The following is a 111,217-nucleotide window of genomic DNA, read 5'->3' on the forward strand; positions in this document are numbered from 1 at the left end:
ACCGGATCGGCGCGGTCCAGATCGCAGGTCTCGCTGGTTCGATAAAGCGGGTCGCCGTTCGAATCGGCGATGGTGGAGGGGCGGCGGCGCGCATCGATGCGTTCCATGATCGCGGCGCATTCGTCGGGATCGGAGAAGCCCTTGCGGATGAACAGGCTGAGTTTGGGGCTGGGCACGCGCTGCACGCGCGGCTGGCCGATCAGATGATGGCCTGCATCCGGCCCGGTTCCATTGGCGATCATCGCTGTCATGCCACGGTTAAGCCCATGCGATGCGGCAATATCAAGCTGGAAATCGGGCGGTTGCCCGTTGAAATAATAGCGTCATATTACGGTCATCGACCGGCAACACTATCGCTCTAGCGGAGCGTGTCGCCGCGGGGGAAACCACATGCGTCTAAGTCTTGATGGCAGAGCCCGGCGCTGGTTGCGGAGCCTGCCGCGCGTCAATGTCTACAATACGGCCGAGGTCGCGCTGCTGGTGCTGCTCGCCGTCCAATGCGCGCGACTGGTCTGGACCGTCGTGACCCCGGTCGGGCCCCTTGGCGACTGGCGGCTGGCCGATCGCACGGCCGGTGCCGTCGCCAATCGCGCCGAGCTATTCCGCGGCTTCGATCCCTTTTTCCGGCTCGCGGGGGGCGGCCAGGGTGCCGCCGTCGTCACTTCGCTGCAACTGAAACTGTTCGGCACGCGAATCGACGAGGTCAATGGCCGTGGTTCGGCGATCATCGCCGGCCCGGATGGAATCCAGAACAGCATCGCTGTCGGCGATGAGATCATGCCGGGCGTGATTCTGAAAGGCGTCGCGTTCGATAGTGTGACCATCGATCGCGGCGGTACGATCGAACAGCTCTTCATCGACCAGTCGGTGCCGGCGCCCGAAGCCGCGACGGTCGCGCCGGCGCTGTCGCTCGATGGCAGCCAGCCGCCGGCGGCCGCTCCGCCGGGCGGTCGCACCATTTCCGCCGCGCAGCTTCGTGGCGGCATCGGTTTCGTGCCGCGCACCGATGGCGGCCGCGTCACCGGCCTGATCCTGCGCCCCAATGGCGACGGCGCGGCGTTTCGCGGCGTCGGCTTTGCCGAGGGCGACATATTGGTGGCGGTCAATGGCCAGCAGATCACCTCGGCTTCCGATGCCGAACGGATGATCGCTCAGGCCACGCCCGGCGCCAATGTCACCGCCAGCGTCGAACGCGGCGCGAACGTCATTCCCATCGTCCTTTCGATTGCGAGATAATGCGTAGAGTATTGACCGGCGCCGCAACGGCCATCGCGCTTCTTCTCTGTCAGCCCCTGGCTGCGCAGCAGACCACATTGAACGTGCGGGACGCCGACGTCCGCGCCTTCATCCAGGACGCCGCGCGCGTCACCGGGCGGACCTTCATCGTCGATCAGCGGGTGCAAGGGAAGGTCTCGGTCGTGACCGACCGGCCGCTTTCCAAGTCCGAATATTTCGAGGTGTTCCTGGCGACGATGCGCGCCAACGGGCTTGTGGCGATCCCGACGGGTGGCGGTGCGTTCCGCATCCAGCCAGCCGACACCGCCGCCGCCCAGCCGGGGCGCGTCGGTAGCCGAGGCAGCCAGCAGAATGCCTTCGTCACCGAAGTCTTCCGCCTGCGCTCGATCGATGCGGCGTCGGCCGTCGAGACATTGCGGCCGCTGGTCAGCAAGGAAGGCTCGGTCACCGCCAATCGCGCGGGCAATTCGGTGGTGGTCGCGGACTATGCCGACAATGTTCGACGCATCCGCCAGCTTATCCAGCAGATCGATCGGGACAGTGCCTCTACCACGCTGATCGCGCTGAAGAATGCGGGGGCGCGTGAGATCGCCACCTCTCTCCAGCAACTGGTGGGCAATGGCACCGCCGGAGCGGATGGTGCAGCGCGGGGACCGGCGGCGACGATCGTCGCGATCGACAGCTCCAATTCGGTGGTGCTGCGTGGAGATCCTTCGACGGTCTCGCGTCTCGCCGAAGTCGCGCGTGATCTCGACAAGCGCGCCGAGAGCGGCACCGAGATCCGCGTCTTCTGGCTCGAATATGCCGATGCCGGGCAGCTTCTGCCCGTGCTGCAACAGTTGACCGGCAATCCGGCGAGCCAGGCGACAAGCTCGGTGGGGAGCGATGCGAGCGCGGCCAAGAGCGCTTCGGGCGGCACGGCGGCGCCCGTTCAGACTCCAGCCGCCATCTCCTCGGTGCCGGCGGGGCAGGGGATACAGGGGCGCGCTCAGGCGATCGTCACCCGCTTCGAAGGCGCCAACGCCATCGTCATCGCGGCTCCGGCCGACGTGCAGCGCCAACTCGGTGAAGTGGTCCGCCAGCTCGATACCAGGCGCGAGCAGGTGCTGGTCGAGGCGATCATCGTCGAGATTTCGGACAATGCCGCGCGCAATCTGGGGGTGCAGTTCCTGTTCGGCGGCAAGCCGGGCAGCGGTGTGCCCTATGGTGTCACCAACTATTCGAACGCGACGCCCAATATCGCAACCATCGCTGGCGCGATCGCGGCCCGCGAGCTCGATCGTACGACCACCGTCATCAACGGCACTACGGTCACCACCAGCAGCGGCTCCGCGATCAGCGACCAGCTCCAGGCGGCGGCGGCGCAGCAATTGCTCGCGGCCAAGGGCGGTATCGCCGGCATCGCCTTCGATATCGGCAAGGATGCGATCTTCGGTGCAATCATCAACGCGGTGAAATCGGATTCCAAGTCCAACCTGCTTTCGGCGCCCTCGCTGATGACGCTCGACAATCAGGAGGCCAAGTTCCTCGCGGGGCAGGAAATCCCGGTGACGACAGGCGAAGCGTTGTCGGGCAATTTCGACAATGCCTTCCGCACCGTGCAGCGCCAGAATGTCGGTATCCAGCTTGAGGTGAAGCCGCAGATCGGAGCGGGGGGCTCGGTGAAGCTGTTCCTGCGCCAGGAAGTTTCCTCAATCGCTGGCCCCGTTTCCAATGATTCGTCGGATCTGATCCTCAACAAGCGCGAGATCACCACCACCGTCGTCGTCGATGACGGCCAGATCGTCGCGCTGGGCAGCCTGCTCGACGACAATGAGCGGCGGACGATCGAGAAGATCCCGTTCCTGGGAGACCTGCCCGCGATCGGTGCGCTGTTCCGTTCCAAGGCGCGATCGCGCGCCAAGACCAATCTCGCGGTCTTCATCCGCCCGACGATCATCAAGGGACGTGACGACGCCCAGACCATCGCCCAGCGGCGCTACGGCTATCTGCGCGATCAGCAATTGCTCGATCGGCCCGATCGCGAACCGACGCTCGACGAACTGGTCCGCGATTATATGGGCGCGCAGCCGCCGATCGCGGCAGCGCAGACCTCGGCGGATCAGGTCGTCGCGCCGCCGCCCGCCGCGGCGGCTGTGGAGCCCCGGCCATGAAGATCGCGCGGGGCGAAGCGCCTGAAGAGGCCTTGGTGGCATCGGCTGAGGATGAGGCCGTCGCACCGGTGCTCGTCGTCAACATCCCCTATGGCTTCGCGCGCAAATTCGGCGTGGTCCTGCTTGGCAAGGACGAAGGGCGTTTCGCGGTGGCGCTGCGCGACGGCAGCGATCCGCGCGCACTGCTGGAGATTCGCCGCTGGCTCGGCCAGCCGCTGGCCGTCGAGTCGGCGGATGCCGACGCGTTCGACCGGTTGTTGTCAGAGCGCTATGCGATGGATGGCCAGGCGGCCGCCATGGCGGCGGGGTCGCTCGGGCTTGGCGACGAACTCGATATGCTCGCGACCGATCTGCCGACCGCCGACGACCTGCTCGACAGCGCCGACGACGCGCCCGCGATCCGGCTGATCAACGGCATCATCGCCGAAGCGGCGCGCCAGGGTGTGTCCGATATCCATATCGAACCCTATGAGACCGGCCTGGTGGTGCGCATGCGCGTCGACGGCGTGCTGAGAGAGACGCTGCGCATGCCGGCGCATGTCGCGCCCGTGGTCGTCAGCCGCATCAAGGTGATGGCGCGTCTCGACATCGCAGAACGCCGCCTGCCTCAGGATGGCCGGATCGGCCTGACGCTTGGCGGCAAGCTGCTCGATGTTCGTGTTTCCACGCTACCCAGCCGCGCGGGCGAGCGCGTGGTGCTGCGTATCCTAGACAAGGAGAATGCCGGCATCACGCTCGACGTGCTGGGCATGACGGCCGACACCAACGCACTGCTGCGCGAAGCCTTGTCTGAGCCAAACGGCATCATCCTCGTCACCGGGCCGACCGGATCGGGCAAGACTACCACGCTCTATGCGGGGCTCCGCCTGCTCAACGACGGCACCCGCAACATCCTGACTGTCGAGGATCCGGTCGAATATGCGATGGACGGCGTCGGCCAGACACAGGTCAACGCCAAGGTCGGCCTGACCTTCGCCGCCGGATTGCGCGCGATCCTGCGCCAGGATCCAGATGTGGTGATGGTCGGCGAAATCCGCGACCGCGAGACCGCCGAAATCGCCGTCCAGGCTTCGCTGACCGGCCATCTCGTGCTCTCGACCGTCCATACCAATGACGCCGTCGGCGCGATCACCCGGATGCGCGACATGCGGATCGAGCCGTTCCTGCTCGCCTCCACCTTGCGCGCGGTGGTCGCGCAGCGGCTTGTGCGCCGGCTCTGTCCGTCCTGCCGCCGTCCGGTGCAGGCCTCGGGCTCGGTCAGTTCGCTGCTCGGCTTCGATCCGGGCACCGTGATCTACGAGCCGGTCGGCTGCGAGGACTGCAACGGCACCGGCTTCAAGGGGCGGATCGGCGTGTTCGAGGCGATCCGGATCGACGACACGATCCGCCGGCTGATCAATGACGGCGGCGACGAGGCGATCATCGCGCGCCACGCCTTCCTGAACGCGCCCAATCTTGGATCGGCGGCCCGCAAACTGGTACGAGAGGGACTGACGACTCCAGAGGAAGCCGTCCGCATCTCGCGGCGTGAGGCGTCCGATGCGTGAAGGCCGTCATGCCTGACTATGATTATCTTGCGCTCGACACCGCCGGGCGCGAACAGCGTGGCAGCGTCGCGGCGCCGAGCATCGACGATGCGCGAGCCCGGCTCGATCGCAAACGCCTCTATGTCGTCAGGATCGAGCCGGGCAGCGGCGCCGCGCCCAGGCCGCCATTGCTCTCGAAATCGATCTTCGCGCGCCGCAGGCTCGGCCCCAAGCAACTGACGCTGTTCACGCGGCAGCTCGCCACGCTCGTCCAGGTCACGCCGCTGGAGGAATCGCTGCGCACGATTTCGCGCCAGGGTGAGGAAGCGCATGTTCGCGCGGTTATCGAGGCCGTTCATGCGGGTGTGGTCGAGGGGCGGCGCCTGTCCGAGGCGATGGGGCGGCAGCCCAAGAGTTTCCCGGCGCTTTATCGCGCGATGGTCTCGGCGGGTGAGAGTTCGGGCACCTTGCCCGTGATCCTCGAACGGCTGGCCGATCTTCAGGAACGGCAGGCGCAGGTGCGCAGCAAGGTCATGAGCGCGCTCGCTTATCCGGTCGTGCTCGCGCTCGTCGCGATCGGCGTGGTCGTCGCGCTGATGATGTTCGTCGTGCCCAAGGTGGTGGAGCAGTTCGACACGGTCGGCCAGCAATTGCCATTGTTGACGCGGATGGTGATCGGCCTGTCCGAGTTCCTGGTCGGCTGGTGGTGGGCGCTGTTGGCGGCCGCCGCGATCATCGGCGTCGTCGGCTGGCGTGCGCTCAGGGATCCGGGGCTTCGCCTGCGCTTCGATCGGTCGTTGCTGCGCATCCCACTGATCGGCCGCCTGATCCGGGACCTTCACGCCGCGCGCATGGCGCGGACGCTGGCGACGATGGTGTCGAGCCGATTGCCCCTGCTCGAAGGGCTCAGCCTGACTGCACAGACCGTCCATAATCGCGCGCTGCGTCATGCCTCGGAAGAGATTGTCGAGGCGATCCGTGGCGGTGGCAGCCTGTCAGCCGCGCTGAAGCGCGCGAATGTGTTTCCGCCGCTACTGGTCTATCTCACCGCCAGCGGCGAGACGGCTGGGCGGCTCGATCTGACGCTGGAACGCGCCGCTGACTATCTCGAGCGAGAATTCGACGGCTTCACCGCCGCGGCACTGTCGCTGCTCGAACCCGCGATCATCGTCGTGATGGGCGGCATCGTCGCGCTCATCATCCTGTCCATCCTGCTTCCCATCCTCCAGCTCCAGTCGCTGGCGGGCATCTGAGGTATTGTCATGACGCGTCCAACACTCCCATGTCATTCCCGCGTTCGCGGGAATGACATCGAAGACAAGCCACATGGCGAACGCGGTTTCACGCTTGTGGAACTGATGGTCGTCATCGTGATCATCGGCCTGCTCAGCACGATCGTGCTGATCAATGTGATGCCGAGCCAGGACAAGGCGATGAGCAAGAAGGCGGAGGCCGATGTGCTGACGCTGGAACAGGCGATCGAGCAATATCGGCTGGACAATCTGACCTATCCGGCAGGGTCGGACGGATTGCGCGCGCTGATCCAGGCGCCGCCGTCACTGACCCGGCCCGAACGGTACCGGCGTGGGGGCTATATCAAGCGGCTGCCAGAGGATCCTTGGGGCCGGCCCTATCTCTATGCCGTTCCCGGCCGCAATGGCAGCTTCGACGTCTATTCGCTTGGCGCCGACGGCCAGGAAGGCGGCGAGGGTGAAAATGCCGATATCGGCAACTGGCGCTGAGGCGGAACAAGGTTTTACGCTCGTAGAGCTGATGATCGTGATCGCGATTATCGGCGCGATGTCGGCTATCGTCATGTTGACGCTTCCCGATCCTCATGGCCGGCTGGTCGATGCCGCCGAAACCTTCGCCGCGCGCGTCCGCATCGCGCGTGACGGCGCGGTCGTCGATGGACGCGAGACCAGCCTGACCATGGATCCGCTCGGCTATGGCTTCGAACAGCGCAGTCGGGGTGCTTGGCGTCCAGTGCCGCTGCGCGAACTGCGCCGGGCCGAATGGGGGCAGGGTATTGGCGTCGCGATCGGTCGTGACGCACGCAAGACCGTGAGCTTCGACAGTACCGGTCTGCCCAGCGAGGCCGTGATGGTGACGTTGCGCCGTGAGGGCGAACAGGTGGCGGTCGCGATCGGACAGGATGGGACGATCAATGTCGCGCCCTGAAACCATTCGCCAGCGTTCCGCCGAGCACGGCTTCGGCTCCTGCAGGCGTTCCGCCGAACACGGCTTCACGTTGATCGAAATGCTCGTCGCGCTGGCTGTGTTCAGCCTGGCCGCGCTCGCCCTGCTGCGGTTGGAGGGGGCGACCCTGTCGAGCACGCATGAGCTCGATCGCCGGACGATGGCGCAGATCGTCGCGCGCAATCTCGCGGCCGAGGTCCTGACCGATCCCGTGGCGCCCACGCTGGGTGAAACCAAGGGTGAGGAGGTCAATGGCGGTAGCACCTGGCACTGGACACGCGCCGCGCGCCGCATTGGTGACGGCGTCGCGATCCGTATCGATATCGCCGTCGCTGACGAAGCCGGACAGGCGATGGCCGATCTGACGCTGGTAAGGCGCGCCCAATGACGCCATCGTTCCGCGCCTCAATCGAACCCGACTTCGATTCTTTTGAGCGCTCCACCGAACACGGCTTCGGGCCTGCTTTGCGTTCCGCCGAACACGGCTTCACGCTTGTCGAACTGATGGTCTCGCTACTTATCTTCGGCATTCTCGCGGCAGGCGGGGTGATGCTGTTGAGCTTCAGCGTCGGTGCCCAGGCCTCGGCCAAGACCCGGCTTGACGATATCGCGACGATCCGGCGGCTCGGTTCGGCGCTGACCGGCGATCTGGCGCAGGCGGTGCCGCGCACGACGCGCTCGCTGTCGGGTGATCGGGCGCCGGCCTTTCGGGGCACGTCCGGCAGCGGGGCGGAGCCGCTGATGGCCTTTGTGCGCGCTGGTTGGAGCAATGGGGCGGGGGCATCGCGTCCGTCGCTCCAGAAGGTCGAGTATCGGCTGGATGCCGATCGACTCGAAAGAGTCGCATACCCCATGCTAGACGGTGGAGAGGCACAGGCGGGGGCGGTGGTGCTTGAGGGGGTTCGCTCGATACGCATGCGCTACCGCAAGGATGGCGAATGGCTCGACGCCTGGGCCGAATCGCAGCCCGAACTGCTGCCGAGCGCGGTGGAAATGGTGATCGATCGCGGCGATGGCGCGCCGATCCGTCAGGTGTTCGTCGCCGGATCGGGCTATCGCCAATGAAGCGCGGTGTCATGAGGAAGGGAGAGCGCGGCGCCGCGCTGCTCAGCGTTCTCCTGCTCGTCGCGGTGATGGCGGTGCTGTCGGTTTCCGCGCTGGAGCGGCTCAAGCTTTCGACGCATCTCGCCGCCAATGCGGCTGCGATCGATCAGGCGCGGGCTTTCGGCCAGGCGGCGGAAACGCTGGCGCTGATGCGGATCGACGATCTTGTCGCGCGCGATCCGGCCAAGACCACGCTGGCGGGTGGCTGGAACGGCCGCAGCTTCAATCTGCCCATTCCGGGCGGTATCGCCACCGCGCGGGTGCGCGATGGCGGGAATTGCTTCAATCTCAACAGCGTCGGCATCGGTCAGATTCCGACCAAGCTGCAGCCCAATCCCACCGGTATCGCGCAATTCGTCGCGCTGATGGAGGCGATCGGCATAGAGGCAGAGGTCGCGCGCCGCGTCGCCGCCGCGTTGGCGGACTGGGTCGATGCCGATGACATGCAGGCGCCCGAAGGCGCGGAGGACGACTATTATCGATCGCTGGCGGTGCCCTATCTCGCCGCCAATGCCCGTATCACCGATGTCAGCGAACTGCGCGCGGTCGCGGGCGTCACCCCCGAACTTTATGCGCGCCTGCGCCCCTGGATCTGTGCCTTGCCCAGCAATTCGCTTTCGCCGATCAACGTCAACACGCTGCTTCCCGATCAGGCGCCGCTCTTCGCCATGCTGATGCCCGGCCGGCTCGATGTACCGCGCGCGCGGCAGATGCTCGCGCAGCGGCCGCCGGGCGGCTATGCCAGCACCGTGGAATTCTGGCGTCTTCCCGCGCTTGAGGCGCTTAACCCCGGTCAGGAAGTGATCGGGCAGACCAAGCTGCGCACCGAATGGTTCGCGCTCGACATCATGGTCGAGCTGGGTGGCGCCGAACTGGAGGAAACCGCCCTGATCGATTCGACCCGTGAGCCGGCTCGGCTGGTTTCCCGTCAATGGGGCGACCCGACATGAGTGCGCTGCGACTGTTGTTCCTGCCCGTCGATCCCGCGGGTCCGGTCGCATGGCGGCTTTATGAGGATGGTCGCGAGAGTGCGGCCGGTGACGATCTGGTCGCATGCCCGCCCCATGCGGAAGAGCCGCGCGCCGTCGCGATCGCTCCGGCCGCCGCCACCATGGTCAATTGGGCTGAATTGCCGGCGCTTGCTCCGGCCCAGGCGCGGGCGGCGGCGCGCCTGCTCGCCGCCGAGAACAGTGTCGTGCCGCTCGATACGCTGCATGTCGCGGTGGGTGAACCCGACGATACCGGAGACCGCGCGCTCGTCACCGTCGATCGCTCCCTCCTGGCGGGCTGGATCGCGCAATTGCAGTCATTGGGACACGATCCCGATATGATCCTGCCCGCCGCGCTGCTGTTGCCGCGTCCGGATGAAGGCTATGTGCGCGGGACGATCGCCGGGCAGGCTCTGGTGCGTGGCCGCAGCAGCGGTTTTCTCGATGAACCCGGCCTGTCGGAACTGATCCTGGCCGATGCACCCGTCGTCACGCTCGATCCGGCGGAGGTGGAGGCCGCGCTCCTGGCTGGTGTCGAGCGATCCGAAGTGGACCTGCGTGCGGGCGGTTTCTCCAAGCGCAGGCCCTGGCAACTCGACTGGCGATTGATCCGGCGGCTGGCGTGGCTTGGGATCGGGATATTGATCGCGACGTTGCTCATCCATCTGGTGCTGATCCTGAAATATTCGACGGCGGCTGACGCGATCGAACTCCGCACGCGTGCAGTGGCGCAGAGCGCGCTGCCCGGCGGTAGTGGCGACGCCAATGCGCTGTTCGCGCTCGATGAACGGCTGGCGGCGGCGCGTGGCGGCGGGGCGGGTTTTTCGGCGACCGCGGCATCGATCTACGCTGCGGTGCGCGCCGTGCCCAATATCGAACTGACGGCGTTCGACTTCGCGGTCGACGGTTCGCTGCGGATCACCATCGCGGCCGCGACCGTCGAGGATATCGCGGCGTTTCAACGTCAGCTTGAGCGTTACGGCTTTGATGGAACGGCGACGCAACCGCGCGTCGAGGCGGGGCGGCAGATGGTTGAAATGACGGTGAGGCTGCCATGAGCGAGCGGTTCAGGACCTGGTTGCGCGATCGGTCGCCGCGCGAGCAACAGCTGCTGATGGTGATGATCGCGCTGATGGCGGTGGTGATCGCCTGGCTTTTTGTGCGCACGATGGATGATGCGTTGTCGGATGCGCGCGAACGTCACACCCGGGCGGTCATCGAACAGGCTGAGGTGAAGGGCAAGGTGGCGGCGCTCAAGGCACTGGAGCGAGGTGCCGGACGCCGGCTGGAAGCGCCCGTGGATGTGGTTGTCGGCCAATCCGCGAGTGAAGTCGGCTTCGTGCTGTCGCGTACGGAGCCGCAAGGGCGCGACCGCGTGGTGATTGCGATCGCCTCCGCGCGGCCCCAGGCCTTTTTCGGCTGGCTTAACGATCTGGAGGGACGGGGCGTGTTTCCCGAACGGCTGACCGCGCGTGCCAACAGCGATCAGACGCTGTCGATCGAAGCGACGATGCGGGGACGGGGGCTGTGATGCGAATTCGTTTGCCGCTTGGCCGCAGCGTGCTCTTCCTCTGCGCGTTTCTCGTCGCGCTCGTCGCGCTCATCCCATTGCGGTTGGCGCTTGGCTGGCTCGCGCTCGACCAGAAGGGATTTTCCGCGCGCAAGGCCGATGGCAGCATCTGGCTGGGCGGCCTGACCGAGAGCCGGATCGGCGATGCTCCGCTTGGCGATCTCACGGCGCAATTGTCCCCGATCCAGCTTTTCGTTGGCCGTGCACGCGTCGATATCGCCAATCGCGAGGATGGTCGTGGCCGAATCTCCGGCGGGCTTGGCGTGACGCGCAATAGCTTCGGTGTCGACGACCTGACGGCAATGATCCCGGTTGCTTCCGTCTTCGCGCCATTGCCGGTCGACACGCTCGACCTGTCCGATGTCAGCGTCCGATTCGAGGATGGTCAGTGCGCTCGTGCGGAGGGGCAAGTGAAGGCCGCGCTGTCCGGCGACATCGCGGGAATCAACCTGACGCAAGGGCTGACGGGCAATGCTCGCTGCGACGGTGGCGCGCTGTTGCTGCCATTGCAGGGGCAATCGGGCATGGAGCGGTTAGCACTGAAACTGTTCGAGGATGGCCGCTACGAACTCGATCTTTCCATCCGTCCGGCCGATCCCGCGATCGGGCAGCGCCTGGCCGCTTCGGGTTTTCGCCAGACCGCGCAGGGCTACGCCTTCCAGCTTCAGGGACGCTTCTAAGCTTTGACGCGCAAGGAGCGGTTCGGCACCGAGAGGTGCTTGACCGCCCCCCCGCGTCGGCGTAAGTGCGCGCCCGGCCTTCGGGCCAGTGGCGATCGTAGCTCAGTTGGTTAGAGCACTGGTTTGTGGTACCAGGGGTCGGGGGTTCAAGTCCCCTCGGTCGCCCCATTTTCCTCCGAACAGCTTGTTGATGCGCGCGGATGTGCGATGCCGGGGACGGCGCGCGCGTTCGATGCCGCGATGGAATATCCGATAGATCCGATATCGTTGCGGAAGTGATTTAATAACGCTTCCGATATAAAATCATGCCGTGGGGGATGTTTCGGTCTGGCGGGCGGTCGCGCCCAGCTTTGTCGTGCTTGCGGTCATGGCCGCGATCGCGTCTCTCACCGCGAGTCTCGCAAGGCTCGATAGCGGTACTGTGTTGCTCGATTATCTGCTCCCCGCGGTGAGCGTGACATTGGCGGCGATTCCGATCTGGGCGGGGGGCGAGCTCTTCCGGCTGGCGATGCGACGGAGCGAATGCCCCGGCACGGTCATATGGTCGCGATTGCGCGCCGTCGCGCCGATGCTGGCCTTGCCCACTCTTGTACAGCCGTTGTTCTTCACCGCTTTCACTATCGCGAAGACGGCGCTGGCCGTTCTCGAGTCCTTTCGCTGGGATGCGGTCTTTACCCGCTTGGATGCCCTGATCTTCGGCGTCGATCCCTGGCGTCTGACATCCGGCGTGATTGGTGTGGCGGAAAGCCGCATGCTCGAATTTCTATACACGGCAGGTTGGGGATTAGGGCTGGTCTTTGTCCAGGTTTTCGTGGTGCTTGCTGCGTCGCGTCGGTTTGCGGGGCGCTTTTTCCTGGCCATGAATCTCTGCTGGCTGATTGGCGGGATCGCGATCGCTTATATGTTTCCAGCGGCCGGACCAGTTTTCACGCATCTTTTCGATCCCGCGCTTGCCGGGCATTTCGATGTTCCGAACGCGGCGCTTCACGCGCAGCTTCTTTCAGACGGGCCGATCCTTCGGACCCAGGCATATCTGGTATCGGCGCTGGGCACCGCTGATGTCGAGGCCGGAGGCGGCATTTCAGCCATGCCGTCGATCCATGTCGCGGTGGCCATGCTCTACGTCATGGCCGCGCGACGGACGCGCTGGGCGGCGGCGGCAGCCGTCTTTGCTTTGCTGACGTTCCTGGGTTCGATACATTTCGGCTATCACTATGCGATCGACGGCCTCGTGGCCGCCGGAGTGGCGATTGTCTGCTGGAAGGCGGCGACACTGTATTTCCAGGAAAGACTTGACGCCGCGCCGTTGATGTCGAGGTTGCGCCCTGTGCCGACTTGGCGGGCATAGGCGCTTCCAGACCTCCGCCACCCTGATCCGATGGCTTGATGGAGCGGAGTGGTCCCGGTAGAGCGATGCGTCTCTCACCCAGGGTTTGCCGCTTCTTCGATGCATGGTTTCGCCAATCCGGCGCGGTTTCTCAAGATCGCAAGACCGCTGACGCCCTGGCTGGCGTGGGGCGGGGTGCTGCTGATCGTGATCGGCATGGGCGCGGGCCTGTTCTTCACGCCGCCTGACTATCTGCAGGGTGAGACTGTGCGCATCCTCTACATCCATGTGCCGGCAGCGTGGCTGGGCATGGGGGGATGGACCGGGATCGCCATCGCCGGCCTTGTTCAACTCGTCTGGCGCCATCCGCTTGCCGGCATCGCCGCCCGCGCGATCGCGGCGCCCGGCGCGTTGTTCACCGCGCTCTGTCTCTCCACCGGTTCGATCTGGGGACGGCCCGCCTGGGGCACCTGGTGGGAATGGGACGGGCGGATGACCTCGATGCTTGTCCTGTTGTTCCTCTATTTCGGCTATATCGCACTGGCCAGCGCCGATGACGAGCGCGGCGGCGTCAGCCGCGTGACCGCGATCTTCGGGTTGGTCGGCGCGATCAACATTCCGATCATCAACCGATCGGTGGTGTGGTGGAACACGCTGCATCAAAAGGCGAGCATCACCATATCGGGCTCCAGCATCGATGGATCGTTGCTCTGGCCGCTCGGCTTCACCACGCTTGGTTTTTCCTTGCTGTTCGGCGCGATCGTGCTGATGCGCATGCGGGCGAGCCTGGCGCAGATCCGGGTCGAGGCACGTTTGAGAAGGATGGCGGGCGAATGAATCACTGGGCCTATGTCGTGGCCGCCTATGCGCTCACCATCGCCACGACGGCGGCGGTGGCGCTCTGGGCGTTCGCCTCGATGCGCCGCGCCGAGCGCACCGCCGACGCGCTGAGGCGTGACGCATGAAGGCGAAGCATCAACGCCTGACGCTCGCGCTCGTGGCGCTGGCCGCGCTCATCGGCGCGACGCTGCTCGCCATGTCCGCGCTCAAGGATCAGGCGGCCTATTTTTATTCACCTGGCGACGCGAAGAAGGCGAATGTCGCCCCGGGCCAGGCGATCCGGCTGGGTGGAATGGTCGAAAAGGGGTCGATCGCGCGCGACCCCGATGGAGTCACCATCCGTTTCGCGCTGACTGACGGCCAGGCCAGCGTGCCCGTCCGATTCAAGGGCATCGTGCCTGATTTGTTCAAGGAGGATTCGGGGGCGGTGGCCGAAGGGCGTTTCGATGCGTCGGGTACTTTCGTGGCCGACAATATCCTTGCCAAGCATGATGAGCGCTACATGCCGCCGCAGATCGCGGGCGACATGCACAAGACGGGCAAGGTCGAATGATCGCTGAAGCAGGTCTCGCCGCGCTGTGGCTCGCCTTCGCGCTGGCCGCGCTCCAGTTTATTCTCGTCCTGCTCGGCATGACGGGCAATCGCGGCGAGCTGCTCGGCGCTGTCCGCCCGGTCGCGGTGGTGCAGGGCATCTTCGTCAGTATCGCTTTCGCCTTTCTGATCTGGCTGTTCCTGCGCTCCGACATGTCGGTGAAGCTGGTCGCGATGAACAGCCATTCGGCCAAGCCCTTCATCTATAAATTCGCGGGCGCCTGGGGCAATCATGAGGGCTCCATGCTGCTCTGGGTGTCGGTGCTCGCGCTGGCGGGGGCGGGCGTGGCGTTGTTCGAGCGCCGGCTGGAGCGGCCGACCCTCATGGCGACACTGGGCGCGCAAGCGTTCATCGGCCTGGGTTTTTACGCATTCCTGCTGTTCGCCTCCAATCCCTTCGCGCGCCTTAATCCGGCGGCGCCAGAAGGGCAGGGGCTCAATCCGCTGCTTCAGGATCCCGGCCTCGCCTTTCATCCGCCGACGCTCTATTTCGGCTATGTCGGGCTTTCGATCGCCTTTTCCTTTGCGGTCGGTGCGCTCATCACGCGTGACGTTGGCCCGGCCTTCGCCCGCGCGATGCGGCCCTGGGTGCTGATCGCCTGGGTGTTCCTCACCATCGGCATCACCGCCGGCAGCTACTGGGCCTATTACGAACTCGGCTGGGGCGGCTGGTGGTTCTGGGATCCCGTCGAGAACGCTTCGCTGATGCCGTGGCTCGCCGCAACCGCATTGCTGCATTCGGTGACGGTGCTCGCCACGCGCGACGGGCTGCGCGCCTGGACGGTGATGCTCGCGGTCGTCGCCTTTTCCATGTCGATGGTCGGCACCTTCCTGGTGCGGTCGGGCATCCTGACCTCGGTCCATGCCTTCGCGGTCGATCCCACGCGCGGCAGCTTCATCCTTGCGCTGCTCGCCATCTATATCGGCGGGGCGATGGCGCTTTACGCGCTGCGCGTCGGCACGGTGAAGGAAGGATCGCAATTCGATCCCGTCAGCCGTGAAGGCGCGCTGGTCGCGAATAACCTGTTGCTGTCGGTCATTCTCTGCCTGGTCTTTCTCGGCACGCTCTATCCGCTCATCACCGAAGCGCTGGGTTTCAAGGTTTCGGTGGGGCCGCCCTATTTCAATCTCGTCACAGGGCCGATCGCATTGATCCTGGTTGCGATCATGGGGGCGGGGCCGCTGCTCAAATGGCGTCGGGACGAATTGAAGCCACTGATCAACCGGCTCGCTTTGCCTGTCCTGATCTCGGCGATCGCGCTGTTCGCGCTCGTGGCGTTCGCGCCGCGCGCGCATATCCTGCCATTGCTTGGCCTCGTCGTGGCCGCCGGCGTCGCCGCCGCGAGCGTCGCGCCGCTCTGGAAGCGCAACCTGCGCCGCACGCCCGGCTTCGTCTGGGGCATGGTCATCGCGCATCTGGGCATCGCCGTCTCGATGGTCGGCATGGCGGCGGAAAGCAGCTTCACCAAGGAAACGCTCGTCGCCGCGCGGCTGGGCGAGAGCGAGACGGTCGGCCCCTTCACCGTCCGTTTCGACAAGATCGAACCGATCGCAGGCCCCAATTGGACCGCGCTGGAAGCGACGCTCACTGTCGTTCGTGGCGACGGCAAACCCTTCGTCCTCAAGCCGCAGGCGCGCATGTTCTCGTCGCCGCCGACTGAAACCAATGAAGCCGCGATCGCGACGCGGATCGACGGTCAGCTCTACACCGTGCTGGGCAAGGAGGATGAACAGGGCCGCTGGCAGCTTCGCCTGTGGTGGAAACCATGGGTGACGCTGATCTGGCTAGGTGGCGGCATGATCGCACTCGGTGGCCTGTTGTCGCTTGTCGGTCGCGTCCGGCGCGAGCGGCGCGCCCATGATCGAAAGGCTTATGCGTGATGAGGAAAAGCTGGCTCCTATGGCTGCCGCTGGCGGTTTTCGGCCTGTTTTTCGGGATCGTCGCCTATGGGCTGGTCAATCCGGCCCAGCGGACGATCGATTCGAAGCTCGTCGGCAAGCCGCTTCCTCAGTTCACGCTGCCAGCCGCTACGCCAGGCATTGCCGGCTTGAGCCAGGCGGACCTTGCGCAAGGCGGCGAACCGCGCCTGCTCAACATCTTCGCGAGCTGGTGTTTGCCGTGCATCGCTGAAGCACCGGTGCTTGAGGGGCTGGCCGCGCAGGGCGTGCAGATCGACGCCATCGCCATCAAGGACCGGCCAGAGGATGTCGCCGCCTTCCTGAAGCGGCATGGCAATCCGTACAAGCGGATCGGTTCTGATATGGGCAGCCGCGTCCAGCTCGCTCTCGGCTCCTCGGGCGTTCCCGAAACCTTCGTGGTCGATGGCAAGGGCATGATCCGCTATCAGCATATTGGGGATATCCGTCCCGAACATGTGCCGATGATCCTTGATGAACTTCGGAAGGCGCGATGAAGCGCGCGCTCGCCTTGCTGTTGATTGTGGCGACAGGGCCGGCATTGGCGGATTCGTCGCTGCCCGCCGCCGCGCTTGCCGATACGCAGCTAGCCGATCCGAAGCAGGAAGCGCAGGCGACCGCGTTGATGGAGACGCTGCGTTGCGTCGTTTGCCAGGGTCAGTCGATCGCGGACAGTGATGCGGAGATGGCGGGGGATATGCGCGCGATGGTGCGCGAAAGGATCCAGCAAGGCGAGACGCCCGACCAGATCCGTGCCTGGATGATCGAGCGGTACGGCGAATGGATCAGCTATGATCCGCCATTGTCGGGACGCACTGCCATATTGTGGATCGCGCCATTGCTGTTGCTGGGCGCGGGCGTCTGGCTGGCGCGCGGGCGTTTCCGCAGAAGGGGGCGGTGATGGGCTGGGTAATGGTCATTGCGATGGCTGCCGTGGCATTCCTGGCGCTGTGGCGCATCGGCCGCTTGCCTCGGCAAAGCTGGGAACTTGTCGGCGCCGGTTTGCTACTCGGCCTCGCCGGCTATGCCTGGCAGGGCAGCCCCGGCCTTGCCGGTACGCCGATCGCCGCCAAGTCCGCGGCAGCGGAGATCGATCCCAAGCTGGTTGAGCAGCGCAAGGCGATGATGGGCAGTTTCGGCACAGAGGCGCAATGGCTCGACACCGCCGATACCTTCGGCCGGCTCGGTTCCACGCGCGACGCGGTGACGGTGATGCTGGGCGGTGTCCGGGCCTATCCGAAAAGCGCGGATATGTGGGTCGGGCTAGGCAATGCCTTGGTGAATCATGCCGACGGCATGATGACCCCGGCTGCCCAGTACGCGTTCCAGACTGGCGCCACCCTGTCTCCCGAGCACCCCGGACCGCCTTTCTTCATGGGGCTGGCGCTCGCACAGTCCGGCCAGTTCGATAAGGCTGAGGCGATCTGGAGCGCTCTGCTCGCACGCACGCCAGCTCAGGCGCCGTGGCGCGCCGATCTGGAGGCGCGGCTGGGAGCGCTGCAGGTGCAACTTGGGCGGCCGCCGGCACCGGCTGAAGCACCGGCCACGCCGACGCCTGAGCAGCGCGCGTCTTAACCCGCTGTTTCCGTAGGCCATCCCCGCTTTCGCGGGGATGGGATGTTCGACGGGCTCAGTTGAACGGCAGATCGAGTGCTTCGGCGACAGCCTGGTGACGGATCTTGCCGGCTGAAACGTTCAGGCCGGCCGCAAGATGTGGATCAGCGGCCATCGCCGACTCGGCGCCCAGATTGGCAAGCCGCAAGGCGAAGGGCAGGGTGGCGTTGTTGAGCGCGAAGGCCGATGTGCGGGCGACCGCGCCGGGCATGTTCGCCACGCAATAATGGATGACGCCCTCGACCTCGAAGACCGGGTCGTCATGAGTGGTCGCATGGCTGGTCTCGAAACAGCCGCCCTGGTCGATCGCGATGTCCACGAGTACCGATCCGCGCTTCATCGTCTTGAGCATCTCGCGCGTCACCAGCTTGGGTGCGGCTGCGCCTGGAACCAGCACCGCGCCGATCACGAGATGGGCGTTCTTGACCGCCGCCGCGATCGCCGCCTTGCTGGCATAGGCGGTCTTGATCTGGCTGGAGAAGAACATGTCGAGTTCGGCGAGGCGATCGTTGCTGATGTCGTAGATGGTCACGTCGGCGCGCATGCCGACCGCCATCTGTGCCGCATTCACGCCGGCGACGCCGCCGCCCAGGATCGCGACGCGTGCGGGGGCGACTCCGGGCACGCCGCCCAGCAGCACGCCGCGTCCGCCCTGTTCCTTCTCCAGATAATGGGCGCCGACCTGTACGGACATACGCCCGGCGACTTCGGACATCGGCTTGAGCAGCGGCAGGCCGCGGCTCGGTGACGTCACTGTCTCATAGGCGATGCAGGTTGCGCCCGACTTCATCAGCCCTTCGGCCTGGGGCTTGTCGGCGGCGAGGTGGAGATAGGTGAAAAGCAGATGACGAGGCTCCAGCAGTGCGATTTCCTGCGGCTGCGGCTCTTTCACCTTCACGATCATGTCCGCCTTGGCGAACACTTCGGCGGCGGTGGCCGCGATCGTGGCGCCCACGGCGACATAGTCGTCATCCCCGAAATCGATGCCGGATCCGGCTCTGGTTTCGACAACAACGTCGTGGCCGGCCGCGATCAGTTCGGCGACCGACGCGGGCGTCATCCCGACGCGATATTCGTGATTCTTGATTTCCTTGGGAACGCCGATGCGCATCGCTCTCTCCTGTATCAGGATTTGGCGCAGAATAATCCTGATCGGGCGGGAAGTGCTTGCAAAATGGGGGGCGGTGAGGGTGCTGTTCGGGATTTTGTTGTTCAGTTGTGGGAATCTGTGCAAGAAAATCTGGAATGGATGCGATAGACCGCAAGATTCTCGCTCAGCTGGTCAACGACTCGGCGTTGACCAGCGAACAGCTCGGCGCACGTGTCGGGTTATCGCCTTCGGCCGCGCATCGGCGAGTGAAGGCACTGGAGGAGGATGGGCTCATCCTCGGCTATCGCGCCCGTTTGTCGGCCGCAGCGAAGGGCAATCCCTCGACCGTGTTCGTTTCGGTCACGCTTGTCGATCAGCGACAGGCGACGATGATGGCGTTCGAGGCCGCGCTCGCCCGAACCACCCAGGTTCGCGAGGCACATCTGATGAGCGGAGAATCCGATTATCTGATCAAGGTGCTGGTGCGCGCGGACGACAGCTATGAGCGTGTCCACCGCGAAATCCTGTCGGCATTGCCGGGAGTCCACCGGCTGGTCACCCAATTTACAATCCGAACGCTGGCGGCGGGGGATTGAGCGTCGCAAGACGCGGATGCATCTGCATCCCTGCGCCTTCGCATGGCGCGCATATTGCTGTGCGATGAACGAGGTGCTAATGGCCCGCGGGCTCCATTGCCGGGGCGGTTGAGAGTCGGTCTTTTATGGCCTTTTTCCTAGAAATTCTGGCGCGCTGACGCCCCCATGAGCACATCGGCAACGGATGTGGAGGCTCAAGGGTCTTCACACGCACCGGACAGCCAGCCTCTGGTGAAGCTGGCGGTCGCGGCGATCGGCATCGTCTTCGGCGACATCGGCACCAGCCCGATCTACGCCTTTCGTGAAACCTTCACGTCCGAACATCACAGGCTCCCGCCCGATCAGCTCCATATCTATGGCGTGCTGAGCCTGATCTTCTGGTCGATGATGATCGTGGTGACGATCAAATATGTCAGCATCATCATGCGCGCGGACAACAAGGGGGAGGGCGGCAGCCTTGCCCTGCTCGCGCTGATCAACCGTGAAACGGGCAGCGCCAAGCGCTGGACCGCACCGATTGTGATGCTGGGCGTGTTCGCGACCGCTTTGTTCTACGGCGATTCGATGATCACCCCGGCGATGTCGGTGTTGTCGGCGTCCGAAGGCCTTGTCACCGTCGATCCGCATTTCGGCCCATGGGTGCTGCCGATCGCGGTGGCCATCCTGATCTTCATATTCTCTATCCAGGCGCGCGGAACCGCGCGGGTCGGCCAGCTCTTCGGTCCGATCATGCTGGTCTATTTCATGACGATCGCCGTGCTTGGGCTGATGCATGTGATCCGCGATCCCTCGGTGCTGATCGCGCTCAATCCCTGGTACGCGGTACAGTTCTTCATGGCGGAGAAGATGTTGGCGTTCCTTGCGCTGGGTTCGGTGGTGCTCGCCGTGACGGGCGCGGAGGCGCTGTACGCTGATATGGGGCATTTCGGCCGCAATCCGATCCGCGTGTCCTGGCTGTTCTTCGTGCTGCCCGCGTTGATGCTCAATTATCTGGGGCAGGGGGCGATGATCCTGTCGCTCGATCCCGCAGGCGCCGCCGAAGCGATCAAGAATCCCTTCTTCGTCCTCGCGCCCGAAGCCTTCCGTCTGCCGCTCGTGATCATCGCGCTGATGGCGACGGTCATCGCCAGCCAAGCGGTGATTTCAGGCGCCTTCTCGCTGACGCAGCAGGCGATCCAGCTCGGCTTCATGCCGCGCATGCAGATTCTCCACACCAGCGCCAGCGCGGCGGGGCAGATCTATATTCCGGTGATCAACTGGGCTCTGTGTGTCGCGGTGATCGTGCTGGTGCTGTTCTTCGGATCGTCGAGCAATCTCGCCGCCGCCTATGGCATCGCGGTGACGGGCGCCATGTTCATCGACACCTGCCTGCTTGCGGTCGTGCTGTTCAGCCTGTGGAAGTGGAACAAGCTGGGTGCGACGCTGGCGCTCACCATCTTCCTGGTCGTCGACCTCGCCTATTTCGCGGCGAACCTGACCAAGGTGCCCGATGGCGGCTGGTTCCCGCTCGCCGTCGGCTTCTTTGCCTTCACCATGCTCACCACATGGTCGCGCGGCCGCAAGCTGATGATCGAGCGGATGCGCGAGGCGGCGATGCCGGTGAAGGTGTTCGTCACCTCCGCCGCCAATTCGGCGACGCGCGTGCCCGGAACCGCGGTGTTCATGACGTCGACCGCCGATGGCGTGCCGCACGCGCTGCTGCACAATCTGAAGCATAACAAGGTGCTGCACGAACGCGTGATCCTGCTGACCGTGAAGATCGCCGACGTGCCCTTCGTCGTGCAAGAGAATCGCTGCATGCTGGAGGATCTGGGACAGGGTTTCCATCGCCTTGTCATCAAGTTCGGCTTCATGCAGGAACCCGACGTGCCAGCGGCGCTCAAGCTCGTCACCGGCTGCGGTGCTGAGTTCAAGATGATGGACACCAGCTTCTTCCTGGCGCGCCAGACGCTGCTGCCGTCGGAGCGGCCGGGCATGGCGCTGTGGCGCGAGCGGCTGTTCGCCTGGATGATGCGCAATTCGGAAAGCGCGATGGACTTCTTCAAGCTGCCGACCAATCGCGTGGTCGAACTCGGCAGCCAGGTCGAGATATAGATCAACTTTCGATGAGCAGGTCTCATCGAAAGTTGATCGAGCCCGCGCGGCGTTTGAGCGAAACGATCCCGGATGCGCGAGCATCCTCGGAATCGCATAGGGCATCCGCGCCGATCATCGTGTCGGCTCTGTTCGGCGCGAACGATCATGCGCGGCTCACTGCGCTGCGAACCGCACATTATCCGGCCGAACGTAACCAACTCGACGCGCATCTGACGCTGTTCCACCATCTGCCGCCTTCGGTGGCGCCGGAGTTGCGCGCGCGGTTGGGCGAGGCGGCGCGGGCGCCTCCGCCTGAAGCGACGATCACGGGGATCATGGATCTAGGCCGGGGCACCGCGCTCGCCGTCTTCAGCCCGGTGCTGGAGGATATCCGCGAGGCGCTCGCCGATGCCTTCCATTCGTTGCTGCTACCGCAGGATCGCGCGCCCTGGCGACCGCATGTGACCATCCAGAACAAGGTGAAGCCCATGGCCGCACACGCGCTCCAGCGCAGCCTTTCCGCAGGGTTCAAGCCCAGGCCGCTCGCGATCTCCGGGCTTGCCGCATGGCATTATCGCAATGGTTCATGGGAAGTTGCATCGCGCCATCCGTTCCGTGGTTGACCGACTCCCCAAGCCTCACTATAGCCCGCCTCCGCGCTATGGCGCAGGCCTTGGGGCGGAGTAGCTCAGCTGGTTAGAGCAGCGGAATCATAATCCGCGTGTCGGGGGTTCAAGTCCCTCCTCCGCTACCAACTTCACAGTCGGCACCGCCGTCAGGCAGGCCCTTGATGGTCCTGATATCTGCCGTTGCGATCGAACTTCGTGAACTGCTGAACGTGTTTTTCCATTATTGAAAAATTCCGGCTTTCCGATCGTGCCTGTTTCTCGCAAAGGGCGGATCGAAGATCGGGCGTGCCTAGCCCGAAGATTGAACCGGAAAGGACAGATCATGGATTTTTCGCGGCTGGAATCGTCGAGCAAGATTGGCGAAGGCTGGAAATATCCGCAGCCGCTGCTGCTCGACAGCGGTTGGCTCCAAGTCGATGAAGCGCCGGCGCACCGACTTTACTGGGAGGAATATGGCAACCGGGACGGCGAGCCGGTGATGTTCCTTCATGGTGGCCCCGGCGGCGCATGCGCGCCCGCGATGGCGCGCTTCTTTGATCCTGATCGCTATCGCGTCATCCTTTTCGACCAGCGTGGCTGCGGCAAGAGCGAGCCCAATGTCGCCTCGGCGGGGGCAGCGGTCGCGCTTCAGCGCAACACCACCGAGCTGCTGATCGCCGATATCGAAAAGCTGCGCGGTCATCTCGGCATCGCCGGTCCGATGCATGTCTTTGGCGGAAGCTGGGGCAGCACGCTCTCCATGGCCTATGCGATCGCGCATCCCGGCAATTGCGCCAGCCTCGTCCTGCGCGGCATTTTCCTGGGGTCGAAGGCGGACCTTCACTATTTCTACCAGGGCAATGCCGCGACCTGGCACCAGGATCCCTACGGTCTCACCACGCCGGGCGCCTATATCCATTATCCCGACGAGTGGCGCGATTTCCTGGCGATCCTGACGCCCGAGGAGCGGCAGGACGTGATGGCGTCATACAAGGCGATCTTCGACATGGTTCCCGCGACTACGGAGGAACGCGAGCGGCAGCTTGCTGCAGCGCTCGCCTGGTCGGTCTGGGAAGGCGCCACCTCGAACATGATTCCGGAAGCCGCCGACACCGGCAAATTCGGCGAAGCCGATTTCGCGCTCTGCTTCGCGCAGATCGAGGCGCATTATTTCGCGAACGCGCTCTTCCTGCCGCCCGCGCATTTCGAGGACAATGCCGCCACGCTGGCGTCAATCCCGGTCCATATCGTCCATGGCCGCTTCGATCAGGTCTGCCCGCTCACCCAGGCTTCACGCCTGGTCGCGGCGCTGCGTGGCGCCGGCGCGGAGCCGGCCGGCCTGGTCTTCACCAATGCCGGGCATAGCGCCATGGAGCGCGAGAACGCGCTGGCGTTGACCGCGATCATGGACGGGTTGCCGCGCATCTGACGGCTGGTCCGGAGCAGAGGCGCGCATCTGCTCCGGATATCCGGCGTATACGCGATCTCGAAGATGCTGACGCATCCTCGATCGGTTCGCTCAAGCGCCGCGCGGGCTGATACCGGGGCTCGACGAGCCAGGCTCATCGAGGCCCGCTATTATGGCAGGTCGAAGAAATCGACCTCACCCTTTTCGAGATGATAATAGGCGCCGACCACTTTCAGCTTGCCTGTCTTTTGCGGTTCGATGAGCAGGGGGTCGCTGCCCTCGCGCAGCTTGCGCACGACGCGGCGGACATTCTGCCGCACCGCCGCTTCGGTTGCGTCGCCCGCTTCTCCGCGCGCTTCGAGCACGGCGGGAATGATCGGCTCGACCATGTTGCCGATCGCGCCGGGAAAGCGCGCATTGTCGCTGACGACGGACATGGCGGCCTTCACCGCGCCGCAGCTTTCATGACCCATCACCACCACCAGCGACACGCCAAGTTCGGCCACCGCGAATTCGATCGAGCCCATCGCCACGGTATCGACCGTGTTGCCGGCATTGCGGATGATGAACAGTTCGCCCAGGCCACGCCCGAAGAGCAGTTCAGGCGGAACCCGGCTGTCTGAACAGGAAACATAGGCGCAGAAGGGCGCCTGACCCTCCTTGGCGAGTTCGAGTCGCCGAGCCGAGCCGATATCGGGCTGGATTTCACCGTTCAGGAAGGCGCGATTGCCGTCGCGCAGGGTTTGCAATGCCTCGTCAGGGGTCATGTCTACTCGCTTGTCATGAGATGCTTCCGGTCGCATTCAAGGTGGGGCGCGCACCGCGTCCGAAAGCCAGATGGCTCGCCGCATTCGGTCTGTATTCAGTGGGGAGGATGGAGCGGCCCGGAGAATCCGGACCGCTCGTCGTGGCGTGCGATCAGTTGGCGACCGCCAGTTCGCGACGCCAATGGCCGGTCAGGCGATCCTTGACCGCGAGCTTCAGCTTCTTGAGCCGCAACAGGCGGAACCCGTCGGGCACACGTCGCTTCGCTTCGCGCTTGATCTCTTCGTCCAGCCGACGATGCATCAGGCTCAACCGGTAAAACACAGCACTCATACTGCCTCCAATTCGATACGTTGATCGATCGGACGCTCGGCCGCGAGCATGAGGAAAGGAACCCAGCCATGCCAGCATCGGAGCTGCCCGATGCGGTCCGACATCACGATCGATCGATCGCCAGAGGGGCCCGGTCCGCACCATTATGATATGCGTGAAATGGTCGGATTCAAGATATGGTCATCGAGCCCACAGCATAAGTTGGGACAGGATCAGTATATCGATCCAATATCCTTCGGAATATCCGCTCGAAAAACCCGAAAATTCGGGATGCAGAAGATCATGTTTCCGAATTGTTGCTGATGTTTTAAATTTTCAGGCGACGAAAAATATGTGATTCTAGCTAGATTGGTGATGGAATTTCTATGCAATGCAAGTCCGCATGATCCGATGGATAGCGCATGGATCGTGCTCGCGCGGCGTGGCGCGATCCCGTACAAGCGCTGGTCATGAAGATTCCCGATCTTGCCTTCACCGTCACAGACTGGTCGACCGTGCCAGCGAAGACCTATCCCTGAGAGACGGGCGAGGCGATCTGGCGCACCTTCGAGATCGGCGACCTGCGTGTGCGCCTCGTCGAGTATTCGCCCGGCTATCTGGCGGATCACTGGTGCGAACGTGGCCATGTCCTGTTCGTGCTCGAAGGCGAATTGACCTCGGAACTACAGGACGGGCGCTGCTTCGTGCTGACGCCGGGCATGAGCTATCAGGTGTCCGATTCCGGCGATGCGCCGCACCGCTCGGTCACCAAGAAGGGCGCGAAGATCTTCATCGTCGACTAGGGAGCTGAAACGAGCCAGCGCTATTTCGCCGGCGGCACCTTGGTCGAATGATAGAATTCGAAGCGCCAGCCGGCCTTGGTGCGGCTGAGCACAGCCGATTCCAGCCACAACGTCGGCGTGCCGGCGATCTTGCCGTCATTCTTCCATATCGCCCAGGCGGTGTTGCAGGCGACATGCGCCTCGACCGTGGCGATGCCGAATTCCAGCGTGACGCCCTTTTGCTGCGCGCCGCCGACCATCGCGAACAGTTCCGGGCCGGTGAACGCCTTGGCGACGTCGAAGGAATGGAAACCCGGTGTCGTCATCGCTGCCGCCGCCGCCAGATCGCGTCGTTCGATGGCGGCAAAGAAATCCTTGACCATGGCCGCCACGTCGACCTCATCCGTGGGTTTGCTCTCGCATGTCCGCGTTGCGGCCTGGGCGCCGGTGGTCATCATGAGCAGCGCGCAAGCAGTGGCGGTGAACGGTCCTGAACGCATCCTCTTTTCCTTTTCGAATTTCGGACGGAGGAAGCATTGTGCGGCGTCGGTCGTCAAGCGGGAGATCGCGACCTGGATGTCGGGTGTCGAAGACAGGGATTTATCGGTCGAAAACCGGCCGCATTATTCCCTATGCTGCGCATGGATGAAGGGTCGATCGCGCGGTGGCGCGCAAAGGGGGAGGATTGGACATGAAAATCATGACGGGCAAGGCGCGGTGTGCGGCCATGGTGCTGCTGCTTTCAGGGGGGCTGGGGATCACGCTGCCAGGCGTCGCGACGGCGCAGCCGGCGGCGGCGCCGGTCGATCCGTCCACCCAGGTACCGGCTCCGCGCCCGGAAGACGTGTCGTCCCCGCACGCGGTGGTGACGGCGCTCTATCAGGTCATTTCGGGCGACGCCGGTGTCAAGCGCGACTGGAACCGCTTCCGCTCGCTCTTCCACCCCAAGGCGCAGATGATCCCGACGGGCAAGAATGCGCAGACCGGCCAGATCGGCGCTCGCGTGATGACGCCGGAGGATTACGTCAACATCAGCGGCCCCAATCTGGAGAAGAACGGCTTTCACGAAGTCGAACTGGCCTATCGCGAGGAACGCTACGGGAATATCTCGCATATCTTCACCACCTATGCCGCACGGCGCAAGGCGAGCGATGCGGAGCCTTTCATGCGCGGCATCAACAGCGTTCAGCTCTTCAACGACGGCAAGCGCTGGTGGGTGCTGAACATCATCTGGAGCCCGGAGACGCCCGAGCATCCCATTCCGGCGGACTATATGAAGAGCGGGAAATAGCGCGGGAGGGGGCGGGGGATCATGGCAGGTCCCCCAGCCAATCGCCCTGGGCGACAAGCGTGCATATGGTCTCGCGCAGCACCGTTTCGACGGCTGCACGTGCACCGTCTTCGGCATCGCGATCGCGGGCTTCAAGCACGACCGAACGATGGATTCGCGGATCGACGATCGCGCGTGCGCGCACCTCGCCGCGTCGCCATTCGTGCAGGAAGGCCGGCGGGGTCAGGATGGAATGGGCGCGCGATGCCTTGACGAGATCGAGGATGCTGCTGAGCGAGTCGAGTTCATATTCGACCCTCAGATCATGGTGGCGTTCCCTGGCCTGGGCGGCGATGAAGGCGCGTGCATTGTTGCTGCCGGACGGTAGCGCGAGGGGCAGCCCGGCGAGCGCTTCGAAGCGGATCGTCGTTTCGTCGGCGAGCGCGTCGGCGGACGACACCAGATAGAAGCTTTCCTTCACGAGCTGCGCGTGCGCGTCCGAACTGTCCCAAGGCCGATAGAGCACGGCCAGGTCCAGCCGCCCATCGGCGAGCCAGTCTTCGAGATACCCCGTCATCGCATCGACGATGCGGATCGATATGCGCGGCAACGCCGTCTTGCCGGCGCTGAGCAGCGGCCCGGCCAGGACGCGCGCCGCGCCGGACGGAATGCCGATCGATATGATCCCGCTGGGGTTCGCGCGTTCCTCGCCGACCTCGCGCTCCGCGAGTGCGAGCTGGCCGAAGATGATCCGCGCATGATCGAGCAGTTTCGCGCCGGCGGCGGTCGGTCGGACGCCGTCGGGCTCACGTACGAACAGCCTGACGCCCAGCCGATCCTCCAGCCGGCGGACATGCAGGCTCAACGCGCTCTGCGCCACGTTCAGACGGGCGGATGCCTTGGTGAAACTGCCCGCCTCCGCGACGCCCTTGAAATAGCGGAGCTGACGAAAGTCGATCATCCCAATATGCCCCGGATGTCATCGGAAAACGAGATCGATGATTAGCGAATATTCTCTATGATTCCAGTGATTCTTGGCGTTATGGCAATCATATCCATCTTGTTTCGAGATATTGTTTTGACTGAAGCGCTATTTGCCCGCTTATGGATCGAACCCTAATCTCCGCGCCGAACGCTCGCAGGGCGTATCCGAATTGACGGAGAGGCGGACATGGCGCGGGCCGGGATCGATCTGGAAGAATTGCAACATCTTGCCGTTGCCGAACTGGGTGATGATGTGCGGAGCGAAGCGCTCGATCTCGCGGCGGGGATCATCGCCCATGTCGCAGATATGACCATTCCGGACGACGAGGCGGCCGCATGACGCTGGCCGGGCTCCGCGCCGCCCTTGATGGGGGGGAGGTATCTCGCGCCGAGCTTTTCACGCAGACGGTGCGCGCGATGGCCGATCTCAACACGGTGCTCAATCTTGCGATTCCCGCCGAGAATGGAGAAGGTTCGGACGTGGCGCCATCCCTTCGCGGAGTGCGCAAAGGCGCGCTCGATGGCATACCGCTTGCGCACAAGGACATGTTCGACCGGCGCGATCATCGCTGCTCGTTCGGGGCGCGCATGCGCCAGCAACGGCCGCCACGGCGGACGGCAACCGCGATCACGCGGCTGGAGGCTGCCGGCGCGGTCACGTTCGGCGCGCTGCAGATGGCGGAATATGCGTTGGGGCCGACCGGACACAATCTGGTCTTTGGCGATTGCCGCAACCCGTGGAATCCCGATCATGTCACGGGCGGATCCTCCAGCGGCTCGGCGGCGGCGGTGGCGGCGGGGATCGTCGCTGGATCGCTGGGCTCCGATACGGGCGGATCGATCCGCCTTCCGGCCGCCTGTTGCGGCGTGACCGGCCTGAAACCGAGCTGGGGCGCGGTCGACGCGGCAGGCGCGATGCCATTGTCAGCCTCGCTCGATTGTGTCGGCCCGATCGCGCGGAGCGTCGATGATTGCGCGCTGCTGTTCGATCTGATCGCCGCGCGCCCACCCGCTAAGCCGTTCGATGGACAGGTGCGCATCGGCTATGCCGTGCGGGCAGCAGGCCGTCCGGTATCCCCGATCGTGGAGCAGGCGGTGCGATCCGCCGTCGATATGCTCGCCGCGACGGGCATGCCGGCAAGCGGGGCAGTTTTACCCGACATCGCCAGGCTCCATGGCCTGGCCGATCTGATCCAGAAGGTGGAATCGAGCACCGTTCATCTGGCGGGGCTCCAGTCCCGGCGCCACCTTTATTCCGAACATGTCCGCAAGCGCCTGTCGGGCGGCCTGTTCGTGCCCGCGATCGCCTATCATCAGGCGCTTCGCGAGCGCCCGGCGCATCTTGCGCGCTTCGTAAGGCAAAGCATGGCCGACATCGATGTGCTGGTCATTCCGACGCTCGCTTTCCCGACGCCGACGCGCGCGGAAACCGATGAGCGCCGGTTGGCCGGCACGTTCGAGCGGGTGGCAGCGATGACGGGATGGACGCGATGGTTGAGCTATCTCGGCGTGCCCGTGCTTGCGCTGCCTTGCGGCATCGATGCGAACGGGATGCCGATCGGCATGCAACTGGTGGGACGGCCCAACAGCGAGCATCTGCTGTTCCATGTCGGACGGACCTTCCAGTCAGTGACCGACTGGCACATGCGGAAACCGCCGCATTTCGCTCATATTCTCTGACTTGATGGATGGTAACATGATGCAGATCGCGGACGTCATCTTCGCACGCGGAACCGGTGCCTATTTCTACGACGACCAGGCCGCTATTCGCGCCGGGGTGGAGAGCGATGGCTTCACCTATCGTGGACAGGTGCTGACGCCGGGATTCCGCCGGATAAGGCAACCGGCCGAGGTCCTTGGCATCGGCCTTCGCCTCTCCGACGGCGCGGTGCTTTGGGGCGATGCGATGAGCGTCCAATATTCCGGGGCGGGCGGGCGCGACCCGCTCTTCTATGCGGCGGAGGCGGAGGTCTTTGCGCGCGCGGCGATCGTGCCGCGCCTGATCGGGCGGGAGGTGCGCGATTTTCGCTCGACTTGCGAAGCTGTGCTGGCGCCGGGGGACGGGCAGCCCGCGCCGGGCATGGCCCTGCAATATGGGATCAGCCAGGCGCTGCTGCGGGCGAGCGCCCATGCGCGCCGTGAAACCATGGCGGAGACGGTGTGCCGTGACTTCGGCCTGCCGGTCGTTCCGGAGCGCGTGCCGATCTTCGCTCAGAGCGGTGACGATCGTGTCGTCAATGTCGACAAGATGATCCTGAAGGGTTGCGATATCCTGCCGCACGGGCTGATCAACGCCGCCGCCAAATTCGGTCGTCGTGGCGAGGTTTTCCGCGAATTCATCCGTCATGTCGCCGCGCGGAGCATCGTGCTGGGCGGCGAGAATTATCGGCCGATCCTGCATTTCGACCTTTATGGCTGGATCGGGCTGGAATTCGGCCTGAACGTGGAGGCGATCGCCGATTTCCTGGCGGTGGCAGCGGAGGATGCGGCGCCCTTCGCGTTGCAGATCGAATCTCCCGCCGATTTCGGCAGCCGCGATGCGCATGTCGCGGGGTACAAGGCGCTGGTCGAATGCCTTGAGGCCAAGGGCGTCTCGACGCGGATCGTTGCCGACGAATGGTGCAACACACTGGAGGATGTCGAACTCTTTGCCGCCGAGCACGCGGGGCATATCCTGCAGATCAAGACCCCCGATCTCGGCAGCATCGCCAACAGCGTGAAGGCGGTGCTCGCCTGCCGGCAACATGGGGCGGGGGCCTATCTGGGCGGCAGTTGCGTGGAGACCGAAGTGTCGGCGCAGACCTGCGTCCATGTCGCGGTCGCGACTCAGGCGGATATGATGCTGGCGAAACCCGGCATGGGCGTGGACGAGGCGATGACCATCGTCGGCAACGAACAGAACCGGCTGCTCGCCATGCTGGCGTCGACGATGGATCGGAACTGGTGATGCGCGATTTGTCGGGATTGACCGTGGTCTCGGTCGAACAGGCCGTCGCCGCGCCCTATGCGTCCTGGCGACTGGCCGAAGCGGGCGCGCGCGTGATCAAGGTCGAGCGGCCCGACGGCGATTTCGCGCGGCGTTACGACGATTATGTGAAGGGGCAGAGCGCCTACTATGTCTGGCTCAATCGCGGCAAGGAATCGGTTCGCATCGATCTCGATGATGACGAGGACCGGGCATTGCTCGATGCGCTGCTGGCGCGCGCGGACGTTTTCATCCAGAATCTGAAACCCGGGGCGCTCGCGAGGAAAGGGTTTTCCTCGACCGCGCTGCGTGAACGCTTTCCCCGTCTGATCACCTGCGACATCACCGGTTTCGGCGCCAATGGCCCCAATGCGAAGCTGAAGGCCTACGACCTGATCGTTCAGGCGGAAGTGGGCCTGTGCGCGATCACCGGCAGCGCCGGCGAGCCCGCCAGGGTCGGCGTGTCGGTCGCCGACATCAATGCCGGGACGACCGCCTATTGCGCGATATTGGAGGCGCTGCTCGGGCGCGAACGGAGCGGTGTCGGGCGCGCGATCGAGGTGTCGCTGTTCGACAGCATCGCCGACTGGATGAACGTGCCGCTGCTGCAATATCTGCATGGCGGGCATGAAGTGGCGCGCAGCGGCGTCGCGCATCCCACGATCGCCCCCTATGGCGCGTTTCGTTGCGCCGGTGGCGAACAGGTCATCATCTCGGTCCAGAACGATGCCGAATGGGTGCGGTTCGCGAGCCTGTTCATGGAAGAGCCCGCGCTCGCATCCGATGTACGTTTCGCCGCCAATATGGACCGTGTGGCCAATCGGCCTGCGCTGGATGCGCTTGTCGCCGGCGTTTTCCTGGCGATCACGCTGAACGAGGCGATCGCTAGGCTCGAACGCGCCGGCATCGCCTATGGGCGGTTGAACGGGATCGCCGAGGCCGCGAGGCACCCGCATCTGCGCTTTGCGGATGTCGATACGCCGGCCGGCCCGGTTCAGCTGGTCGCGCCCGCCGCCATCCATGACGGGCAGCCGGCGGCGGCCGGCCGGGTCGCGGCGCTTGGCGAACATGACGCGGCCATTCGCGCGGAGTTCATGGGGTAGGGGCGTCCCGAACGGGATTATCTTTTGGTCGCGTTCAACTGGCGCCTGAATTGTCCGGGGGCGGCACCATAGGCGGACCGGAACGCATGGTTGAGATGGCTCTGGTCGGCGAAGCCGGTATCGAAGGCGACGTCGCAGATCGAGATGTCGTCCCTGCGCAGCGCCTCGGCCGCGGCCGATAGCCGGACGTAGCGGATATATTCGAGCGGCGTGCATCCCATCAGCTTGCGGCAGACGCGGGTCAGATGGATGGGGTGGACGCCGGCGTCGCGGGCCAGCCCATTCACGCTGAGCGACTCCCCATAGCTTTCCCGCACCTGTTCGCGGAACCGGCGGAACCAGCCGGGTATGCCCGCCTCGCCGTCGAACTGGCATATTTCGGACAGGAGTTCGAAACACAGCGATTGGATCTCGCCATCGTCGCGATCATTGGTCGATCCGCACAGGCGCAGCAGATCGCGCAGAATCCAGCGCGCGCGCCAGCTATGCGGCTGCAACGCCCGGTCGGGCGGCCGGAAATCCTTGATTTCCCAAAGCGTATCGTTCGCGACCGATACGGAGAAGAAGCTGCCATTGCCGATGAAGCGATCACTGTGGACGATATCGGCGGGTGTGTAGATGATCGGCGGCAGCGAACGGTTGGGCGTGGCGGTTTCGGATTCGAAGCGGCCGCTGGTGATCCACAGGAAATGCGCCGCTTCATGCGAATGCGGATGGGTGGAGCCATCCGGATTGTTGGCGAACCAATGGCCGATCGTGAACCGTTCGCTGTCACGGGACTGCGTGGCGCGGCCTCTGAAACGGCCCTGCGACAGGGGTTCTGCATCTCGCGTCATGCGCGCTCGGGCTCTCTTGCTCCACCGGATCGGGTGAGATGAAAACTGTGCTTCCCCTCGATCCAAGTCAATCTGGATGTTTGATCGAGACAAGACGTGGATCGACTTCCGCCGCAGGGTGAGGCTGCAAGATAGACCATAACGCAAATCAGGGATGTCGGTATCGTGACCGGAAAGGCCGAACCGCTCCACTGACAAGATGGGAGTGAGCATGAGCATCTATTCGTCGAATCATACGGGGCATTGCCACATGAGGACGATGCTTGTCGGAACGGCACTCTGCGGCCTGCTGACATCGGGCGCCGTCCATGCACAGGCGACGGCGGCCGATGAGGAGCCGGCCACCGATATCGTGGTGACTGGCACCAGGCTGATTTCACCCGGCCTCCAGTCGGCGGCGCCGATCAGCGTCACCTCATATGAGGAGATCAAGACGCAGGCGGTGGTCAATGCCGAGGCGCTGATCCGCGACCTGCCGTCCGCGACGCCCGGCCGATCGGCCGCGACGAACAATAACGGCAACGGCAATACCACCATCAATCTCCGCAATCTGGGCGATCAGCGGACGCTGGTGCTGATCGACGGAAAGCGGCTGCCCGCTGTCGATTTCTCGGGCGTGCCCGATGCCAACACGGTTCCGGTCAACATGATCAAGCGGGTCGAAGTGCAGACCGGCGGATCGTCGGCGGTCTATGGTTCGGATGCGATCGCCGGCGTCGTCAACTTCATCCTGCGCCAGGATTTCGAAGGCATCGAGATCGACGCGCAGAACAGCCTTTACGGAGCGGGCGACGGCTATTCCTTCGACGCCAATCTGATGTTCGGCGTCAACAGCGGCGACGGGCGCGGCAACATCACCGCCTATGCCGGCTATACCGACCGCAACCCGATCCTGGCCTCGGCCCGCGATTTTTCGCGTACGATCTTCACGTCGAACGGCACCTCGCTGATCCCGACGGGCAGCGGTGTCATCACGGCGGGGCGCGATCTCGATCGCGGGCTGATGTTCAACGCCAATCGCCAACTCGTCCCCTATGACGGCAGCCGCTTCAACAACAACGCCAATCGCTATCTGATCGTGCCGCAGCAGCGCTATCTGCTGGGGGCGGTGGGGCATTACGATGTGGCGTCGGCGTTCGCGCCCTATTTCCGCGTCTCCTTTTCCCAGAACAAGGTGGATCGCCAGCTTGGCGAGCCGGGTTTTGCCGGCGTTGTCGACGTCAATTATGGCAATCCCTTCCTGTCCAGCCAGGCGCGCGGCATCCTGTTCGGCCCCGGCGTTTTCGGCCCGAACGACGTGGCGTCGATCAATCTCGGCCGTCGCTTCATCGAGAGCGGCTTCATCCAGGAACGCAACAATTACCAGCAGTTCCAGATCGTGGTTGGCGCCAAGGGCGAACTGGGATCGGGCTTCTCCTACGACGTGTCGGGTCAATATGGCCATGTCGACTGGACGCAGCGGCTGCTCGGCGATTTCTCTTTCAATCGCGTGCAGCAGGCCTTGCTCGTCAATCCCAATGGCAGTTGCATCGATCCCAGCGGCGGCTGCGTGCCGCTCGATATCTTCACCACCGCGCCCGGCGCGGTCAGCAGCGCGGCCGCGAATTTCGTCGCGCTGGAACAGCAGGCGAATTCGGAATCGTCGCAATATGTCGTGACCGGTTCGCTATCCGGCGATCTCGGCAAGGTCGGTATTCGCAGCCCATGGGCGGAGGACGGTGTCGCCATCGCGATCGGCGCAGAATATCGGCGCGAAAGCGCGTCCTATAGGCCCGACGACAATCTGGCGGTCGGCAACAATGTCGTGTTCGGCGCGATCCCGCCCACCGCCGGACGGATCAGCACGCACGATCTGTTCGTGGAGGCGAACGCGCCGATCGCGCAGGACGCGCCGTTCATGCATCTGCTGGCGATCAACGGTGGTTATCGCCGTTCGGATTATAATCTGGCGGGCAAGGTCAGCGCCTATAAATACGGCGCGGTTTGGGCACCGATCGAGGATATCCGCTTCCGCGGCTCGTTCCAGCGCGCGGTGCGGGCGCCCAATATCGGCGAGCTCTTCGCCCCGGCTCAGCCATCGGCGGACATCGCGCTCGACCCCTGCTTCGCCAGCGAGACAAGCGCAGCGACCGCGGCATCCGCATTGTGCCGGGCGACCGGGGTTCCGGCGGCCAATTACGGCAACATCAATTTCCAGTGCTTCAGCACCCAATGCACCACGCTCGTCGGCGGCAATCGCCGGTTGCGGCCGGAGAAATCGGACACGATCTCGTTCGGTGTCGTGCTGCAACCGCGCATGCTGCTTGGACTGTCCGCGACGATCGACTATTACGACATCAAGCTGGATGGAGCGATCGCGCCGTTCGGCGCGTCCGCGCAGAACATCTTCGACAATTGCTACGGTACGGGGGCGGGGCAGAATCCGACCCAGGATGCCGCCAATATCTATTGCCAGCAGATCGTGCGCGACGATTCGGGCCGTGCGAGCGGCGGCGGCCGGCTTTCCAAGGCGGACGGCTATATCTCGCTGCTCAACTCCAATATCGGCTTCCTGCGCACCAAGGGCATCGATGCCGAACTCGCCTATCGCGGCCGGTTCGACGATCTCGGCCTGGGCCTGCCGGGCCGCTTCAGCCTGTCGGTGATGGCCACCCATGTCCGCACTTACGATCAGAAACTCAATCTCGATTCCCCGGTGCAGCAATGCGCGGGCACCTATGGCTTCGTCTGCGGCCAGCCCAATCCGAAATGGCGGATCAATACGCGATTTAGCTGGTCGCCGAACGACGATGTGCAGATCACCGCGCGCTGGCGTTATGTCGGTGCGGTCACGCTCGACGTCGACAGCTTCAGCGGGACGGTCAGCGACGCGGTGGCGCATCGCATCGGCAGCGAATCCTATCTCGATCTGACCGCCCAGTTCGATATCGCCAAGGCGTTCGCGCTGCGGGCCGGCGTGATCAACCTCACGGGCAATGGCCCGCCGGTGGTGCCGAACACGGCCGCGGGCGCGAACAATCGGGGACTCTCCAACACCTTCCTGGGAACATATGATCTGGGTCGGCAACTGTTCGTCGGAATGACGACGCGGTTCTGACGGTTGGGGGATCGGGAGATGGCTTTGGGAGGTTTCCGTTCGGACGATGGCGTCACCCGGCGCGATTTCGTCAACGGGGCACTGGTCGCTGCGACGGCGCTGGCCGCCGGCGGATGCTCGGCGGCGGAGGCACCGCTGGACGAAGCCGCTGCCTGGGACGGTTTCGGGGGCGTGGGCGATTATGCCCGCGCCCATGGCAACAGCCACGCGATGCAGGCCGCCGGTCATCTGGTGCGTGATGGCGCCTATGACACACCGCCACGCACGAGGCCGACGGGCGAGACCTATGACCTCGTCATTATCGGCGGCGGGCTCAGCGGCATGGCGGCGGCGCTCGAATTTATCGGAAAACGGCCCGGTGGATCCTGCCTGATCATCGAGAATCACGCGATCTTCGGCGGGGAGGCGAAGCGCAACGAATTCGATGTCGGCGGCATCCGGCTTGCCGGGCCGCAGGGCGCCAACTCCTTTCCGGTTCCCGCCCGCCCCGGCAGCCGCGGCTATGACGTGTTCACCGCGATCGGCATGCCGCGCGACTTCGACTATCTTTCGCCAAGCGGCGGCGCGAAGGCGCTGGAATTCAGCAAGGACAATTTCGAGTTCCAATATTGGAAGGATCGCTCGCCGTCCTTCGGCTGGTTCTTCGGCGAACCGGGCGGCGCCGGGCGATGGGCGCGCGATATCTGGAGCGACGATCTCGCGCGCGCGCCTTATTTCGATGCGGTGAAGGCCGATTTCGTCAAATGGCGTTCGCAGGTCGCGCCCAATGGCGGCATGGACCGCAGCGAGGCGGGGTTCCAGCGCTGGCTCGACAGCATGAGCTACAAGGACCTGATCGAAAAGGTGATGGGGCTGAGCCCGCAGGTCACGGCCTATGCCGATCCGATCGTCGCGTCCGCGATTTCGGGCATGGGCTGCGACGTCACCTCGGCACGGGCGGCCTATGGATCGGCGATGCCGGGTTTCCGCACGCCTGCGGATCTCGCCAAACTGCTCGAACCCGAACAGCATAGCTTCCCGGGCGGCAACGATGTGCTGACCCGCCATTTCATCAAGACGCTGATCCCGGCAGCGCTGCGGGGCGACCGGTCGCTCGATGCGATCATGAACGAAAGCGTCGATTTCGCGGCGCTCGATCGCCCCGGCAATCCGGTTCGCATGCGGCTGGGCGCGACGGCGATCCGCGTCGCGCATGACGGCCCGGCCGATGCCGCGCGCGGGGTCGGGATCGCCTATGCGCAAGACGGCAAGCTGTTCGGCCTGACCGCCCGCGCCGTCGTCATGGCCGGCGGCAGCTGGGTCACGCGCAACATCGTGTCCGATCTGCCCGAGCCGCACCGCGCCGCCTATGGGCAGTTCCATCGCACGCCGCTGCTGGTGGCGAACGTTGCCGTCCGCAACTGGCGCTTCCTGGCCGCGCTCGGCATGACAGCATGCCGCTGGTTCGACGGGTTCGGCTATTGCTGCAATATCCGCGCGGCGATGGCGGTGGGCCGCGATCGTCCGCCGCTAGATCCCGACAAGCCGGCGGTGATCACCTTCTACGTGCCTGTCTTCTATCCCGGCGAAGGGACGATCCAGGAACAGGCCGCGCGCGGCCGGTACGAGATGCTCGGCACCAGCTATGCCGATTACGAACGCCGTATCCGCGACCAGATGGCGCGCCTGTTCGGCGCCAGCGGTTTCCGCCAGTCCGACATTGCCGGCATCATCCTCAATCGCTGGGGGCATGCCTATCTGTGCCCGCAGCCGGGTTTCTACACTGGCAGCGACGGCGCTCCGCCGGCGCGCGACATCATCCGCACCGCGCATGGCCGCATCGCCTTCGCCCATTCCGAACTGAACGGACAGCAGAACTGGATCGCCGCGACCGACGAGGGGCGCCGCGCCGCCGAACAGGCGATGGCGGTTCTCTAGAGCCATGCAGCCGGCATCGCATCGCACGCTTCCGCGCCTGTTTCCGGGGCATCCGCCCGGGCTGACGATCATCGTCCTGACCGGATTGTGGGAAGTCTTCGCGCTGTTCGGGATGCGGACCATCCTGGTCTTCTACCTGCTCGAACTCGGTTACAGCGCGGGGCGGGCGATCGAGATCTATTCGCTGTCGACCGCCGCCGCCTTTGCGATCACGCTGGTCGGCGCGGTGCTGGCGGATCGCGTGCTCGGCGTGCGCCGCGCCGTCCTGATCGGCGCGACCGGCATGGCGGCCGGGCATCTGCTGTTGATCTGGCCGGCCATGCTGTTTCCGGCGCTGACCCTGGTCGTGCTCGCCAACGGCCTGTTCAAGCCGTCGCTCGTTTCACAGATCGGCACGATCTATCACCGCGACGATCCGCGCCGGGATCGTGCCTTCCTGCTCTACAAGGCGGGCTGCAATGCCGGTGCGATCTTCGCCCCGATCATCTGCGGTCTGATTGGCCAGGCCTATGGCTGGCGCAGCGCGATCGCGCTGTGCGGCGGTGTGATGTGCCTGGCGGCGCTGATCTATCTGTTCGGCAATCACATGATCCGTGTGGTCGAGCAGGATCGAACCGACCAGACCGGCGACGATGCCGCCATGGCGGCGGGCACCGGGCAGAAGGGGCGCTGGACGTTGCTGGCGCTCATCTTCGTGAGCGGCGTGCTGTTCTGGGCGGCGCATGGCCAGCAGGGCGGCGCCATCGCGATCTGGGCGAGCCAATCGGTGGATCGCGGCATCGGCTGGGCCGGAGAGCGCTTCATCGTACCCGCCGCCTGGTTCCAGTCGGTCAATCCGATCATCATCGTGCTGTTCACGCCGCTGCTGGCCTGGATCTGGTCCCGCCGCGACCGCCGTGCCGATGGCCGCCACGAACTGCGCAAGATGGCGTTCGGCGCGCTTTTGCTGGCAGGTTCCTTCGCACTGCTCGTCGCGGCCGCCGGCATGGCGGGGAAGGGCATGGCGGCGATGCCCTGGCTGATCGCCGCGCTGGTCCTGCTGGCGGTGGGGGAACTCTATTTCGATGCCATCGGCCAGGCGCTGCTGGTCCGTCTGGCGCCGGCATCGCTGACCACCGTCTTCATCAGCCTGTGGTTCCTCGTCCAGGCATTGGGCCTCGGTATCGCCGGCTGGCTGGGCGGCACCTGGGAAACCGTGTCGCCCGCCGCCTATTTCCTTGTCGTTACCGGCATGGCCGCCGTCGCCGCGATCGTCGCGATGTCGGCCGCCGCCGCAATGCGTGAGCGTGCACCATCGTGATCGATCCTGTCCTTACTCTTCCTGCCGCTCAATATATCGACCGGCAGGCCGCCATCATCGACGAGCTCTCGCCCGACGGAATCGTCGCGCATATCGAGCGGCTTGTCGATGTACAGGATCGTTGGCGCGGGGCGGCAAGCCTGAACCTGAATCCTGCCGAAGGGCTCATCTCCCGACGCGCGCGCGCGTTGCTCGACAGCGATCTGGCGACGCGGCTGACCGAAGGGATCCCAGGCGACAAGATATATCCGCACGGCCCGCTCAACGAGCATGTCGATGCGATCGAGGCGACCGTGATCGCGCTGGCGCGCCGCCTGTTCGGCGCCGCCCATGTCGAATGGCGGCCGGTGAGCAATTCGATGGCCAATATGGCGACTTTCGCCGCATTGCTCGAACCTGGCGATCGCATCCTGGCGCAGGACGAGGATGGCGGTGGCAATTTCAGCTATCATCGCATCGGCGTCGCCGGAGTGTTGCGGCTCGATCCCATCCCGTTGCCGATCGCGTCAGCCTGTTTCGAGATCGACCTCGATGCCGCCGAGCGCCTGATCGACGAGCATCGGCCCAAGCTGATCGTGATCGGCGGTGGCAAGGTGCTGTTCCCCTATCCGGTGCGTGCGCTTCGCGCCCTGGCCGATCGCGTCGGCGCGATCCTGGTGTACGATGCGGCGCATCTGGGCCTCCATATATCGGCGGGCGATTTCCAGCGTCCGCTGGAGGAAGGCGCACATGTCGTCACGCTCAGCACGCACAAGGTGATGGGCGGTCCTGTCGGCGGACTGATCCTGACCAACGATGCTGAGATCGCGCGCCGGGTCGTGCGGATCTGCTTTCCGGGTCTGCTGCAGACGCGCGACCTCAACAAATATGCCGCGCTTGCCGTCTCGCTTTCCGAAACCCTGGCCTTCGGCGGGGCGTTGTCGCGCGCGATGGTTGCCAATGCGCAGGCGCTCGGCCGGGCGCTCACCGCGCGCGGGTTCGATGTGATCGGCGTCGATCGCGGTGTCAGCCGGACGCATCAGCTTTTCCTTCGTTTCGGCGATGCGGAGGAGGCGAGCCGTTTCGAACGGGCGTGCCATGGGGCCAATATCTTCCTGTCGGATTGCGCGCTGCCGGGGGACATGGCGCTGGGGCGCCGGTGCGGCGCCCGGGTGGCGACGCATGAGGTCACTCGACTCGGCATGGCGCCGGCTGAGATGGCGGAGATCGCCGATCTCATCGCGCAGGCGTCGCGCACCGACGACGGCGCTGCGCTGCGCGATGCCGTCGCCGCGCTGCGCGCCCGTTTCGCCGCCATCGGCTACAGTTTCGACGCGCAATCCGCGCCGGTTGCGGGGAGAGCGCAATGACGCCGCGTTTCGATTTCGCGTCGGACAATACGGCGGGCATGGCACCGGAGGCGTTGGCCGCGCTTGTCGACGCCAACGCTGGGGCGGTGGAGGCCTATGGCGAGGATGCGACAAGCGCGCATGCGTCAAGGCTTGTTCGCGAATTGCTCGATGTCGATGCATCCGTCCATTTCGTGCCCACCGGCACCGCCGCCAATGCGCTGGCGCTGGCGACCCTGTGTGGATCGCACCAGGCTGTGGCGGTGCACGGGCATGCCCATGTCCGTCGGGGAGAGGCGGGGGCACCGGGCTTTTTTGGCGGCGGGCTCGGGCTGGTCCCGGTCGGGGGTGATCATGGCCGGATCGCCATGGCCGATCTGGAGAAGCTGCTGACGCGCCCCGACTCCTCGTCGGACCAGCCGCTTGCCGCGCTCTCCATCTCCAACCCGACCGAATATGGTGTGCTTTATCCGCTGGACGCGTTGGCGGCGCTGGTCGGGGTGGCGCGCGATCATGGGCTTGCCGTCCATCTCGACGGTGCGCGCCTCGCCTGCGCGGCTGCGGCGGGCCTGGATCTGCGTGCGCTCGCGCGGCTGGACATCTCGATCCTGGTGCTGGGCGGCACCAAGGCGGGCATGCCTGGCAGCGAAGCGATCGTGCTGCTCGACAAGGGCAGGGATCGGCACTTCGTCGCACGCATCAAGCAATCGGGCCATTTGCTGTCCAAGGGGCGGTTCCTGGCCGCGCCCTGGATCGGAATGCTCGAAAGCGGCGCCTGGATCGAACGCAGCCGCCATGCCAACCGGATGGCGCGGCGGCTGATCGACCGGCTCGCCACCGCGCCGGCCCATCCCGTCGAGACCAATGCCGTGTTCCTGGCGATGGACGCGGAACAGCGTGCGCGGCTGCGGGCGCTGGGCTGGGTTTTCTACAGCCTGGCCGACGGGCACGCCCGCTTCCTGTGTTCCTGGTCCACCACCGAAGCCGCGATCGACGAATTGGCGGACGCCATCGTTGCGACGCGCCCTTGAGAGAGGAAATGAGATGCTGAAGATCCGCATGGTGGCATTGCTGCTGATCGCGATGACAGGCGATGCGGCAATAGCCGCGCCGTCATGCCTGGTCGGAGCCTATGGCGCGGGAACGGAGATCGCCGCGCTCACCGAAACCAATCCGCCGAACGCACCCGGCACATTGCGCTTCACTGGCGTCGATGGTTCGAACGGCGCGCTGACGCCCAGGGCGGACGGCAGTTATGCCGGCATCCTTTGGACTCCGACGGGAAAGGCGGATGCCGTTCTGAGCGCGAAGAGTTGCGACAGCGGGGAGATCGCGATCACGATCGGAGCCGCGCCGGCGCGGAGCTGGGCGCGGTTCAGGCTGCGCGAGACGCCCGTCACTTTCACGAGCGATGGCACGACATTGCGCGGCAGGCTGATCGAACCGGACGCCGAATCGGGAGCGGCGCTGGCTGTTCTGGTCCACGGATCCGAGAACAGCCGCGCGATCGGCGTCTATTCCTTTCCCTATCTGCTCGCGGCGCAGGGCGTGGCGGCCCTGGTTTATGACAAGCGCGGCACCGGATCGTCGGAAGGCAAGTATTCGCAGAATTTCGAGCGGCTGGCGAAGGATGCCGCGGTGGCGGCTGACACTGCGCGGCGCATGGCGGGAAATCGCTATCGCCGGATCGGTTTTTTCGGGGCCAGCCAGGGCGGCTGGATAGCGCCGCTCGCCGCGCGCAAGACCGCGATCGACTTCGTCATGGTCGCTTACGGCCTGATCGAGACAACGCTGGGAGAGGATGCCGAACAGGTCGCCGACGAGCTGCGCCGCAAGGGCTATGGCGAGGATGTGATCGCCAAGGCACGCATCGTCACCGATGCCACCGGCGCCGTTGTCGCGTCGCATTTCACGGCGGGTTTCGATCGGCTTGAGGCGATCAAGCGGCGCTATGGCGGTGAGCCGTGGTTCGGCGCGTTCGAGGGCGAATATAGTGGCCCGATGCTGCGGGAAACGCCCGAAATGCTTCGGGCTTCGGGCCGGGATCGCTACGATAATCTCGACATCATCTGGAAACACGATGCCTATGGCACGCTCAAGGCGCTCGCCATTCCCCAGCTCTGGATGATGGCTGTCAACGATATCGAGGCGCCGAGCGCGCATTCGATCGCCCAGCTTCGGCAATTGCAGCGCGCGGGCAAGCCGATTGATCTGGCCGTGTTTCCCGACGTCGATCACGGCATCCGCGAATATCAGGTGGAGCCGGATGGTACGCGAAGAGGAACGCGCTTCGCCGCCGGCTATTTCCCGCTGATCGCCGACTGGATGAAGGGGACACTCAAGCCGTCCTATGGCCGTTCGATCATCGAGCTTGCGCCGTCGTCGAACGCGCGGCCATAGCTGACGCGCCTTTGAAGTCAGGGAGAAAATCGACTCATGTATCCGACGATCAACATGCATATCGCGGGCACCGCCATTTCGGCGGCCGATCGCGCGTCGGAACCGGTGATCGATCCCGCGACCGAGGAAGTACTGGGCCATGTTCCGCACGCGACGATCGATGATCTCGATCGTGCGCTCGCATCGGTCGATCGGGGTTTCGGCGCGTGGAGCGGCACCGCGCCGCTGGCGCGCGCGCAGATCCTGCGCCGTGCGGGTGACGTGCTTCGCGCCCGCGCCGACGACTATGCCCGTGTCCTCACCGCCGAACAGGGCAAGCCGCTTGCCGAGGCGAAGGGCGAAGTCATGACCTGCGCCGATGTGCTCGACTGGTATGCGGAGGAAGGACGCCGCGTCTATGGCCGCACCGTGCCGGGTCGCAATCCGGCGGTGCGGCATATCGTGGTGCGCGAACCGGTCGGCCCCGCTTTGGGGCTGACGCCCTGGAATTTCCCGATGTTCATGGCGGCGCACAAGGTGGGCGGGGCATTGGCGGCGGGATGCTCGCTGATCCTGAAGCCGTCGGAGGAAACGCCCGCGAGCGCGATGTTGCTGGTCGAGGCGCTGTACGAAGCGGGCTTGCCCGCCGACGCGCTGGCGCTGGTGTTCGGCGTGCCGGCGCAGGTGTCGTCGCACCTGATCGCGTCCGACGTCATCCGTAAGATCTCGTTCACCGGCTCCGTCGCGGTGGGTCGCCACCTGATGACGCTCAGCGCCGAGGGACTCAAGCGCACCACCATGGAGCTTGGCGGCCATGCACCGGTGATCGTCTGCGACGATGTCGATGTCGCAGCCATCGCACGCCAGGCGAGCGCGGCCAAGTTTCGCAATGCCGGGCAGGTCTGCGTCTCGCCCACGCGTTTCTTTGTCCATCATGCGGTGCACGACCAGTTTCTGGAGGAATTTACGAAGGCGGCGTCGGCGATCCGCGTCGGTCCCGGCAGCGATCCGCAGTCGCAGATGGGGCCGCTCGCCAACCCCCGTCGCGTCCAGGCGATGGAGCGGCTGGTGGCCGATGCCCGGCAGCGCGGTGCGCAGCTCGCGACGGGCGGCGAACGGGTCGGCAATCAGGGCTTCTTCTTCGCGCCAACAATCCTGCACGATATCGGGGAGGACGCGCAGATCATGCAGGAGGAGCCTTTCGGCCCGATCGCGACGGTTTCCCCCTTCGCCGACCTGTCCGAAGCGATCGAGCGCGCGAACGAAACGCCTTACGGGCTTGCAGGCTATGCCTTCGCCCAGTCGAGCACGACGCTGGCCGAACTCGGCAATAGCGTGCGTGTCGGCATGCTCGGCCTCAACACCTTCTCGATATCGACGGTGGAAACGCCGTTCGGCGGGATCAAATATAGCGGCCATGGCCGCGAAGGCGGCAATGAAGGGCTGGACGGTTATCTCGATACCCGGCTGCTCACCCAGGCCTGAGCGAGAAGGTTTGATCTGTTCAAGACAGACGCTTCTTGCGTGTCGAATGAGGCGGTGATGTCTTCAATTCACCAGCCCGCATGCGACGGGCGATTGGGAGAAGCGTGATGTGCCTTGATATGCTTGTTGATGATGCGCCTGTGGCGACGCCGCTCCGGCTTGTCGCATCTACCGATCTGGCCGGCTTGCTGGCCGGCCAGGCCGCTCCGGTCCAGGCGCGGATCGAGCAGTCGGGTTTCTCCGGTGCGACGGGGCAGGTGGTGCAACTGCCCGATGCCGATGGTTCCGTGTGGGCCGGCGTCGGCGACGGCATATCGCGCCGTTCGGCTGCGGCCGTGGCGATGGCGGTTCCCTCGGGCGTCTATCAGATCGCGGGTCTGTCGGCTGAAACGGCAACCGAGGCGGCGCTGGGCTGGGCGCTCGGCAGCTACAGCTTCGATCGGCTAAAGCGCGCGGACGATACGCCAAAGGCCCGGCTGGTCTGGCCCGAACGGGCCGACCGTTCGCAGGTGCGCCTGTTCGCGGAAGCGACCACGCTGGTGCGGGATCTGATCAATCTGCCGCCCAATCTGATGGTTCCGAACGATCTCGCCGATGCGGCGCGCCGGATCGCCTCCGTGGGCGGCGCGACCCTGGATGTGATCACCGGCGACGATCTGATGAGCGAGAATTATCCGCTCGTACATGCCGTCGGGCGCGCCAGCACCCAGCCGCCATGCCTGATCGACCTGCGCTGGGGCGACGCATCGCACCCCCGGGTGACCCTGGTGGGCAAGGGCGTGTGTTTTGACACCGGCGGATCGAACCTCAAACAGGCGCCGGGCATGTTGCTGATGAAAAAGGACATGGGCGGCGCCGCGCATGTGCTTGCATTGGCGCAGATGATCATGGCGGCGCGATTGCCCGTCCGCCTGCGCGTGCTGGTGCCTGCGGTCGAGAATTCGCTGTCGGGCGATGCGATGCGCCCGCTCGACGTGATCAAGGCCCGCAATGGGCTGAGCGTGGAGATCGGCAACACTGATGCCGAGGGCCGGCTGATTCTGGCCGACGCGCTGGCGGAAGCGGTCACTGAAACACCCGATCTGCTGATCGATTTCGCGACCCTGACTGGCGCCGCCACCACCGCGCTTGGCACCGATATCGGCGCGATGCTGACCAATGACGACGGACTCGCGGCAGAGGCCGCCGCATCGTCCGCCGCGACGGACGATCCGCTCTGGAGGTTGCCGCTCTGGGCGCCCTATGCGCCACATCTGAAGGGGAAGTCGGCGGACCTGATCAATATCCCAGACATGAACATCGGGTCGATCTCGGCCGCGGGCGCGATCTATGGCGGGCTGTTCCTCCAGAATTTCGTGGCGTCGGGCACGCCCTGGATCCATCTCGACATCTTCGCCTGGAATCTCTCGCGCAAGGATGGCCGCCCCGAAGGCGGCGAGGCGCATGGCCTGCTGGCGATGTACGATCTGATCGCGCGTCGCTGGCCGGCGGCGGGTTAGGCGGTCATGATGCCGGGGTCGAATTTCCCCGCCGTCGACGGCGATCGCCTGTGGCGGTCTCTGATGGATCTGGCGACGATCGGCGCGACGCCGAAAGGCGGCGTCTGCCGCCTCGCGCTGACCGACGAGGATCGCCGCGCACGCGAAATGTTCGTCGAATGGGCGAGAGCGGCGGGCTGTTCGATCCGTGTCGATCCGATCGGCAACATCTTCGCGCGGCGTGGCGGCCGCGATCCCGATCGGCCCGTCGTCATGACGGGTTCGCACATCGATACCCAGCCGACGGGCGGCAAGTTCGACGGCAATTACGGTGTGCTGGCCGGGCTGGAAGTGCTGCGCCGGCTGAACGATCTGGGCATCGAGACCGAAGCGCCGGTCGAAGTCGTGGTCTGGACCAATGAGGAGGGATCACGCTTCGTTCCGGTTATGATGGGATCGGCGGTGTTCGCGGGTGCCGTCGCGCTCGACGATGCCCGTGCCGCCCGTGATGGTGACGGGATCAGCGTCGGCGAGGCGCTCGATCGGATTGATTTTGCCGGCCCGTCATGCGACCGGCCAGCGATCGACAGCTATTTCGAGGCGCATATCGAACAGGGGCCGGTGCTCGAGGATGCCGGCCGGACGATCGGTATCGTCACCGGCGCGCTAGGGCAGCGCTGGTTCGATTGCGAGGTGACGGGGTTCGAGGCGCATGCCGGGCCGACGCCGATGGAATTGCGCCGCGATGCGCTACAGGCGGCAGCCGTGCTGATACGGCGCGTCGTCGAGATCGCGCTTGTCCATGCGCCGCATGCGCGCGGCACAGTGGGGCAAGTGCAGGTTCATCCCAATAGCCGCAACGTCATTCCCGGCGGCGTCATCTTCAGCGTCGATTTCCGAGCGCCGGACGATGCGGTGCTGGATGCGATGGAGCAGGCGTTTCGTAAGGCGATGTCGGCCGTCGCCAGCGATCATAAGGTTGATGTGGCACTGCGCGAAACCTCCCGCTTCGCCGCGCTCCGGTTCGATGCTGGTTGCATTGCGGAGGTCGCGACGGCGGCGCGGGATCTAGGCGTGGACGCGATGGAGATCGTGTCCGGCGCGGGGCATGACGCGATCCACATCGCGACATGCGCGCCGAGCGCGATGATCTTCGTGCCGTGCGCCGGCGGCGTCAGTCACAACGAACTGGAGGATGCCGATCCGGCCGATCTGGCGGCCGGCGCGAACATACTGCTCCGTTGCATCCTCAATCGCGCGCGCGTGGTCGAGCGCGGCTGATCCTGGTCCGTCGAGGCCCGTTTACGGTCCTTCCAGATCGCGTCTGCAGGGGTGGGGGCGGACGCCGCTTTCGTCTTCCAGCCGATCCACGGTCGCAAGCGCCATCGCGCGATAGGCTGGCAATATGGCGGGGTGATGGTCTCCGAAGGCGGTGAGGTGGTTTCGGATGGTCGCTTCGTCTCCGCGCAACAACGGGCCGGACAAGGCCGAAAATCCGAGTTCGAGGCTGTTTTCCAGGGATGCTCGGGCAAGCGGGGCCAGCACCTTATAGGGTGCGTCGATACCCGCCGCCCGAAGTGTATCGGCCGCACCGGCGAGGAGCGTGACGAGATGGTTCGCGGCATGGCTGAGCGCGCCGTGGTAGAGAGGGCGCAATATTTCCTCGATCATGAAGGGTGTGCCGCCAAGCGCTTCGACAAGTCGGGCGGCGCGCGCTGACGCCGCCGGGCTCGATCCGGTGACGCCGAACGGAGATCCTTTCATACGCTCCACTTCGACTCGCGGATCGCCGGTGAACGCCATAACCGGATGGATCGCGGCGGTGAGCGCACCCAGGTGTTCCAGTGGGTGCAGCGCATCCGCGCCGCTGCGTCCGCTGACATGGAAGGTGAAGGGCCGTTGTCCCGGCCGACAATGCTCGGCCAGGCTGATCGCGATGTCGGCAACGGCATCGTCCGTAACCGCTATGGCGATCACGTCGCATTGGCGGACCAACATGTCCATGCCGGTGGCGATGCGGGCGGGGCTGCCCGCTATCGCATCCTGCGTGCGTTCGGGCGATCTCCCGAACACTATCGGCGTGGATCGGGACATCGGAGTCAGCGCGAGCAGGAGGGCGCGGGCAACCCGGCCCGTTCCGACGATACCCAAACGGTCGAACGACAATTCCGTATCCATTCTTCACCCTCATGCACTGAGGTCACGATAGGCCGATCAAAGGCGCTTGATCCAGAAGATGTGACGGGCGGGTTCCGCTTGACCCCGTGCATCCATGGGCGCATCAACCGCGCGACGCCCGAGTCCCGGGCGTCTGACGCAACCCAGGTAAGGAACCATGGACAGCGACTCTAGTAGCGTCGCGGCGCCGGTCTTCCCCGTCGCCGCGGCATCGGAAAACCAGAACGCGTCCGGCATGGCTCGCCGGGCGGGCGTCGGCCGCTAGTCGCGTCCCGCTCGTCCCGCGCCCATCCGGGCGCGAGGAGACGAGCAATGACCAAGAGCTTCATTCCCTTTGCCCGCCGCGATGGCGCGGCGCGTGCGCGCTTCTTCGGCCTTGCGCGTGCGATCATGCCGGCGGCGCCGCGCCTTGCGATGCGCTGGTCGCGCGACGAGAGCGGGCTGATCGTCGCGCGCTGGATCCGCATCGCGGATCGGCCGCGCATGGCCGACGAAAATCCGGTGCCGCGGCGCTGGGCGCTGTGCGTTGCCCATGTGCGTCGCGCGGCCTGATCGGGGAGGGCATGATCATGCGTAAACACCGCAACCCCTCGGCCAGCTTGGAACGGGAAGTGATCCTGTCGGTGATCATCCTCTATGTGATCATCTGCGCCGTGATGCTCGCCATCCACTATCTGCAGCCCGTCGGTAAGCCGACGAGCACCTCGTCGACCTCGCCCGCGCATGCGGCGCCGGCAAAGGAGGATCGGCCATGAACGCGATCGACACCATCGATCAGGCCGGCCTGGCGCCGGTGTGGCACCGGCTGCGCCGCGACGAACATGCGGCGCTTGCCCGTGTACAGGCCCAATTCGGCTGCGATTTTCCGCCCCCCGAAACCGGCTATGAGGAAGATGCGCATTTCATCTACCTGCCGGTCTCGGTGCTGGTGCGTGAAGCGGACGGGGTTCGCCAGGATCATGTCCTGTTCGCGCTCGGCGATGCGACGCTCGTCACGATCGAGCCGGCGGAGGGCTTCGCACCCTTCGACCGGGCACCCGCGATCCTCACCCGTCGAGCCGAGCTGCCGCGCGATGCGAAGGGCGTTATGTTCGCGCTGCTTCAGGCGAGCAATTCCTCCGCCAACCGGATCGTCGAGCTGGCGAGCGCCGCGCTGGAGTGTATGAGCGTGCGCATTCGCGAGATCGGGGATGGCGTGGATGCCGATGGTCGCGAGATCACCGCTGACGATATCGGCGAGGCGATGGCGGAACTCAACGATCGCGAGGAACTGATCTCGCGCATCCTGGAGGGGCAATTGCTGCTCGAACGCGCGGCGCGCTATCTGCGCGCGGAACTCGACACCGGGGACGTCGAGCTGCGCGGGGATGTCGAGACGCTGATCTCCGATATCCAGAGCATCAAGGAGCATGCCGGCTTCGAGCACGACAAGGTCCGCTATCTCCAGCAATCGGTGATGACGAGCCTCAACGCCAAGCAGAACCAGGTCGTGAAGGTGTTCACGATCATCACTGCCGTGTTCCTGCCGCCGACGCTGATCGCGACATTTTACGGCATGAACTTCGCGGTCATGCCCGAACTCAGTTGGGAATGGGGCTTCACCGTCACGATCCTGCTGACCCTGCTCGCCGCCTTGCTGCCGCTCGCCTATATCAAGAAGAAAGGGTGGCTCAGATAGACGCTGGATTGCCGGCGCGATCACGAAAGGCCGCATCCATGCGGCTCAGGCAGCATTTGTCATCGGCCAGCAAAGGAGCAGCAACACAGCGTCCCTAGATGCGCCTGCAACGGTCCGAGGGCAAAAGCCCCGGATCATGCAGGAGAACGGCATGATTGACATCTTCATCGCGCTCGCGGCGGCGGCGACGACGCATAATGTGCAGGTCGAGCATCGTGGCGGGCCAGTCCAGGCGATCTACAGCGCGCAGCCCGATATCCGGATGCGGACGATCGGTGCGGCGACGCCCAACCGGATGGATGGCCAGCGTTGCCGCTGGACGGCCACCGTAAAGGTCGAACGGCGGCTGGAACAGGGAGGTGCCTTGACGCGTCTCCTGTCGGGAGGCCAACAGCTCTCCGGCAGCGCACCCGGTGCCTGCGCGCAACAGGCGAAGGGGATCGAGCGTGAAGTGGCGGGCCGGAGCGATTTTGTCCGATCGCAATTGCTGGCGGTTGCCGAACAGGATCGCGCGCAACTGCTGGCGGAGCTCGATGCCGTTCGCAACATGGCGAACAACTGACCCTTCACCTGGAACAACCTTGCTGTCGCGTAACCGACCTATCTTGTTGGCTGCGGCATTGTTGCTTCCCGGCGTCACCGCGCCCGCATTCGCTCAGGATGATGGTGGCCTGTCAGCCTCGGTCGAGGTCGCAAGTGACGAACGACGGCGCGGCCTGAGCTGGAGCAACGGCGATCCGGTGCTGCGCGCAAGCGTCTCTGTTCCGGTCGTCGACGGCCTGGCGCTCGACGCGGTCGCGGTTTCACTATGGGGAAGCCGTCGGCATGGCGGTGCCGATGGCGTGATCGATCTCCGTGCGGGTTATACGCGTCAGATTGGCGGGTGGAGCCTGACGGCGGATGCGACCTATCACGCCTTTCCAGGAGCATCCGGGCAGGATTATGCGGAACTCGGCGTCAGCGCCGGTTTCCTGATCGGTCCCGCCAATATCGGGGCTTTCGCGCGCTACGCCCCGCGTCAGGGTGCTATCGGCGGCGATAATCTCTATCTCGGCGCCGAAGCGTTGCTGGGTATTCCGGGTGCACCGCTGACCGTGTCAGGCCATGTCGGGCGTTCGTCGGGAAGCATCCGCGATCCGCTCCGCGCCTGGCGTCTGCGCCCTGACGGACATTATTGGGATCACGGCGTGGCGCTCGATTATCGCCAGGGGCAATGGATGGCAGGTCTGCGCTACGCCAATAGCAGCATCGATTCCGGCGCTTCCAATCATGCCGGCGCCACGCTGGTCGCGCGCTTCGGGATCGATTTCTGAAAGCGTGCCGCCGTCAGGCGATGCGCTCCGGGACTGCGGCGGCATCCTCCGCATGCGTCGTTGCCGGCGCCATTGCTTCCCAGGGAAAGACGAACCAGTCCTTGGTGGTGGCGCGGTCGATGGTACGCGACCAGTAATCGACCCGCGCCGCCGAGCGGATATTATTGAGCAGCACGGCGAAGCGCACATTCTCCGAGACGCCACCGGCATCGTCGATCGCGTCGCGCAGATAGCAGATGGTCCGGCCGGAATCGTTGATGTCGTCGATCACCAGAAGTTTCCTGCCCTGGCCAGACTTGGCGGCGAGCTGTTGCAGAAGCTGGTCACCGAAGCCGTGGACTTTCGCGGAATGATCGACCGAGAGCAGGTTGATGCCGGTCGCATGGCTCAGATAGGCGCCGGGCACCAGTCCGCCACGCCCGATCCCGATCAGGAAATCGGGCTGCCAGTCACTCTCCGTCAGCGATGTAGCGATCGCGCGGACGTCGGCGACGAAATCTTCATAGGGGATAGGCGTGAAGATCGGCATCAGCCATGCTCCGAGACATAGTCGTCGATCGCGGCGAGGTGGCGGGTGACTTCGGCTGCGTCAAGAAAAGAGCCGGTGAAGCTGTTTCGCGCCAATGTCACGATATCGGCCGCGGATAACGTGCCCTGCGCGGCGAGCGCGCGGTAGTTGTCGTTCACATAGCCGCCGAAATAGGCGGGATCGTCCGAATTGATCGTCGCGGCTAGCCCGAGTTCAAGCATGCGGGGAATGGGGTGATCGGCCAGATCCCCGACCACGCAGAGCTTGAGGTTGGAGAGTGGGCAGACGGTGAGGGTGATGCCGCTTTCCGCGAGCCGGCGGGTGAGTGCGGGATCCTCCAGCGAACGATTGCCATGGTCGAGCCGGTCGATCGCGAGCAGGTCGAGCGCCTGGACGACATAATCGGGCGGCCCTTCCTCGCCGGCATGGGCGACGCGCTTCAATCCCATCTCACCGGCACGCGCGAAGACGCGCGCGAATTTCTCCGGCGGATGGCCGAGCTCGGAACTGTCGAGCCCGACACCGGCAATGCGGTCGAGCCAGGGTTCCGCCCGGCGCAGCGTCTCGAACGCGGCATCTTCGTCGAGATGTCGCAGGAAGCACAGGATCAGCTTCGACGTCAGTCCATGCCGCGCCTGCGCTTCCGCCATGCCGGCCAGCAATCCGTCCGCCACGACGCCGAACGGGATGCCGCGATCGGTGTGTGTCTGCGGATCGAAGAAGATCTCGGCATGGCGCACGGTGTCGGCGGCGGCGCGATCGAAATAGGCGAGGGCAAGGTCGTGGAAATCGGCCTCGGTGCGGAGCACGTCCGCGCCCTGATAATAGATATCGAGAAAATCCTGGAGATTGGAAAAGCGATAGGCATCGCGGATCTGCTCGACGCTGGCGAAGGGAATTTCCACCCGATTGCGACGGGCGAATGCGAACATCTGTTCGGGTTCCAGGCTGCCCTCGATATGCAGATGTAGTTCCGCCTTGGGCAATCCGGCGATGAATGTGTCGAGATCGGTCATGGCCCAGCCCCTTTGGCACGACTCGGTTGCTGAGAAGCCAGCATGGCATGGCCACCCGTCGCTGCACAGATCGGCCGCTCTTGAAACCTGGGGGTGGGAAGCACTAGCTGGGCGCCATGCGCGGGGGCAAGGAAATCGACTGGAAGGCTCTGGTGACGGGGATCGTCGCCTATGAACAGCCTTTCGCGGCACTGGATGGCGAACGGTTCGAGCGGATCGAGCGGGGTTTTGGCGAGCATTATCAGGTCGACCGGCTGTCGTCGGACGCGTTCAGTTTCTCGCGCGGCGAAGGTTATACGCGCCTGCCGAGATGGGACGCTTTCGGCTATGTCGATCGCGGGACCGTCGCGCGCGTCCGCAACGCCGAGACCGAATTGCCCGAGGTCGGATCCAATATCGCGGTGCTACCCGCCGGCTGGAAGGCGATCCGCTTCTCGCTCGATATCCGGGTTATCCTGATCTTCTGGGCGGCGCTGATCGCGGGCACCTATTTCTTTGCCGCACGAAACAGCCCGATCCAGTTCTGGGTGGCCGGGTTCGGGGTAATATGGGCGTTGCACGTTCGATTGGTGATGCGCAGCCTGGACGGCAAGCTGGCGCGCTGGATGGCGCAATCGAGCTGGAACTGACCTGTGCGAAAACGATATCGTCCGGCTTTCCCGTACTCCGATCCTCCCCGACGAGAATTGATGCTGGGTCGCGCGCGATAGCGTGCTAGGTTATCCTATCACCTGCGCCTTCATAGAGCATCTCGTGACTGGGGGACCATCCGCGCCTTCGCTTGGAGCACTGCGCGAACAGGTCCAGCCGGCTGTTCGCGAAATGCAGTGCGACCGTGAACGGTCCGGCACAGGCAAGGTGAGCATCATGAAGTCACAAGCAATCCCATCCGTCATCCGGCGCATCGCCCGATGAGCCGCGCGATCAATCTAGATGCCACTCAGGACGCTGTGGTCGCCGCCTGCACGGTTGCGAAGATCGAGATCAGTGTGATCGAGCCCCTGATGTCGGGCGGAACGCGTGTCGTTTGCATGACCCGCGACGGCGCCGATACGTTGCGGCGGACGATGAAAGCCAAACTGATCGACGGACGGGTGCAACGTTCGCCGATCTTCCTGGCGCGGCGGCCCTGGTGAGATCGGGGCTAGGGTGAAATCGAGGCGGGCTGAACCAAGGTTCAACCGGTCAGGCTGGCCGAACCACGGAATCAGCCATCCATCTTGAAACTCAGCCCGGCATTGGCCTCCAGTCGCGCGACCAGCGCATCGCCCATCGCGCTCGCCGGCGTCCAGATCCCGCCGGGGCCTTCCACGTCACGCAACAGGCAGAGCGCGCTTTCGGCGATCATCTTGCTTGTCGATCCATAACCCGGATCGCGATCTCCGGTGACGACCAGCTTCATCGGTTCGCCGCCCGGAAGTTCCTCGGCGGTGAAGACGATCTCGTAGAAGCCGTTCTCGCGCTCTTCCTTGCTCGGGCCGTCGCCGGGCTCCAGCGACTTGCCGTCGCCAAAGGGATTGAGCTTCGCCATCGCTTCCACCGCGGCGTGGGCGGCTTCGCCCAATGTCGTCAGCATCATCTCGTCATAGACCAGATCCTCTCCCCAGAGATGGCCGAGAAGCTGGTTCGAGCGGTGGACATTCTTGGTGTTGATCGGCGCCATGATGAAGGGGACGGCCCAGACGCCCTCCGCCCGGTCATATTCGGGGACAAGGCCGCTGGGCTGGTGCGGTCCGGCAAAACCCGGTGTCAGCGCGAAGGGATCCTTGAGCAGGCGGACGACGTCCAGGCTCTTGGTCGCGGCGGCCATCGTTGCCTTCATGCTCGCGACCGTGCCGCCCGATGCGCTGCCGCGCATCTTGCGCACGCGGCCCTTGATGCGCGGCGCGGGCTTGCCGTGCCGTGCGATCACCGCCTTCTGAAGCTGATGGACGCCCATGTCGAAGGGGATCGAATCGAAACCGCAGGAAAAGACGATGCGCGCGCCCGACGCCTTGGCCGCTGCTTCGTTGGCATCGATCATGTAGCGCATCCAGGCGGGTTCGCCGCACAGGTCGACATAGTCGGTTCCGGCCTGCGCGCAGGCCGCGACCAGTTCGTTGCCATAAAGCTGATAGGGGCCGACGGTAGTGAGGACGACGCGCGCCTGCGCCGCCATCGCCGCCAGGCTCGTCGGATCGGACGCATCGGCGGCGATCAGCGGCGTATCGTCGGGCGCACCGATCTCCTTGCGGACCTGGGCGAGCTTTTCGACGGAGCGGCCCGCCATCGCCCAGCGCGGCGCGTCGGGCGCCTTGTAGTTCGTGGCCAGATATTCGGCTACGAGTCGCCCCGTGAAGCCCGAGGCTCCGTAAACGACAATGTCGAAATCACGCGCGATGCCGGCCATGCCACTCTCCCTTTGGGAGAGAGTGCATGGCGGGCGGGGCGCATTCAACCCCCGGCGATCAGACCCTTGGTGTTTCCCGCACTACCACGGGTTCGCGTTCGACCACCGTCTCGCGATGGACGACGGCTTCGCGTCGGCGGGCGCGCAGGCTGTCCAGGCTGTGCGAGACGCCGTTATAGGCGAAAAGGATCAGGAAGCCGCCGGCAAGCGCCATATTTTTCAGGAAGTTGGCCTGTTGCATCGGATCGGCGAAGTCGTTGTGTGCGGTTAGTGCCGTCACGATGCAGAAACCCGCCAGCAACAGAGCGAACAACCGCGTGAAGATGCCGAACAGGATCGCGAAGCCGGCGACGATCTCGAAGATCGCGGCTGGCCAGGCGAGGCTCGCAGGCAGCCCCAGCGACGTCAAATAACCGGCGAAACTTGAGATATCCCCGACTTTTCCGAAGCCGGCGAGAATGAACAGCGCCGACAGCAAGATGCGGCCGATCAGCGCGACGAAACCGTTGATGACGATCATGGCGTCCTCCCTGTTTCTTGGCGGATACAGGCTAGCCTGCAATGGTCTCAGCGCCAACCTGATAGATCAACGCGTGGGAACCCGCGGATTTCCTTGGATTGAGAGAGAAAATTCATTGGCCGCGTTTTCATCAATATGACATTGAAGTGTCATAAATGTGAAACAGAGACGTCATCTAGGCGTCATGAACAAGGAGCTGGATGATGAACAAGCGGATCGCGAGCGCATTGATTGTGGCTTCGATGGCGATGATCGGCGGCGCGGCGCACGCGCAGGACGCCAATCCCTATGGTTATGACCAGATCGCGGCGAAGAACCTGAAGGCGGCGGAAACGCGCCTGATCGCGCAGCGCGCTGCGGAACCCGACGAGCCGTCGGTTCTGATCAACCTCGCCTATGTCTACAAGAAGACGAACCGTGTCGCCGAGGCGCGCGACCTCTATAACGCGGTGCTGGCGCAACCCGACGTGCTGATGGCGCTGGGCAGCGGCAAGCCGGCCTGGAGCCACGCGCTCGCCATGAAGGGCCTTGGCCGCTCGACCGATTTTGCGGGGCGGTAGGGTTAGGGTTCTTCCTGTCGCTACAGCGAAAGCTGGAGCCTATCGGATCTTGTCCGTTCCGGTGTGTTGTCATGCATCGCATGGGCTCCAGCCTCCGCTGGAGCGACAGGATATATGTTGCGTTCTTTACAGCTTCGGCAGGGTCACCCCGCGCTGGCCCATATATTTGCCGGCGCGGTCGGCGTAGCTCGTCTCGCAAGGCTCATTGCCTTGCAGGAACAGGAACTGGCACGCACCCTCGTTCGCGTAGATCTTCGCGGGCAAGGGGGTGGTGTTGGAGAATTCCAGTGTCACATGGCCTTCCCAGCCGGGCTCCAGCGGCGTGACGTTCACGATGATGCCGCATCGCGCATAGGTGGATTTGCCCAGGCAGATCACCAGCACGTCACGCGGCACGCGGAAATACTCGACGGTGCGGGCAAGCGCGAAGCTATTGGGCGGGATGATGCAGACGTCGGTCTTGCGGTCGACGAAGCTGTTCGACGCGAAATCCTTGGGATCCACCACAGCGCTGTCGACATTGGTGAAGATCTTGAACTCGTCGGCGACACGCGCGTCATAGCCATAGGATGACAGGCCGTAGCTGATGCAGCCGTCGCGCCGTTGCGATTCCACGAACGGCTCGATCATGCCGGTCGTCGTCGCCTGTTCGCGGATCCATTTATCACTCAGAATCGACATATTCGCTGTTCACCGATGAAAGAAGAAGCGGGATTCCTGCTTTCGAGGGAATGACGCAAGGGATAATGTTCATCCGATCCCCAGATCCGCCGGCCCGAATGCATGGGGCAGCAGGTCCGACAGCCGGTGGGTTTCGATCGTCTCACCGTCGGCCGACGCGCAATGGATCGTGATATCGCGCCCGGCCAGTTGCGCCGCCTCGTTCAATATCTGCCGGCAGCGGCCGCAGGGGCGCACCGGATCGGTGCCCGCGATCGTACCGTCGGCGTCCAGCATGCCGCCGATCACGCCGATCTCGACCACCTGGCGTAGCCGGCCCTCGCTGTTCGCCTTGGCGAGTGCGACGGTTTCAGCGCACAGTGACAGGCCATAGCTCGCATTCTCGAAATTGGTGCCCGTCACCACGCTGCCATCGTCGAGCAACACCGCCGCGCCGACGCCGAAGCGCGAATATGGGGCATGGGCGTTGGCGGCGGCGATGCGCGCCGCGTCGATCAACCGTGCGGCAGTCTCACTCTCACTCATGGTCGCACCACATTCCAGTCCACTGGGCCTTCGATTCCTTCGATACGCCGTACCGAGGATGCCTGCCACATCACCCAGGGACGTTCGCCGTAATTGGGGGGCAGGAACAGACGCCGCAACCACAGGGTACGGTGGATGCCGCTGCTGACGGCGTAGGCATCCTCGAATTCGCTGGTGACGTACAGGATGGCGGGCTTGCCGGCATGCGCCTCGATCATCTGCAGGAAGCTGGTCAGATCGGCGATCAGCGTTTCGCGCGAAGGGCGAGCCGCGCAATTGCCGCCGAATTCCAGGTCGACGGCAGGCGGCAGCGCCAGCTCCTCGCGCGGGACCGTGGCGATGAAGTTTGTCGCCTGGTCGATCGCCGGCCGGCAAAGCGTGTAGAAGTGATAGGCGCCGTGTTTCAGCCCGGCGGCTTCCGATTGCTGCCAATTGTCGGCGAAGCGGGTGTCGCGGTGATCGGCGCCCTCGGTTGCCTTGATATAGGCGAATTCGGCGCCAGAGGCCCGGACGCTCGGCCAGTGGATCTCGCCCTGGTGATGCGAGACGTCCACGCCCTGCAACGGATATTTTTCGATCGAGGGGCGCCATTGCAGCGCATAGGCGTAGAGCGCGCCTGCCAGCGCGGCGAGCGCCGCCAGGGCCAGGGCTGCGAAGCCCAGCCTCCGCTTCCACGTCCGTGCCGCCATGCCCCCGCCTTCTACCCCTTGATGTGCAGCACGCAGATCAGCGTGAACAGGCGCCGCGCGGTATCGAAGTCCACGTCGATCTTGCCCGCCAGCCGCTCGATCAGCAGTTCAGCCGCTTCATTGTGGATGGCCCGTCTGGCCATGTCCACCGTTTCGATCTGCTGCGGCGTCGCATTGCGGATCGCCTGGAAATAGCTGTCGCAGATCGCGAAATAATCCTTGATCGGCCGGCGGAAGCGGCCGAGCCCGAGGATGAGGGATTCAAGCGGGGTGCGATCCTCGCGTCCGATATCGATTGCCAGCCGGCCCTCCTCGACACGCAGGCGGACGGCATAGGGCCCCCTATAGCCATCCTCATGCTCGCGCTGCGGCGCGAAATGATTGCCTTCGAGCAGGTCGAAAATGGCGATGCGGCGCTCCTGCTCGACATCGGCCGAGCGCCAGACGATCGTCGCCTGGTCCAGTTCGATATCGATGATGCGCGGATCCGCCATTGGGGGGCTTTATCGGGGAAGGGCGGGCGCCTCAACACCCCGTGATTGCCGCTTTGGCGAAGAGACAGGGGATGATATGCTTCTCCACAAAGTTTTCCACAGCCTTGCTGTGGGTTGAGCCGGCACTCCGGGTGCGCGAGAAGCGACATATGGCCGAACCGTTCCGAATCGTTGCCGCCCAGGAGGGCGAACCCGTCGAATTGCCGCACAATATCGAGGCGGAAGCCGCGCTGCTGGGCGCGATGATGATCGACAACCGCGTCGCCGAAGACGTGATGCAGAAATTGCGCGGCGATCATTTCTTCGAGCCGGTGCATGGCCGCATCTATGACGGCGTGCTGAAGCTGGTCGGGCGCAGCATGGTCGCCAATCCGGTGACGCTGAAGCCGATGTTCGAAAGCGACGAGGCGATGCGCGAACTGGGCGGCCCCGCCTATCTCGCGCGGCTGACCGGCAGCAACGCCGCGCTGATCGGCGCGCGCGACTTCGCCGAACAGATTTACGAGCTGGCGCAGCTTCGCGCGCTGATTCAGGTGGGCCGCGATCTCGTCACCAAGGCGATGGACACCACCGACGAGGTGAATCCGAAGAAGCAGATCGAGGAAGCCGAGGTCGCGCTCTATTCGGTCGCGGAAGAGGGTGGAGAGACCGGATCGGTCAAGAGCTTCCTCCAGGCCAGCCGCACCGCAGTGGAGATGGCAGAAAAGGCGCTCAATGCCGGTGGCGGTCTGTCCGGCGTCACGACGGGCCTCAATTGCATCAACGAGCGGATCGGCGGCCTCCACCATTCCGACCTTATCATCCTGGCCGGACGACCCGGCATGGGCAAGACGTCGCTGGCGACCAACATCGCCTTCAATGCCGCGCATCGCTGGCAGCGCGACATGGAGGACGGAATCGAACCCAAAAAGTCGATCGGCGCGAAGACCGCGTTCTTCAGCCTCGAAATGGCCGCCGACCAGCTCGCCACGCGCGTGCTTTCCGAACAATCGGGCATCTCGTCCGAAAGCCTGCGCATGGGCAAGATCAGCCAGCAGGAGTTCCGCAATCTGGCGCGTGCCTCCGGCGAACTCGAAAATCTGCCGCTCTTCATCGACGATACGCCGGGCCTCACCATCGCGGCGTTGCGCACACGCGCGCGCCGGTTGAAGCGGCGCCACGATATCGGGCTGATCATCATCGACTATCTCCAGCTTCTCCAGGGCTCGGGCAAGAGCAGCGACGGCAATCGCGTGCAGGAAATCTCGGAGATCAGCCGTGGCCTCAAGACGCTGGCCAAGGAAATGAACGTGCCGGTGATCGCGTTGTCTCAGCTCAGCCGCGCCGTTGAGCAGCGCGAGGACAAGCGCCCGCAGCTCTCCGACCTTCGTGAATCGGGCTCGATCGAGCAGGATGCCGATATGGTCTGGTTCGTCTATCGCGAGGACTATTATCACTCGTTCAAGAAGCCGGCCGAGCCCGACGCCAACTCGACCGCCGACCAGCATGATGCGTGGAACGCCTGGCTTCAGGAGGATTTTCGGATCAGCGGCATGGCGCAGCTCATCATCGCCAAGCAGCGCCACGGCGCCACCGGATCGGTGCGCATGCGCTTCGACAGCAAGATCACGCGCTTCTCCGATCCGATCGATGACGATCGTCTGCCGCAGCAGTTCAACTAGGATGCATTCCGCCTACCGCCGGACAAAGCCGAGCAACCTGAGCAGCAGATAGGTTGCTAGCGACGACGCCACGGCCAGCGCGCCGGCGGCCAAGGTGCCATTGTCGCCGGTCATCGGCAGGCCACCCGTGTTCATGCCGAAAAAGCCGGTGACAAGCGTGGCGGGCAGCATCAGCGCGGTCATGATCGACAGGAAATAGATGTTCTGATTGGTGCGTTGCGCCGCCTGGAGATCGAGTTCGTCGCGCAACAATCGCAACTGGGCCTGCACGCCGACGACATCGGTGTCGAGCGTGTGCAGCCGCTGATGGAAACGTTGGGCGACCGGCGCGAGCGTGGCCGGTAGTGCCGGATCCTCGTGCAGCCGCTGCAACGCCGCGCGCATGCCCGCCAGCATGCGGTGGATCTGCGCGGCGCGCCGGCGGACCGCGACCAGATCGCGCGTGTCGGGCAATGCGCCACGGGTCAGGAACTCGTCCTCGTCCTCAAGCAGTTCGGCGGTCATGCCCGCGACGATCCGGGCCAGCCCGTCGGTCAGCGATCCCATCAGCAGGTCCAGCGCATCGGCGGGCCCGGTGAAGCGTTCGCCGGCCAGCAGGCGCTGGCGGACGATGTCAGCGGAATGGAGCGGGTGAAAGCGGCCGGTGATGATCGTCGCCGGGCCGATCGCGACATGGAGCGCGCCGATACGGTTGGTCCGGTCGACATCGAAGTCGCGCTCGAAATCGTGAAGGACCAGGCCGGCCACCCCCTTCTGGACAAGGGCGCGCTGGATTTCGTCCTTGGAGCGCATCAGGTCGCGGATGAGCGGCGGCAGTTTCGCCTTCTCCTCGATCCAGCGCAGGCTGCGATGATCGGACAGATTCAGGTGCAGCCAGCGCAATCCGCCATCGGCCGGTGCGTCGCAATCCTCGATGGCGGTGATCCCGTCCCCGCTCGCGGCGCAGCCCCAGATCAGGCCGGGGCGCATCACGGTTTCGCCGAGCGAGAGGAGGTTTTCGGGCATGGCCAATCCCCCAGGGGAAATTGCGGGTTAGGACCGTGATGTGACGCTTTCGTGACGGGTTTGGCGATGGAGGGTGAAGGCGATGATCATGAGGATCGCGATCGCCCAGGGGGCGTGACCCAGCAGCATGTCGAGCGTCCGACCCAATCGATTGTCCGCGCCGCTCAATCTCTCGCCCAGCCATGCCAGCGCGGCCACGGCGGCGATGGTCGATCCGAGGAGCCGGAACGCCCGATAATGCCGGGTCCGGGCCAGCATGATCAGCGCCGGCACGGTGCAGGCAACGACAAGCAGTTGAACGATCTCTATGCCGAGGTTGAAACCCAGGATCGAAAGCGCCTTTTCATCCGCGCCCAGGCCGTGGCCGCCGATCAGCGTGGCGAAGGCAAGGCCGTGGACCAGTCCGAAGCCGCCGGCGACGAACATTTCGCGTCTCGGGAAGATCGGCCGGAAGCCATGGAGCGCGGAGATCAGGATCGACAGTGCGATCAGCGCCTCGACGGGTTGCGCGGGCAATCGCCAATCGAAGAACGCTCCGCCGATCAGGGTCAGCGAATGGCCGACGGTGAATGCGGTGACGACGCCGATCAGATGGCGGATCGTCGGTTTCAGTCCGGCATAGCCGCTCCAGCGCCGTCCCCGCGCGATCAGTGGCGCGGGGATGAGCAAGGTCATCAGGAACAGCAGGTGATCATGCCCCGCCGCGATATGGTGCATGCCCAGGCCGATCGAGGCCAGGAAACCGCGAAGGCGGCTGGGATTGCCGCGATCCACAAGCAAGGTGGTGCGGCCGGGCTGGAGACCGCCGACCAGTCTGGCTTCCGCACCGACATGTCCGCCTTCGAAATCACGGCCGATCAGCACCAGCACGAAATGATTGGGAACGCGGTCCAGCACGGGTTCCCAGTGAAAGATCAGCCGGCGCGGAGATGTGCCGGGCGGCGGTGTCAGCCTGATGATAAAGCGCAGATCGGGCGGCCCGACATCGTAACCGATCCGGAGACCGGTGATCTTGGTCGACCAGGCGTGTCCGCCAGGCGAGGCTGCGCCGATCTTCGGTTTCAGCCATGCGGCAAGCCTCGATGGATCGGCGAGTTGACCATGCCGATCCAACACCAGCTTCGCGCGCATCGCATATTCCAGTTCACCCTGTGGAATGACGGCGTGTCCGATGATGTGATCGGGCGAAAAATCGAGAGTGACCTCGCTATTCGGTGTCAGATGCGCGGCGGCGGGGCGGCCGAGGAGCAGGAGCGATAAAAGCAGCAGCACCGCCAATGCGGTGGTCCGCCCGATCGCATCGGTTTTCGGTATCAATGGCCGAACCATATCATCGCGGATCGGCGATCGAGGATCCGGGGATTGATGGCGATGGCCTTGTCCCGTTCGTTGGCGGCCTCACCGCCGCGGCCGAGCATCGCCTGGGCGTCGGCGGCGAGCATATGCTGTTCCGCCGAAACCCAGCCGCTTTGCGAAACCGCCTGAGCGATCCGCAGCGCATCGTCCGCGCGGCGATTGGCGAGCAATGCCCAGCCGAGCGCGATCGCGGAGGCACCGTGCGGGCGGGCGTGGAAGCCGGCGAGCGCGAGGCGAAGCGTCCGCGCGGTTGGGCCGAAAGCGAGATAGTGATCGAGCGCATGGGCCTGCGCCGCCTCCGGGAACGCCTTCAGCCTCGCATCCCACAAATGCGCCGCCTGTCGCGACAGGGCATCCGCTTGTGCGTGATCGCCCTGTGCGCGGTAAAGCGCGGCCAATGCGTCGATCGTTTCCGGTGCGCCGCCATGCGCGATCGCGGTGCGATAGAGCCGGATCGCGCCATTGATGTCGCCGCGCAGCGCCGCCATCTGCGCGCGATTCTGCTCGATCTGCCAATATCCGGGGAACAGAGCATCGCCCCCGGCAAAGGCGCGTTCCGCATCATCCCATCGCCCGATCCTGAGCAGGATCGTGCCGCGTTGGAGCTTCAGCCCAGCCGCTGCCTGCGGCGTCGTGAAATTGCCCATGCGTTCGGCGCGATCCAGGACCGCGAAGGCACGGTCCGGCTGCCCCAGATACGTCTGCAGCATCGCCCGGCGCGCGAACAGGCCCGCGCTTGGCGCCAGTGCTTCGGCCGCGTCATAGTGTCGGGCCGCCACCGCATAGCGTCCGCGATACAGCGCGATGTCGCCGCGCATCGCTTCCGCCTCCGCGCGGATTTCCGGTTCGGCGGGCATGGCGTAACGGTCGATTTCCGCCAGCATCGCTTCCGCCGCGCCCAGCCTGTGCGTCTGCATCGCGAATGCGGCGGCCGTCAGATGTGGGCCGGCGCGGGGACCGGAAACCGCGAAAGCACGATCGAGCGCGGCGCCGGCGGCGGCGAAATCGTCATAGCTGCCGGTCAGCCGGGCATGCGCCATCGACAGCGTCGCTATCTTCTCGAGCGCCAACCAATCGTCCGCCCGCTTCGCCGCGTCGGCGCGTGCGGTCGCCAGATCGCGCTCCAGCAGGGCGACCGCATCGCGCTGGTTGGAGGGGGCGACTGTTGGCGGCAGGATGCGCGCGGTGCGCATGGCCGTATCGTTCCCATGCGGCCAGATCGAAAGTGTGGCGGCGACCGCCGCGATCAGCGCCGCCGCTGTCAGCAGCCGCGCGGCGCTCAGGCGGGCGTGGCGCAGGATACCAGGCTGAGGCGGGCGAGATCGTCGCCCAATATAGTGTGCAGGCCGGTGAGCGTCGCCTTGATCTCGGCGGTCCAGCGTCCGGCCGCGTCTTCGCCGGTATTGCTGTCGTTATAGGGGATCTTGGCCGATGTGCCGATCAGCGCCGTCGCGATCGCGGGCATGCCCATGCGATCGACCGAGATGAAGGCGCTGTCGGGATCCTTCCTGAAATCATAGCTGGGTGCGGCGCCGCTAGCGATCGGCGGTTTGCCCAGCGGTGGAGCGAGATAGGGAAAATCGGGCAGGAAGGTCGCGTCGTTGCGGCCGGGATTGAGCGGCAGATCGGCAAGCGTGCGCAGATTGTGACGCCGCATGTCGAGCAACAGGTAGGACAGGGTGATGTCGACGACCTGATCCTGCAATCGGCGGCCATTGGGGAAGCTGGGGGGCAGATTGAGGTCCAGCTTCACGGTGTCGGGTATGATCAGCGCGGTCACGCTGTTGCCGGGCGTGACGATCTGATCGAGGCAGGGCTGCACGTTGAAGCTGGTCGGCGTCGGTGTCGGCGCGGGAGATGTCGGCGTGGGCGTGGGTGTCGGCCCCGGCGTCAGCGTACCGCCATCGCCGCCGCAACCAGCAAGGGGGAGGAGCATGGCGATCACCAGCGCGCTCGCGCCGAGGCGGAGACGACGCATCAGATATTCCCCCCGAAGCGGGCGCTCGTCGCCCAAATGTCGAGCGGATGCGTGCCGTTCTCCAGCGCCGCGCGCGGCATCTGGATGACGATCGCCGTATCGTCCTTGCCGGCGAAGAAATCGCGATCATTGCGCATCTGCAGCGTGCCCGTCGAGCGGGTCGCGCGAAAGCCGAGCAGGTCGAAATTGAACGGATCCTCGAACAGGCCCGCGCGCAGCATCGCGCCGCCGCTCGCGATATTGGTTTCGACCGGTCCGGAGACGATCGCGGTTGCGGCGCCCGGCACATTTTCGAACTGGACGCCATTGGCCGTGCCGTTCTGCCCGAAACGGACGCGGATCACGAATTCGGGATCGCTGCGCGCGCCGGCGTTGGAGATGTTGACCTTGTAGAGCACGTCGCGATCATAGCTCGCGGCCCTGCCGGCTTGCGGCCCGGCGAAGGTGACCGCAATGATCACATGGCTGGTGGTATGCCAGGCATAGACATCGGCGATATCGGCCGCGAAATCGGGCAGTGTGTCGAGATCCGGATCGGTTCGCGTCGGCGGATCCAGATGGTCGGCGGCGACCGTCGCGCTGTCACCCGACAGGAACGCGATCGGAATGGCGAGCGCAAGCGACCCTGCCGCAAGCAACCTGGTGCTGAACGAGGATATCGGCACGCGCATTCCCCCTGCCCGGCAGGCTGTTGGATCGCGACCGTGCGCCGCCCTGCGCCTCGTACGGGCACTGGGGTTGGACGCGGCAAAAGAGTAACCCGTTGGCGCGACCGCTCAAAGGGAAAAAATTGAACGGCCTGTGGTTCAGAATACCGGCTGGTTTGCGGGGTCGTCGGGGTCGGCGACGGGCACATGGATGCCGCATTCCACCTTGTCCCAGCCGCGCCAGCGGCCGGCACGCGGATCTTCGCCAGGCTTGACCTTGGAGGTGCAGGGTGCGCAGCCGATCGATGGGTAACCTTCGGCCTCCAGCGGATGCCGGGGCAGATCATGCGCCTCGAAATAGGCGTCGAGATCGGCCTTGGTCCAGTTGGCCAGCGGATTGACCTTCAGCCGGTCTCCGTCAATCTCGAAGCGCGGCAGGCCTGAGCGCGTCGCGGACTGGAAACCCTTGCGCCCGGTGATCGAGGCGTCGAAACCTGCCAATGCGGTTTCGAGCGGCACGACCTTGCGGATCTCGCAGCAGCCATCGGGATCGTACGACCAGCGCAGGCCGGTCTCGTCCTTCTTCAGGATCGTCGCGGGGGCGGGGGTCAGGATGCGGAGGTCGGTCAGGCCCAGGCGCTCGACAAGATCGCCGCCATAAGCGAGCGTCTCGGGGAAATGTTTGCCGGTATCGAGGAACAATACCGGCGTCGCCGGTGCGGCCGTGGCGATCATGTGCAGCAGCACCGCCGATTCCGCCCCAAACGACGACACCACCGCGACATCGCCAAGCATGTTTTCGCCGAGCAGCACGCGCAGCATCTCGACAGGCTCGACGCCGCGAAACATGTTGTTGAGCCGGATCGCGTCGGCGGTGGTGAAGCGGGGAGCCACGTCGATCCGGTCGCGCACGCGCGCCTCAGCCATGACGCAGCTTCCAGACCGGCACCGCCGCGTCCGCCGCCTTCTGATAGACATGATCGTAACGCGCCAGCGACGCTTCGACGACGGCGGGGTCGAGCGGCTTTTCGGGCGCGAAACTGTCGAAGCCGCAGCGCCGCATGAAGGCGATCTGGTCGACCAGCACATCGCCCTGCGCGCGCAGCTCGCCCTGATAACCGGCTTCGCGCAGGATGCGCGCCGCCGAATATCCGCGCCCGTCGCGATAGCCGGGGAACGCGATCTCGACGAGCGCGAGCCGGTCGAGATAGGGCAGTAGGGCGCGGGCATCCTCGTCGGGTTCCAGCCGGACCGAGGTCGCGTTCGACTGATCGAGAAAGGCGTCAAGCGTCACCGCCGGCTCTTCATGCGCGGCGTCGGTGCGGAAGCTCAGCGGGTCACCCATAGATCGCCTCCTTGAAGGGCTCGATGCCGACACGGCGATAGGTGTCGACGAAACGCTCGCCGTCCTGGCGCAGCGACTTGTAGGTATCGGTCGCCTTTTCGATGGCATCGACGATGCCGTCCTCGTCGAAACCGGGGCCGGTGATCTTGCCGAGCGACACGTCCTCAGCGCCCGATCCGCCGAGCAGGAGCTGGTAATTCTCCGTGCCTTTGCGATCGACGCCGAGAATGCCGATATGGCCGGCATGATGGTGGCCGCAGGCGTTGATGCAGCCGCTGATCTTCAGCTTGAGTTCGCCCAGATCGCGCTGCCGGTCGAGATCGGCGAAACGTTGCGCGATCTTCTGCGCAACCGGGATCGAGCGCGCATTGGCGAGGCTGCAATAATCGAGGCCGGGGCAGGCGATGATGTCACTGATCAGATCGAGATTGGCCGTTGCCAGCCCCGCTTCGTCGAGCGTCTGCCACAGCGCATAAAGGTCGGTCTTGCGCACGTGCGGCAGCACGATGTTCTGCGCATGGGTCACACGCAGTTCGTCGAAGCTGTAGCGTTCGGCGAGATCGGCCATGACGTCGATCTGGTCGGCGGTCGCGTCGCCGGGAATGCCGCCGACCGGCTTCAGGCTGATATTCGCGATCGCATAGCCGGGCTGGGCATGCGCGGCGACATTCTGCTGCACCCACAGGCGGAAATCGGGATCGGACAGATCGAGATCGTCGCTCAGGCCCGTTTCGAAGGCGGGCGGCGCGAAGAAGGCGCTGATCCGCTCCAGCTCGGCCGCGGGCGGATCGATGCCCAGGGTCTTCACGTGCGCGAATTCCTCTTCGGCCTGGCGGCGATATTCGTCGGCGCCGATCTCGTGGACGAGGATCTTGATCCGCGCCTTGTAGATATTGTCGCGGCGGCCGTGACGATTATAGACGCGCAGGCACGCCTCCAGATAGCTCAGAAGATCCTCGGCGGGCACGAAATCCTTGATCTCGGGCGCGATCATCGGCGTGCGGCCCATGCCGCCGCCGACGAAGATCTTGCCGCCCAGCGTGCCCGCTTCGTTGCGGACCAGTTCGATGCCGATATCGTGCAGCCGCATCGCCGCGCGATCCTCGGCCGACGCGATCACCGCGATCTTGAATTTGCGCGGCAGGTAGCTGAATTCGGGGTGGAAGGTGCTCCACTGGCGCAGCAGTTCGGCCCAGGGGCGCGGATCGGTGACTTCGTCCGCCGCCGCGCCAGCATATTGATCCGAACTGATGTTGCGGATGCAATTGCCGCTGGTCTGGATGGCATGCATCTCGACGCTCGCCAGATCAGCGAGGATGTCGGCCGCTTCCTCCAGCTTGATCCAGTTATACTGGATGTTCTGGCGCGTGGTGAAATGGCCATAGCCACGATCATATTTGCGCGCGATGTGGCCGAGCATGCGCATCTGCCGGCCGTCGAGCGTGCCATAGGGCACCGCGACGCGCAGCATATAGGCGTGGAGCTGCAGATAGAGGCCGTTCATCAGCCGCAGCGGCTTGAACTGATCCTCCGACAGGGCGCCGGACAGGCGCCGGTTCACCTGGTCGCGAAACTCCTCGACGCGGGCGTCGACGATCGACTGGTCATATTGGTCGTATTTGTACATGTCAGATCACCCAGTTGCCGGCATCGGGGTCGGCGGGTTTCAGCGTCAGGTCCGGGCGGACGGTCGGGCCCAGCGCGCGCACGCGGTCCTTGATATGCGCGGGACGGGGGCCTCCCGGGGTCGCGGTCGCCTCGATCACATAGGGCGCGTTGACTCGGCGCGCGCCTTCCTCGGCGCGGGCGATGCCTTCGCCCTCTTCGGCGACATCCGCCGCCTCCTCGACATGGCGCGACCAGTCCGTTCCGGTCCACCAGATCACGTCGCCCGTCGGCAAATCATTGCCCGTCAATATCTTCACGCAAGATGCTCCGCCTGTTTCTCGAATGCCGCCAGCCGATCTTCCGCATCGGCGCGCAGCACGACTTCTCCCACCACGATCAGCGCCGGGCTCTCAACGCCATCGCGCGCGATCATGCCACCAAGATCGGCAAGCAAGGTACGCAGCGCGCGCCGATCGGGACGGCCGCCCTTTTCCAGCACCGCCACCGGCATGGCCGGCGAGACGCCGTCGGCGATCAGCTTGTCGGCGATCTGCTCGGCGGTGGCGACGCCCATATAGATGACAAGGGTGCGGCCCTTGCCGGCAAGCCCGGACCAGTCCTGTTCGGTCAGGCCCTTGCACTGGCCGGCGACGAAGCTGACCGCGCTCGCGGCGTCGCGGTGGGTCAGGGGAAGCAACGCTTCCGCGGCGCAACCGATCGCGGCGGAAATACCTGGAATCACTTCGACCGGTACGCCGGCCGCATGGCAGGCTTCGACTTCCTCGCCGCCGCGTCCGAAGATGAAGGGATCGCCGCCCTTCAGGCGGATCACCGTGGCGCCGCCCAGCGCTTCCGCGACGATCAGCGCGTTGATCGACTCCTGCGCCAGCGTGTGCCGGGCGCGGCTCTTGGCGACCGAGATCAGCCGCGCGGATGCCGGCGCGAGCGCCAGGATACGGCGATCGACCAGTCCGTCATGCACGATCACATCGGCACGCCCGATCGCGCCGACAGCTTTCACCGTCAGCAATTCCGGGTCGCCGGGGCCGGCGCCAACCAGGATGACTTTCCCGGAGGTTAGGTCACGCACTTTACCATCCATGGGCGGACAGATGGGCGTTCGCCGCCTTTGACGCAAAGCAGGGTTTTTTTGGGGGTGGTTAGTTGAGCTTTGCGCTCGCCAGCGCGGCGGCGGCGATCTCGCCATCCTCGGCGGAGGTTCCGCCGCTGATGCCGAGCGCGCCGATGACCAGTCCGTTGGAAAGGATCGGCACGCCGCCCTCGACGGCGACGACGCCATCCAGGCTGAGTACGGCCGCACCGTTCTTCGTGACGGAATCCGCGAACGCCTTGGTCGGCCGGCGGAATCGCGCGGAGGAGCGCGCCTTTTGCTGGGAAACCACGATCGAGGCCGACTGGGTGCCGTCCATCACTTCAAGCAGGATCGGTTCGCCCGATGGCAGCACAACCGTAAAGGCCATGCGGAAATTGCGCGCCTTGGCTTCGCGATGCGCGGCATCGACGATGGTGCGCGCCTGGGCGAGCGTGACGGCGGGGCCGTAGGGGCCGGGTATCTGCTGCGCGGATGCGGCCGGTGCCAGCAAGGCCGCCGCGAGCGCCGCGCCCGCTGCAAGATATTGACGCTTCATCATCATCGCCCCTCCTGATTTTCCGGCGGGATAGGCGGTGCGGCGGGGACAGGCAATGTCCGTGTCAGGACCCGCTGGAGGGATCGCGCAATCCGATGCCGATCGATGCGCGTGCCTGTTCGGTTTCCGATGAAACCACGGGATAGGCGCAATAATCGGCGGCGTAATAAGCGCTCGGCCGGTGGTTGCCCGACAGGCCGACACCGCCGAACGGCGCGTTGGAGGGCGCGCCGTTGGTCGGCCGGTTCCAGTTGACCACGCCCGCGCGGATATTCGCCCAGAACCGGTCGTAAAGCGCCGGTGCGCCGCCGATCAGCGAAGCGGACAGGCCGTAGCGGGTGTTGTTCGCCTCGATCAGCGCATCCTCGAAGCTGGCGACGCGGATGACCTGGAGGATCGGGCCGAACAGTTCGACATCGGGGCGGTCGGAAACATCGGTGACGTCGATGATCGCCGGGGTCAGGAACGGGCGGTCGTCGACGGGCCGGTCGAGCCGGCGGAAGGGGCGGCCGCCCTTCATCATCAGGCCAAGAAAGCTTTCCTGCAGCGAATCCGCCGCATGATTGTCGATCACCGGCCCCATGAAGGGTTGAGGCTCGTCGTGCGGGCTGCCGACGATCATGCGGTCGACCAGCTTGCCAAGTTCGGCGAGCACCGCATCCTGCTTGCCGTCCTCGACGATCAGCCGCCGGGCTGCCGTGCAGCGCTGCCCCGCGCTCAGGAACGCGGATTGCGCGATCACCACCGCGGCGGCGTGGATATCGGTGGGGTTCCACAGCACGATCGGATTGTTGCCGCCCAGCTCCAGCGCCAGGATCCGGTCGATCCGCTCGGCGTAAAGGCGGCTGAGTGCCAGGCCGGTCGGCGCCGATCCGGTGAAATAGAGCCCGTCGATCCCGTCATGCGCGGCCAGCGCCTTGCCCTCGGCGGGGCCACCGATCAGCAGGCGCACGGCGCCTTCGGGCACGCCCGCCGCGCGATAGCATTCGACGAGCAGTTCGGCGGTCGCCGGCGTTTTCTCCGATGGTTTGAACACCACGGCGTTGCCGGCGATCAGCGCGGGCACGATATGCCCGTTGGGCAGGTGCGCGGGAAAATTATAGGGGCCGAGCACCGCGACCACGCCATGCGGCTTGTGCCGCACCGCGTTGCGCACGCCCATTGCGCCGTCCAGCCGGCGCTGCGCCGTGCGTTCGTTATAGGCAGCGACGGAAATGTCGACCTTGGCGATCACCGCCTCGACCTCGGTCCGTGCCTCCCAGAGCGGCTTACCCGTTTCGCGGGCGATCCGATCGGCGAATTCGCTGGCGCGCGAGAGCATGACATTGCCGAAACGACGCATCGTCTCGATCCGCACGGTCAGCGGGCGCGACGCCCATTCGGCCCAGGCACCGCGTGCGGTCTCCACTTCGGCATCGACATCGCCGATCGCACCGCGCCACAGGATGGCGCCGGTGGCGGGTTCGAAAGAGACGATTTCCTGCGGATTCATGGGTTACTCTGGCCAGTCAATGCCCTCTCCAGCACCTTTGGACAGGGTAGGTCAAGGCATGGCGCCCATCGCATCGCCCATGCGCCGGACCGCCGCGACCTTGTCGTGCAACGCGGACCAGTCATCGGCGTCGGCGATGCGAGACCAGATCGCCTCGACTTCGTCGATATGCATCGAGCAGGGCGCTGCATCGGACCAATAGGGATGATCGAGCGCGCGGGCCGGCGCATAGGCGACAATGCGGGCCCGGAAATCGTCGAAAACCGGATCGGCGTATAGGGCATCGGCGGGAGAGGGAGCGCGGCGGTCTCCCCCAGCCCAGTCGAAGAAGAAGCGATCGATTTCGACGGTGCCCGCCATCAGCGCCTGTTCCATCCCGCCGATCAGGGCCTTGTCCTCCGTATCCCCACGCGGCGCCACGCCCAGGCGCCACAGCAGGTGGCGGATCAGCGCGGCCTCATAATGGCCGGCATAAGGCTCGATGGCGGATACCAGCGCCTCCTGATCGGCGACCAGGCGCAATGCCACGGCAAGCTGGATTACGTCCCAATGGATCGCCTCGGCCTGGCGGCCAAAGGCGTAAAGCCCATGATGATCGAAATAGGCGGATATGAAGGCGGGATCGTAGAAGGGCGTGAAACGCCATGGGCCATAATCGAAGCTTTCGCCGGTGACGTTGATATTGTCGGTGTTGAGCACGCCATGGACGAAACCGGCAGCGACGTAGCTGGGCGCCAGCGGCGCCACGCTGCGGGCGACATGGCCGAGCAGCCGTGCGGCGCCGTCCTCGCCGGGGACATCGTCGAAATAACGATCGAGCGTGTAATCGATCAGCCGGTGCATGGTTTCGGCGTCGCGCAGATGCGCGAGCCGCTGGAAACTGCCGATCCGGATATGGCCATGGCTCAGCCGCACCATCACCGCCGATCGGGTGGGGGAGGGTTCGTCCCCGCGCTGGAGCGCTTCGCCCGTCTCGATCAGCGAGAAGGTGCGGGATGTCCTGACGCCCAGGGCTTCGAGCATCTCGGTGGCCAGGATCTCACGCACGCCGCCTTTCAGTGTTAGCCGCCCGTCGCCGAAACGGCTCCATGGCGTTCGCCCCGATCCCTTGGTGCCGAGGTCCATCAGCCGGCCGTCCGATCCGCGCATCTGCGCGAACAGGAAGCCGCGCCCGTCGCCCAGATCGGGATTGTACGCGCGGAACTGATGACCGTGATAGCGCAGCGCGAGCGGTTCGGTCAGGTTGCCCGGCAGCGGTTCGAAGCGACCGAAATGCGTGATCCATGCGGTATCGTCCAGGCCGTCGAGCCCGATTTCCGCCGCCGCGCGATCGTTGCGGAAGCGCAGGATCGTCTTCGGGAAATCGGCTGCGGTGACGGGATCGTACATCGCGTCGCCCAGCGCGAGGATCGCGGATTCGGGCGTGTAGGGAGTTGCTTGCCGGATACTGTCCATATCGCGATATGGGGGCGAAGACGGGAAGGGCGCAACCATGGCCGCGTATAGTGACGGATATTGGTGGTCGAACGACAATCTGCGCCTGCATTATCGTGATTATGCGGGGGCTTCAGAACGCCCGCCGATCCTGTGCGTTCCAGGGCTCACGCGCAATGCGCGCGATTTCGAGGGCGTGGCGGAGCGACTGGCGGGGCGCTACCGGGTCATCTGCGTCGAGCTGCGCGGGCGCGGTGAAAGCGCCTATGCCAAGGATCCGATGAGCTATGTGCCGCTCACCTACGCCCAGGATCTCGACAGGCTGATCGGCGAACTTTCGCTCGATCGGCTGATCGTCTTCGGCACATCGCTTGGCGGAATCGTCGCGATGCTGCTCGCCGCCACGCACCGTGAGCGGCTGGCCGGCGTGCTGCTCAATGATGTGGGGCCGGTGATCGAGCAGGCCGGGCTCGACCGGATCCGCTCCTATGTGGGGCGCAATTCGGCCTGGCCGACCTGGGTTCATGCGGCGCGCGCCGTGGGTGAACTCAATCGCGACGTCTATCCCGATTACGGGCTGGAACAGTGGCTGCGCATGGCGAAGCAGCTTTATCGCCTTAATCAGCAGGGCCGCATCGTTCCCGATTATGACGCGAAGATCGCCGAGCCGTTCCGCGCGCCGGGCGGGGAAGCCGGGGTGGATTTGTGGCCCGCGCTCGACGCGATGGCCGAAATCCCGATGCTGATCGTTCGCGGCGAGCGATCGGACGTGCTGGGCGTGGAGACACTCGCCCGGATGAAGAAGCGGCTGGTCAACGCCAAGAGCGTCATCGTGCCGGGCGTCGGTCATACGCCGACTCTGGAGGAGCCGGTCGCGATCCGCGCGATCGACCGGTTTCTGTCCGGCATCACCGGCTGAAGGCGATGGCGCTCAGCATCCTCCACCTCCACTCGAGCTTCGACCTCGGCGGAAAGGAAGCACGGGCCGTCCGCCTGATGAACGCGTTCGGCAAGCGGGCGCGGCACACGATCGTGAGCGGGGTTCCTAGCGCGCTGGGCGCGCGGGCCGCGATCGATCCGGGTATACGCACCGATTTTCCTCAGGATGCGCCGTCGTTGACGGGGCGCCCCTCCGTGGCCCGGTATCAGGCGATCGCGCGCTATATGCGCCGCTTCGATCTGGTGCTGAGCTATAACTGGGGCGCGATGGACGGCGTTATGGCGCGCCGGCTGTTCGGGCGCGGCTTGCCGCCGCTGATCCATCATGAGGATGGCTTCAACGAGGACGAGGCCGTCCGGCTCAAGACCGATCGCACGATCTTCCGCCGGATCGCCTTGCCCGCCGCGCAGGCGCTGGTGGTGCCGTCGGTGAAGCTGGAGACCATAGCGTTCGGGACATGGAAGCAGCCCGACTGGCGCGTGCGGCGGATCTCCAACGGCATCGATGTGCGGCGTTATGCCGGCCAGCGCGATCCCCGCGCCATTCCGGGCTTCGTGCGCCGTCGCGGCGATGTGATCGTGGGATCGGTCGCCGGGTTGCGCGCGGTCAAGGATCTGCCGCGTCTGGTGAAGGCGGTCGCCGCCCTGCCGGAGTTCGTGCGCCTGGTGATCGTGGGAGAAGGCCCCGAGCGCGAGGCTATCCTGTCCACGGCAGCGGCGGCGGGGATTTCGGACCGCGTGCATCTGCCGGGCTTTCTCGATCGGCCATGGCGCTATGTCGGGTTGTTCGACATTTTCGCGCTGTCCTCCAGGAGCGAGCAGTTCCCGATCTCGGCAGTCGAAGCGATGGCCGCAGGCTTGCCGGTGGCCTCTCCCGATGTTGGCGATGTGTTCTCGATGGTTTCCGGCGAAAATCGGGAGCTGCTCAGCGAAACCTCCTTCGAAACGGCGCTGCGCCGTTTCGCACTGGACGAAAGCCTCAGGAAACGCGTAGGGGCCGCCAACCGCGCGCGCGCGGTGGGGGAGTATGACGAGGAAGAAATGATCGCGCGCTATGCGGCGCTTTACGGCGGCGCTGTCGGCCGGTCCGGCATACTGACCGGTTAAACCGATTTTTACCGCGCATTCGGCGCGTCTTTCGCTTATATCTGGGACAAATCAAGGGAGTGACGTGTTGTTCAAGGGTCTGAAGCCCATCAGCTACCGCGGGCGCGAGGTCTGGCCGATCATCGAGGGCGGAAAGGGCATTTCGGCGAGCAACCATATGAGCTCCGGCGCCTGGGCCGCGGCCGGTGGCATCGGCACCATCTCCGCGGTCAATGCGGACAGCTATGATCCGACGGGCAAGATCGTGCCGCAGGTCTATCGCAGCCGCACGCGGCGCGAACGCCATGAGGAACTGATCGAATATGCGATCGAGGGCGCCGTAGAGCAGGTGAAGCGCGCGTTCGAACTGTCTTCGGGCAAGGGCGCGATCAATATCAACGTGCTGTGGGAAATGGGCGGCGCCCAGCGCATCCTGCACGGCGTGCTGGAGCGGACGCGCGGCATGGTGGCGGGCGTCACCTGTGGCGCCGGCATGCCCTATAAGCTGTCGGAGATCGCGGCGTCCTACGAGACCAGCTATCTGCCGATCGTCAGCTCCGGCCGCGCTTTCCGCGCGCTGTGGAAGCGGGCCTATCACAAGGCGGCGGAATGGCTGTCGGCGGTGGTCTATGAGGATCCGTGGCTGGCGGGCGGGCATAACGGCCTGTCGAACGCCGAGGATCCGCTGAAGCCGGAGGATCCCTATCCGCGCGTCAAGGCGCTGCGTGATACGATGCGCGAAGGCGGCATTTCGGATGATGTGCCGATCGTGATGGCGGGCGGCGTCTGGCATCTGCGTGACTGGAACCACTGGATCGATAATCCCGAACTCGGCGCGATCGCCTTCCAGTTCGGCACGCGTCCGCTGCTAACCCAGGAAAGCCCGATTCCGGAAGCCTGGAAATCGAAGCTGATGACGCTCGATCCGGGCGATGTGCTGCTCCATCGCTTTTCGCCGACGGGCTTCTATTCCTCGGCGGTGATGACGCCCTTCCTCAGGAATCTGGTGGCGCGTTCGGAACGCCAGATCGCCTTTTCCACCGAAGCGGCGGGCGATCATCAGTTCCAGCTCGATGTCGGCGTCAAGGGCAAGCATATGTGGGTCACGCGCAACGATCTGCTGCGCGCCCGCGAATGGTTCGGCCAGGGCTATCTTGAAGCGCTGAAGACGCCGGACAACACGCTCGTCTTCGTGACGCCGGAGGAGCGTGCGATCATCCGCAAGGATCAGGCGGATTGCATGGGCTGCCTCAGCCAATGCTCCTTCTCGTCCTGGATGGACAGCGAGACCAATTCGACAGGCCGGCTGGCCGATCCGCGCAGCTTCTGCATTCAGAAGACCTTGCAGGATATCGCGCATGGCGGCGATCCCAACGACAATCTGATGTTCGCGGGCCATGCGGCCTACAAGTTCAAGCAGGACCCCTTCTATTCGAACGGGTTCGTGCCGACGGTGAAGCAGCTTGTCGATCGTATCCTGACGGGCGACTGAGCTTACCGAGCCAGTTTCTGATCATGTCGGGGCCGGGCCTGTTAAGTTCGGCCCCGATTTTTACGGCTGTGCGTCCACTGCGACGCTCGCCGGTTCGGCATCCTCATCGTCGCGCATCGGCACCAGCATCGCCGCCATATAGCCGGTGATTAGCGTGCCGAGCACTGACCACAGCAGGATTGTGACGATCGCGACGAGCTGCGCCACGAGCTGTTGCAGGAGCGGCGCGGCATCCTCGAACACCGGCGCGCCGAGCGCGGGCAGCATCGCGAGGGGCAGCAGCAGCGCGCCGACGAGGCCGCCGACACCGAAGGTCGCGGCGACTTGCGCGGTATCGTCGATACGCAATTTCGCGACCAGTCCGATGACGAGGCGTGCAAGCAAGGACGCGGTGAGCCCGACAAGGATCGCGCCGACCGGCCCGGTATAGCCTGCGACGGTGGCGGCACCGGCGAGACCCGAGAACGCGCCATTGGCGAAACCCAGCGCATCGAGCTTGCGGCGCCGGATCGCATCCGTGCCGATCCAGACGAGCGCGCCGGCGCCGGCCGCCAGATGCGCGTTGACGATGGCGCGCGCCGTATCGTCGGTCGCCGCGAGCGCCGATCCTCCGGCAAGCACAAGAAGTGCGATCCAGATCACCGCGCTGCCCGCCAGCACGAGCACGGGCGAATGTGCGGGCAGGGCGGTTTTTCGGAACCCCTGTCTTGCACCCACCATCCATGCGGCCGCCAATGCAGAGGCCCCAGCCGACAGATGAAGGGTCAGGCCGCCGGCATAATCGAGCGTGCCGAGCCCGGCCAGCCAGCCGGCGCCGATCCAGCGGGAAATGGGCACATAGACAAGCAGCGACCAGGCGAGCGAGAAGCCGAGTATCCAGCCGAAACGGGCTCGCCCGATCAGCGCGCCGGCGATGATGGTGGGCGCGGCGATCGCGAATACCGTCTGGAGCAGTGCGAATGCCGCGTCCGAAATGGTCGTGCCTTCGCGGATATCCGCCAGATTGCCGAGAAACAGGTTGCCGACGCCGCCGATCCAGGCGGAACCGGGGCCGAAGGCGAGGCTGTAGCCCAGCGCGACCCAGAGCAGCGGTATGGCAGCGGCGATGGCGAATGGCGACAAGGCGGCATCGGGCGCGGAGCGCTGCTGGGCGAGCCCGGCATGGCGCAACGCGAAGCCGACGACGATGCCGAGCAGTGCGATCGGCGCGACCGCAAGCACCCAGCCGGTATCGCCGCTGTCCGGCGCCACGGTAAGCTGCGCCGTCGCTGGGGATGCGGACAGGCCGGCCAGGCCGATCCAGAAAAACGCCTTCAACCCGTTACGCATGGTCTGTCCCCGAATCTCGTTGGGCAGGGTGCTAGCGGAAACAGCGTTAAAAAGTCGCGAACTCCAGTGGCATATCAGTGCACATGGCAGGTGACGTGGCGATTCACGCCCAACCTTCGAGCACCTGATCGGGTGGGCGATGCCCGTCCGCCCACATCCGGATATTGGTGATCACCTTCTCGCCCGTGGCTTCGCGTGCCTCGATCGTCGCCGAGGCCATATGGGGCAGCAGCACGACATTGGCGAGCGCGAGCAGTCGCGGATCGACGGCGGGTTCATGGGCATAGACGTCGAGCCCGGCGCCCGCGATCCGACCCCATTCCAGCGCCGAGATCAGCGCTTTCTCGTCGACGATCTCGCCGCGCGCGACATTGATCAGGCATGCGCTCGGCTTCATCAGGGCGATCCGTCGCGCATCGATCAGATTGTGGGTTTCTTCATTGTGCGGGCAGTTGACGGAAACGAAGTCCGACGCGGCCAGCAGATCGTCGAGCGACTCGTCGAACGACGCATCGACCGCGCGCTCGACCACATCGGGCAGGCGATGGCGATTATGATAGCGGATCGACAGGCCGAAGCCGCGCGCGCGAAGCGCGATCGCCTGGCCGATCCGGCCCATGCCGACGATGCCGAGCGTCTTGCCATGGATGCGATGGCCGAGCATCGCGGTGGGCGCCCAGCCGGCCCATTGGCCCGAGCGGACGGTCCGCTCGCCTTCGACCAGCCGGCGCGGAACCGAAAGCAGCAGGGCCATCGCCATGTCCGCCGCGTCCTGCGTCAGCACGCCCGGCGTGTTGGTGACGATGATGCCCCTGGCGCGTGCCGCCTTCAGGTCGATATGGTCGACGCCATTGCCGAAATTGGCGATCAGCTTCAGCCTGGGTCCGGCTGCGGCGATCAGGTCTGCATCGATCTCGTCGGTCAGCGTCGGCACCAGCACATCGGCCTCCGCCATCGCTGCCGCCAGCGCGCCGCGATCCATTGGTTCGTCGTCCTGATTGAGCGTCGCCAGGAACAATTCGGTCATCCGCGCCTCGATCGGCGCGGGAAGGCGGCGGGTAACGGCGACCTTGGGGTGCTCGATGCGCTCGGACGGGGTCATGTGAACCGGCTAGGCGCGCTGGCTGGCTTCCGTCAAGCGCTCCCTCCCATCATATGGTGGTAATGCTTGATGGCGCGCGACGCTTTTGCAAAAAGGACGACATGAAAATTTCCGGGGGAAAAGTGCGATTGCGCGCCGTGGCCACACTGGTCGTGCCGGCGTTGTTCGTGGTTGCCGCGAATGATGCGGCCGCACAGAAGAAGCCGCCTTACTGGGCATCGATCACTGCCGCGAAAGCACGGATGCGCACCGGTCCGGGGCGCAACTTTCCGGCGAGCTGGCTGTATCAGCGCGCAGGGCTCCCGGTGAAAGTGGTCGAGACCTATCCCAACTGGCGCAAGGTCGAGGATCCTGACGGGGTGCAGGGCTGGATGCAGGCCAATCTGCTGAGCGAGGATCGTACAGCGATGGTCACGGGCGAAATCCGCACCCTTCGTGCGTCGCCCGATAGCGCTGGCAAGGTCAACTGGCGCGCCGAACCCGGCGTGATCGGCAAGCTTTCCGAATGCACGCAGGGCTGGTGCCGGATCGACGTCAACGGCCGCGCGGGCTTTGTCGAGGCGCGCTATCTGTGGGGCGCGGACGGAAAGTAGAACGCGTCATTATCGCGCGATAATCACAAACCGTCATACCAGCGAAAGCTGGAATCCATAGGATATTCAAGAATTCGCTGATCTGTCCGGCATCGCACGGGCCCCAGCTTTCGCTGGGGCGACATGGATGCCTGAAACTCAAACGATCAACTCGACCGCAACCGCCGTGGCTTCGCCGCCGCCGATGCAGAGCGCCGCAACGCCCTTCTTGCCGCCGCGATTCTGGAGGGCGGCGACCAATGTCGCGATGATGCGCGCGCCCGATGCGCCGATCGGGTGGCCGAGCGCGGTCGCGCCGCCGTTCACATTCACCTTGTTGTGCGCAATGCCGAGGTCGCGCATCGCGATCATCGAGACGCAGGCAAAGGCTTCGTTGACTTCGAACAGGTCGACGTCGCCGACGCTCCAGCCCGCCTTGTCGAGCGCCTTGGTGATCGCGCCGACCGGGGCTGTGGTGAACTTGGCGGGCTCATGCGCATGCGCGGCATGGGCGACGATGCGGGCGACAGGCTTGGCGCCGAGCTTGTCGGCGACGCTCTGGCGCGTCATCACCAGCGCGGCGGCGCCGTCCGAGATCGACGAGGCGTTGGCGGCGGTGATCGTGCCGTCCTTGGCGAAGGCGGGCTTGAGCGTCGGGATCTTGGTGGCGTCGCCCTTCAGCGGCTGCTCGTCCTTGTCGACGGTCTCGACGCCCTTGCGGCCCTTGATCTCGACGGCGACGATCTCGCGATCGAACGCGCCGGAGGTCTGCGCCGCCTGGGCGCGGGTGAGCGAGGCGATCGCGTAATCGTCCTGCGCTTCGCGCGTGAACTGATATTCGCCCGCCGTCTCCTCGGCGAAGCTGCCCATCGCGCGGCCGGGCTCATAGGCGTCTTCCAGGCCGTCGAGGAACATATGGTCCATCACGCGGTCATGGCCGATCCGCGCGCCGCCGCGATGCTTGGTGAGCAGATAGGGGGCGTTGGTCATGCTCTCCATGCCGCCCGCGATCAGCAGGTCGACCGATCCGGCCGCGAGCGCGTCGGCCGCCATGATCGCGGCCTGCATGCCCGATCCGCACATCTTGTTGACGGTCGTCGCTTCCACCGAATTGGGCAGGCCGGCCTTGAGCGCCGCCTGGCGCGCAGGTGCCTGGCCAAGGCCGGCGGGCAGCACGCAGCCCATATAGATGCGCTCGACCTGATCGCCCGCCACGCCCGCGCGCTCGACAGCCGCTTTCACCGCGGTCGCGCCGAGATCGGTCGCGCTCGCGCCCGAGAGGCTGCCCTGGAAGCTGCCCATCGGCGTGCGCGCATAGGACAGGATGACGACGGGATCGGTGCTCATGTTCAGCTTCCTCGGTTGATATCTTGCAGGCGATCTAGGACGTCGCCTTCGCAACTGCAACATCGTCGGCCGTCCGAATGTTTTGCCCAAGCGTCCCAAGGGTTTCGGTCAACGGATGTTCCCTGAGCGCCCGCACCGATCCGAACAGCAGGCCGATCTGCCGCACCGCGTCGAAGCCCGCGAGTCGCGGCATCGCAATGCCTTCGCCGCCCAGCGATGCCGGCGCCACGGTGATGCCGATGCCCGCACGCACCATCGCCATCGCACGATCGTCATTGCCGGAGCGCAGGCTGAAAGGGGGACGGACGCCGCGTTCGGTGAAATAGCGGCTGGTCTCCGCCAGCATCTCGCATGATCGGCGCGCGATCATCGCTTCGCCAGCCACTTCCTCCGGCGCAACGCTGGCGCGTGTGGCGAGCGGGTGGCCGGCGGGAAGGGCGAGGCGGTAATCCTCGGTGAACAGCGGCAGCGTCTCGAACCGCGTATCGCCCGCGCGCACCAGCGTCAGCGCCAGATCGATGCGGCCATCGCCGAGTGCTGCGATCAGGCTGCGTTCGTCGCCTTCGGTGATCTCGATCGGATCGGCGCCACGATAGCGCGACAGCACGGCTTCGAGCGCGGTGGTCGCTATGCTAGGCAATATACCGAGCCGGACGGGCTGGAGCGGAGCGGCGACGCCGGTCACGCTCTGCTCCGCGGCGCGGAATTCGCGTTCGATCGCGCGGGCATGGGTAAGCAGCCGGTTGCCCGCCTCGGTCAACTGGACGCGACGATTGCTGCGCGCGAACAGTCGGGTGCCGAGCCGTTTCTCCAGTTCGGAAATGCCCGCCGACAATGTCGGCTGGGTCACGTTGATCTGGGTCGCTGCGCGGGTGAAGCTGCCGGCATCGACGACGGCGAGGAACTGGCGCAGATGGGTGCGGCTGATCATAGGATTTTCCTATGCTAATTGCGGATCGATTTCAATTTTTACGATAATGCACATCGAGCTATGACAGCGTCACTGCCATGGGATAGCCTGCCCGCCAGGAGAGACACGCGATGACCGCCACCCCCGATTTCGATTTCGCGCTCGGTGAGAATGCCGAGATGATCCGTGAGACCACGCGCCGCTTCGCCGACGACCGTATTGCCCCGCTGGCGGCGGAGATCGACGCCAAGGACTGGTTTCCCAAGGAGCTGTGGCCTGAAATGGGCGCGCTGGGCCTGCACGGCATCACCGTCGAGGAAGAAGAGGGCGGGCTTGGCCTCGGCTATCTCGAACATGTGATCGCGTGCGAGGAGGTCAGCCGCGCATCGGCATCGATCGGGCTCAGCTATGGCGCCCATTCCAATCTGTGCGTCAACCAGATCCGCCGCTGGGCCAATCCTGAGCAGAAGGCGAAATATCTGCCCAAGCTCATTTCGGGCGAGCATGTCGGCAGCCTGGCGATGTCCGAAGCCGGTGCCGGTTCCGACGTGGTCGGCATGAAGCTGCGCGCCACCCAGTGCGATGGCGGCCACATGCTCAACGGCACCAAATTCTGGATCACCAACGCGGCCTATGCCGATACGCTGGTCGTCTATGCCAAGACGGGTGAGGGATCGCGCGGCATCACCGCCTTCCTGATCGAAAAGGATATGCCGGGCTTCTCGATCGGACAGAAGCTCGACAAGATGGGCATGCGCGGTTCGCCGACGGCGGAACTCGTCTTCAACGACTGTTTCGTGCCCGACGAGAATATCATGGGGCCGTTGAACGGTGGCGTCGGCGTGCTCATGTCGGGCCTGGATTACGAGCGCGCGGTGCTTTCGGGCATCCAGCTCGGCATCATGCAGGCCTGCCTCGACACCGTCATCCCCTATGTCCGCGAGCGCAAACAGTTCGGCAAGCCGATCGGCGCGTTCCAGCTCATGCAGGCGAAGGTCGCCGACATGTATGTCGCGCTGCAATCGGCGCGCGCCTATGTCTATGCGGTTGCGCGCTCCTGCGACGAAGGACGCACGACACGTTTCGACGCGGCGGGCGCGATCCTGCTGGCGTCGGAAAACGCGGTGAAGGTCAGCCTGGAAGCGATCCAGGCGCTGGGCGGCGCGGGCTATACCAAGGACTGGCCGGTCGAGCGCTACATGCGCGATGCCAAGCTGCTCGATATCGGTGCCGGCACCAATGAGATCCGGCGCATGCTGATCGGTCGCGAGCTGATCGGCGCCGCATGAACGAAACCGTCCTGACCGCGCTGCAATGGTATGGCGCGGCGGCTGGCGTGGTGGCGGCGCTGATCGTGTCGCTCAACCTCGGGCGGCGGCCGACGGGATGGGCATTCGTGATTTTCGTGACCTCGTCGATCGCGCTGATCGGCTGGGGCTTCCTGCAGGACGAAAGCGAAGGGATCGGCGTGCAGAACATCATTCTGCTCGTCATCAACCTGATCGGCGTCTGGCGTTATCTGATCATGGGCAAGGACCCCAAGGAGGAAAAGGCGTGAGCGCGCCCGTACTGGACAGCAAGCTTTCCCCCGACAGCGAGGGGTTTCGTGCCAATGCCGCGCATAATCGCGGGCTGGCCGACCAGCTTTATGCCGATGTCGCGAAAGCGGCGCTCGGCGGCAGCGCGTCGTCGCGCGAGCGGCATGTGTCGCGCGGCAAGCTGTTGCCGCGCGATCGGGTGGAACGGCTGCTCGATCCCGGCTCGCCCTTTCTCGAGATCGGCCAGCTCGCCGCGTGCGACATGTATGAAGGCGAGGTGCCGGGCGCCGGCATGATCGCCGGCATCGGCCGCGTGTCCGGCCGCCAGTGCATGATCGTCGCCAACGACGCGACGGTGAAGGGCGGCACCTATTATCCGATGACGGTGAAGAAGCATCTCCGCGCGCAGGAGATCGCGGAGGCCAATCGGCTGCCGTGCATCTATCTGGTCGACAGCGGCGGCGCCAACCTGCCGCACCAGGCGGAGGTGTTCCCCGATCGCGAGCATTTCGGTCGTATCTTCTTCAATCAGGCGAACATGTCCGCGCTGGGCATTCCGCAGATCGCCTGCGTGATGGGAAGCTGCACCGCCGGCGGCGCCTATGTGCCTGCCATGTCCGACGAGACGGTGATCGTCCGCAATCAGGGCACGATCTTCCTCGCCGGTCCGCCGCTGGTGAAGGCCGCGACGGGCGAGGTGATCAGCGCCGAGGATCTGGGCGGCGGCGATCTGCATGGCCGCAAGTCCGGCGTTGTCGATCATGTCGCGGAGAATGACGAGCATGCGCTGACGATCGTGCGCGACATCGTCTCGACACTCAATGATGCGCACGATCCCGGCGTGAAACGCGTCGAGCCGCGCGCGCCCAAATATGCGCCGGAAGAACTGTACGGCGTCATCCCGCAGGATGTGCGTGCGCCTTATGATGTGCATGAAGTGATCGCGCGCATCGTCGACGGCAGCGAATTCCATGAGTTCAAGGCGCTGTACGGCACCTCATTGGTCTGCGGTTTCGCGCATATCTGGGGCATTCCGGTCGCGATCCTGGCGAACAATGGCGTGTTGTTCAGCGAATCCGCGGTGAAGGGCGCGCATTTCATCGAACTCGCCTGCCAGCGCCGCATCCCCTTGCTGTTCCTCCAGAACATCTCGGGCTTCATGGTCGGCGGCAAATACGAGGCCGAAGGCATCGCCAAACATGGCGCCAAGCTGGTGACGGCCGTGGCGACGGCGACCGTGCCCAAGATCACCGTGCTGATCGGCGGCAGCTTCGGCGCGGGCAATTACGGCATGTGCGGCCGCGCCTATAGCCCACGTTTCCTGTTCACCTGGCCCAACAGCCGCATCTCGGTGATGGGCGGCGAACAGGCGGCCTCGGTGCTGGCGACCGTGCACCGCGATGCCGACAAATGGACGCCCGAAGAGGCGGAAGCGTTCAAGGCGCCCGTGCGCCAGCGTTACGAGGACGAGGGCAATCCCTGGCACGCGACCGCGCGGCTGTGGGACGACGGCATCATCGATCCGGCCCAGACCCGAGACGTGCTGGGTCTGGCGTTCTCCGCGACGCTCGAAGCGCCGATCGCCGATCGCCCGGCCTTCGGCGTGTTCCGGATGTGAGGATCGAGACATGACCCCAATCCTTCCGCTTCTGCTACTCGCCGCCGCCCAGTCCGAAAAACTACCGCCCGCCAATCCGATCCCGTTCGATCGCAGCGACGAGGCGGCGGTGATGGTGCCCGTCAACGGCATCTTCGCCGGGCTGACGGCGCATGACGGACAGGCGATCCTGACGCACGTCCGTCCCGAGGGCATGGCGACCGTCGCGATCGAAAAGCCCGACGGCGGCCGTACGATCCGGCGGATGAGCTGGGCCGATTTCGCCGGCGGCATCAAGCCGGGGCCGCAGCATCTGGAAGAGCGCATGACCAATCCCGCGATCGACATCGACGGCGATATTGCGATGGTCTGGGGGCGCTACGTCTTGCTGGTCGACGGCAAGCCGCATCATTGCGGCGTCAATCATTTCGATATGCTTCGCGAAAACGGCCAGTGGAAGGTGCTGAACGTCACCTGGTCGCAGCGCACAACCGGTTGCGAGGACTGACGTGATCCAATCCCTGCTCATCGCCAATCGCGGCGAGATCGCATGCCGCATCATCCGCACCGCGCGCCGCCTCGGCATCCGCACCGTCGCGGTCTATTCGGACGCCGACGCCAAGGCGCTGCACGTTCGCGAGGCGGACGAGGCCGTGCATATCGGCCCCTCGGCCGCGCGCGAATCATATCTGATCGGCGAGAAGATCATCGCCGCCGCCAAGGCGACCGGCGCCGAGGCGATCCATCCCGGCTATGGTTTTCTGTCGGAAAATGCGGGCTTCGCGCAGTCGGTGATCGATGCCGGTCTGGTCTGGGTCGGCCCCAAGCCGTCGAGCATCGTCGCGATGGGGCTGAAGGATGCGGCCAAGGAACGGATGATCGCGGCCGGCGTGCCTGTCACGCCCGGTTATCTTGGCGAGGATCAGGACCCCGATCGCCTGAAGGCGGAGGCCGATGCGATCGGCTATCCCGTGCTGATCAAGGCGGTCGCCGGCGGTGGTGGCAAGGGCATGCGGCGCGTGGACGCGGCGGCCGACTTCGCCGATGCGCTGCAGTCGTGCCAGCGTGAGGCGGCCTCGTCCTTCGGCGACGATCGCGTGCTGATCGAGAAATATATCCTGAGCCCGCGCCATATCGAGGTGCAGGTGTTCGGCGACACCCATGGCGACGTCGTCCACCTGTTCGAGCGCGACTGTTCGCTTCAGCGCCGCCACCAGAAGGTGATCGAGGAAGCGCCGGCGCCGGGCATGGACGAAGCCACGCGCGAGGCGATCTGCGCCGCCGCGGTGCGCGCCGCCAAGGCGGTCGATTATGTCGGCGCCGGCACGATCGAGTTCATCGCCGACGCCAGCGAAGGGCTGCGCGCCGACCGCATCTGGTTCATGGAGATGAACACCCGGCTTCAGGTCGAGCATCCCGTGACCGAGGAGATCACCGGCCAGGACCTGGTCGAGTGGCAGCTTCGTGTCGCCAGCGGCGAGCCGCTGCCGAAACGCCAGGACGAACTGTCGATCGACGGCTGGGCGATGGAAGCGCGGCTCTATGCGGAAGATCCGGCGACCGGCTTCCTGCCGTCGACCGGCCCGCTGACGCGCTTCTCGCTCGATGCCTTTCATTCGGGCGCACGCATCGACACCGGCGTGATCGAGGGGGACGAGATCAGTCCGTTCTACGATCCGATGATCGCCAAGATCATCTTTCATGGGCAGACGCGCGAGGAAGCGGCCGAAGGCGTCGCCGACGAACTGCTCAATCTTTCGGTCTGGCCCGTCCGCACCAATGCGGCGTTTCTGGTCAAGCTGCTGCGCGAAGACGCGTTTCTCTCCGGAAATGTGCAGACGGGTTATATCGGCGACAATCTCGAGCGGTTGACGGCGATCGATCCGCCGAACGATGGCGTTTTGAACAGTGCAGCCGAAGCCCTGTTCCCGGCGGAAGGCACGTCGGTCTGGACGCGGCGCTCCGGCTTCAGGTTGAACCGCGCGGCCGATACGCGGCTGAGGCTAGCCGATGAATCGGGCGCGCTGGTCGAATTCGGGGCGGGCCCTGGTTATGATCCCGTCTTCACCGATGTGATCGGCGGCGTCGCGATCCATCCGATGCAGGGCAAGACCTATCTTTTTCGCCGCTATGAACCGCGCGGTTCCGCGGGCGGGGCAGGGGCATCGGACGGCGCGATCCTTTCGCCGATGCCCGGTCGGATCATCGCCATCGATGTCGCGGCGGGCGATGCGGTGGCCAAGGGCCAGAAGCTCGTCACGCTCGAAGCGATGAAGATGGAGCATTCGCTGACTGCGCCCTTCGACGGCACCGTCGCCGAGCTCAATGCCGAGACGGGCGGGCAGGTATCTGAAGGTGCGTTGCTCGTCCGGATCGACAAGGCGGAATAACCATGGCCGGGGCGCTTCTGATCCGGGAAGCGGTTCGGGATGATCTGCCCGCGATCGTGGCTCTGCTGGCTGACGATCGGAACGGCGCCTTGCGAGAGGATGCGCGGCTGCCGCTCGATCCCGGCTATCTCGCCGCCTTCGATGCGATCGCGTCGCTGCCCAATCAGGAGCTGATCGCCGCCGAGCGCGACGATCAGGTGATCGGGACGATGCAGCTCAGCTATCTGCCCGGCCTCTCCTATCGCGGGCGCTGGCGCGGCCAGATCGAGGCGGTGCGCATCGCCACCGCCTTGCGGGGGCAGGGATTGGGCAGCGTGATGATCGCATGGGCGGTCGAGCGCTGCCGGGCGCGCGGTTGCGGCATGGTCCAGCTCACATCGATGCGGAACCGGCCGGACGCGCACCGCTTCTATGAGCGACTGGGATGGGAGAGGAGCCATTACGGCTTCAAATTGACTCTCGACTGACGGTTGAACCCTACGCGCGCCGCTTCTACGGACGCGCCGTAACGCTAAGGACTGACAGCAATGGCCGGACGATATTTCGACGAATGGTTGGTGGGCGATCGGATCGAGCATGAGATCCGCCGCACCGTCACCGAGACCGACAACCTGCTGTTCTCGACGATGACGCACAATCCGCAGCCGCTGCACCTGGACGTGGAGGCCGCCAAGGCCAGCCCGTTCGGCCAGATCCTCGTCAACGGCACCTTCACCTTCGCGCTGATGGTCGGCCTGTCGGTGGGCGACACCACACTCGGCACGCTCGTCGCCAATCTCGGCTATGACAAGGTGACGATGCCCAAGCCGGTCTTTATCGGCGACACGATGCGCGCGACCTCTCTGGTCGAGGAAGTCCGTGGCAGCCGCTCTCACGGCGATGCCGGCATCGTCACCTTCCTGCACGAACTCATCAACCAGCGCGATGAGGTCGTCTGCCGCTGCCTGCGTGCCGCGCTGCTGCGGAAGAAGCCGGCATGAGGCTCCGTTCGCTGCTGTTCGTGCCCGGCGACCGACCGGAGCGCATGGAGAAGGCGCTTGGCCTAGGCGCCGACGCATTGATCCTCGATCTGGAAGATGCGGTGGCGGCGACGCGTAAGGACGAAGCGCGCGCGGCCATCCGCGCCTTTCTCGATCGCGAGCGGACCGTGCCTTTGTTCGTGCGGATCAATCCGCTCGATTCGGGGATGGCCGATGACGATCTCGCCGCCGTGCTGCCCGGCAAACCGGACGGCATCATGCTGCCCAAGGCGGAGGGCGCGGCGTCGCTCAAGGAGCTTGATTCGAAGCTCGACTGGGCGGGTGCGGAAGGATGTAGCATCCTGCCGATCGCCAGCGAGACGGCTGCCGCCATCTTCCAGATGGGCACTTATGGCGGTGTCACGACGCGGCTTGCCGGTCTCACCTGGGGGGCTGAGGATCTGCCCGCCGCGATCGGCGCATCGACCTCGCGTGAGGAGGATGGCAGCTATACGCCGCCCTATCAGCTTGCACGCTCGCTCACGCTGTTCGGCGCGGCCGCAGCCGGCGTCGCTCCAATCGAGACCGTCTATCCCGCTTTCCGCGATCTGGAAGGGCTGGCGGCCTATGCGGCGCGCGCGCGGCGTGACGGCTTCACTGGCATGATGGCGATCCACCCGACGCAGATTCCGGTGATCAACGATGCTTTCACGCCCAGTGAGGCGGACGTGGCGCATGCCCGCGCGGTGATCGCGGCCTTCGCCGAGAATCCCGATGCCGGCGCCCTGTCGCTCGACGGCAAGATGATCGATCGGCCGCATCTGAAGCAGGCGGAACGGATCGTCGCACAGGCGGGCGGGTAGGTGCAGGCCGATCCCCTTGGGGCGACGCGCTAAGGTTATGCCGACCGAATGGCTGCCGCTTGCCGGCTTCGCGCTCGGCGCGATCTTCGGCAGCTTCATCGCCGTGCTCGTCACGCGCTGGCCGCGTGGCGAGACCACGGGCGGCCGCTCCGCCTGCGAAGCGTGCGGACGCGTGCTCGGTGCCGCGGAACTGGTGCCGTTGCTCAGCTTCCTCATCCAGCGCGGCCGATGCCGGGGATGTGGTGCGCGGATCGACGGGCGGCTGGTCGCGATCGAGATCGCCGCCGCGCTGATCGGTGCCACGGCGTTCTTCGTCTCGCCGGACCTGATCGGCCTGTCGGGCGCGATCTTCGGCTGGATGCTGCTCGCGCTCGCGGTGCTCGATGTCGAGCATTTCTGGCTTCCCGACCGGCTGACCTTGCCGCTGATGGCGATCGGCCTGATCGTCGCGGCGCTGATCCAGCCCGATCACCTCCATGGCCGGATCATCGGTGCGGCCGCCGGCTATCTGGGCCTGTCATTGGTCGGCTGGAGCTACCGTAAGTTGCGCGGTCGTGAAGGATTGGGCGGGGGCGATCCGAAGCTGCTCGCGGGCATCGGCGCATGGCTGGGCTGGCAGGCGCTGCCCTTCATATTGCTGCTCGCCTCTCTCGCCGGCCTTGCGACAGCGCTCGGCCAGGGCGCCCGGCGGGGCGGATTGCGGGCGACGACGCGCATCGCCTTCGGCGCGATGCTCGCGGTCGCAGCCTGGCCGCTCTGGCTGTTATGGCAGGGGCGCGCGCCGGCACTCTGATCGGGAGTCGACAAGTCGGCCGATCCACGCCAGTCTCAGTTCCAAATTGAAACGGGAGTGGGCGATGCAGGCTGTTCTGGATGCGCAACGCGCGGCGTTCATGGCCGAACTTCCGGTGCCGATCGCGATCCGCAAGGATCGGCTGAAGCGCTGCGTCGCGTTGCTCGTCGACAACAGCGATGCGCTCTGCGACGCGCTCTCCGACGATTTCGGGCATCGCAGCCGCGAGCAATCACAGATCACCGATATCGTCGCGTCGATCCGCGCGCTCAAACATGCGATCGCCCATGTCGACCGCTGGGCACGGCCAGAACGGCGCAAGCTGGATTTCCCGCTGGGCCTGCTCGGCGCACGCGCGCATGTCGAATATCAGCCCAAGGGCGTCGTCGGCGTGATCTCGCCCTGGAATTTCCCGGTGCAACTGACGATGGGGCCGATCGGCGGCGCCTTTGCCGCGGGCAATCGGGTGATGGTGAAATCATCCGAATATACGCCGGGGGTCGCCGCGCTGCTGGAGGAGATCGCGCCGCGCTATTTCGACGCGACCGAACTCGCCTTTTTCTCGGGCGGGCCGGAGGTAGGCAAGGCCTTCTCCGCGCTTCCCTTCGATCACCTGATCTTCACCGGCGCGACCGCGATCGGCCGACACATCCTTCATGCCGCCGCCGACAATCTGACGCCCGTCACGCTCGAACTGGGTGGCAAATCGCCAACCATCATCGGGCGCGGCGCGAATATTGCGCAAGCATCCGAACGCATCGCGCTGGGTAAGATGCTCAATGCCGGACAGATCTGCCTGGCGCCGGATTATCTGCTCGTGCCGGAGGAGAATGAGGCGGCGATGGTGGAGGGCGTCAAGGCCGCCGCGTCGGCCCTCTATCCCACGCTGCTCGCCAATCCGGACTATACATCGGTGGTGAACGGCCGGCATGTGACCCGGCTGAAGGCGCATCTCGACGATGCTCGCGCCAAGGGGGCGGAGGTGATCGAGGTCAATCCGGCGGGCGAGGATTTCGCGTCGTCGAACGGGCAGAAGATGCCGCTCCATATCGTGCGCAACGTCAGCGACGAGATGACGGTAATGCAGGAGGAGATTTTCGGGCCGATCCTGCCGGTGAAGACCTATCGCGCGGTCGGAGAGGCGATCGACTATGTCAACGCGCACGATAGGCCGCTGGGGCTTTATTATTTCGGCAGGGACGCCGCCGAGGAACGCATGGTGCTCGATCGCACCATATCGGGCGGGGCGACCGTCAACGACGTGATCTTCCACGTCTCGATGGAGGACCTGCCCTTTGGCGGCGTTGGCCCCTCGGGCATGGGCAGCTACCATGGCCAGGACGGTTTCCGCACCTTCAGCCATGCCAAGAGCGTCTATCGCCAGCCGAAGATCGATGTCGCGAAGCTTGCCGGGATCAAGCCGCCCTATGGCAAGGCCACCAGGGCCGCGATCGCGCGCGATCTGAAGAAATAGATCCGCGTTTCAAATCCGTTCGGGCTGAGCTTGTCTAAGCCGCTGTCCTGGCTTGGGCGCCGAAACAGAAGGGCAAGGGCTTCGACAAGCTCAGCCCGAACGGGTTTCTGAATTCTCCCGTCGTACCCTTACCGAACTACCCCACGGAACATCAGTCGTCCGGCCGGGCCGGCAGCGGGATTGAGCGTCCACCGGACATGGGTGACGTCCTCGGGCCTGGCGTTGCGGACGGTGCCGTCGCGCTCGGTCACTTTCAGTCGGTCGAGTTGGCCCCAACTCCGGCCGCCGTCGATCGAAACGACCGCGCCGGGATCCGACGTTCCTTGATAGGCGACGGCCGCCGGCATCGGATTGGTGACGACGAAATCGCCCACCGAGCGTGAACCGGCGCTGCGATAATTGAGCATGAAGACCAGGCGGTCGCCCGAAGCCATGCGGCCGGGCTGTTCGAGCACGATGCGGTTGCGGCCCTGGCCGGTTGCCGACGTCTTTTCCACGAACACCATGCTCGTGAGCGCCAGCGGATCGGCCGCCAGCGCGGTGCCGGGAACAATCAGGCCAAGGGCAAACAGAAAAGGCGTCTTCATGCGGTCTCCGTCGGACGAAATTTTCCCGGTGGACGGCGCGCGTGCGGATGCGGCGGGCCGTGTGCCCGAGGCTGTCCGGTCAGACTTCGAAATCCCCCGTGGGGCGAACCCCGCAGACGGGATCGCAGAAAATGGAAAACAAAGGATTAACCCTGTTGTCGCGCCGAGTTCGCTGATGACAGCATCGCAAGGCGGGACTAGGTTTCAACGTATGGAGAATGGCGGGAAGAACCCCAAAAATGGGGATGTTGATGCGTCGCATGGCCATGTCCATCGCGTCGACTGGCATCGCGACAGGCTGCTTGCCGCGCTGACGCTGATCGCCGGTATCGGCCTGCTGCTGGGCCTGCCTTTCGCGTTGCGTGCGGGCGCGGAGTTCTTCCTGCCCGTCACCGCGTCCCTGGTGATCGCGATCGCGATGGTGCCGGGGCTCGAATGGCTGCAGCGGCGCGGCCTGCCGTCGTCGCTGGCGGCTTTGCTCTGCGTGCTGCTGTTCCTGGTCGCCGCGAATCTCGTGCTTGTCTCGATCGTTGTGCCGGCGGCGGAGTGGTTCCGCGTGCTGCCGGAGCGTATCGGCCTGATCCAGGCCAATCTGGCCCCGGTGATCGATTTCTACGCGAATCTGCAGCGCTTCATCGACGACAGCATCGCGATGCTTGCCAGCGGTCCGGTGGCGGCGGCGCAGACGGTGGCGGTGACGGCGCCGCGCTCCTTGCTCGATCTGGTCGCGACCTCGGCGCCTTATGCGCTGATCCAGATGTTCTTCGCGCTGCTGCTGATCTATTTCTTCCTCGCTGGCTGGACGCGCCTGCGCGAGCAGACGATCACCAGCCGCGGCAGTTTCGACGGCGCGCTGGCGACCGCGCGCGTCATCCAGAATCTCGTCGATGCGACCTCGGCCTATCTGGGCACGATCACCGCGATCAATCTGGTGCTGGGTCTGTGCGTCGCGGCGGCGCTCTATCTGATCGGCATGCCGTCTCCGCTGATGTGGGGCGGCATCGTCGCGATCCTCAATTACATTCCCTATCTCGGCCCGATTCTCGCCGCGCTGCTGCTGGCCATGGGTGGGCTGATGACCTTTTCGGATTTGTGGTGGGCGCTGCTGCCTGCATTCATCCAGGTCGTGTTCCATATGGTGGAGGCCAATGTCGTGACGCCTATGGTCGTCGGGCGGCGGCTGACGATCAATCCGCTGCTGATTCTGATCTCGCTCAGCTTCTGGGGATGGGTGTGGGGCACGCCCGGCGCGCTGCTCGCCGTACCTTTGTTGATCATCGTCAAGACGGTGATGGCGGCTGCCGGGCGCCCGGATATCGCCGGTTTCCTGTTCGAGGAAGGCACGCTGACGCACGCCGATGACGAGGTTCAGGAGCCTTATCAAAAAACCTCTGATTGAGGCGCTTGACAGTCCCCCAAGCCTCGCCTAGTTGCCACGCCTCACCGCGCAAGCGGGTGTAGCTCAGTTGGTTAGAGCGCCGGCCTGTCACGCCGGAGGTCGCGGGTTCGAGCCCCGTCACTCGCGCCATTTTCGGCGCGGAAGAGCAGGTCGATCGATCGGATCGGCCGCCCCTCCAGAAGCATTCGGAAATAGAGATCATCCCCTTTTGGGGACGCCCTTACGCGTCGCTGCGGCCGCTCCGTGAATGGTCGATGGACGGAGATGATTCGTCGAATCGGTCCGGCCCGTTCAGTCCCGCCAGCGCCCGAGTTCCATCCAGCGCAGCATCCGTCGCATCGGGAAGATCCAAAGCCAGGCAAGGCCCATGACCACGAATGCGATTCCCTGCACCCAGACGGGCAGGGCGGCCGCCTCAACCAATGTCACCGCGATCACGCACCATAGCCCGACGATCAACAGGATCAGCAGCATTCCCACGGGCTTGCGCCAGCTTGGCGTCATGACTTCGGTCCAATCCATTCATTTTCGGTGACGATCGCGTGGAGCGGCACATCCCATGGATCGGCGGGGATTGCATCCATTTCCTGGCATGCCCAGGCGATGCCGATTCGGCGGGCGCCTGGCGAATCGGCGAAATAGCGATCGTAAAAGCCCGCCCCTTGGCCGATTCGGCGCAGCTCGCGGTCGAATCCGACGAGCGGAGCGAGAATCAGGTCGGGCGTTACTGCCGTTTCGCTGTCCGGCTGCGCCAGTCCGGCCCAGCCGGCCTTGAGCGCATCGCCGGGCCGCCACGGCGCGAAATGCATCGCGGCATCACGCGCGGTGACGATGGGAAGCGCGGTGGCGACGCCGAGCGATGCGGCGCGCGCCAATGCGGCATGGATCGGAAATTCGCTGCCCAGCGCGAAATAGCCGGCCACGCAGCGCGCCCGGCGGATCTCAGCCTCCAGCCTGGTCGCGACCGCTTGCGCCGCGCGTTGGCAGGCCGCGTCGTTCAGCGCCGCCACATGGGCGTCGCGGCGTCGCCGCAGCTCGGCGCGAATCGCTTTCTTATCGATCATATGGGGTAGGGCGGTTGGCGGGACCACCATGGCCGTATGCCGGAATATCCTCTGACGCCCGATACGTCAGGTGGGGACCATATAAGACAGACCTGGATCTGCTCAGGGACAGCCCCCATGGATGATGAATAGCCTCAGGGATGTTCGAAGGCTCGTACCGGGCAGTGCCCGCCATGTCCCAATCTAGGGATTGGCGTGGCCACCCTCAAGCCTTTCCGCCAGACTTTCGAGCCGGGCGGCGAGCTTTTCGATGATCGGCGCGAAATCGGGCTGATAGGCGGCGGGTTTCGCGGGCTCGGCGGCAGGAGCCGGAGGGGGCGGCGGTGCCGCCACCGGGGCCGGCGCCGCAGTCTTGCGTTCGTTCAGCTCGTCGGCCAGCAGCAGCGCCGCGAACAGCAATTGCCGCGTTTCGTTCACGCCGCCGACCGCGCGTTCCGCGTCCTGCGCCTTCGCGTCGACAAGGCCCGCGATGCGGCGGAGATGATCCTCCCCGCCGTCGCGGCAATGCACGGAGTAGTCGCGCCCTCCGATCTGGATCGATACCTCGGCCATCCCTCAGCCTTTCGCGATGATTCCGTCGAGTGCGGTGATCGCGGCTTCCACGCGCGTCTTCAGCCGGTCGTGCCTCTCCTGCAACGAACGATGGACGCTCTCGTCCACGCCATTCGCTTCAACGGCGGGCGCCACGGGATTGACGGCAGCCGCCTCGACCCGCGCCAGCGCCCGTTCCATCCGTCCTATTGCGAGGATAAGCCGGTCTTCTGACATTCCGTGTGAAATACCACGGCTGCGCGGCGGGGCAAGTGTGGCAGAAACATGACAGGCGCCAGCCCCACGCAGGTTGACGCCCCGGCGCGCAGCGGACAAAGGAACCGCGCGGCGCGACTCGGCGCCCGCGCCACCGACCTCATCCGGTCCCATCGGGGAAAATCATGACTGTCTCGCCTCGCGATCTCGCCAACGCCATCCGGGCGCTGTCGATGGATGCCGTGCAGGCGGCGAATTCCGGGCACCCCGGCATGCCGATGGGCATGGCGGACGTCGCGACGGTGCTGTTCACCCGCTATCTGAAGTTCGATCCGCAGGCGCCCAAATGGGCGGACCGCGACCGGTTCGTGCTGTCGGCGGGGCATGGCTCGATGCTGGCCTATTCGCTGCTGCACCTGACCGGCTATGCGCGCCCGACGCTCGACGATATCCGCAATTTCCGCCAGCTCGGCAGCCCGTGCGCCGGCCATCCCGAGAATTTCGAGCTCGCCGGGATCGAGACGACCACCGGTCCGCTCGGCCAGGGGCTCGCGACCGCCGTCGGCATGGCGCTGGCTGAACGGCACCTCAATACCGGTTTCGGCGGCGACCTGGTCGATCACCACACTTGGGTGATTGCGGGCGACGGCTGCCTGATGGAAGGCATCAACCATGAAGCGGTCGGTCTGGCCGGCCATTTGGGCCTTGGTCGCCTGATCGTGCTGTGGGACGATAACCGCATCACCATCGACGGCGCGGTGAGCCTGTCGTCGAGCGAAGATGTTCAGGCGCGCTACGATGCGTCGGGCTGGCACACGGTTTCGTGCGATGGGCACGACATGGATGATATCGCGCGCGCCTTCGATGAAGCGCTTGCCGATTCACGCCCGTCGCTCGTGCGTTGCCGCACGATCATCGGCAAGGGCGCGCCCAACAAGCAGGGCACGTCGGCGACGCACGGCAGCCCGCTCGGCGCCGACGAGGTCGCGGCCACGCGTGAGGCGCTGGGCTGGCAATGGCCGCCCTTCGACGTGCCCCAGGACATTCGCGATGAATGGCTGAAGGCCGGTATTCGTGGCGCCGAGGTGCGCGCCGCCTGGGAAGGCCGGCTGGCCGGCCATGCCGACCGCGCCGAGTTCGAGCGCCGCATGGCGGGCATCTTGCCCGACGGCGCCGGGATCAAGAGCTATATCGACGGCCTGATCGCCGATCCCAAGACCGTCGCGACGCGCAAGGCGTCCGAAATGGCGCTGGAGGCGATCAACGCCGTGGTGCCGGAGACGGTGGGCGGTTCAGCAGATCTCACCGGATCCAACAACACCAAGACCAAGACGACCGGTCCGCTGACGCGCGACGATTATTCGGGCCGCTATGTCTATTACGGCATTCGCGAGTTCGGCATGGCCGCAGCGATGAACGGCATGGCGCTCCATGGCGGCGTCATTCCCTATGGCGGTACCTTCCTGGTCTTTTCCGATTATTGCCGTCCGGCGATTCGCCTCTCCGCGCTCCAGCAGATCCGCGTCGTCTATGTGATGACGCATGATTCGATTGGCCTGGGTGAGGACGGTCCGACCCACCAGCCGGTCGAGCATGTCATGTCGCTGCGGCTGATTCCCAATCTTGATGTCTATCGTCCGTGCGACGTCGTCGAGACCGCGGAATGCTGGGCGCTGTCGCTCGAGAAGGCTGATGGTCCGTCGCTGCTGGCGCTGACTCGTCAGAACCTGCCGCAGCTCCGCACCGACGCGCGCGAGAATTATAGCGCGAAGGGCGCCTATCGTCTCGTCGCGGCCGAGGCAGAGCGCCGCGTTGTGCTGATCGCCAGCGGCTCGGAGGTCGAGATCGCGGTCGCCGTCCGCACGGCGCTCGAAGCCGAAGGCATCGGCGCCGACGTCGTCTCGATGCCGTGCTGGTCTCGTTTCGACGCGCAGCCGGCCGATTATCGCCGCGATGTGCTGCCCGATGGCGTGTTGCGCGTCTCGATCGAGGCGGGTTCCACCATGGGGTGGGAACGCTACACGGGAATTGACGGGCTGCGCTTCGGCATGGAGGGTTATGGCGCCTCCGCGCCCGCCGAGGTGCTGTACGACCATTTCGGGCTGACCGCGCCCAAGATTACGCCGCAGATCCTGGCGGCGCTCAACGACCGGGCATGACGCTCGCCGGCCCTTTGCGGCTGGCCGGTCTTCAACGAGGAGTATGACATGGCAGTCAAGGTTGCGATCAACGGTTTCGGACGCATCGGACGCCTGGTGGCACGCGCGATCCTGGAGCGTGGCGGCAGCGAGCTGGAACTGGTTGCGATCAACGACCTGGCGGACGCCAAGTCGAATGCGCAGTTGTTCAAGCGCGATTCGGTCCATGGCCCTTATCCGGGCACCGTCGAGGTCGACGGCAACGATATCGTCGTCGACGGCAAGCGCATCCGCGTGACTGCCGAGCGTGATCCCGCGAACCTGCCGCACGCCGATCTGGGCGTCGATATCGCGCTGGAATGCACCGGCTTCTTCACCGATCGTGAGAGCGCGCAGAAGCATCTCGATGCCGGCGCCAAGCGCGTGCTGATCTCGGCGCCCGCCAAGGGCGTCGACCTGACCGTCGTCTATGGCGTCAACAACGACAAGCTGACAGCCGAGCATACCATCGTCTCGAACGCGTCGTGCACCACCAACTGCCTGGCGCCCGTCGCCAAGGTGCTCAACGATTCGATCGGCATCGAGCGTGGTCTGATGACGACGATCCACGCCTATACCAACGATCAGAAGATCCTCGACCAGATCCACAGCGATCCGCGCCGTGCGCGTGCGGCGGCGATGTCGATGATCCCGACGACCACCGGCGCCGCGCGCGCGGTGGGCGAGGTTCTGCCCGAACTGAAGGGCAAGCTGGACGGGTCTTCGGTCCGCGTGCCCACGCCCAACGTCTCGCTGGTCGATCTGACCTTCACGCCGGGCCGCGACACCACGCGTGACGAGGTCAACGCGATCCTGAAGGCGGCGTCGGAAAGTGGCCCGCTCAAGGGCATTCTCGCCTTCACCGACGAGCCGCTGGTTTCGATCGACCTCAACCACAATCCCGCAAGCTCGACGGTCGACAGCCTCGAAACCGCCGTGATCGAGGGCAAGCTGGTTCGTGTCGTCTCCTGGTACGACAATGAATGGGGCTTCTCCAACCGCATGGTCGATACCGCCACCGCGATGGCGGCGCTGATCTGAGGATGACCGGCGGCCGCCTGCTGGGCATTGCGCGCCACGGGCGGCCGCGCGGACCGATCGAGACGGTGGATCATCTCCGCGTCTCGATGGAAGGCGGCCTGGACGGCGATTTCCGTGGGATCGTCAAGCCCGGCGGCAAGGGACGGCGGCAGGTTTCGCTGATCCGCAAGGACGACTGGACGGCTGCCACTGCCGAGCTTGGCGTCGAGATCGACTGGTGGGCGCGGCGCGCCAATCTGCTGGTCGATGGCATCGATCTGTTCGAGACCGAAGGCGCGGTCGTGCGGATCGGTGCGGACCTGAAGCTGCTGATCACGCAGGAATGCGATCCGTGCAGCCGCATGGACGAGATTTCCCCTGGATTGAAAACGGCATTGACCCCGCATTGGCGTGGTGGTGCGCTGGCACGGGTGATCGCGCCTGGAGATATCCGGGTGGGCGACCCTATTGAAATTGAGATCGGAGACACATGATGGCGGCGTATCGCACGATGGACGAGATGGGCGACCTGACCGGCAAGCGCGTGCTGGTGCGCGAGGATCTGAACGTGCCCGTGGCTGATGGCCGTGTGACCGACGACACCCGGATGCGCGCGACCTTGCCCACGGTGACCGAACTGGCGGATCGCGGCGCGATCGTGCTGATCCTGGCGCATTTCGGCCGCCCCAAGGGGCAGATCCACCCGACCATGTCGCTGGCGCTGTTGACGCGCACTTATTCCGGAGTGCTCGGTCGCGAAGTGCGCTTCATCCCGGATTGCCAGGGCGAGATCGCGCAGTCCGCCGTGGCGGGCATGAATCCGGGCGAGATCGCGATCCTGGAAAATACGCGCTTCCATGCCGGCGAGGAAAAGAACGATCCGGCGCTGGTCGCGGGCATGGCCGCGCTCGGCGATTTCTACGTCAACGACGCGTTTTCCGCGGCGCACCGCGCCCATGCGTCGACGGAGGGCTTGGCGCGCGCCTTGCCCGCATTCGCCGGCCGCCAGATGGAAGCCGAACTCGCCGCGCTCGAACAGGCGCTGGGCAATCCCGAGCATCCTGTGGCGGCCGTCGTCGGCGGCGCAAAGGTTTCGACCAAGCTCGACGTGCTGCGCCATCTGGTCGCCAAGGTCGATCATCTGATCATCGGCGGCGGCATGGCCAACACCTTCCTGGCCGCGCGCGGCGTCGATGTCGGCAAGTCGCTGTGCGAGCACGACCTGACCGGCACGGCGGAGGAAATCCTCGACGCGGCGGACAAGGCGAACTGCACCGTCCATCTGCCCTATGACGTCGTTGTCGCGACGCAATTCGCGCCCAATCCGCCGACGCGCACCGTCAATGTCCACGAGGTCGCGGCTGACGAGATGATCCTTGACGTCGGCCCTGCTGCGGCCGAGGCGCTGGCGGACGTGCTCAAGACCTGCCGGACCCTGGTGTGGAACGGCCCGATGGGCGCCTTTGAAACGCCGCCCTTCGATGCCGCGACCGTCGCGCTCGCGCGCACCGCCGCAGCGCTCACCAAGGAAGGATCTTTGGTGTCGGTGGCGGGCGGCGGTGACACCGTGGCGGCGCTCAACCATGCCGGCGTTGCCGGCGATTTCACCTTTGTCTCGACCGCAGGCGGCGCTTTCCTCGAATGGATGGAAGGCAAGGTGCTGCCGGGCGTCGCGGCGCTTTCGCCGCGTTGAGACTCTCTTCAGGCGTTCGCCGCTACGACGAATGCCCGTGCCGGCGCGCCCGCTCGTCGCGCCATCGTTGCCCATGCCGATTCGCGCGGCTATCAGCCGCGTCAGACTCATTTGCTCGCTAAGGGAGAATTCATGCAGACCTCCGAAATGACCGCCCGGATCGCAGAGGGGCAGGGCTTCATCGCCGCGCTCGACCAGAGCGGCGGATCGACCCCCAAGGCCCTGAAGGGTTATGGTGTCGAAGAGGGTGCATGGTCGAACGACGAGGAGATGTTCGGCCTGATCCATGCGATGCGCAGCCGCATCATCACCTCGCCCTGCTTCAGTGGCGAGAAGGTGCTGGGCGCGATCCTGTTCGAACGGACGATGGACGGCCAGGTCGACGGCAAGCCGACGCCCCAGGCGCTGATCGAGCGCGGCGTGGTGCCGTTCATCAAGATCGACAAGGGCCTTGAGGACGAACAGAATGGTGTCCAGCTCATGAAGCCGATGCCCGAGCTAGATGCGCTGCTGGCGCGTGCAAAGGCGCTGGGCGTGTTCGGCACCAAGGAACGCTCGGTGATCAACCTCGCCAACCGCGAGGGGATTGCGGCGATCGTGGCGCAGCAGTTCGAAGTGGGCCAGCAGGTGCTCGCCGCCGGGCTGGTGCCGATGCTTGAGCCCGAAATCAACATCAAGAGCCCCGAGCGCGCCGACGCGGACCAGATCCTGCTCGAAGAGCTTCTGAAGGCGCTGGACGCGATGCCGGGCGACGACAAGGTGATGCTCAAGCTGTCGATCCCGGCCAAGGCGGGCTTGTTCGACGCACTGGTCGATCATCCGCGCGTGCTGCGCGTCGTGGCGCTGTCGGGCGGCTTCGCACGTCCCGAGGCGTGCGCCGAACTCGCCAGGAATCGCGGCATGATCGCGAGCTTCAGCCGCGCGCTGCTCGAGGATCTTCGCCACCAGATGAGCGACGACGAATTCAACGGTTCGCTGGGCGGCGCGATCGACGAGATTCACCGCGCCTCGACTGAAAAATCGCTCGTCGCAGCCTGAGATGACGATCACGCGGCGCCCCGTGCTCGCCGGCATTGCGCTGGCGATGCTCGGTGGCGCCGCAATCGCGAAGGAGGGCGGTGCGATGGAGGAAGCGCTTTACGGCCTGATCGGCAAGATGAAGGCGCAGCCGGGAAAGCGCGCCGATCTCATCGCGCTGCTGACCCAGGGCACTTCCGACATGCCCGGCTGTATCACCTATATCGTCGCCGAGGACGCGAAGGACGAGGATGGCATCTGGATCAGCGAGGTCTGGCGGACCAGACAGCATCATGCGGACTCGCTGAAACTGCCTGCGGTGCAGGACTCGATCGCCAAAGGGCGTCCGCTGATCGCAAGCTTCGAAAACTTCGTGGAAACCCGCCCGGTCGGTGGCGTCGGGATAGACGGCTAGTCCTTAGAGCATCGTGCGGAAAAGTGGGAACCGGTTTTCCGTAAAAACGATGCGATCACAAACATCTAGAGCGGGCATCTAGAGCGGGGTGCGCGATTCATATTTCGCGCAGGCCGCTCTAGAATCCACCGTCGAATCTGAAGCGGAAACGATAATCGCGCGGTTTGATCCGGCCGATCATCTTGTCGGGCGCGACCGAGACGAGTGTCAGCGCGCCATCCGCGAGCTGCACGGGCTTGCCGGGGATCAGGTCGAGCGTGCGCTTCCATCGGCCGCCGGTCACCGTTGCGCGCAGCACCACGCGCCCCGCCCATATGCAATCGGCATTTGCGGGGCAGCGGCTGTCCTCGATCACGCGATCGGGGCGAACCGTGATGCCGTCGACATACACCCGCTGGCCGATCCGTGCCGGGCCTTCATGGGGGCGTGGCGATGCGCTCGTCGCGCAGACGGCCAGCAAGGACAGGGCGGACAGACGGGCCAGTTTCTTCATAGGGCCTGTGTGGCGACATGGGCATGAGCGGTGGCTGAACATCATCCTGCTTCCGTGTGTCGTCCGCGCGGAATAGATGAGAGCCATGAAGCGAATACGCCTTGCCCTCGCCGCGATGGCGGCAGCGAACGCGGTTCCGGCTATCGCCTGCTCGATGGCGCCTGGATATCGTGTCCCCACCAATCTCGAACTTGCGGCCGTTGCGGAAGTTATTGTTGTTGCCGCCGTCGAGAGCGAGCGTCCGGGGAAGGGCAGTTGGGACGGGACCGTGATTGCCAGGCCAACGACACTGATCAAGGGCGATGCTCTTCCGGAAACGGTGGAGATCATGGGCGCCCTGCTCGACGATGGTAGCAGAATGCGCGCCCGATACAGCGATCCCCGTGAACTTCGCACACCCAATCCCGATGCGATGATGGGCGGATGTGTCCGCTACATCTTCGCACGTGGTATGAAGCTCGTCCTGTTTCTGAAGCGTGACGAACGGGGCGTATTGAGGCCGTATCGCAGCAGCTTCTCGCGAGATGCGGAAGATGTGCCGGCCGACGACGCGCTGTGGGTGAAGGCGGTTCGGGAATATGCGATGATCTCTGCAGCAGCCACGCGCGAGCGAAAGACGAAGTTGAAACAGCGTATCTCCGAATTGCGGGCTCTTGGGGACGCTGATTCAGCCGCGATCGCAGAAGACATGGTGGTCGAGCTCAAGGGCAAGAGGTTGCCGCCATATGATTGAGGCGTTGCCGGATGGCTGAACGCGATACGGCTTCCGCAAAGCGCTCTGGCGCGATAGGGCGGAATCATGGATGAAAATGACGATCTGCTCGGCCCGCTCGATCCTGGTTTCGCTGACCGTTTCGAGCGCGATACGCGCCGACCTGCCTGCCAGCTCTATCTGATCTCGCCGCTCGACGTCGGCGGCGACTTTGCGGAGCGGCTTGCACGCGCGCTGGATGCCGGGCCGGTCGCGGCTTTCCAGTTCCGCGTGAAGAATGTCGATCAGCATGCGGCTGCCCGCCTTGCCGAGCCGCTTCAGCGCATCTGCGGCGACCGTGAGGTCGCCTTCATCGTCAATGACAGCGTCAGCCTCGCCAAGAGGCTGGGGGCCGACGGCGTTCATCTGGGGCAGGGCGATGGTGACGCACGCGACGCGCGCGCCGAACTTGGCCCCTCGGTTCAGATCGGCGTGACCTGCCACGACAGTCGGCATCTGGCGATGGATGCAGGCGATGCGGGGGCTGATTATGTCGCTTTCGGTGCCTTCTATCCAACCGAAACCAAGGAAACGCGGCATCGCCCCGATCCATCGATCCTGAGCTGGTGGACAACGGTGTTCGAACTGCCCTGCGTTGCGATCGGCGGCATCACACCGGCCAACGCGCCGCCACTGATCGCAGCCGGCGCCGATTTCCTGGCAGTCAGCGGCGCGGTCTGGAATGCGGCCGAGGGCGAAGCCTCTGCGATCCGCGCGTTCCAGGCCATACTCGGCGCCTCATAGGGCACCGGGGGCGAAACCCCCGGCATCCACAGGTTATTTATTCGATTTCGCCGAAGCCGGCGCGCTGCCATTGCCGCGCTGGCTGAGCTTGGTCACGCCATAGGCGGTGGCGGCCGCCGTCGCGACCACGCCCGCGCCGACCGCAGCTGCGGTCCACGGGTTCTCGCGCGCCGCATTTACCGCGCTGTCGAGATATTCGCGGCCTTTTTCCAGGGCCGCATCGAATTGCGAATGGCTGGGGGCGGCGCTGCTGGTCGCCGAAGTGTCGATCGTGCCGCTTTCGATTGTCGCCATGACGTGTCTCCCATCTGGAATTGCACGTCGCGAACGCACGGGAGCTGTAAAAATGTCCCTGCCGCGCGCCGGATTGTTGTCCGCGCGCGGCAGAAACATTCGCCGGTCAGAGTTGGCCGAGCATATGCTCCGCCGAGCTCACCCGATATTCGCCGGGGGCTTCGACGTTCAGTTCCTCGACGACGCCGTCATTGACGATCATCGAGAAACGCTGGCCGCGATGGCCAAGGCCGAACTTGGTGCCGTCCATTTCCAGGCCCACCGCCTTGGCGAAATCGCCATTGCCGTCAGCCAGCATCGTCACTGTGCCGTCGGCGCCGACGGACTTGCTCCACGCGCCCATTACGAACGCATCGTTGACCGCGGTGCAGGCGATCGCATCCACGCCCTTGGTCTTCAGCTCCTCGGCTTTCTCGACATAGCTGGGTAGGTGGCGGGCCGAGCAGGTTGGGGTGAAGGCGCCGGGCACCGAGAACAGCGCGACCTTGCGGCCCTTGAAGAAGCCGTTGGTGTCGACCTGCTCAAGGCCCTGCTCGCCGGGTACGGTGAAGCTGACGTCGGGAAGCGTGTCGCCGGGCTTGATCGTCATGGCATGTTCTCCTTGGTATTTGGGTTCCGAAAACCGGGCGGAGCGTTGAGCGTCCGCATTGGCCGGCCGCCGGGAGCGCTCTATAGAGTGCGACATGGATATGCCAGCCTATCTCTCCGGCCAGCTTCTGCTGGCGCTTCCCGGTATCGGTGATCCGCGATTCGAACGGGCGGCGATCGCAATGTGCGCTCATGATGAGAATGGCGCGCTGGGCATCGGGCTCGGCTCGCTTGTCGACGGACTGGGCTTCCACGATCTCCTGCGACAGTTCGAGATCGAGCCTGGCGTGTCCGAGGACCGGCCGATCCATGTCGGCGGTCCGGTCGAGCCCCGGCGCGGCTTCGTCCTGCACAGTCCGGACTGGGGTGGGCAGGATAGCGTCGATGTCGCCGGTCGATGGGTGCTGTCCGGCACGATCGACGTGCTGCGCGCGATCGCGGCCGGTACGGGGCCGCGCCATTGGGTGGCGGCGCTCGGCTATGCCGGCTGGTCGTCCGGCCAGCTTGACGAGGAGATGACGCGGCATGGCTGGTTCGCCGTGCCCGCGAATGACGAACTGCTGTTCGAGCTTTCGGCCGGCCAGCGCTGGAATGCCGGCTATGCCTCGGCTGGCGTCGATGCCAGCCTGCTGTCCCCGATCAGCGGACAGGCATGATATAAAGACATCTTTATATTTGCCTTTGGCGGCGGCGGCGGCTATCTGGCCGGCGATCGGTCGCCCGCTTTTTCGCGTGCGCGATCCCATGCCATCAGGAGATTTTTCGTGGCCACCGCACCCGTTGCCGATTTCAACGATTATGTCGTGAAGGACATCTCGCTCGCCGATTATGGTCGCGCCGAAATCAACATCGCCGAAACCGAGATGCCCGGCCTGATGGCGCTGCGCAGCGAATATGGCGCCGCTCAGCCGCTCAAGGGCGCCCGCATCACCGGCTCGCTCCACATGACGATCCAGACCGCCGTGCTGATCGAGACGCTGACCGCGCTCGGCGCCGATGTCCGCTGGGCCACCTGCAACATCTTCTCGACCCAGGATCATGCCGCCGCCGCGATCGCCGCGTCGGGCGTGCCCGTCTTCGCGATCAAGGGCGAGAGCCTGGCCGAATATTGGGACTATGTCGGCTCGATCTTCGACTGGGGCGACGAGACCTGCAACATGATCCTCGACGATGGCGGCGACGCCACAATGTTCGCGCTGTGGGGCGCGCGCATCGAAGCCGGCGCGACCCTGCCCGAGCCCGAGAATGACGAGGAGGTCGAGTTCCAGCGTGCGCTCAAGGCGTTCGTCGCGAAGAAGCCCGGTTACCTGACCGAGACGGTCAAGGCGATCAAGGGCGTCTCGGAGGAGACCACGACCGGCGTCCATCGCCTCTATGCCATCGCGAAGAAGGGCGAACTGCCGTTCCCCGCGATCAACGTGAACGACAGCGTCACCAAGTCGAAGTTCGACAATCTCTATGGCTGCAAGGAATCGCTGGTCGACGCGATCCGTCGCGGCACCGACGTGATGCTGGCCGGCAAGGTCGCCTGCGTCGCCGGCTTCGGCGATGTCGGCAAGGGCTCGGCCGCGTCGCTGCGCAATGGCGGCGCGCGCGTGCTGGTGACCGAGATCGATCCGATCTGCGCGCTGCAGGCTGCGATGGAAGGCTATGAGGTCGTGACGATGGAGGAAGCGGTAGCCCGCGCCGACATCTTCTGCACCGCTACGGGCAATGCCGATGTGATCACCGCCGATCACATGAAGGGCATGAAGAACATGGCGATCGTCTGCAACATCGGCCATTTCGACAGCGAAATTCAGATTTCGGCGCTCTCCAACTACAAGTGGACCGAAGTGAAGCCGCAGGTCGACCTGGTCGAATTCCCGGACGGCAAGCAGATCATCATCCTGTCCAAGGGCCGCCTGGTGAACCTGGGCAACGCCACGGGTCATCCCAGCTTCGTGATGTCGTCGAGCTTCACCAACCAGGTGCTCGCGCAGATCGAACTTTGGAGCAATTCGACCGCGTACCAGAACGAGGTCTATGTCCTGCCGAAGCATCTCGACGAAAAGGTCGCGATGCTCCATCTTGAAAAGCTGGGCGTGAAGCTGACCACCCTGACCAAGAAGCAGGCCGACTATATCGGCGTGCCGGTCGAAGGGCCGTTCAAGCCGGATCATTACCGCTACTGATGCCGGTTTCCGCCGCAAGCGGCGGAAATCCATGCATGATGGACCCTGCATGTCCCGTACGGCGAGAGCTGTGCGGGACATGTTTTGTTGCAATTGAGCAACATGACTCTCCGATTTCGCCCGGAGAGTCATTTTATTGTTGGCGCAGGCCAATGGAGGATTAGTCTTTTCCTGTCCTTGTCTGGGAAGGATGGAAAATATGCTTCGTGCTTATCAGCTTTCGCTGACTGCGTCGGCTATCGCAATTGCGCTCGTTACTCAGCCGGTTCTTGCGCAGGACTCGACTCAATCACTTCCGCAAACAGATCAGCAGGAAACGAGCGACGAGAAAGTCATCGTCGTCACCGGTTCCCGTATCCGCCGTTCGAATTTCGATACGCCGGCGCCGGTGGCCGTCGTCACGCGCGATGAGCGCATCCTCGCCGGATCGACATCGACGGCGGACGCGATTCAGAGTTCGACGGTCACTTCGGGTACCTCGCAGATCAATGGATCCTTCCTGGGCTTCGTTTCCGAAGGCGGTCCGGCGGCAAATACGATTGGCCTTCGCGGGTTGAGTTCCTCGCGCACGCTGGTGCTGCTCAACGGTCGCCGGCTTGCGCCTGCAGGCGCGGGGCCTCAGCTTGTTTCGGCCGATCTGAACGTGTTGCCGAGCACCATCGTCGATCGCGTCGAGGTGCTGAAGGAAGGCGCGTCGGCGGTCTATGGTTCCGACGCCATCGCCGGTGTCGTGAACATCATCACCGATGCGAGGTTCGACGGCCTGACGCTCGACGCCTTCACCAATCAGCCCGTCCAGCATGGCGGCGGGGGCCGGAATTATCGCCTGTCCGCCACGGCTGGCAAGGTGTTCGATCGCGGGCATATCACCGCCGCATTCGAATATCGTGAAACGACCGGCCTGCGCGTGGGCGATCGCAAGGCATTCGCCTGCCCGCGCGATCTCTATTTCAGCCCGGCCACGGGGGCTGAAGTCGGGCAGAAGGATCCGAATACGGGGCAACTGCAATGCTTCCCCTATACGACGGGCGGCGGCGTGGGGATCGCCAGCGGTTACGGCATCGCGCAGAGCTTCACCGTGCCGGCCAGTCGCCTCACCTATCGCAACGGCAACATCAACACGATCGCGGCGGTCAACGGCATCGACCGTGTCGGCCCGAGCCAGACGCAGCTGCGCGATCACCTATTGTCGCCGATCCGCACCTATACCGGCTATCTCAACGCCGCGCACGAACTGGGTATATTGGGGGATGCCGAAATCTATGGCGAAGCGTTGTTCACCCGTCGCGAATCCTATCAGGACAATACTTATCAGCTGAATCTCAGCGGCGGGGGGCTCTCGCCGGACAACCAGATCTATGGCGGCAGCTACTATGGCACGCCGATCTCGGTCTATGGCTATCCGACCAGCCCATTCTTCCCCAACTCGCTGGCCGCCGCCGGCTATAATATCTTCACGCCGTTCATCGTCCCGACCAGGACGACGCGGAGTTCCCAGCGCGTCGATTTCGCGCGTGGCAATGTCGGCATCCGGGGAGATATCGGACTGGGGGATTGGCGCTACGACGCGAATTTCCAATATTCATATACGCGGGCGCGATACAGCGTGCAGCAGATCGACGTGACCCGGCTGAACAATGTGCTGCAGACCGTGATCGCGCCGGCCGGAACGCCGGCCAATCTGATCACGATCGCCGAGCCGGGGCAGGCCGGTGCCGGTAATTCCTATACCTGCGCATCCAACGTCAGGAACGGCGCGCTGGTCGCGGGCGCGAACTGCGTGCCGCTCAACCTGTACAGCCCGTCGATCCTCCTGAACGGGCAAATCCCGGACAATGTATTCGATTATCTCTGGACCCATCATGTCGGCCATACGACGTTCAAGCAGAAGACATTCTCGCTGAATTTCGACGGCACCCTATTCGAACTCCCTGCCGGCAAGGTCGGGGCGGCGATCGGTTACGAGCATCGCTATGATTACATCAACGATCGGCCATCCGCCGCGGCGCTCGCCGGCACGCTGTACAATTACAGCTCCGCAGGCAACACGCGCGGCAGCGACATCGTCAACGAAGTCTATGGCGAGCTCAACATCCCGCTGCTCAGGGACACGCCGTTCTTCTACCGCCTCGAACTGGCAGCGTCCGGCCGCTATACCCACTACCGGTCATATGGCGCCGAAACCACCTATCGCTTCAATGCGAACTGGTCGCCGATCGAGGAGGTGCGGTTCCGTGGCAGCTATGGCACCTCGTTCCGCGCGCCGAACCTGTACGAGCAATATGTCGCGGATCAGACGGGATTCTACGGCGGCAATGTCGATCCCTGCACCGGCTTCGGAGCGCTCGATGCTTCGTCGACGGTGTACAAGAATTGTCTGGCGGCGCTGACGCCGATCCTGGGCGCCAATGCGGTGAACTTTATCGCGACGTCCGGCCCGACGGTCACCACCAAGGGCGGGGCGGGGTTGTTGAAGGCGGAACGTTCGCGCTCCTGGGGCGGCGGCGTTGTGCTGACCGCGCCGCGCACCGTCGCGGATCTCCAGCTAGCGATCGATTATTTCGACGTGCTGGTGCGCGACGAGGTGACCGTGCTCAACAATCTCGTGCTGACACGCTGCTACGAAGCCGACGATTTCGGGCCGAACAACCAATATTGCTCGCTGATCAGTCCACGCTTGCCCGCAAGCGATCCGCAGCGCGGCAATCTCGACGCGTTCGATAATCCGTATCTCAATGTGGCGCAGCAACGCGTGCGCGGCATCGATTTCGATCTGCGCTATGCGACCGATCTGTTCGGCGGCAAGTTCGTCGCGCATGCGCAGGCAACGCGGATGATCGACCAGATCTTCCAGCTATTCGCCACCGACGATCCGGAGGATTATAACGGCACGCTCGGCGTCCAGGGTGCGGGTGCGGGGCCGAAATGGGTCGCCTCTCTCGACCTTCGTTACACACTGCCGTCCGAGAAGATCGTCCTGCGCTATGGCCTCGAATATGTCGGACCGCAGGATTCGAACGATGACGAACTGGCGGTCGCGCCTTTCCTGGGGCAGGTGGTGACGGACCTGCGTGCGGAGGCCTATTGGGAACACAGTCTGTCCGTCCAGTTCCGCTGGGAAGATGTGGGGCAGGTGACCCTGGGTGTGACCAATTTGTTCAACACGAAACCGCCGCGGATCAGCTCTTACCCGACATCGGCGGGGCAGTTCACGCGGATCGGGAATTACTTCAACTCCAGCAACTACGATATTCTGGGACGGCAGCTTTATCTGAACGTCACGCGTAGTTTCTGATCGGCTGTTTCGGCTGGGTGACTTGCGGGCGCTGCCGGTGCGGCGCCCGTCTTGCTCGAATGCCGTGATGTGCCTGCCCGCAGATGCATGAAATGCTTCCACCCCGGGCGATCAGGCTCTAGGCTTCTTCAAGCTGTTGAATTTCGCGGAGAGGGATGTGGCGGGCGCGCGCCGACAGACCGTCGTCAATGCCGATCTGGCGCTAAGGGAGATAGTCGCGTCGATCGATCGAGATGCCGGCGGGGCATCGGCGCGCGCGCGCGCGCTGATCCGCGATCAGCCCGATCTGGCGATCGCCCATCGCGTGCTCGCCGCCGCGCTTCGGCGGCTGGGCAATGTGCGTGAAGCCGAGAGCGCGGAACTCAGGGCGATCGCGATCGGCTTGCGTCATCCGGCCGTAGCCGCGGCCGAACGCGCGATCGCCGACGAGCGGTTCGAAGAGGCCGAACGGTTGATCCGGCCCTATCTGCGCGAGAATCCCGAGGATGCCGGCGGTGCGCTGATCCTGGGGACGATCGCGGAAAAATGCGGTGCGACGAAGGAGGCGGAGAATCTCTACCGGCGCGCCTTCATGCTGGCGCCCGCCTATCTCGAAGCCCGGATCGCGCTGTTCAAGCTGCTCAACCAGGCCGGTCGCCAGGACGAAGCTGCGATCATTCTCGATGACGTGCTCGCGCGCGATCCCAACCATCTGCCCGCCCTGTCGCTGAAGGGCAATCTGCTGCTCCAGTCGCGGCGGATGGAGGAGGCGCAGACCGTTTATCGCCGGCTGGTTCGCGCGCATCCGGACGATGGTCGCGGCTGGATGGGGCACGCCTTCATCCTGAAGACGATCGGCCGGATCGACGAGGCGATCGCCGCCTATCGCAAGGCGGTCGACCTGGAGCCGCAGCGCGGCAACGCCTGGTTCGGGCTCGCGAACCTGAAGACGGTAAGGTTCGATCGCGTGGATATCGATCGGATGAAATCGGCGCTCGATCACGATGATCAGGATGATGACGACCTGCTCCACCTGCATTTCGCCTTGGGCAAGGCGCTGCACGATCATGGCGATTTCGACGAGGCGTTCGCGCATTATCAGCACGGTAGTGCGCTTCGTCGCCAGAAGACGCCCTATGATCCGGAGGTGCTGCACGCCAATGTGCTGAAGGCGGAGGCTGTCTTCACGCCCGAGTTCTTCGCGGCGCGCGCGGATACCGGCTTTCCCGCGCGCGATCCGATCTTCATCGTCAGCCTGCCGCGATCGGGATCCACATTGGTCGAACAGATATTGGCCAGCCATCCGGCGATCGAGGGCACCGAGGAACTGTTCGACCTGGAACGGATCGCGCGCGAACTCGCGCCTGATGCGCCGGCGGGCGGCTATCTCGATCGGATCGCCGATCTCTCGCACGCGGCCTTACACGAGCGCGGCCGGCATTATATCGAGGCGACGCGGCGCCATCGGCAGAGCGATCGCGCGCTTTTCACCGACAAGATGCCGAGCAATTGGGTCTTCACAGGGCTGATCCATGCGATCCTGCCCAATGCGAAGATCGTCGATGTCCGTCGCGATCCGATGGGCTGCGGCTTCGCCAATTTCTCCCAGCATTATAATTGGGGGATCAATTTCTCGTACGACCTGACCGATATCGGCCGTTATTATGCCGATTATGTCCGCATGATGGATCATTTCGATCGGGTGCTTCCCGGCAGGATCCACCGCGTGATGTACGAGGGCCTGGTCGACGATCTCGAAACCGAGGTCCGGCGATTGCTCGACTATCTGGAGCTTCCGTTCGATGACGCCTGCCTGCGTTTCTTCGAGAACCGGCGTGCCGTCCATACGCCCAGTTCGGAACAGGTGCGCCGGCCGATCAACAGCGACGGCCTTCATACCTGGCGCAATTACGAAAAATGGCTTGGGCCGTTGAAGCAGGCACTGGGGCCGGCGCTGCACGGCTATCGTTCACGACCCTCGAAACCCGCCGACTGATCGTCCACCATTGATCGCCGACATGTTTTCATGGAGACGATCATAAGATGATCGCACGGTCCGACCAATCTTCTTTCCGAACCTCCTTGGGATGACTTCCATGCGCTATCTTCCTGTTCTG

At 64.8% G+C, this 111,217-nt stretch carries 116 protein-coding genes, 3 tRNA genes and 1 pseudogene (2 of these 120 running past the window's edge); 79 read left to right on the plus strand and 41 right to left on the minus strand.

Annotated features, from left to right (window positions below; translation table 11 throughout):
• Positions 1–251, minus strand: the 5' portion of a protein-coding gene (locus tag ACODTA_RS11595) for a prolyl hydroxylase family protein (protein WP_489066059.1). 400 nt of this gene lie to the left of the window's left edge; 251 of the gene's 651 nt are visible here — the first part of the coding sequence; it begins with the start codon at positions 249–251; the stop codon falls past the left edge of the window.
• Between the two features lie 139 nt (positions 252–390).
• Here ACODTA_RS11595 and ACODTA_RS11600 point away from each other — a divergent pair, with 139 nt between their 5' ends.
• The 21 genes from ACODTA_RS11600 (at position 391) to ACODTA_RS11700 (ending at position 17,707) form a co-directional block, all read left to right on the plus strand.
• On the plus strand, positions 391–1,236 hold the full coding sequence (locus tag ACODTA_RS11600; RefSeq protein WP_489066060.1) for a type II secretion system protein N: 846 nt from the start codon (positions 391–393) through the stop codon (positions 1,234–1,236).
• Entirely contained in the window at positions 1,236–3,389 is a 2,154-nt protein-coding gene (gene gspD, locus ACODTA_RS11605) for a type II secretion system secretin GspD (protein ID WP_489066061.1), read from the plus strand. Before ACODTA_RS11600 ends, gspD begins: the two co-directional genes overlap by 1 nt.
• On the plus strand, positions 3,386–4,936 hold the full coding sequence (gspE, locus tag ACODTA_RS11610) for a type II secretion system ATPase GspE (RefSeq protein WP_489066062.1): 1,551 nt from the start codon (positions 3,386–3,388) through the stop codon (positions 4,934–4,936). Before gspD ends, gspE begins: the two co-directional genes overlap by 4 nt.
• Positions 4,937–4,944: 8 nt before the next feature.
• Positions 4,945–6,168, plus strand: coding sequence for a type II secretion system inner membrane protein GspF (gene gspF, locus ACODTA_RS11615; protein WP_489066063.1), 1,224 nt, complete (start codon positions 4,945–4,947; stop codon positions 6,166–6,168).
• 57 nt (positions 6,169–6,225) lie between these two features.
• The gene (gene gspG / locus ACODTA_RS11620; RefSeq protein ID WP_489066205.1) at positions 6,226–6,657 is read left to right on the plus strand and encodes a type II secretion system major pseudopilin GspG; all 432 of its coding nucleotides are present in this window, start codon (positions 6,226–6,228) and stop codon (positions 6,655–6,657) included.
• Positions 6,632–7,096, plus strand: coding sequence for a GspH/FimT family pseudopilin (locus tag ACODTA_RS11625; protein WP_489066064.1), 465 nt, complete (start codon positions 6,632–6,634; stop codon positions 7,094–7,096). Before gspG ends, ACODTA_RS11625 begins: the two co-directional genes overlap by 26 nt.
• Positions 7,083–7,502 (plus strand): type II secretion system minor pseudopilin GspI, encoded by a 420-nt coding sequence (gspI, locus tag ACODTA_RS11630; RefSeq protein WP_489066065.1) that lies wholly within the window; start codon positions 7,083–7,085, stop codon positions 7,500–7,502. The genes ACODTA_RS11625 and gspI overlap by 14 nt, the downstream gene beginning before the upstream one ends.
• A 77-nt stretch (positions 7,503–7,579) precedes the next feature.
• The gene (gene gspJ / locus ACODTA_RS11635) at positions 7,580–8,179 is read left to right on the plus strand and encodes a type II secretion system minor pseudopilin GspJ (protein WP_489066066.1); all 600 of its coding nucleotides are present in this window, start codon (positions 7,580–7,582) and stop codon (positions 8,177–8,179) included.
• A gap of 11 nt (positions 8,180–8,190) precedes the next feature.
• Complete coding sequence (gspK, locus tag ACODTA_RS11640; RefSeq protein WP_489066067.1) at positions 8,191–9,168, plus strand: type II secretion system minor pseudopilin GspK; 978 nt, start codon at positions 8,191–8,193, stop codon at positions 9,166–9,168.
• Positions 9,165–10,265, plus strand: a complete 1,101-nt coding sequence (gene gspL / locus ACODTA_RS11645) for a type II secretion system protein GspL (RefSeq protein WP_489066068.1) — start codon at positions 9,165–9,167, stop codon at positions 10,263–10,265. Before gspK ends, gspL begins: the two co-directional genes overlap by 4 nt.
• Positions 10,262–10,738: a type II secretion system protein GspM gene (gspM, locus tag ACODTA_RS11650; protein WP_489066069.1), complete on the plus strand. Its 477-nt coding sequence runs from the start codon at positions 10,262–10,264 to the stop codon at positions 10,736–10,738. The genes gspL and gspM overlap by 4 nt, the downstream gene beginning before the upstream one ends.
• On the plus strand, positions 10,738–11,457 hold the full coding sequence (locus ACODTA_RS11655) for a type II secretion system protein N (RefSeq protein ID WP_489066070.1): 720 nt from the start codon (positions 10,738–10,740) through the stop codon (positions 11,455–11,457). The genes gspM and ACODTA_RS11655 overlap by 1 nt, the downstream gene beginning before the upstream one ends.
• Before the next feature lie 91 nt (positions 11,458–11,548).
• Positions 11,549–11,625, plus strand: a tRNA-His gene (locus ACODTA_RS11660).
• Positions 11,626–11,824: 199 nt separating this feature from the next.
• Positions 11,825–12,805, plus strand: coding sequence for a phosphatase PAP2 family protein (locus ACODTA_RS11665; protein ID WP_489066071.1), 981 nt, complete (start codon positions 11,825–11,827; stop codon positions 12,803–12,805).
• Between the two features lie 99 nt (positions 12,806–12,904).
• Positions 12,905–13,621: a heme ABC transporter permease CcmC gene (gene ccmC, locus ACODTA_RS11670; RefSeq protein WP_489066072.1), complete on the plus strand. Its 717-nt coding sequence runs from the start codon at positions 12,905–12,907 to the stop codon at positions 13,619–13,621.
• Positions 13,618–13,749, plus strand: a complete 132-nt coding sequence (gene ccmD / locus ACODTA_RS11675; RefSeq protein WP_489066073.1) for a heme exporter protein CcmD — start codon at positions 13,618–13,620, stop codon at positions 13,747–13,749. The genes ccmC and ccmD overlap by 4 nt, the downstream gene beginning before the upstream one ends.
• Positions 13,746–14,177 carry a cytochrome c maturation protein CcmE gene (gene ccmE, locus ACODTA_RS11680; protein ID WP_489066074.1) on the plus strand — a complete coding sequence of 144 codons (432 nt, stop codon included), beginning with the start codon at positions 13,746–13,748 and terminating at the stop codon, positions 14,175–14,177. The genes ccmD and ccmE overlap by 4 nt, the downstream gene beginning before the upstream one ends.
• Positions 14,174–16,096: a heme lyase CcmF/NrfE family subunit gene (locus tag ACODTA_RS11685; RefSeq protein WP_489066075.1), complete on the plus strand. Its 1,923-nt coding sequence runs from the start codon at positions 14,174–14,176 to the stop codon at positions 16,094–16,096. Before ccmE ends, ACODTA_RS11685 begins: the two co-directional genes overlap by 4 nt.
• Positions 16,096–16,629 (plus strand): DsbE family thiol:disulfide interchange protein, encoded by a 534-nt coding sequence (locus tag ACODTA_RS11690; RefSeq protein ID WP_489066076.1) that lies wholly within the window; start codon positions 16,096–16,098, stop codon positions 16,627–16,629. The genes ACODTA_RS11685 and ACODTA_RS11690 overlap by 1 nt, the downstream gene beginning before the upstream one ends.
• Positions 16,626–17,033, plus strand: a complete 408-nt coding sequence (locus tag ACODTA_RS11695; RefSeq protein WP_489066077.1) for a cytochrome c-type biogenesis protein — start codon at positions 16,626–16,628, stop codon at positions 17,031–17,033. The genes ACODTA_RS11690 and ACODTA_RS11695 overlap by 4 nt, the downstream gene beginning before the upstream one ends.
• Positions 17,033–17,707 (plus strand): tetratricopeptide repeat protein, encoded by a 675-nt coding sequence (locus tag ACODTA_RS11700; protein ID WP_489066078.1) that lies wholly within the window; start codon positions 17,033–17,035, stop codon positions 17,705–17,707. Before ACODTA_RS11695 ends, ACODTA_RS11700 begins: the two co-directional genes overlap by 1 nt.
• 55 nt (positions 17,708–17,762) lie before the next feature.
• Here the strand turns inward: ACODTA_RS11700 and ald are convergent, their stop codons facing one another.
• Complete coding sequence (gene ald / locus ACODTA_RS11705) at positions 17,763–18,857, minus strand: alanine dehydrogenase (protein WP_489066079.1); 1,095 nt, start codon at positions 18,855–18,857, stop codon at positions 17,763–17,765.
• Positions 18,858–18,991: 134 nt separating this feature from the next.
• Here ald and ACODTA_RS11710 point away from each other — a divergent pair, with 134 nt between their 5' ends.
• From ACODTA_RS11710 to pip, 5 genes are all read left to right on the plus strand, one after another.
• Complete coding sequence (locus ACODTA_RS11710; protein WP_489066080.1) at positions 18,992–19,432, plus strand: Lrp/AsnC family transcriptional regulator; 441 nt, start codon at positions 18,992–18,994, stop codon at positions 19,430–19,432.
• Positions 19,433–19,597: 165 nt separating this feature from the next.
• Positions 19,598–21,526 (plus strand): potassium transporter Kup, encoded by a 1,929-nt coding sequence (locus ACODTA_RS11715; protein WP_489066081.1) that lies wholly within the window; start codon positions 19,598–19,600, stop codon positions 21,524–21,526.
• 119 nt (positions 21,527–21,645) lie between these two features.
• Entirely contained in the window at positions 21,646–22,131 is a 486-nt protein-coding gene (locus ACODTA_RS11720; RefSeq protein WP_489066082.1) for a 2'-5' RNA ligase family protein, read from the plus strand.
• A 54-nt stretch (positions 22,132–22,185) separates the two neighbouring features.
• Positions 22,186–22,262, plus strand: a tRNA-Met gene (locus ACODTA_RS11725).
• A gap of 197 nt (positions 22,263–22,459) precedes the next feature.
• The gene (gene pip, locus ACODTA_RS11730) at positions 22,460–23,545 is read left to right on the plus strand and encodes a prolyl aminopeptidase (protein WP_489066083.1); all 1,086 of its coding nucleotides are present in this window, start codon (positions 22,460–22,462) and stop codon (positions 23,543–23,545) included.
• A gap of 149 nt (positions 23,546–23,694) precedes the next feature.
• Here pip and ACODTA_RS11735 read toward each other — a convergent pair whose 3' ends face one another.
• Both ACODTA_RS11735 and ACODTA_RS11740 read right to left on the minus strand, forming a co-directional pair.
• Positions 23,695–24,291, minus strand: a complete 597-nt coding sequence (locus ACODTA_RS11735; protein WP_489066084.1) for a carbonic anhydrase — start codon at positions 24,289–24,291, stop codon at positions 23,695–23,697.
• 151 nt (positions 24,292–24,442) lie between these two features.
• The gene (locus tag ACODTA_RS11740) at positions 24,443–24,622 is read right to left on the minus strand and encodes a DUF465 domain-containing protein (protein ID WP_222990092.1); all 180 of its coding nucleotides are present in this window, start codon (positions 24,620–24,622) and stop codon (positions 24,443–24,445) included.
• A gap of 530 nt (positions 24,623–25,152) precedes the next feature.
• Between ACODTA_RS11740 and ACODTA_RS11745 the strand changes: the two are divergent.
• Positions 25,153–25,404, plus strand: a pseudogene (locus ACODTA_RS11745) (DHCW motif cupin fold protein); the annotation flags it as partial.
• A gap of 20 nt (positions 25,405–25,424) precedes the next feature.
• Here the strand turns inward: ACODTA_RS11745 and ACODTA_RS11750 are convergent.
• Positions 25,425–25,883: a nuclear transport factor 2 family protein gene (locus ACODTA_RS11750; protein WP_489066085.1), complete on the minus strand. Its 459-nt coding sequence runs from the start codon at positions 25,881–25,883 to the stop codon at positions 25,425–25,427.
• Positions 25,884–26,074: 191 nt separating this feature from the next.
• Between ACODTA_RS11750 and ACODTA_RS11755 the strand changes: the two genes are divergently transcribed.
• A complete protein-coding gene (locus tag ACODTA_RS11755) occupies positions 26,075–26,674 on the plus strand; it encodes a hypothetical protein (protein WP_489066086.1) in 600 nt (199 codons plus the stop codon).
• 19 nt (positions 26,675–26,693) lie between these two features.
• On the opposite strand, the gene ACODTA_RS11760 is transcribed toward ACODTA_RS11755, so the two are convergent.
• A complete protein-coding gene (locus tag ACODTA_RS11760; protein WP_489066087.1) occupies positions 26,694–27,614 on the minus strand; it encodes a LysR family transcriptional regulator in 921 nt (306 codons plus the stop codon).
• Positions 27,615–27,824: 210 nt separating this feature from the next.
• Between ACODTA_RS11760 and ACODTA_RS11765 the strand changes: the two genes are divergently transcribed.
• The 4 genes from ACODTA_RS11765 to ACODTA_RS11780 are packed head-to-tail and all read left to right on the plus strand — an operon-like array spanning position 27,825 to position 31,705.
• On the plus strand, positions 27,825–27,977 hold the full coding sequence (locus ACODTA_RS11765) for a hypothetical protein (protein WP_489066088.1): 153 nt from the start codon (positions 27,825–27,827) through the stop codon (positions 27,975–27,977).
• Positions 27,974–29,317, plus strand: coding sequence for an amidase (locus ACODTA_RS11770; RefSeq protein WP_489066089.1), 1,344 nt, complete (start codon positions 27,974–27,976; stop codon positions 29,315–29,317). The genes ACODTA_RS11765 and ACODTA_RS11770 overlap by 4 nt, the downstream gene beginning before the upstream one ends.
• Before the next feature lie 16 nt (positions 29,318–29,333).
• Positions 29,334–30,584, plus strand: coding sequence for a methylaspartate ammonia-lyase (locus tag ACODTA_RS11775; protein ID WP_489066090.1), 1,251 nt, complete (start codon positions 29,334–29,336; stop codon positions 30,582–30,584).
• The gene (locus tag ACODTA_RS11780; protein WP_489066091.1) at positions 30,584–31,705 is read left to right on the plus strand and encodes a CaiB/BaiF CoA transferase family protein; all 1,122 of its coding nucleotides are present in this window, start codon (positions 30,584–30,586) and stop codon (positions 31,703–31,705) included. The genes ACODTA_RS11775 and ACODTA_RS11780 overlap by 1 nt, the downstream gene beginning before the upstream one ends.
• A gap of 17 nt (positions 31,706–31,722) precedes the next feature.
• On the opposite strand, the gene ACODTA_RS11785 is transcribed toward ACODTA_RS11780, so the two are convergent.
• Positions 31,723–32,541, minus strand: coding sequence for a helix-turn-helix transcriptional regulator (locus ACODTA_RS11785; RefSeq protein ID WP_489066092.1), 819 nt, complete (start codon positions 32,539–32,541; stop codon positions 31,723–31,725).
• A 250-nt stretch (positions 32,542–32,791) separates the two neighbouring features.
• Between ACODTA_RS11785 and ACODTA_RS11790 the strand changes: the two genes are divergently transcribed.
• The 9 genes from ACODTA_RS11790 (at position 32,792) to ACODTA_RS11830 (ending at position 46,806) form a co-directional block, all read left to right on the plus strand.
• Positions 32,792–35,638, plus strand: coding sequence for a TonB-dependent receptor domain-containing protein (locus ACODTA_RS11790; protein WP_489066093.1), 2,847 nt, complete (start codon positions 32,792–32,794; stop codon positions 35,636–35,638).
• A gap of 18 nt (positions 35,639–35,656) precedes the next feature.
• Positions 35,657–37,555 carry an NAD(P)-binding protein gene (locus ACODTA_RS11795; protein WP_489066094.1) on the plus strand — a complete coding sequence of 633 codons (1,899 nt, stop codon included), beginning with the start codon at positions 35,657–35,659 and terminating at the stop codon, positions 37,553–37,555.
• A 4-nt stretch (positions 37,556–37,559) separates the two neighbouring features.
• Entirely contained in the window at positions 37,560–38,855 is a 1,296-nt protein-coding gene (locus tag ACODTA_RS11800) for a peptide MFS transporter (RefSeq protein ID WP_489066095.1), read from the plus strand.
• The gene (locus ACODTA_RS11805) at positions 38,852–40,204 is read left to right on the plus strand and encodes an aminotransferase class I/II-fold pyridoxal phosphate-dependent enzyme (protein ID WP_489066096.1); all 1,353 of its coding nucleotides are present in this window, start codon (positions 38,852–38,854) and stop codon (positions 40,202–40,204) included. The genes ACODTA_RS11800 and ACODTA_RS11805 overlap by 4 nt, the downstream gene beginning before the upstream one ends.
• The gene (locus ACODTA_RS11810; RefSeq protein ID WP_489066097.1) at positions 40,201–41,214 is read left to right on the plus strand and encodes a threonine aldolase family protein; all 1,014 of its coding nucleotides are present in this window, start codon (positions 40,201–40,203) and stop codon (positions 41,212–41,214) included. Before ACODTA_RS11805 ends, ACODTA_RS11810 begins: the two co-directional genes overlap by 4 nt.
• Positions 41,215–41,227: 13 nt before the next feature.
• Positions 41,228–42,583: an alpha/beta hydrolase family protein gene (locus tag ACODTA_RS11815; RefSeq protein WP_489066098.1), complete on the plus strand. Its 1,356-nt coding sequence runs from the start codon at positions 41,228–41,230 to the stop codon at positions 42,581–42,583.
• Between the two features lie 36 nt (positions 42,584–42,619).
• A complete protein-coding gene (locus tag ACODTA_RS11820) occupies positions 42,620–44,047 on the plus strand; it encodes an NAD-dependent succinate-semialdehyde dehydrogenase (protein WP_489066099.1) in 1,428 nt (475 codons plus the stop codon).
• A gap of 140 nt (positions 44,048–44,187) precedes the next feature.
• Entirely contained in the window at positions 44,188–45,546 is a 1,359-nt protein-coding gene (locus ACODTA_RS11825; protein ID WP_489066100.1) for a leucyl aminopeptidase family protein, read from the plus strand.
• Between the two features lie 6 nt (positions 45,547–45,552).
• Positions 45,553–46,806 carry a Zn-dependent hydrolase gene (locus ACODTA_RS11830; protein ID WP_489066101.1) on the plus strand — a complete coding sequence of 418 codons (1,254 nt, stop codon included), beginning with the start codon at positions 45,553–45,555 and terminating at the stop codon, positions 46,804–46,806.
• A gap of 21 nt (positions 46,807–46,827) precedes the next feature.
• Here ACODTA_RS11830 and ACODTA_RS11835 read toward each other — a convergent pair whose 3' ends face one another.
• Complete coding sequence (locus ACODTA_RS11835; RefSeq protein ID WP_489066102.1) at positions 46,828–47,703, minus strand: Rossmann-like and DUF2520 domain-containing protein; 876 nt, start codon at positions 47,701–47,703, stop codon at positions 46,828–46,830.
• A gap of 312 nt (positions 47,704–48,015) precedes the next feature.
• Between ACODTA_RS11835 and ACODTA_RS11840 the strand changes: the two genes are divergently transcribed.
• The 5 genes from ACODTA_RS11840 to ACODTA_RS11860 all read left to right on the plus strand — a co-directional run bounded on the left by ACODTA_RS11840 (position 48,016) and on the right by ACODTA_RS11860 (position 50,694).
• Complete coding sequence (locus ACODTA_RS11840) at positions 48,016–48,255, plus strand: hypothetical protein (RefSeq protein ID WP_489066103.1); 240 nt, start codon at positions 48,016–48,018, stop codon at positions 48,253–48,255.
• A gap of 17 nt (positions 48,256–48,272) precedes the next feature.
• Positions 48,273–48,458 carry a hypothetical protein gene (locus ACODTA_RS11845; protein ID WP_489066104.1) on the plus strand — a complete coding sequence of 62 codons (186 nt, stop codon included), beginning with the start codon at positions 48,273–48,275 and terminating at the stop codon, positions 48,456–48,458.
• Positions 48,455–49,381, plus strand: coding sequence for a CorA family divalent cation transporter (locus ACODTA_RS11850; protein WP_489066105.1), 927 nt, complete (start codon positions 48,455–48,457; stop codon positions 49,379–49,381). The genes ACODTA_RS11845 and ACODTA_RS11850 overlap by 4 nt, the downstream gene beginning before the upstream one ends.
• Positions 49,382–49,532: 151 nt before the next feature.
• Positions 49,533–49,943 carry a hypothetical protein gene (locus ACODTA_RS11855; RefSeq protein ID WP_489066106.1) on the plus strand — a complete coding sequence of 137 codons (411 nt, stop codon included), beginning with the start codon at positions 49,533–49,535 and terminating at the stop codon, positions 49,941–49,943.
• 46 nt (positions 49,944–49,989) lie between these two features.
• Positions 49,990–50,694 (plus strand): TorF family putative porin, encoded by a 705-nt coding sequence (locus tag ACODTA_RS11860; RefSeq protein WP_489066107.1) that lies wholly within the window; start codon positions 49,990–49,992, stop codon positions 50,692–50,694.
• A 13-nt stretch (positions 50,695–50,707) separates the two neighbouring features.
• Here ACODTA_RS11860 and ACODTA_RS11865 read toward each other — a convergent pair whose 3' ends face one another.
• Both ACODTA_RS11865 and ACODTA_RS11870 read right to left on the minus strand, forming a co-directional pair.
• Positions 50,708–51,223, minus strand: a complete 516-nt coding sequence (locus tag ACODTA_RS11865) for a phosphoribosyltransferase (protein ID WP_489066108.1) — start codon at positions 51,221–51,223, stop codon at positions 50,708–50,710.
• The gene (locus tag ACODTA_RS11870) at positions 51,223–52,239 is read right to left on the minus strand and encodes an adenosine deaminase (RefSeq protein ID WP_489066109.1); all 1,017 of its coding nucleotides are present in this window, start codon (positions 52,237–52,239) and stop codon (positions 51,223–51,225) included. Before ACODTA_RS11870 ends, ACODTA_RS11865 begins: the two co-directional genes overlap by 1 nt.
• Positions 52,240–52,355: 116 nt before the next feature.
• Here ACODTA_RS11870 and ACODTA_RS11875 point away from each other — a divergent pair, with 116 nt between their 5' ends.
• Positions 52,356–52,868 (plus strand): hypothetical protein, encoded by a 513-nt coding sequence (locus ACODTA_RS11875; RefSeq protein WP_489066110.1) that lies wholly within the window; start codon positions 52,356–52,358, stop codon positions 52,866–52,868.
• A 282-nt stretch (positions 52,869–53,150) separates the two neighbouring features.
• Positions 53,151–53,375: a hypothetical protein gene (locus ACODTA_RS11880; RefSeq protein WP_489066111.1), complete on the plus strand. Its 225-nt coding sequence runs from the start codon at positions 53,151–53,153 to the stop codon at positions 53,373–53,375.
• A 71-nt stretch (positions 53,376–53,446) separates the two neighbouring features.
• On the opposite strand, the gene ACODTA_RS11885 is transcribed toward ACODTA_RS11880, so the two are convergent.
• Both ACODTA_RS11885 and ACODTA_RS11890 read right to left on the minus strand, forming a co-directional pair.
• Complete coding sequence (locus ACODTA_RS11885) at positions 53,447–54,628, minus strand: saccharopine dehydrogenase family protein (RefSeq protein WP_489066112.1); 1,182 nt, start codon at positions 54,626–54,628, stop codon at positions 53,447–53,449.
• Between the two features lie 58 nt (positions 54,629–54,686).
• Positions 54,687–55,148, minus strand: coding sequence for a DoxX family protein (locus ACODTA_RS11890; RefSeq protein WP_489066113.1), 462 nt, complete (start codon positions 55,146–55,148; stop codon positions 54,687–54,689).
• Between the two features lie 203 nt (positions 55,149–55,351).
• Between ACODTA_RS11890 and ACODTA_RS11895 the strand changes: the two genes are divergently transcribed.
• On the plus strand, positions 55,352–55,708 hold the full coding sequence (locus ACODTA_RS11895) for a tetratricopeptide repeat protein (protein WP_246623429.1): 357 nt from the start codon (positions 55,352–55,354) through the stop codon (positions 55,706–55,708).
• 126 nt (positions 55,709–55,834) lie between these two features.
• On the opposite strand, the gene dcd is transcribed toward ACODTA_RS11895, so the two are convergent.
• From dcd to ACODTA_RS11915, 4 genes are all read right to left on the minus strand, one after another.
• Complete coding sequence (gene dcd / locus ACODTA_RS11900; protein ID WP_489066114.1) at positions 55,835–56,389, minus strand: dCTP deaminase; 555 nt, start codon at positions 56,387–56,389, stop codon at positions 55,835–55,837.
• A 69-nt stretch (positions 56,390–56,458) separates the two neighbouring features.
• The gene (locus tag ACODTA_RS11905) at positions 56,459–56,914 is read right to left on the minus strand and encodes a cytidine deaminase (protein ID WP_489066115.1); all 456 of its coding nucleotides are present in this window, start codon (positions 56,912–56,914) and stop codon (positions 56,459–56,461) included.
• Complete coding sequence (locus tag ACODTA_RS11910; protein WP_489066116.1) at positions 56,911–57,603, minus strand: GH25 family lysozyme; 693 nt, start codon at positions 57,601–57,603, stop codon at positions 56,911–56,913. The genes ACODTA_RS11905 and ACODTA_RS11910 overlap by 4 nt, the downstream gene beginning before the upstream one ends.
• A gap of 11 nt (positions 57,604–57,614) precedes the next feature.
• The gene (locus ACODTA_RS11915; protein WP_489066117.1) at positions 57,615–58,097 is read right to left on the minus strand and encodes a UPF0262 family protein; all 483 of its coding nucleotides are present in this window, start codon (positions 58,095–58,097) and stop codon (positions 57,615–57,617) included.
• A 149-nt stretch (positions 58,098–58,246) separates the two neighbouring features.
• On the opposite strand from ACODTA_RS11915, the gene ACODTA_RS11920 reads away from it, so the two are divergent.
• Positions 58,247–59,758, plus strand: a complete 1,512-nt coding sequence (locus ACODTA_RS11920; RefSeq protein WP_489066118.1) for a replicative DNA helicase — start codon at positions 58,247–58,249, stop codon at positions 59,756–59,758.
• 12 nt (positions 59,759–59,770) lie between these two features.
• On the opposite strand, the gene ACODTA_RS11925 is transcribed toward ACODTA_RS11920, so the two are convergent.
• The 13 genes from ACODTA_RS11925 to ACODTA_RS11985 form a co-directional block, all read right to left on the minus strand.
• Entirely contained in the window at positions 59,771–60,763 is a 993-nt protein-coding gene (locus tag ACODTA_RS11925) for a CorA family divalent cation transporter (protein ID WP_489066119.1), read from the minus strand.
• A gap of 27 nt (positions 60,764–60,790) precedes the next feature.
• On the minus strand, positions 60,791–62,080 hold the full coding sequence (locus tag ACODTA_RS11930; RefSeq protein WP_489066120.1) for a HupE/UreJ family protein: 1,290 nt from the start codon (positions 62,078–62,080) through the stop codon (positions 60,791–60,793).
• Positions 62,077–63,312, minus strand: coding sequence for a tetratricopeptide repeat protein (locus ACODTA_RS11935; RefSeq protein WP_489066121.1), 1,236 nt, complete (start codon positions 63,310–63,312; stop codon positions 62,077–62,079). The genes ACODTA_RS11930 and ACODTA_RS11935 overlap by 4 nt, the downstream gene beginning before the upstream one ends.
• Positions 63,313–63,398: 86 nt before the next feature.
• A complete protein-coding gene (locus ACODTA_RS11940) occupies positions 63,399–64,097 on the minus strand; it encodes a DUF4331 family protein (RefSeq protein ID WP_489066122.1) in 699 nt (232 codons plus the stop codon).
• A complete protein-coding gene (locus tag ACODTA_RS11945; RefSeq protein WP_489066123.1) occupies positions 64,097–64,762 on the minus strand; it encodes a hypothetical protein in 666 nt (221 codons plus the stop codon). The genes ACODTA_RS11940 and ACODTA_RS11945 overlap by 1 nt, the downstream gene beginning before the upstream one ends.
• A gap of 141 nt (positions 64,763–64,903) precedes the next feature.
• Complete coding sequence (locus ACODTA_RS11950; protein ID WP_489066124.1) at positions 64,904–65,671, minus strand: phosphoadenylyl-sulfate reductase; 768 nt, start codon at positions 65,669–65,671, stop codon at positions 64,904–64,906.
• Positions 65,664–66,089 carry a DUF934 domain-containing protein gene (locus tag ACODTA_RS11955; RefSeq protein WP_489066125.1) on the minus strand — a complete coding sequence of 142 codons (426 nt, stop codon included), beginning with the start codon at positions 66,087–66,089 and terminating at the stop codon, positions 65,664–65,666. The genes ACODTA_RS11950 and ACODTA_RS11955 overlap by 8 nt, the downstream gene beginning before the upstream one ends.
• A complete protein-coding gene (locus ACODTA_RS11960; RefSeq protein WP_489066126.1) occupies positions 66,082–67,716 on the minus strand; it encodes a nitrite/sulfite reductase in 1,635 nt (544 codons plus the stop codon). The genes ACODTA_RS11955 and ACODTA_RS11960 overlap by 8 nt, the downstream gene beginning before the upstream one ends.
• A 1-nt stretch (position 67,717) precedes the next feature.
• Positions 67,718–68,014: a DUF2849 domain-containing protein gene (locus tag ACODTA_RS11965; protein ID WP_489066127.1), complete on the minus strand. Its 297-nt coding sequence runs from the start codon at positions 68,012–68,014 to the stop codon at positions 67,718–67,720.
• Positions 68,011–68,799 carry a uroporphyrinogen-III C-methyltransferase gene (gene cobA, locus ACODTA_RS11970; protein ID WP_489066128.1) on the minus strand — a complete coding sequence of 263 codons (789 nt, stop codon included), beginning with the start codon at positions 68,797–68,799 and terminating at the stop codon, positions 68,011–68,013. The genes ACODTA_RS11965 and cobA overlap by 4 nt, the downstream gene beginning before the upstream one ends.
• A gap of 58 nt (positions 68,800–68,857) precedes the next feature.
• Entirely contained in the window at positions 68,858–69,349 is a 492-nt protein-coding gene (locus ACODTA_RS11975) for a GlcG/HbpS family heme-binding protein (protein ID WP_489066129.1), read from the minus strand.
• Positions 69,350–69,410: 61 nt separating this feature from the next.
• Positions 69,411–70,838 carry a succinylglutamate-semialdehyde dehydrogenase gene (gene astD, locus ACODTA_RS11980; protein WP_489066130.1) on the minus strand — a complete coding sequence of 476 codons (1,428 nt, stop codon included), beginning with the start codon at positions 70,836–70,838 and terminating at the stop codon, positions 69,411–69,413.
• Positions 70,839–70,889: 51 nt separating this feature from the next.
• Entirely contained in the window at positions 70,890–72,293 is a 1,404-nt protein-coding gene (locus tag ACODTA_RS11985) for a protein adenylyltransferase SelO family protein (protein ID WP_489066131.1), read from the minus strand.
• 37 nt (positions 72,294–72,330) lie between these two features.
• Between ACODTA_RS11985 and ACODTA_RS11990 the strand changes: the two genes are divergently transcribed.
• The 3 genes from ACODTA_RS11990 to ACODTA_RS12000 all read left to right on the plus strand — a co-directional run bounded on the left by ACODTA_RS11990 (position 72,331) and on the right by ACODTA_RS12000 (position 75,789).
• Entirely contained in the window at positions 72,331–73,191 is an 861-nt protein-coding gene (locus ACODTA_RS11990) for an alpha/beta fold hydrolase (RefSeq protein WP_489066132.1), read from the plus strand.
• Positions 73,192–73,196: 5 nt separating this feature from the next.
• Positions 73,197–74,318, plus strand: a complete 1,122-nt coding sequence (locus tag ACODTA_RS11995; RefSeq protein ID WP_489066133.1) for a glycosyltransferase — start codon at positions 73,197–73,199, stop codon at positions 74,316–74,318.
• A 67-nt stretch (positions 74,319–74,385) separates the two neighbouring features.
• Positions 74,386–75,789 (plus strand): NAD(P)H-dependent flavin oxidoreductase, encoded by a 1,404-nt coding sequence (locus tag ACODTA_RS12000; RefSeq protein WP_489066134.1) that lies wholly within the window; start codon positions 74,386–74,388, stop codon positions 75,787–75,789.
• Positions 75,790–75,849: 60 nt separating this feature from the next.
• On the opposite strand, the gene ACODTA_RS12005 is transcribed toward ACODTA_RS12000, so the two are convergent.
• Complete coding sequence (locus ACODTA_RS12005) at positions 75,850–77,118, minus strand: ammonium transporter (protein WP_489066135.1); 1,269 nt, start codon at positions 77,116–77,118, stop codon at positions 75,850–75,852.
• Between the two features lie 103 nt (positions 77,119–77,221).
• Positions 77,222–78,220, minus strand: coding sequence for a 2-hydroxyacid dehydrogenase (locus ACODTA_RS12010; protein WP_489066136.1), 999 nt, complete (start codon positions 78,218–78,220; stop codon positions 77,222–77,224).
• A 101-nt stretch (positions 78,221–78,321) separates the two neighbouring features.
• Here ACODTA_RS12010 and ACODTA_RS12015 point away from each other — a divergent pair, with 101 nt between their 5' ends.
• Positions 78,322–78,813 carry an SH3 domain-containing protein gene (locus tag ACODTA_RS12015; protein WP_489066138.1) on the plus strand — a complete coding sequence of 164 codons (492 nt, stop codon included), beginning with the start codon at positions 78,322–78,324 and terminating at the stop codon, positions 78,811–78,813.
• Positions 78,814–78,951: 138 nt separating this feature from the next.
• Here ACODTA_RS12015 and ACODTA_RS12020 read toward each other — a convergent pair whose 3' ends face one another.
• Together ACODTA_RS12020 and ACODTA_RS12025 are read right to left on the minus strand one after the other, a co-directional pair.
• On the minus strand, positions 78,952–80,139 hold the full coding sequence (locus ACODTA_RS12020; protein WP_489066139.1) for an acetyl-CoA C-acyltransferase: 1,188 nt from the start codon (positions 80,137–80,139) through the stop codon (positions 78,952–78,954).
• 34 nt (positions 80,140–80,173) lie between these two features.
• Positions 80,174–81,070, minus strand: coding sequence for a LysR family transcriptional regulator (locus tag ACODTA_RS12025; protein ID WP_489066140.1), 897 nt, complete (start codon positions 81,068–81,070; stop codon positions 80,174–80,176).
• A 110-nt stretch (positions 81,071–81,180) separates the two neighbouring features.
• Here ACODTA_RS12025 and ACODTA_RS12030 point away from each other — a divergent pair, with 110 nt between their 5' ends.
• The 10 genes from ACODTA_RS12030 (at position 81,181) to ACODTA_RS12075 (ending at position 90,663) form a co-directional block, all read left to right on the plus strand.
• Positions 81,181–82,338, plus strand: coding sequence for an acyl-CoA dehydrogenase family protein (locus ACODTA_RS12030; RefSeq protein ID WP_222990142.1), 1,158 nt, complete (start codon positions 81,181–81,183; stop codon positions 82,336–82,338).
• Positions 82,335–82,607 (plus strand): hypothetical protein, encoded by a 273-nt coding sequence (locus ACODTA_RS12035; protein WP_489066141.1) that lies wholly within the window; start codon positions 82,335–82,337, stop codon positions 82,605–82,607. Before ACODTA_RS12030 ends, ACODTA_RS12035 begins: the two co-directional genes overlap by 4 nt.
• The gene (locus ACODTA_RS12040; RefSeq protein ID WP_489066142.1) at positions 82,604–84,205 is read left to right on the plus strand and encodes a carboxyl transferase domain-containing protein; all 1,602 of its coding nucleotides are present in this window, start codon (positions 82,604–82,606) and stop codon (positions 84,203–84,205) included. The genes ACODTA_RS12035 and ACODTA_RS12040 overlap by 4 nt, the downstream gene beginning before the upstream one ends.
• A gap of 10 nt (positions 84,206–84,215) precedes the next feature.
• On the plus strand, positions 84,216–84,692 hold the full coding sequence (locus ACODTA_RS12045) for a nuclear transport factor 2 family protein (RefSeq protein ID WP_489066143.1): 477 nt from the start codon (positions 84,216–84,218) through the stop codon (positions 84,690–84,692).
• A gap of 1 nt (position 84,693) precedes the next feature.
• On the plus strand, positions 84,694–86,574 hold the full coding sequence (locus tag ACODTA_RS12050) for an acetyl/propionyl/methylcrotonyl-CoA carboxylase subunit alpha (protein ID WP_489066144.1): 1,881 nt from the start codon (positions 84,694–84,696) through the stop codon (positions 86,572–86,574).
• Between the two features lie 2 nt (positions 86,575–86,576).
• A complete protein-coding gene (locus ACODTA_RS12055) occupies positions 86,577–87,041 on the plus strand; it encodes a GNAT family N-acetyltransferase (RefSeq protein WP_489066145.1) in 465 nt (154 codons plus the stop codon).
• 60 nt (positions 87,042–87,101) lie between these two features.
• On the plus strand, positions 87,102–87,554 hold the full coding sequence (locus tag ACODTA_RS12060; protein WP_489066146.1) for a MaoC family dehydratase: 453 nt from the start codon (positions 87,102–87,104) through the stop codon (positions 87,552–87,554).
• Positions 87,551–88,396, plus strand: a complete 846-nt coding sequence (locus ACODTA_RS12065; RefSeq protein ID WP_489066147.1) for an HpcH/HpaI aldolase/citrate lyase family protein — start codon at positions 87,551–87,553, stop codon at positions 88,394–88,396. Before ACODTA_RS12060 ends, ACODTA_RS12065 begins: the two co-directional genes overlap by 4 nt.
• A gap of 37 nt (positions 88,397–88,433) precedes the next feature.
• Positions 88,434–89,189 carry a prepilin peptidase gene (locus ACODTA_RS12070; RefSeq protein ID WP_489066148.1) on the plus strand — a complete coding sequence of 252 codons (756 nt, stop codon included), beginning with the start codon at positions 88,434–88,436 and terminating at the stop codon, positions 89,187–89,189.
• A 64-nt stretch (positions 89,190–89,253) separates the two neighbouring features.
• Complete coding sequence (locus ACODTA_RS12075; protein WP_489066149.1) at positions 89,254–90,663, plus strand: coniferyl aldehyde dehydrogenase; 1,410 nt, start codon at positions 89,254–89,256, stop codon at positions 90,661–90,663.
• A 128-nt stretch (positions 90,664–90,791) separates the two neighbouring features.
• Here the strand turns inward: ACODTA_RS12075 and ACODTA_RS12080 are convergent, their stop codons facing one another.
• The gene (locus tag ACODTA_RS12080; protein ID WP_489066150.1) at positions 90,792–91,250 is read right to left on the minus strand and encodes a hypothetical protein; all 459 of its coding nucleotides are present in this window, start codon (positions 91,248–91,250) and stop codon (positions 90,792–90,794) included.
• 211 nt (positions 91,251–91,461) lie between these two features.
• Between ACODTA_RS12080 and ACODTA_RS12085 the strand changes: the two genes are divergently transcribed.
• Positions 91,462–92,649, plus strand: a complete 1,188-nt coding sequence (locus ACODTA_RS12085) for an AI-2E family transporter (RefSeq protein WP_489066151.1) — start codon at positions 91,462–91,464, stop codon at positions 92,647–92,649.
• A gap of 52 nt (positions 92,650–92,701) precedes the next feature.
• Positions 92,702–92,778 (plus strand) — tRNA-Asp (locus ACODTA_RS12090).
• Between the two features lie 162 nt (positions 92,779–92,940).
• Here ACODTA_RS12090 and ACODTA_RS12095 read toward each other — a convergent pair.
• From ACODTA_RS12095 to ACODTA_RS12110, 4 genes are all read right to left on the minus strand, one after another.
• A complete protein-coding gene (locus tag ACODTA_RS12095; RefSeq protein ID WP_489066152.1) occupies positions 92,941–93,171 on the minus strand; it encodes a DUF2842 domain-containing protein in 231 nt (76 codons plus the stop codon).
• The gene (locus ACODTA_RS12100) at positions 93,150–93,713 is read right to left on the minus strand and encodes a 5-formyltetrahydrofolate cyclo-ligase (RefSeq protein ID WP_489066153.1); all 564 of its coding nucleotides are present in this window, start codon (positions 93,711–93,713) and stop codon (positions 93,150–93,152) included. Before ACODTA_RS12100 ends, ACODTA_RS12095 begins: the two co-directional genes overlap by 22 nt.
• Before the next feature lie 183 nt (positions 93,714–93,896).
• Positions 93,897–94,265, minus strand: coding sequence for a cell division protein ZapA (locus ACODTA_RS12105; protein WP_489066154.1), 369 nt, complete (start codon positions 94,263–94,265; stop codon positions 93,897–93,899).
• Positions 94,266–94,268: 3 nt separating this feature from the next.
• Positions 94,269–94,445 carry a hypothetical protein gene (locus tag ACODTA_RS12110; protein WP_489066155.1) on the minus strand — a complete coding sequence of 59 codons (177 nt, stop codon included), beginning with the start codon at positions 94,443–94,445 and terminating at the stop codon, positions 94,269–94,271.
• Between the two features lie 200 nt (positions 94,446–94,645).
• On the opposite strand from ACODTA_RS12110, the gene tkt reads away from it, so the two are divergent.
• From tkt to ACODTA_RS12140, 6 genes are all read left to right on the plus strand, one after another.
• Positions 94,646–96,619 (plus strand): transketolase, encoded by a 1,974-nt coding sequence (gene tkt / locus ACODTA_RS12115; protein ID WP_489066156.1) that lies wholly within the window; start codon positions 94,646–94,648, stop codon positions 96,617–96,619.
• A gap of 48 nt (positions 96,620–96,667) precedes the next feature.
• Positions 96,668–97,678 (plus strand): type I glyceraldehyde-3-phosphate dehydrogenase, encoded by a 1,011-nt coding sequence (gap, locus tag ACODTA_RS12120; RefSeq protein ID WP_489066157.1) that lies wholly within the window; start codon positions 96,668–96,670, stop codon positions 97,676–97,678.
• A gap of 2 nt (positions 97,679–97,680) precedes the next feature.
• A complete protein-coding gene (locus ACODTA_RS12125) occupies positions 97,681–98,151 on the plus strand; it encodes an MOSC domain-containing protein (protein WP_489066158.1) in 471 nt (156 codons plus the stop codon).
• Positions 98,151–99,350, plus strand: coding sequence for a phosphoglycerate kinase (locus ACODTA_RS12130; RefSeq protein WP_489066159.1), 1,200 nt, complete (start codon positions 98,151–98,153; stop codon positions 99,348–99,350). Before ACODTA_RS12125 ends, ACODTA_RS12130 begins: the two co-directional genes overlap by 1 nt.
• 132 nt (positions 99,351–99,482) lie before the next feature.
• Positions 99,483–100,388, plus strand: coding sequence for a fructose bisphosphate aldolase (locus ACODTA_RS12135; RefSeq protein ID WP_489066160.1), 906 nt, complete (start codon positions 99,483–99,485; stop codon positions 100,386–100,388).
• Position 100,389: 1 nt separating this feature from the next.
• Positions 100,390–100,782: a putative quinol monooxygenase gene (locus ACODTA_RS12140; protein WP_489066161.1), complete on the plus strand. Its 393-nt coding sequence runs from the start codon at positions 100,390–100,392 to the stop codon at positions 100,780–100,782.
• Positions 100,783–100,900: 118 nt separating this feature from the next.
• On the opposite strand, the gene ACODTA_RS12145 is transcribed toward ACODTA_RS12140, so the two are convergent.
• Entirely contained in the window at positions 100,901–101,275 is a 375-nt protein-coding gene (locus ACODTA_RS12145; protein WP_489066162.1) for a hypothetical protein, read from the minus strand.
• Between the two features lie 85 nt (positions 101,276–101,360).
• On the opposite strand from ACODTA_RS12145, the gene ACODTA_RS12150 reads away from it, so the two are divergent.
• Together ACODTA_RS12150 and thiE are read left to right on the plus strand one after the other, a co-directional pair.
• Positions 101,361–102,008 (plus strand): hypothetical protein, encoded by a 648-nt coding sequence (locus ACODTA_RS12150; RefSeq protein ID WP_489066163.1) that lies wholly within the window; start codon positions 101,361–101,363, stop codon positions 102,006–102,008.
• 66 nt (positions 102,009–102,074) lie between these two features.
• Complete coding sequence (gene thiE, locus ACODTA_RS12155; RefSeq protein ID WP_489066164.1) at positions 102,075–102,770, plus strand: thiamine phosphate synthase; 696 nt, start codon at positions 102,075–102,077, stop codon at positions 102,768–102,770.
• 33 nt (positions 102,771–102,803) lie between these two features.
• On the opposite strand, the gene ACODTA_RS12160 is transcribed toward thiE, so the two are convergent.
• Both ACODTA_RS12160 and ACODTA_RS12165 read right to left on the minus strand, forming a co-directional pair.
• Positions 102,804–103,064 carry a hypothetical protein gene (locus ACODTA_RS12160; RefSeq protein ID WP_489066165.1) on the minus strand — a complete coding sequence of 87 codons (261 nt, stop codon included), beginning with the start codon at positions 103,062–103,064 and terminating at the stop codon, positions 102,804–102,806.
• A gap of 106 nt (positions 103,065–103,170) precedes the next feature.
• Complete coding sequence (locus ACODTA_RS12165; RefSeq protein WP_489066166.1) at positions 103,171–103,653, minus strand: peroxiredoxin; 483 nt, start codon at positions 103,651–103,653, stop codon at positions 103,171–103,173.
• A 94-nt stretch (positions 103,654–103,747) separates the two neighbouring features.
• On the opposite strand from ACODTA_RS12165, the gene ACODTA_RS12170 reads away from it, so the two are divergent.
• The 5 genes from ACODTA_RS12170 to ACODTA_RS12190 form a co-directional block, all read left to right on the plus strand.
• Positions 103,748–104,308, plus strand: coding sequence for a YqgE/AlgH family protein (locus ACODTA_RS12170; protein ID WP_489066167.1), 561 nt, complete (start codon positions 103,748–103,750; stop codon positions 104,306–104,308).
• A gap of 108 nt (positions 104,309–104,416) precedes the next feature.
• Positions 104,417–105,826 carry an adenosylhomocysteinase gene (gene ahcY / locus ACODTA_RS12175; RefSeq protein WP_489066168.1) on the plus strand — a complete coding sequence of 470 codons (1,410 nt, stop codon included), beginning with the start codon at positions 104,417–104,419 and terminating at the stop codon, positions 105,824–105,826.
• Positions 105,827–106,025: 199 nt separating this feature from the next.
• Positions 106,026–109,121 carry a TonB-dependent receptor domain-containing protein gene (locus ACODTA_RS12180; protein WP_489066169.1) on the plus strand — a complete coding sequence of 1,032 codons (3,096 nt, stop codon included), beginning with the start codon at positions 106,026–106,028 and terminating at the stop codon, positions 109,119–109,121.
• A 157-nt stretch (positions 109,122–109,278) separates the two neighbouring features.
• A complete protein-coding gene (locus ACODTA_RS12185; protein ID WP_489066170.1) occupies positions 109,279–111,096 on the plus strand; it encodes a tetratricopeptide repeat-containing sulfotransferase family protein in 1,818 nt (605 codons plus the stop codon).
• 100 nt (positions 111,097–111,196) lie between these two features.
• Positions 111,197–111,217, plus strand: the 5' portion of a protein-coding gene (locus ACODTA_RS12190) for an amidohydrolase family protein (RefSeq protein WP_489066171.1). Its footprint extends 3,207 nt past the window's final position; only the first 21 of its 3,228 coding nucleotides appear in the window; its start codon is at positions 111,197–111,199; its stop codon lies off the right edge, out of view.

It is taken from the genome of Sphingomonas sp. FG14 (assembly GCF_057809675.1).

Excerpts from the sequence above, each read along its gene's own strand:
- ACODTA_RS11710 (WP_489066080.1), top strand. The coding sequence starts at position 18,992 with ATGGATGCGATAGACCGCAAGATTCTCGCTCAGCTGGTCAACGACTCG.
- ACODTA_RS11905 (WP_489066115.1), bottom strand. The coding sequence starts at position 56,914 with ATGAGTGAGAGTGAGACTGCCGCACGGTTGATCGACGCGGCGCGCATC.
- pip (WP_489066083.1), top strand. The coding sequence starts at position 22,460 with ATGGATTTTTCGCGGCTGGAATCGTCGAGCAAGATTGGCGAAGGCTGG.
- ACODTA_RS12150 (WP_489066163.1), top strand. The coding sequence starts at position 101,361 with ATGAAGCGAATACGCCTTGCCCTCGCCGCGATGGCGGCAGCGAACGCG.
- ACODTA_RS12080 (WP_489066150.1), bottom strand. The coding sequence starts at position 91,250 with ATGAAGACGCCTTTTCTGTTTGCCCTTGGCCTGATTGTTCCCGGCACC.
- ACODTA_RS11960 (WP_489066126.1), bottom strand. The coding sequence starts at position 67,716 with ATGTACAAATACGACCAATATGACCAGTCGATCGTCGACGCCCGCGTC.
- ACODTA_RS12165 (WP_489066166.1), bottom strand. The coding sequence starts at position 103,653 with ATGACGATCAAGCCCGGCGACACGCTTCCCGACGTCAGCTTCACCGTA.
- ACODTA_RS11820 (WP_489066099.1), top strand. The coding sequence starts at position 42,620 with ATGTATCCGACGATCAACATGCATATCGCGGGCACCGCCATTTCGGCG.
- gspL (WP_489066068.1), top strand. The coding sequence starts at position 9,165 with ATGAGTGCGCTGCGACTGTTGTTCCTGCCCGTCGATCCCGCGGGTCCG.
- ald (WP_489066079.1), bottom strand. The coding sequence starts at position 18,857 with ATGCGCATCGGCGTTCCCAAGGAAATCAAGAATCACGAATATCGCGTC.
- ACODTA_RS12035 (WP_489066141.1), top strand. The coding sequence starts at position 82,335 with ATGAACGAAACCGTCCTGACCGCGCTGCAATGGTATGGCGCGGCGGCT.
- ACODTA_RS12130 (WP_489066159.1), top strand. The coding sequence starts at position 98,151 with ATGGCGGCGTATCGCACGATGGACGAGATGGGCGACCTGACCGGCAAG.
- ACODTA_RS11845 (WP_489066104.1), top strand. The coding sequence starts at position 48,273 with ATGCGTAAACACCGCAACCCCTCGGCCAGCTTGGAACGGGAAGTGATC.
- ACODTA_RS11865 (WP_489066108.1), bottom strand. The coding sequence starts at position 51,223 with ATGCCGATCTTCACGCCTATCCCCTATGAAGATTTCGTCGCCGACGTC.
- ACODTA_RS12110 (WP_489066155.1), bottom strand. The coding sequence starts at position 94,445 with ATGGAACGGGCGCTGGCGCGGGTCGAGGCGGCTGCCGTCAATCCCGTG.
- ACODTA_RS11750 (WP_489066085.1), bottom strand. The coding sequence starts at position 25,883 with ATGCGTTCAGGACCGTTCACCGCCACTGCTTGCGCGCTGCTCATGATG.
- ACODTA_RS12160 (WP_489066165.1), bottom strand. The coding sequence starts at position 103,064 with ATGGCGACAATCGAAAGCGGCACGATCGACACTTCGGCGACCAGCAGC.
- ACODTA_RS12005 (WP_489066135.1), bottom strand. The coding sequence starts at position 77,118 with ATGCGTAACGGGTTGAAGGCGTTTTTCTGGATCGGCCTGGCCGGCCTG.
- ACODTA_RS12100 (WP_489066153.1), bottom strand. The coding sequence starts at position 93,713 with ATGATCGATAAGAAAGCGATTCGCGCCGAGCTGCGGCGACGCCGCGAC.
- ACODTA_RS11935 (WP_489066121.1), bottom strand. The coding sequence starts at position 63,312 with ATGCGCACCGCGCGCATCCTGCCGCCAACAGTCGCCCCCTCCAACCAG.
- ACODTA_RS11840 (WP_489066103.1), top strand. The coding sequence starts at position 48,016 with ATGACCAAGAGCTTCATTCCCTTTGCCCGCCGCGATGGCGCGGCGCGT.
- ACODTA_RS11870 (WP_489066109.1), bottom strand. The coding sequence starts at position 52,239 with ATGACCGATCTCGACACATTCATCGCCGGATTGCCCAAGGCGGAACTA.
- ACODTA_RS11600 (WP_489066060.1), top strand. The coding sequence starts at position 391 with ATGCGTCTAAGTCTTGATGGCAGAGCCCGGCGCTGGTTGCGGAGCCTG.
- ACODTA_RS11760 (WP_489066087.1), bottom strand. The coding sequence starts at position 27,614 with ATGATCGACTTTCGTCAGCTCCGCTATTTCAAGGGCGTCGCGGAGGCG.
- ACODTA_RS11975 (WP_489066129.1), bottom strand. The coding sequence starts at position 69,349 with ATGATGAAGCGTCAATATCTTGCAGCGGGCGCGGCGCTCGCGGCGGCC.
- ACODTA_RS11920 (WP_489066118.1), top strand. The coding sequence starts at position 58,247 with ATGGCCGAACCGTTCCGAATCGTTGCCGCCCAGGAGGGCGAACCCGTC.
- ACODTA_RS11955 (WP_489066125.1), bottom strand. The coding sequence starts at position 66,089 with ATGGGTGACCCGCTGAGCTTCCGCACCGACGCCGCGCATGAAGAGCCG.
- ACODTA_RS11940 (WP_489066122.1), bottom strand. The coding sequence starts at position 64,097 with ATGCGTCGTCTCCGCCTCGGCGCGAGCGCGCTGGTGATCGCCATGCTC.
- ACODTA_RS12015 (WP_489066138.1), top strand. The coding sequence starts at position 78,322 with ATGAAAATTTCCGGGGGAAAAGTGCGATTGCGCGCCGTGGCCACACTG.
- ACODTA_RS12170 (WP_489066167.1), top strand. The coding sequence starts at position 103,748 with ATGGATATGCCAGCCTATCTCTCCGGCCAGCTTCTGCTGGCGCTTCCC.
- ACODTA_RS11765 (WP_489066088.1), top strand. The coding sequence starts at position 27,825 with ATGGCGCGGGCCGGGATCGATCTGGAAGAATTGCAACATCTTGCCGTT.
- ACODTA_RS11715 (WP_489066081.1), top strand. The coding sequence starts at position 19,598 with ATGAGCACATCGGCAACGGATGTGGAGGCTCAAGGGTCTTCACACGCA.
- ACODTA_RS11770 (WP_489066089.1), top strand. The coding sequence starts at position 27,974 with ATGACGCTGGCCGGGCTCCGCGCCGCCCTTGATGGGGGGGAGGTATCT.
- ACODTA_RS11830 (WP_489066101.1), top strand. The coding sequence starts at position 45,553 with ATGATGCCGGGGTCGAATTTCCCCGCCGTCGACGGCGATCGCCTGTGG.
- astD (WP_489066130.1), bottom strand. The coding sequence starts at position 70,838 with ATGAATCCGCAGGAAATCGTCTCTTTCGAACCCGCCACCGGCGCCATC.
- ACODTA_RS11755 (WP_489066086.1), top strand. The coding sequence starts at position 26,075 with ATGAAAATCATGACGGGCAAGGCGCGGTGTGCGGCCATGGTGCTGCTG.
- ACODTA_RS11690 (WP_489066076.1), top strand. The coding sequence starts at position 16,096 with ATGAGGAAAAGCTGGCTCCTATGGCTGCCGCTGGCGGTTTTCGGCCTG.
- ACODTA_RS12020 (WP_489066139.1), bottom strand. The coding sequence starts at position 80,139 with ATGAGCACCGATCCCGTCGTCATCCTGTCCTATGCGCGCACGCCGATG.
- ACODTA_RS11735 (WP_489066084.1), bottom strand. The coding sequence starts at position 24,291 with ATGACCCCTGACGAGGCATTGCAAACCCTGCGCGACGGCAATCGCGCC.
- ACODTA_RS11665 (WP_489066071.1), top strand. The coding sequence starts at position 11,825 with ATGGCCGCGATCGCGTCTCTCACCGCGAGTCTCGCAAGGCTCGATAGC.
- ACODTA_RS11925 (WP_489066119.1), bottom strand. The coding sequence starts at position 60,763 with ATGCCCGAAAACCTCCTCTCGCTCGGCGAAACCGTGATGCGCCCCGGC.
- gspM (WP_489066069.1), top strand. The coding sequence starts at position 10,262 with ATGAGCGAGCGGTTCAGGACCTGGTTGCGCGATCGGTCGCCGCGCGAG.
- ACODTA_RS11625 (WP_489066064.1), top strand. The coding sequence starts at position 6,632 with ATGCCGATATCGGCAACTGGCGCTGAGGCGGAACAAGGTTTTACGCTC.
- ACODTA_RS11885 (WP_489066112.1), bottom strand. The coding sequence starts at position 54,628 with ATGGCCGGCATCGCGCGTGATTTCGACATTGTCGTTTACGGAGCCTCG.
- ACODTA_RS11910 (WP_489066116.1), bottom strand. The coding sequence starts at position 57,603 with ATGGCGGCACGGACGTGGAAGCGGAGGCTGGGCTTCGCAGCCCTGGCC.
- ACODTA_RS11835 (WP_489066102.1), bottom strand. The coding sequence starts at position 47,703 with ATGGATACGGAATTGTCGTTCGACCGTTTGGGTATCGTCGGAACGGGC.
- ccmE (WP_489066074.1), top strand. The coding sequence starts at position 13,746 with ATGAAGGCGAAGCATCAACGCCTGACGCTCGCGCTCGTGGCGCTGGCC.
- ACODTA_RS12065 (WP_489066147.1), top strand. The coding sequence starts at position 87,551 with ATGAGGCTCCGTTCGCTGCTGTTCGTGCCCGGCGACCGACCGGAGCGC.
- ccmD (WP_489066073.1), top strand. The coding sequence starts at position 13,618 with ATGAATCACTGGGCCTATGTCGTGGCCGCCTATGCGCTCACCATCGCC.
- ACODTA_RS12095 (WP_489066152.1), bottom strand. The coding sequence starts at position 93,171 with ATGGATTGGACCGAAGTCATGACGCCAAGCTGGCGCAAGCCCGTGGGA.
- ACODTA_RS12055 (WP_489066145.1), top strand. The coding sequence starts at position 86,577 with ATGGCCGGGGCGCTTCTGATCCGGGAAGCGGTTCGGGATGATCTGCCC.
- ACODTA_RS11700 (WP_489066078.1), top strand. The coding sequence starts at position 17,033 with ATGGGCTGGGTAATGGTCATTGCGATGGCTGCCGTGGCATTCCTGGCG.
- ACODTA_RS12105 (WP_489066154.1), bottom strand. The coding sequence starts at position 94,265 with ATGGCCGAGGTATCGATCCAGATCGGAGGGCGCGACTACTCCGTGCAT.
- ACODTA_RS11780 (WP_489066091.1), top strand. The coding sequence starts at position 30,584 with ATGCGCGATTTGTCGGGATTGACCGTGGTCTCGGTCGAACAGGCCGTC.
- ACODTA_RS11985 (WP_489066131.1), bottom strand. The coding sequence starts at position 72,293 with ATGGACAGTATCCGGCAAGCAACTCCCTACACGCCCGAATCCGCGATC.
- ACODTA_RS11915 (WP_489066117.1), bottom strand. The coding sequence starts at position 58,097 with ATGGCGGATCCGCGCATCATCGATATCGAACTGGACCAGGCGACGATC.
- dcd (WP_489066114.1), bottom strand. The coding sequence starts at position 56,389 with ATGTCGATTCTGAGTGATAAATGGATCCGCGAACAGGCGACGACGACC.
- ACODTA_RS11800 (WP_489066095.1), top strand. The coding sequence starts at position 37,560 with ATGCAGCCGGCATCGCATCGCACGCTTCCGCGCCTGTTTCCGGGGCAT.
- ACODTA_RS11695 (WP_489066077.1), top strand. The coding sequence starts at position 16,626 with ATGAAGCGCGCGCTCGCCTTGCTGTTGATTGTGGCGACAGGGCCGGCA.
- ACODTA_RS12030 (WP_222990142.1), top strand. The coding sequence starts at position 81,181 with ATGACCGCCACCCCCGATTTCGATTTCGCGCTCGGTGAGAATGCCGAG.
- ACODTA_RS11775 (WP_489066090.1), top strand. The coding sequence starts at position 29,334 with ATGATGCAGATCGCGGACGTCATCTTCGCACGCGGAACCGGTGCCTAT.
- ACODTA_RS11740 (WP_222990092.1), bottom strand. The coding sequence starts at position 24,622 with ATGAGTGCTGTGTTTTACCGGTTGAGCCTGATGCATCGTCGGCTGGAC.
- ACODTA_RS11880 (WP_489066111.1), top strand. The coding sequence starts at position 53,151 with ATGAGCCGCGCGATCAATCTAGATGCCACTCAGGACGCTGTGGTCGCC.
- tkt (WP_489066156.1), top strand. The coding sequence starts at position 94,646 with ATGACTGTCTCGCCTCGCGATCTCGCCAACGCCATCCGGGCGCTGTCG.
- ACODTA_RS12125 (WP_489066158.1), top strand. The coding sequence starts at position 97,681 with ATGACCGGCGGCCGCCTGCTGGGCATTGCGCGCCACGGGCGGCCGCGC.
- ACODTA_RS11990 (WP_489066132.1), top strand. The coding sequence starts at position 72,331 with ATGGCCGCGTATAGTGACGGATATTGGTGGTCGAACGACAATCTGCGC.
- ACODTA_RS12025 (WP_489066140.1), bottom strand. The coding sequence starts at position 81,070 with ATGATCAGCCGCACCCATCTGCGCCAGTTCCTCGCCGTCGTCGATGCC.
- ACODTA_RS12145 (WP_489066162.1), bottom strand. The coding sequence starts at position 101,275 with ATGAAGAAACTGGCCCGTCTGTCCGCCCTGTCCTTGCTGGCCGTCTGC.
- ACODTA_RS11875 (WP_489066110.1), top strand. The coding sequence starts at position 52,356 with ATGCGCGGGGGCAAGGAAATCGACTGGAAGGCTCTGGTGACGGGGATC.
- thiE (WP_489066164.1), top strand. The coding sequence starts at position 102,075 with ATGGATGAAAATGACGATCTGCTCGGCCCGCTCGATCCTGGTTTCGCT.
- ACODTA_RS12060 (WP_489066146.1), top strand. The coding sequence starts at position 87,102 with ATGGCCGGACGATATTTCGACGAATGGTTGGTGGGCGATCGGATCGAG.
- gspI (WP_489066065.1), top strand. The coding sequence starts at position 7,083 with ATGTCGCGCCCTGAAACCATTCGCCAGCGTTCCGCCGAGCACGGCTTC.
- ACODTA_RS11795 (WP_489066094.1), top strand. The coding sequence starts at position 35,657 with ATGGCTTTGGGAGGTTTCCGTTCGGACGATGGCGTCACCCGGCGCGAT.
- ACODTA_RS12135 (WP_489066160.1), top strand. The coding sequence starts at position 99,483 with ATGCAGACCTCCGAAATGACCGCCCGGATCGCAGAGGGGCAGGGCTTC.
- ACODTA_RS11895 (WP_246623429.1), top strand. The coding sequence starts at position 55,352 with ATGAACAAGCGGATCGCGAGCGCATTGATTGTGGCTTCGATGGCGATG.
- ACODTA_RS12085 (WP_489066151.1), top strand. The coding sequence starts at position 91,462 with ATGGAGAATGGCGGGAAGAACCCCAAAAATGGGGATGTTGATGCGTCG.
- ACODTA_RS12140 (WP_489066161.1), top strand. The coding sequence starts at position 100,390 with ATGACGATCACGCGGCGCCCCGTGCTCGCCGGCATTGCGCTGGCGATG.
- ACODTA_RS11850 (WP_489066105.1), top strand. The coding sequence starts at position 48,455 with ATGAACGCGATCGACACCATCGATCAGGCCGGCCTGGCGCCGGTGTGG.
- gspD (WP_489066061.1), top strand. The coding sequence starts at position 1,236 with ATGCGTAGAGTATTGACCGGCGCCGCAACGGCCATCGCGCTTCTTCTC.
- ACODTA_RS11950 (WP_489066124.1), bottom strand. The coding sequence starts at position 65,671 with ATGGCTGAGGCGCGCGTGCGCGACCGGATCGACGTGGCTCCCCGCTTC.
- ACODTA_RS12045 (WP_489066143.1), top strand. The coding sequence starts at position 84,216 with ATGACCCCAATCCTTCCGCTTCTGCTACTCGCCGCCGCCCAGTCCGAA.
- gspE (WP_489066062.1), top strand. The coding sequence starts at position 3,386 with ATGAAGATCGCGCGGGGCGAAGCGCCTGAAGAGGCCTTGGTGGCATCG.
- cobA (WP_489066128.1), bottom strand. The coding sequence starts at position 68,799 with ATGGATGGTAAAGTGCGTGACCTAACCTCCGGGAAAGTCATCCTGGTT.
- ACODTA_RS11995 (WP_489066133.1), top strand. The coding sequence starts at position 73,197 with ATGGCGCTCAGCATCCTCCACCTCCACTCGAGCTTCGACCTCGGCGGA.
- ACODTA_RS12180 (WP_489066169.1), top strand. The coding sequence starts at position 106,026 with ATGCTTCGTGCTTATCAGCTTTCGCTGACTGCGTCGGCTATCGCAATT.
- gspF (WP_489066063.1), top strand. The coding sequence starts at position 4,945 with ATGCCTGACTATGATTATCTTGCGCTCGACACCGCCGGGCGCGAACAG.
- ACODTA_RS11685 (WP_489066075.1), top strand. The coding sequence starts at position 14,174 with ATGATCGCTGAAGCAGGTCTCGCCGCGCTGTGGCTCGCCTTCGCGCTG.
- ccmC (WP_489066072.1), top strand. The coding sequence starts at position 12,905 with ATGCATGGTTTCGCCAATCCGGCGCGGTTTCTCAAGATCGCAAGACCG.
- gap (WP_489066157.1), top strand. The coding sequence starts at position 96,668 with ATGGCAGTCAAGGTTGCGATCAACGGTTTCGGACGCATCGGACGCCTG.
- ACODTA_RS11810 (WP_489066097.1), top strand. The coding sequence starts at position 40,201 with ATGACGCCGCGTTTCGATTTCGCGTCGGACAATACGGCGGGCATGGCA.
- ACODTA_RS12010 (WP_489066136.1), bottom strand. The coding sequence starts at position 78,220 with ATGACCCCGTCCGAGCGCATCGAGCACCCCAAGGTCGCCGTTACCCGC.
- ACODTA_RS12070 (WP_489066148.1), top strand. The coding sequence starts at position 88,434 with ATGCCGACCGAATGGCTGCCGCTTGCCGGCTTCGCGCTCGGCGCGATC.
- ACODTA_RS11890 (WP_489066113.1), bottom strand. The coding sequence starts at position 55,148 with ATGATCGTCATCAACGGTTTCGTCGCGCTGATCGGCCGCATCTTGCTG.
- gspK (WP_489066067.1), top strand. The coding sequence starts at position 8,191 with ATGAGGAAGGGAGAGCGCGGCGCCGCGCTGCTCAGCGTTCTCCTGCTC.
- ACODTA_RS11855 (WP_489066106.1), top strand. The coding sequence starts at position 49,533 with ATGATTGACATCTTCATCGCGCTCGCGGCGGCGGCGACGACGCATAAT.
- ACODTA_RS11785 (WP_489066092.1), bottom strand. The coding sequence starts at position 32,541 with ATGACGCGAGATGCAGAACCCCTGTCGCAGGGCCGTTTCAGAGGCCGC.
- ACODTA_RS11655 (WP_489066070.1), top strand. The coding sequence starts at position 10,738 with ATGCGAATTCGTTTGCCGCTTGGCCGCAGCGTGCTCTTCCTCTGCGCG.
- ACODTA_RS12075 (WP_489066149.1), top strand. The coding sequence starts at position 89,254 with ATGCAGGCTGTTCTGGATGCGCAACGCGCGGCGTTCATGGCCGAACTT.
- ACODTA_RS11790 (WP_489066093.1), top strand. The coding sequence starts at position 32,792 with ATGAGGACGATGCTTGTCGGAACGGCACTCTGCGGCCTGCTGACATCG.
- ACODTA_RS11815 (WP_489066098.1), top strand. The coding sequence starts at position 41,228 with ATGCTGAAGATCCGCATGGTGGCATTGCTGCTGATCGCGATGACAGGC.